The sequence below is a fragment of the Stenotrophomonas sp. 28608_Sma genome, assembly GCF_056486185.1.
The window spans coordinates 286,775-398,909 of the sequence record NZ_CM151308.1 but is presented as its reverse complement, the minus strand read 5'-3'; the positions used below and the strand labels follow the sequence as shown (position 1 = coordinate 398,909).

General features: G+C 67.4%; 106 protein-coding genes, 1 tRNA gene and 1 riboswitch (2 of these 108 cut by a window edge). Of the genes, 51 read left to right on the top strand and 56 right to left on the bottom strand.

Annotated elements, in window-relative coordinates; genetic code table 11:
* A protein-coding gene (locus ACZLHH_RS01775) for a muropeptide MFS transporter (RefSeq protein WP_049462159.1) crosses the window boundary here: on the bottom strand, positions 1-963 show its 5' portion. It extends 411 nt beyond the left edge of the window; the window shows 963 of its 1,374 coding nt (coding positions 1-963); the start codon lies at positions 961-963; the stop codon falls past the left edge of the window.
* Entirely contained in the window at positions 960-1,760 is an 801-nt protein-coding gene (locus ACZLHH_RS01770; RefSeq protein ID WP_032128444.1) for an exodeoxyribonuclease III, read from the bottom strand. The genes ACZLHH_RS01775 and ACZLHH_RS01770 overlap by 4 nt, the downstream gene beginning before the upstream one ends.
* Before the next feature lie 162 nt (positions 1,761-1,922).
* Between ACZLHH_RS01770 and pyrE the strand changes: the two genes are divergently transcribed.
* From pyrE to ACZLHH_RS01730, 8 genes are all read left to right on the top strand, one after another.
* A complete protein-coding gene (pyrE, locus tag ACZLHH_RS01765) occupies positions 1,923-2,582 on the top strand; it encodes an orotate phosphoribosyltransferase (protein WP_010486876.1) in 660 nt (219 codons plus the stop codon).
* A gap of 19 nt (positions 2,583-2,601) precedes the next feature.
* Positions 2,602-3,270, top strand: a complete 669-nt coding sequence (locus tag ACZLHH_RS01760; RefSeq protein WP_049462160.1) for a hypothetical protein — start codon at positions 2,602-2,604, stop codon at positions 3,268-3,270.
* Between the two features lie 174 nt (positions 3,271-3,444).
* A complete protein-coding gene (locus tag ACZLHH_RS01755) occupies positions 3,445-3,537 on the top strand; it encodes a potassium-transporting ATPase subunit F (protein ID WP_005407770.1) in 93 nt (30 codons plus the stop codon).
* Positions 3,538-3,549: 12 nt separating this feature from the next.
* A complete protein-coding gene (gene kdpA / locus ACZLHH_RS01750; RefSeq protein WP_049462161.1) occupies positions 3,550-5,259 on the top strand; it encodes a potassium-transporting ATPase subunit KdpA in 1,710 nt (569 codons plus the stop codon).
* 10 nt (positions 5,260-5,269) lie between these two features.
* Positions 5,270-7,327 (top strand): potassium-transporting ATPase subunit KdpB, encoded by a 2,058-nt coding sequence (gene kdpB, locus ACZLHH_RS01745; RefSeq protein WP_049462162.1) that lies wholly within the window; start codon positions 5,270-5,272, stop codon positions 7,325-7,327.
* Positions 7,324-7,974 (top strand): potassium-transporting ATPase subunit KdpC, encoded by a 651-nt coding sequence (gene kdpC, locus ACZLHH_RS01740; RefSeq protein WP_049462163.1) that lies wholly within the window; start codon positions 7,324-7,326, stop codon positions 7,972-7,974. Before kdpB ends, kdpC begins: the two co-directional genes overlap by 4 nt.
* A 51-nt stretch (positions 7,975-8,025) precedes the next feature.
* A complete protein-coding gene (locus ACZLHH_RS01735) occupies positions 8,026-10,686 on the top strand; it encodes a sensor histidine kinase (protein WP_049462164.1) in 2,661 nt (886 codons plus the stop codon).
* A complete protein-coding gene (locus tag ACZLHH_RS01730; protein ID WP_004153862.1) occupies positions 10,667-11,380 on the top strand; it encodes a response regulator transcription factor in 714 nt (237 codons plus the stop codon). Before ACZLHH_RS01735 ends, ACZLHH_RS01730 begins: the two co-directional genes overlap by 20 nt.
* Positions 11,381-11,475: 95 nt before the next feature.
* On the opposite strand, the gene ACZLHH_RS01725 is transcribed toward ACZLHH_RS01730, so the two are convergent.
* From ACZLHH_RS01725 to coaBC, 3 genes are read right to left on the bottom strand one after another with little or no spacing between them, the layout of a single operon-like run.
* On the bottom strand, positions 11,476-13,821 hold the full coding sequence (locus ACZLHH_RS01725) for a phosphomannomutase/phosphoglucomutase (protein ID WP_049462165.1): 2,346 nt from the start codon (positions 13,819-13,821) through the stop codon (positions 11,476-11,478).
* Positions 13,822-13,833: 12 nt separating this feature from the next.
* Complete coding sequence (gene dut, locus ACZLHH_RS01720; RefSeq protein ID WP_049462166.1) at positions 13,834-14,307, bottom strand: dUTP diphosphatase; 474 nt, start codon at positions 14,305-14,307, stop codon at positions 13,834-13,836.
* Complete coding sequence (gene coaBC, locus ACZLHH_RS01715; protein ID WP_049462167.1) at positions 14,304-15,566, bottom strand: bifunctional phosphopantothenoylcysteine decarboxylase/phosphopantothenate--cysteine ligase CoaBC; 1,263 nt, start codon at positions 15,564-15,566, stop codon at positions 14,304-14,306. Before coaBC ends, dut begins: the two co-directional genes overlap by 4 nt.
* 228 nt (positions 15,567-15,794) lie before the next feature.
* Between coaBC and ACZLHH_RS01710 the strand changes: the two genes are divergently transcribed.
* The 4 genes from ACZLHH_RS01710 (at position 15,795) to ACZLHH_RS01695 (ending at position 19,926) form a co-directional block, all read left to right on the top strand.
* Positions 15,795-16,421, top strand: a complete 627-nt coding sequence (locus ACZLHH_RS01710) for a response regulator (RefSeq protein ID WP_049399051.1) — start codon at positions 15,795-15,797, stop codon at positions 16,419-16,421.
* Between the two features lie 70 nt (positions 16,422-16,491).
* Positions 16,492-17,196, top strand: coding sequence for a RadC family protein (gene radC, locus ACZLHH_RS01705; RefSeq protein ID WP_032130338.1), 705 nt, complete (start codon positions 16,492-16,494; stop codon positions 17,194-17,196).
* 114 nt (positions 17,197-17,310) lie between these two features.
* On the top strand, positions 17,311-18,999 hold the full coding sequence (gene argS, locus ACZLHH_RS01700; protein ID WP_012478915.1) for an arginine--tRNA ligase: 1,689 nt from the start codon (positions 17,311-17,313) through the stop codon (positions 18,997-18,999).
* A gap of 21 nt (positions 19,000-19,020) precedes the next feature.
* A complete protein-coding gene (locus ACZLHH_RS01695; protein ID WP_032130329.1) occupies positions 19,021-19,926 on the top strand; it encodes an SPOR domain-containing protein in 906 nt (301 codons plus the stop codon).
* Positions 19,927-20,004: 78 nt separating this feature from the next.
* Here ACZLHH_RS01695 and ACZLHH_RS01690 read toward each other — a convergent pair whose 3' ends face one another.
* Both ACZLHH_RS01690 and ACZLHH_RS01685 read right to left on the bottom strand, forming a co-directional pair.
* Positions 20,005-20,967, bottom strand: a complete 963-nt coding sequence (locus ACZLHH_RS01690; RefSeq protein WP_132808894.1) for an IS110 family transposase — start codon at positions 20,965-20,967, stop codon at positions 20,005-20,007.
* Positions 20,968-21,284: 317 nt separating this feature from the next.
* The gene (locus ACZLHH_RS01685) at positions 21,285-22,037 is read right to left on the bottom strand and encodes an SDR family NAD(P)-dependent oxidoreductase (RefSeq protein ID WP_019337645.1); all 753 of its coding nucleotides are present in this window, start codon (positions 22,035-22,037) and stop codon (positions 21,285-21,287) included.
* Positions 22,038-22,154: 117 nt separating this feature from the next.
* Here ACZLHH_RS01685 and ACZLHH_RS01680 point away from each other — a divergent pair, with 117 nt between their 5' ends.
* Entirely contained in the window at positions 22,155-22,622 is a 468-nt protein-coding gene (locus ACZLHH_RS01680; protein ID WP_005411992.1) for a YehS family protein, read from the top strand.
* Here the strand turns inward: ACZLHH_RS01680 and ACZLHH_RS01675 are convergent.
* Entirely contained in the window at positions 22,591-23,478 is an 888-nt protein-coding gene (locus ACZLHH_RS01675) for a LysR family transcriptional regulator (RefSeq protein ID WP_049398095.1), read from the bottom strand. The two genes, ACZLHH_RS01680 and ACZLHH_RS01675, sit on opposite strands and share 32 nt — an antisense overlap.
* 144 nt (positions 23,479-23,622) lie before the next feature.
* On the opposite strand from ACZLHH_RS01675, the gene ACZLHH_RS01670 reads away from it, so the two are divergent.
* Complete coding sequence (locus ACZLHH_RS01670; RefSeq protein WP_219631205.1) at positions 23,623-24,771, top strand: MFS transporter; 1,149 nt, start codon at positions 23,623-23,625, stop codon at positions 24,769-24,771.
* Here the strand turns inward: ACZLHH_RS01670 and ACZLHH_RS01665 are convergent.
* A complete protein-coding gene (locus ACZLHH_RS01665) occupies positions 24,768-25,466 on the bottom strand; it encodes a TorF family putative porin (RefSeq protein WP_049462581.1) in 699 nt (232 codons plus the stop codon). The two genes, ACZLHH_RS01670 and ACZLHH_RS01665, sit on opposite strands and share 4 nt — an antisense overlap.
* 179 nt (positions 25,467-25,645) lie before the next feature.
* On the opposite strand from ACZLHH_RS01665, the gene ACZLHH_RS01660 reads away from it, so the two are divergent.
* Positions 25,646-26,035, top strand: a complete 390-nt coding sequence (locus tag ACZLHH_RS01660) for a DUF6165 family protein (protein WP_049462582.1) — start codon at positions 25,646-25,648, stop codon at positions 26,033-26,035.
* On the opposite strand, the gene ACZLHH_RS01655 is transcribed toward ACZLHH_RS01660, so the two are convergent.
* On the bottom strand, positions 25,980-26,714 hold the full coding sequence (locus tag ACZLHH_RS01655) for a response regulator transcription factor (protein ID WP_049462583.1): 735 nt from the start codon (positions 26,712-26,714) through the stop codon (positions 25,980-25,982). The genes ACZLHH_RS01660 and ACZLHH_RS01655 overlap by 56 nt on opposite strands.
* Positions 26,715-26,904: 190 nt before the next feature.
* Positions 26,905-27,477: an OmpO family porin gene (locus ACZLHH_RS01650; RefSeq protein WP_032130335.1), complete on the bottom strand. Its 573-nt coding sequence runs from the start codon at positions 27,475-27,477 to the stop codon at positions 26,905-26,907.
* A 210-nt stretch (positions 27,478-27,687) separates the two neighbouring features.
* On the opposite strand from ACZLHH_RS01650, the gene ACZLHH_RS01645 reads away from it, so the two are divergent.
* Both ACZLHH_RS01645 and ACZLHH_RS01640 read left to right on the top strand, forming a co-directional pair.
* A complete protein-coding gene (locus ACZLHH_RS01645; RefSeq protein WP_071229375.1) occupies positions 27,688-30,090 on the top strand; it encodes a S9 family peptidase in 2,403 nt (800 codons plus the stop codon).
* Between the two features lie 91 nt (positions 30,091-30,181).
* Positions 30,182-30,541 (top strand): DUF1428 domain-containing protein, encoded by a 360-nt coding sequence (locus tag ACZLHH_RS01640; protein WP_032130337.1) that lies wholly within the window; start codon positions 30,182-30,184, stop codon positions 30,539-30,541.
* 15 nt (positions 30,542-30,556) lie between these two features.
* Here the strand turns inward: ACZLHH_RS01640 and ACZLHH_RS01635 are convergent, their stop codons facing one another.
* Positions 30,557-31,252, bottom strand: a complete 696-nt coding sequence (locus ACZLHH_RS01635) for a hypothetical protein (protein ID WP_071229376.1) — start codon at positions 31,250-31,252, stop codon at positions 30,557-30,559.
* A 107-nt stretch (positions 31,253-31,359) separates the two neighbouring features.
* Positions 31,360-32,253, bottom strand: coding sequence for a histone (locus tag ACZLHH_RS01630; RefSeq protein ID WP_071229377.1), 894 nt, complete (start codon positions 32,251-32,253; stop codon positions 31,360-31,362).
* A gap of 491 nt (positions 32,254-32,744) precedes the next feature.
* Here ACZLHH_RS01630 and ACZLHH_RS01625 point away from each other — a divergent pair, with 491 nt between their 5' ends.
* The 9 genes from ACZLHH_RS01625 (at position 32,745) to ACZLHH_RS01585 (ending at position 40,659) form a co-directional block, all read left to right on the top strand.
* Positions 32,745-34,178, top strand: coding sequence for a Do family serine endopeptidase (locus ACZLHH_RS01625; RefSeq protein WP_049421476.1), 1,434 nt, complete (start codon positions 32,745-32,747; stop codon positions 34,176-34,178).
* A gap of 101 nt (positions 34,179-34,279) precedes the next feature.
* Entirely contained in the window at positions 34,280-34,645 is a 366-nt protein-coding gene (locus ACZLHH_RS01620; RefSeq protein WP_032128158.1) for a hypothetical protein, read from the top strand.
* Between the two features lie 8 nt (positions 34,646-34,653).
* Positions 34,654-35,124, top strand: coding sequence for a phage holin family protein (locus tag ACZLHH_RS01615; protein ID WP_071229378.1), 471 nt, complete (start codon positions 34,654-34,656; stop codon positions 35,122-35,124).
* Positions 35,121-35,588, top strand: a complete 468-nt coding sequence (locus ACZLHH_RS01610; RefSeq protein WP_071229379.1) for a protein sip-5 — start codon at positions 35,121-35,123, stop codon at positions 35,586-35,588. Before ACZLHH_RS01615 ends, ACZLHH_RS01610 begins: the two co-directional genes overlap by 4 nt.
* Before the next feature lie 67 nt (positions 35,589-35,655).
* Positions 35,656-36,765 (top strand): AI-2E family transporter, encoded by a 1,110-nt coding sequence (locus tag ACZLHH_RS01605; RefSeq protein WP_071229380.1) that lies wholly within the window; start codon positions 35,656-35,658, stop codon positions 36,763-36,765.
* A 31-nt stretch (positions 36,766-36,796) separates the two neighbouring features.
* On the top strand, positions 36,797-37,516 hold the full coding sequence (locus ACZLHH_RS01600; protein ID WP_032128162.1) for an HAD family hydrolase: 720 nt from the start codon (positions 36,797-36,799) through the stop codon (positions 37,514-37,516).
* Between the two features lie 3 nt (positions 37,517-37,519).
* On the top strand, positions 37,520-38,887 hold the full coding sequence (locus tag ACZLHH_RS01595) for a leucyl aminopeptidase family protein (RefSeq protein ID WP_049398105.1): 1,368 nt from the start codon (positions 37,520-37,522) through the stop codon (positions 38,885-38,887).
* A 135-nt stretch (positions 38,888-39,022) separates the two neighbouring features.
* Complete coding sequence (locus ACZLHH_RS01590; RefSeq protein ID WP_071229381.1) at positions 39,023-40,126, top strand: catalase family peroxidase; 1,104 nt, start codon at positions 39,023-39,025, stop codon at positions 40,124-40,126.
* Entirely contained in the window at positions 40,123-40,659 is a 537-nt protein-coding gene (locus ACZLHH_RS01585; protein WP_012509795.1) for a cytochrome b, read from the top strand. Before ACZLHH_RS01590 ends, ACZLHH_RS01585 begins: the two co-directional genes overlap by 4 nt.
* Positions 40,660-41,286: 627 nt before the next feature.
* Here ACZLHH_RS01585 and ACZLHH_RS01580 read toward each other — a convergent pair.
* The 4 genes from ACZLHH_RS01580 to ACZLHH_RS01565 are packed head-to-tail and all read right to left on the bottom strand — an operon-like array spanning position 41,287 to position 44,776.
* Complete coding sequence (locus tag ACZLHH_RS01580; RefSeq protein WP_071229382.1) at positions 41,287-41,889, bottom strand: response regulator transcription factor; 603 nt, start codon at positions 41,887-41,889, stop codon at positions 41,287-41,289.
* Complete coding sequence (locus tag ACZLHH_RS01575; RefSeq protein ID WP_071229383.1) at positions 41,886-43,100, bottom strand: sensor histidine kinase; 1,215 nt, start codon at positions 43,098-43,100, stop codon at positions 41,886-41,888. Before ACZLHH_RS01575 ends, ACZLHH_RS01580 begins: the two co-directional genes overlap by 4 nt.
* A gap of 6 nt (positions 43,101-43,106) precedes the next feature.
* Complete coding sequence (locus ACZLHH_RS01570; RefSeq protein ID WP_071229384.1) at positions 43,107-43,883, bottom strand: ABC transporter permease; 777 nt, start codon at positions 43,881-43,883, stop codon at positions 43,107-43,109.
* The gene (locus ACZLHH_RS01565; RefSeq protein WP_071229385.1) at positions 43,880-44,776 is read right to left on the bottom strand and encodes an ABC transporter ATP-binding protein; all 897 of its coding nucleotides are present in this window, start codon (positions 44,774-44,776) and stop codon (positions 43,880-43,882) included. The genes ACZLHH_RS01570 and ACZLHH_RS01565 overlap by 4 nt, the downstream gene beginning before the upstream one ends.
* A 202-nt stretch (positions 44,777-44,978) precedes the next feature.
* Between ACZLHH_RS01565 and ACZLHH_RS01560 the strand changes: the two genes are divergently transcribed.
* From ACZLHH_RS01560 to ACZLHH_RS01545, 4 genes are all read left to right on the top strand, one after another.
* Positions 44,979-46,232 (top strand): efflux RND transporter periplasmic adaptor subunit, encoded by a 1,254-nt coding sequence (locus ACZLHH_RS01560; RefSeq protein ID WP_071229386.1) that lies wholly within the window; start codon positions 44,979-44,981, stop codon positions 46,230-46,232.
* A 102-nt stretch (positions 46,233-46,334) separates the two neighbouring features.
* Complete coding sequence (locus tag ACZLHH_RS01555) at positions 46,335-47,024, top strand: ABC transporter ATP-binding protein (protein ID WP_071229387.1); 690 nt, start codon at positions 46,335-46,337, stop codon at positions 47,022-47,024.
* Between the two features lie 14 nt (positions 47,025-47,038).
* Complete coding sequence (locus ACZLHH_RS01550) at positions 47,039-48,196, top strand: ABC transporter permease (protein ID WP_071229388.1); 1,158 nt, start codon at positions 47,039-47,041, stop codon at positions 48,194-48,196.
* A 13-nt stretch (positions 48,197-48,209) separates the two neighbouring features.
* Positions 48,210-49,532, top strand: a complete 1,323-nt coding sequence (locus tag ACZLHH_RS01545) for an ABC transporter permease (protein ID WP_071229389.1) — start codon at positions 48,210-48,212, stop codon at positions 49,530-49,532.
* A 74-nt stretch (positions 49,533-49,606) separates the two neighbouring features.
* Here the strand turns inward: ACZLHH_RS01545 and ACZLHH_RS01540 are convergent, their stop codons facing one another.
* A complete protein-coding gene (locus ACZLHH_RS01540; RefSeq protein WP_071229390.1) occupies positions 49,607-49,906 on the bottom strand; it encodes a YrhB domain-containing protein in 300 nt (99 codons plus the stop codon).
* A gap of 358 nt (positions 49,907-50,264) precedes the next feature.
* Here ACZLHH_RS01540 and ACZLHH_RS01535 point away from each other — a divergent pair, with 358 nt between their 5' ends.
* Positions 50,265-53,090 (top strand): TonB-dependent receptor, encoded by a 2,826-nt coding sequence (locus ACZLHH_RS01535; protein ID WP_071229391.1) that lies wholly within the window; start codon positions 50,265-50,267, stop codon positions 53,088-53,090.
* 118 nt (positions 53,091-53,208) lie between these two features.
* On the opposite strand, the gene rarD is transcribed toward ACZLHH_RS01535, so the two are convergent.
* Together rarD and yedA are read right to left on the bottom strand one after the other, a co-directional pair.
* Positions 53,209-54,105: an EamA family transporter RarD gene (rarD, locus tag ACZLHH_RS01530; RefSeq protein ID WP_032128173.1), complete on the bottom strand. Its 897-nt coding sequence runs from the start codon at positions 54,103-54,105 to the stop codon at positions 53,209-53,211.
* Complete coding sequence (yedA, locus tag ACZLHH_RS01525) at positions 54,102-55,007, bottom strand: drug/metabolite exporter YedA (RefSeq protein WP_032128174.1); 906 nt, start codon at positions 55,005-55,007, stop codon at positions 54,102-54,104. Before yedA ends, rarD begins: the two co-directional genes overlap by 4 nt.
* Positions 55,008-55,230: 223 nt before the next feature.
* On the opposite strand from yedA, the gene ACZLHH_RS01520 reads away from it, so the two are divergent.
* Positions 55,231-56,565, top strand: a complete 1,335-nt coding sequence (locus tag ACZLHH_RS01520) for an MFS transporter (protein ID WP_071229392.1) — start codon at positions 55,231-55,233, stop codon at positions 56,563-56,565.
* 67 nt (positions 56,566-56,632) lie between these two features.
* Positions 56,633-56,932, top strand: a complete 300-nt coding sequence (locus tag ACZLHH_RS01515) for a hypothetical protein (protein WP_071229393.1) — start codon at positions 56,633-56,635, stop codon at positions 56,930-56,932.
* A 112-nt stretch (positions 56,933-57,044) separates the two neighbouring features.
* Here the strand turns inward: ACZLHH_RS01515 and ACZLHH_RS01510 are convergent, their stop codons facing one another.
* From ACZLHH_RS01510 to ACZLHH_RS01495, 4 genes are all read right to left on the bottom strand, one after another.
* Entirely contained in the window at positions 57,045-58,697 is a 1,653-nt protein-coding gene (locus ACZLHH_RS01510) for a M28 family metallopeptidase (RefSeq protein ID WP_071229394.1), read from the bottom strand.
* A 105-nt stretch (positions 58,698-58,802) separates the two neighbouring features.
* The gene (locus tag ACZLHH_RS01505) at positions 58,803-59,735 is read right to left on the bottom strand and encodes an MBL fold metallo-hydrolase (protein ID WP_071229395.1); all 933 of its coding nucleotides are present in this window, start codon (positions 59,733-59,735) and stop codon (positions 58,803-58,805) included.
* A gap of 156 nt (positions 59,736-59,891) precedes the next feature.
* A complete protein-coding gene (locus ACZLHH_RS01500) occupies positions 59,892-60,194 on the bottom strand; it encodes a hypothetical protein (protein WP_065724234.1) in 303 nt (100 codons plus the stop codon).
* Positions 60,195-60,332: 138 nt separating this feature from the next.
* Positions 60,333-61,625, bottom strand: coding sequence for a tryptophan--tRNA ligase (locus tag ACZLHH_RS01495; protein WP_180845023.1), 1,293 nt, complete (start codon positions 61,623-61,625; stop codon positions 60,333-60,335).
* Positions 61,626-61,733: 108 nt separating this feature from the next.
* Between ACZLHH_RS01495 and ACZLHH_RS01490 the strand changes: the two genes are divergently transcribed.
* Positions 61,734-62,534, top strand: a complete 801-nt coding sequence (locus tag ACZLHH_RS01490) for a hypothetical protein (protein WP_180845022.1) — start codon at positions 61,734-61,736, stop codon at positions 62,532-62,534.
* Between the two features lie 73 nt (positions 62,535-62,607).
* On the opposite strand, the gene ACZLHH_RS01485 is transcribed toward ACZLHH_RS01490, so the two are convergent.
* The 3 genes from ACZLHH_RS01485 to rocF form a co-directional block, all read right to left on the bottom strand.
* On the bottom strand, positions 62,608-62,829 hold the full coding sequence (locus ACZLHH_RS01485) for a CsbD family protein (RefSeq protein WP_004153772.1): 222 nt from the start codon (positions 62,827-62,829) through the stop codon (positions 62,608-62,610).
* 203 nt (positions 62,830-63,032) lie between these two features.
* A complete protein-coding gene (locus tag ACZLHH_RS01480; protein ID WP_008266021.1) occupies positions 63,033-63,170 on the bottom strand; it encodes an entericidin A/B family lipoprotein in 138 nt (45 codons plus the stop codon).
* A 162-nt stretch (positions 63,171-63,332) separates the two neighbouring features.
* Entirely contained in the window at positions 63,333-64,253 is a 921-nt protein-coding gene (rocF, locus tag ACZLHH_RS01475; RefSeq protein WP_094001609.1) for an arginase, read from the bottom strand.
* Between the two features lie 274 nt (positions 64,254-64,527).
* Here rocF and ACZLHH_RS01470 point away from each other — a divergent pair, with 274 nt between their 5' ends.
* Positions 64,528-64,977 carry a hypothetical protein gene (locus tag ACZLHH_RS01470; RefSeq protein WP_180845021.1) on the top strand — a complete coding sequence of 150 codons (450 nt, stop codon included), beginning with the start codon at positions 64,528-64,530 and terminating at the stop codon, positions 64,975-64,977.
* Positions 64,978-65,051: 74 nt separating this feature from the next.
* Here the strand turns inward: ACZLHH_RS01470 and ACZLHH_RS01465 are convergent, their stop codons facing one another.
* A complete protein-coding gene (locus ACZLHH_RS01465) occupies positions 65,052-65,822 on the bottom strand; it encodes a DUF3011 domain-containing protein (RefSeq protein ID WP_180845020.1) in 771 nt (256 codons plus the stop codon).
* 597 nt (positions 65,823-66,419) lie between these two features.
* Here ACZLHH_RS01465 and ACZLHH_RS01460 point away from each other — a divergent pair.
* Together ACZLHH_RS01460 and ACZLHH_RS01455 are read left to right on the top strand one after the other, a co-directional pair.
* Positions 66,420-66,827 (top strand): hypothetical protein, encoded by a 408-nt coding sequence (locus ACZLHH_RS01460; protein ID WP_180845019.1) that lies wholly within the window; start codon positions 66,420-66,422, stop codon positions 66,825-66,827.
* A 521-nt stretch (positions 66,828-67,348) separates the two neighbouring features.
* Positions 67,349-67,891, top strand: coding sequence for a hypothetical protein (locus ACZLHH_RS01455; RefSeq protein WP_180845018.1), 543 nt, complete (start codon positions 67,349-67,351; stop codon positions 67,889-67,891).
* A gap of 81 nt (positions 67,892-67,972) precedes the next feature.
* Here the strand turns inward: ACZLHH_RS01455 and ACZLHH_RS01450 are convergent.
* The 4 genes from ACZLHH_RS01450 to birA all read right to left on the bottom strand — a co-directional run bounded on the left by ACZLHH_RS01450 (position 67,973) and on the right by birA (position 70,649).
* A tRNA-Thr gene (locus tag ACZLHH_RS01450) sits at positions 67,973-68,048 on the bottom strand.
* 40 nt (positions 68,049-68,088) lie between these two features.
* Complete coding sequence (locus tag ACZLHH_RS01445) at positions 68,089-68,943, bottom strand: SPOR domain-containing protein (protein WP_180845017.1); 855 nt, start codon at positions 68,941-68,943, stop codon at positions 68,089-68,091.
* Positions 68,944-68,952: 9 nt separating this feature from the next.
* Positions 68,953-69,684: a type III pantothenate kinase gene (locus ACZLHH_RS01440; protein ID WP_012509777.1), complete on the bottom strand. Its 732-nt coding sequence runs from the start codon at positions 69,682-69,684 to the stop codon at positions 68,953-68,955.
* Positions 69,681-70,649 (bottom strand): bifunctional biotin--[acetyl-CoA-carboxylase] ligase/biotin operon repressor BirA, encoded by a 969-nt coding sequence (birA, locus tag ACZLHH_RS01435; RefSeq protein WP_107431404.1) that lies wholly within the window; start codon positions 70,647-70,649, stop codon positions 69,681-69,683. The genes ACZLHH_RS01440 and birA overlap by 4 nt, the downstream gene beginning before the upstream one ends.
* A gap of 144 nt (positions 70,650-70,793) precedes the next feature.
* Between birA and ACZLHH_RS01430 the strand changes: the two genes are divergently transcribed.
* Together ACZLHH_RS01430 and ACZLHH_RS01425 are read left to right on the top strand one after the other, a co-directional pair.
* Positions 70,794-71,072 (top strand): hypothetical protein, encoded by a 279-nt coding sequence (locus ACZLHH_RS01430; protein ID WP_180845016.1) that lies wholly within the window; start codon positions 70,794-70,796, stop codon positions 71,070-71,072.
* Entirely contained in the window at positions 71,039-71,830 is a 792-nt protein-coding gene (locus tag ACZLHH_RS01425) for a M90 family metallopeptidase (RefSeq protein ID WP_197573201.1), read from the top strand. The genes ACZLHH_RS01430 and ACZLHH_RS01425 overlap by 34 nt, the downstream gene beginning before the upstream one ends.
* Positions 71,831-72,811: 981 nt before the next feature.
* Here ACZLHH_RS01425 and ACZLHH_RS01420 read toward each other — a convergent pair.
* From ACZLHH_RS01420 to ACZLHH_RS01395, 6 genes are all read right to left on the bottom strand, one after another.
* A complete protein-coding gene (locus ACZLHH_RS01420) occupies positions 72,812-74,236 on the bottom strand; it encodes an ATP-binding protein (RefSeq protein ID WP_071229404.1) in 1,425 nt (474 codons plus the stop codon).
* 25 nt (positions 74,237-74,261) lie between these two features.
* Positions 74,262-74,945, bottom strand: coding sequence for a response regulator transcription factor (locus tag ACZLHH_RS01415; protein WP_004136763.1), 684 nt, complete (start codon positions 74,943-74,945; stop codon positions 74,262-74,264).
* A gap of 73 nt (positions 74,946-75,018) precedes the next feature.
* A complete protein-coding gene (locus ACZLHH_RS01410; RefSeq protein WP_032128191.1) occupies positions 75,019-75,393 on the bottom strand; it encodes a hypothetical protein in 375 nt (124 codons plus the stop codon).
* A gap of 212 nt (positions 75,394-75,605) precedes the next feature.
* Positions 75,606-76,637 carry a tRNA dihydrouridine(20/20a) synthase DusA gene (dusA, locus tag ACZLHH_RS01405; protein WP_180845014.1) on the bottom strand — a complete coding sequence of 344 codons (1,032 nt, stop codon included), beginning with the start codon at positions 76,635-76,637 and terminating at the stop codon, positions 75,606-75,608.
* Positions 76,638-76,843: 206 nt separating this feature from the next.
* Positions 76,844-77,494 (bottom strand): DUF6338 family protein, encoded by a 651-nt coding sequence (locus ACZLHH_RS01400; RefSeq protein WP_180845013.1) that lies wholly within the window; start codon positions 77,492-77,494, stop codon positions 76,844-76,846.
* Between the two features lie 144 nt (positions 77,495-77,638).
* Positions 77,639-79,102, bottom strand: coding sequence for a SulP family inorganic anion transporter (locus ACZLHH_RS01395; protein WP_180845012.1), 1,464 nt, complete (start codon positions 79,100-79,102; stop codon positions 77,639-77,641).
* A gap of 217 nt (positions 79,103-79,319) precedes the next feature.
* On the opposite strand from ACZLHH_RS01395, the gene ACZLHH_RS01390 reads away from it, so the two are divergent.
* Both ACZLHH_RS01390 and ACZLHH_RS01385 read left to right on the top strand, forming a co-directional pair.
* Positions 79,320-80,300 carry a cation diffusion facilitator family transporter gene (locus tag ACZLHH_RS01390; protein ID WP_180845011.1) on the top strand — a complete coding sequence of 327 codons (981 nt, stop codon included), beginning with the start codon at positions 79,320-79,322 and terminating at the stop codon, positions 80,298-80,300.
* Between the two features lie 111 nt (positions 80,301-80,411).
* Positions 80,412-80,837, top strand: a complete 426-nt coding sequence (locus ACZLHH_RS01385; RefSeq protein ID WP_049399846.1) for an organic hydroperoxide resistance protein — start codon at positions 80,412-80,414, stop codon at positions 80,835-80,837.
* Positions 80,838-80,984: 147 nt separating this feature from the next.
* Here ACZLHH_RS01385 and mmsB read toward each other — a convergent pair whose 3' ends face one another.
* From mmsB to ACZLHH_RS01360, 5 genes are read right to left on the bottom strand one after another with little or no spacing between them, the layout of a single operon-like run.
* Positions 80,985-81,875 (bottom strand): 3-hydroxyisobutyrate dehydrogenase, encoded by an 891-nt coding sequence (gene mmsB, locus ACZLHH_RS01380; protein WP_004136647.1) that lies wholly within the window; start codon positions 81,873-81,875, stop codon positions 80,985-80,987.
* Positions 81,872-83,047 carry an enoyl-CoA hydratase/isomerase family protein gene (locus tag ACZLHH_RS01375; protein WP_180845010.1) on the bottom strand — a complete coding sequence of 392 codons (1,176 nt, stop codon included), beginning with the start codon at positions 83,045-83,047 and terminating at the stop codon, positions 81,872-81,874. Before ACZLHH_RS01375 ends, mmsB begins: the two co-directional genes overlap by 4 nt.
* The gene (locus tag ACZLHH_RS01370; protein ID WP_180845009.1) at positions 83,044-83,841 is read right to left on the bottom strand and encodes an enoyl-CoA hydratase; all 798 of its coding nucleotides are present in this window, start codon (positions 83,839-83,841) and stop codon (positions 83,044-83,046) included. The genes ACZLHH_RS01375 and ACZLHH_RS01370 overlap by 4 nt, the downstream gene beginning before the upstream one ends.
* Positions 83,838-85,004: an acyl-CoA dehydrogenase family protein gene (locus tag ACZLHH_RS01365; RefSeq protein WP_071229412.1), complete on the bottom strand. Its 1,167-nt coding sequence runs from the start codon at positions 85,002-85,004 to the stop codon at positions 83,838-83,840. Before ACZLHH_RS01365 ends, ACZLHH_RS01370 begins: the two co-directional genes overlap by 4 nt.
* 14 nt (positions 85,005-85,018) lie before the next feature.
* Entirely contained in the window at positions 85,019-86,524 is a 1,506-nt protein-coding gene (locus ACZLHH_RS01360) for a CoA-acylating methylmalonate-semialdehyde dehydrogenase (RefSeq protein WP_049399840.1), read from the bottom strand.
* Between the two features lie 115 nt (positions 86,525-86,639).
* Here ACZLHH_RS01360 and ACZLHH_RS01355 point away from each other — a divergent pair, with 115 nt between their 5' ends.
* Positions 86,640-88,007: a helix-turn-helix domain-containing protein gene (locus ACZLHH_RS01355; protein WP_099480804.1), complete on the top strand. Its 1,368-nt coding sequence runs from the start codon at positions 86,640-86,642 to the stop codon at positions 88,005-88,007.
* Positions 88,008-88,193: 186 nt separating this feature from the next.
* Here the strand turns inward: ACZLHH_RS01355 and ACZLHH_RS01350 are convergent, their stop codons facing one another.
* Together ACZLHH_RS01350 and ACZLHH_RS01345 are read right to left on the bottom strand one after the other, a co-directional pair.
* Positions 88,194-88,631: a hypothetical protein gene (locus tag ACZLHH_RS01350; RefSeq protein ID WP_071229413.1), complete on the bottom strand. Its 438-nt coding sequence runs from the start codon at positions 88,629-88,631 to the stop codon at positions 88,194-88,196.
* Between the two features lie 44 nt (positions 88,632-88,675).
* Positions 88,676-90,550 carry a patatin-like phospholipase family protein gene (locus ACZLHH_RS01345; RefSeq protein ID WP_459056910.1) on the bottom strand — a complete coding sequence of 625 codons (1,875 nt, stop codon included), beginning with the start codon at positions 90,548-90,550 and terminating at the stop codon, positions 88,676-88,678.
* 127 nt (positions 90,551-90,677) lie between these two features.
* A riboswitch (cobalamin riboswitch) is annotated at positions 90,678-90,892 on the top strand.
* Positions 90,893-91,052: 160 nt separating this feature from the next.
* On the opposite strand from ACZLHH_RS01345, the gene ACZLHH_RS01340 reads away from it, so the two are divergent.
* Together ACZLHH_RS01340 and pncA are read left to right on the top strand one after the other, a co-directional pair.
* Positions 91,053-91,739, top strand: a complete 687-nt coding sequence (locus ACZLHH_RS01340) for an epoxyqueuosine reductase QueH (RefSeq protein WP_080291760.1) — start codon at positions 91,053-91,055, stop codon at positions 91,737-91,739.
* A gap of 55 nt (positions 91,740-91,794) precedes the next feature.
* Positions 91,795-92,421 carry a bifunctional nicotinamidase/pyrazinamidase gene (gene pncA / locus ACZLHH_RS01335; protein ID WP_180845007.1) on the top strand — a complete coding sequence of 209 codons (627 nt, stop codon included), beginning with the start codon at positions 91,795-91,797 and terminating at the stop codon, positions 92,419-92,421.
* Positions 92,422-92,549: 128 nt separating this feature from the next.
* On the opposite strand, the gene purU is transcribed toward pncA, so the two are convergent.
* Complete coding sequence (gene purU / locus ACZLHH_RS01330; protein WP_049421018.1) at positions 92,550-93,401, bottom strand: formyltetrahydrofolate deformylase; 852 nt, start codon at positions 93,399-93,401, stop codon at positions 92,550-92,552.
* Between the two features lie 114 nt (positions 93,402-93,515).
* Here purU and ACZLHH_RS01325 point away from each other — a divergent pair, with 114 nt between their 5' ends.
* A complete protein-coding gene (locus tag ACZLHH_RS01325) occupies positions 93,516-94,427 on the top strand; it encodes a LysR family transcriptional regulator (protein WP_049399772.1) in 912 nt (303 codons plus the stop codon).
* Between the two features lie 3 nt (positions 94,428-94,430).
* Here ACZLHH_RS01325 and ACZLHH_RS01320 read toward each other — a convergent pair whose 3' ends face one another.
* From ACZLHH_RS01320 to ACZLHH_RS01310, 3 genes are all read right to left on the bottom strand, one after another.
* Positions 94,431-95,531 carry an NADH:flavin oxidoreductase/NADH oxidase gene (locus ACZLHH_RS01320; RefSeq protein ID WP_180844601.1) on the bottom strand — a complete coding sequence of 367 codons (1,101 nt, stop codon included), beginning with the start codon at positions 95,529-95,531 and terminating at the stop codon, positions 94,431-94,433.
* Between the two features lie 113 nt (positions 95,532-95,644).
* Entirely contained in the window at positions 95,645-96,451 is an 807-nt protein-coding gene (locus ACZLHH_RS01315) for an NAD-dependent protein deacetylase (RefSeq protein WP_149909494.1), read from the bottom strand.
* A 55-nt stretch (positions 96,452-96,506) separates the two neighbouring features.
* Positions 96,507-96,908, bottom strand: coding sequence for an acyl-CoA thioesterase (locus ACZLHH_RS01310; RefSeq protein WP_004153688.1), 402 nt, complete (start codon positions 96,906-96,908; stop codon positions 96,507-96,509).
* Positions 96,909-97,060: 152 nt separating this feature from the next.
* Between ACZLHH_RS01310 and ACZLHH_RS01305 the strand changes: the two genes are divergently transcribed.
* Positions 97,061-97,696, top strand: a complete 636-nt coding sequence (locus ACZLHH_RS01305; protein ID WP_032128209.1) for a LysE family translocator — start codon at positions 97,061-97,063, stop codon at positions 97,694-97,696.
* Between the two features lie 189 nt (positions 97,697-97,885).
* Here the strand turns inward: ACZLHH_RS01305 and ACZLHH_RS01300 are convergent, their stop codons facing one another.
* Both ACZLHH_RS01300 and ACZLHH_RS01295 read right to left on the bottom strand, forming a co-directional pair.
* Positions 97,886-98,905, bottom strand: a complete 1,020-nt coding sequence (locus ACZLHH_RS01300) for a ribonucleotide-diphosphate reductase subunit beta (RefSeq protein WP_008264781.1) — start codon at positions 98,903-98,905, stop codon at positions 97,886-97,888.
* A gap of 118 nt (positions 98,906-99,023) precedes the next feature.
* Positions 99,024-101,426 carry a ribonucleoside-diphosphate reductase subunit alpha gene (locus ACZLHH_RS01295; protein ID WP_180844600.1) on the bottom strand — a complete coding sequence of 801 codons (2,403 nt, stop codon included), beginning with the start codon at positions 101,424-101,426 and terminating at the stop codon, positions 99,024-99,026.
* 530 nt (positions 101,427-101,956) lie between these two features.
* On the opposite strand from ACZLHH_RS01295, the gene ACZLHH_RS01290 reads away from it, so the two are divergent.
* Entirely contained in the window at positions 101,957-102,793 is an 837-nt protein-coding gene (locus ACZLHH_RS01290) for a DUF2884 family protein (protein WP_121503034.1), read from the top strand.
* A gap of 75 nt (positions 102,794-102,868) precedes the next feature.
* On the opposite strand, the gene zapE is transcribed toward ACZLHH_RS01290, so the two are convergent.
* Positions 102,869-103,969, bottom strand: coding sequence for a cell division protein ZapE (gene zapE, locus ACZLHH_RS01285; RefSeq protein ID WP_032128212.1), 1,101 nt, complete (start codon positions 103,967-103,969; stop codon positions 102,869-102,871).
* Positions 103,966-104,637 carry an alpha/beta hydrolase gene (locus tag ACZLHH_RS01280; RefSeq protein WP_180844599.1) on the bottom strand — a complete coding sequence of 224 codons (672 nt, stop codon included), beginning with the start codon at positions 104,635-104,637 and terminating at the stop codon, positions 103,966-103,968. Before ACZLHH_RS01280 ends, zapE begins: the two co-directional genes overlap by 4 nt.
* A 43-nt stretch (positions 104,638-104,680) precedes the next feature.
* Here ACZLHH_RS01280 and ACZLHH_RS01275 point away from each other — a divergent pair, with 43 nt between their 5' ends.
* The gene (locus ACZLHH_RS01275) at positions 104,681-105,538 is read left to right on the top strand and encodes an EamA family transporter (RefSeq protein WP_121503033.1); all 858 of its coding nucleotides are present in this window, start codon (positions 104,681-104,683) and stop codon (positions 105,536-105,538) included.
* Positions 105,539-105,597: 59 nt separating this feature from the next.
* Here ACZLHH_RS01275 and ACZLHH_RS01270 read toward each other — a convergent pair whose 3' ends face one another.
* The 3 genes from ACZLHH_RS01270 to ACZLHH_RS01260 form a co-directional block, all read right to left on the bottom strand.
* Positions 105,598-107,040, bottom strand: coding sequence for an ExeM/NucH family extracellular endonuclease (locus tag ACZLHH_RS01270; protein ID WP_049400583.1), 1,443 nt, complete (start codon positions 107,038-107,040; stop codon positions 105,598-105,600).
* 172 nt (positions 107,041-107,212) lie between these two features.
* Positions 107,213-107,731 (bottom strand): c-type cytochrome, encoded by a 519-nt coding sequence (locus tag ACZLHH_RS01265; protein ID WP_005407662.1) that lies wholly within the window; start codon positions 107,729-107,731, stop codon positions 107,213-107,215.
* A gap of 205 nt (positions 107,732-107,936) precedes the next feature.
* Positions 107,937-108,545 carry a TetR/AcrR family transcriptional regulator gene (locus ACZLHH_RS01260; protein ID WP_005407661.1) on the bottom strand — a complete coding sequence of 203 codons (609 nt, stop codon included), beginning with the start codon at positions 108,543-108,545 and terminating at the stop codon, positions 107,937-107,939.
* 161 nt (positions 108,546-108,706) lie between these two features.
* Here ACZLHH_RS01260 and ACZLHH_RS01255 point away from each other — a divergent pair, with 161 nt between their 5' ends.
* The 3 genes in view from ACZLHH_RS01255 to ACZLHH_RS01245 are tightly spaced (at most 10 nt apart) and all read left to right on the top strand, a layout consistent with a single transcriptional unit that may run on beyond the window.
* The gene (locus tag ACZLHH_RS01255; protein WP_014645571.1) at positions 108,707-109,870 is read left to right on the top strand and encodes an isovaleryl-CoA dehydrogenase; all 1,164 of its coding nucleotides are present in this window, start codon (positions 108,707-108,709) and stop codon (positions 109,868-109,870) included.
* Between the two features lie 10 nt (positions 109,871-109,880).
* Positions 109,881-111,491 carry a carboxyl transferase domain-containing protein gene (locus ACZLHH_RS01250; protein WP_180844598.1) on the top strand — a complete coding sequence of 537 codons (1,611 nt, stop codon included), beginning with the start codon at positions 109,881-109,883 and terminating at the stop codon, positions 111,489-111,491.
* A gap of 8 nt (positions 111,492-111,499) precedes the next feature.
* Positions 111,500-112,135, top strand: the start of a protein-coding gene (locus tag ACZLHH_RS01245) for an acetyl/propionyl/methylcrotonyl-CoA carboxylase subunit alpha (RefSeq protein WP_429000439.1). It continues 1,365 nt past the right edge of the window; the window shows 636 of its 2,001 coding nt (coding positions 1-636); the start codon lies at positions 111,500-111,502; the stop codon falls past the right edge of the window.

The window sequence follows — 112,135 nt, the reverse complement described above, 5'->3', positions numbered from 1 at the left end:
TCCCCAGCGAACCGAGACCAGGCCCGCCGCAGCAATGCCGACGAAGGTCGCGACCAGGCCCACCGAGCCACGTACAGCGCCAACGGTGTCCTCGTCCAGGCCGAGATCGACGTAGAACGGGTTGGCCATCGGCCCCATGACGAAGTCGGCCATGCGATAGACGCTGATGGCCACCAGGATCAGGATCGCACCACTACGATGCTCGCGGACGAAGGCGATGAACGGCCCCGCCACGGCGTCGAACAGGCCCCGCGGCGTCCACAGCGAGGTCGCCTGAGCCTGCACGGCAGCCACTTCCCGCGCGGGCTCACGGGCCATGATCACGGCCACCACGCCAAGCGCCATGAGGACGGCCATGATCTCGTACGAGACCTGCCAGCCGACACGGGCCGCGATGATCAGGATCAGCGCATCGGTGACCAGCAATGCGGTGCGATAGCCCAGCGCCGAGGATGAGGTCAGCAGGCCCAGCTGCTCGCTGTTGTCAGCACTTTCAATGCGCCAGGCATCGATGACGATGTCCTGGGTGGCCGAAGCAAACGCCACGATCACGGCCATCACGCCGAACACGACGATGTGCTGCCAGGCGATACCCAGGAACTGGATCTGGCCCCCCTTGGGCTGGACCAGCGCCATGCCGACCAGGCCCACCACCACGACCAGCTGCGACAGCAGCATCCAGCCACGGCGGCGGCCAAAGCGACCGAACAGAGGCACGTCGGTCTTATCGACGATCGGCGCCCACAGGAACTTCATGGTGTAGGCCAGCCCGACCCATGACAGGAAACCGATCGTGCTCAGCTCGATGCCTTCCTTGCGCATCCAGAAGCCGAGCGTGTTGCCCACCAGATAGATCGGCAGGCCGGAACTGAAGCCGAGCAGCAGCATCGCCAGCACCTTGCGCTGGCTCAGGTTGGACACCACCTGCTGCCACGGCCGACGCGGCTTGGCAGCCTCGGTCACAGGTCGTAGTCCACGATGAACGGCGCGTGGTCGGAGAAGCGCTCGTCGCGGTAGATCGAGCAGCTGCGCAGGCGGTCACGCAGGCCCGGGGTGATGAACTGGTAGTCGATGCGCCAACCGACGTTGTTGGCGCGGGCAGCGCCGCGGTTGCTCCACCAGGTGTAGTCCTCGCCGGTGGGGTTGAGCAGGCGGTAGGCGTCAGCCCAGCCACGGCCGGCGGCGACATCGGTGGCCTGGCCATGGTCGGCGCACAGGGCATTGAGCCAGTCGCGCTCTTCCGGCAGGCAGCCGGAGTTCTTCTGGTTGGACTTCCAGTTCTTGATGTCCAGCGCCGAACGCACGATGTTCCAGTCGCCGCACAGCACGTAGTCGCGGCCGCTGCGCGCCCATTCCTCGAGGATCGGCCGCAGCCATTCCATCACTTCGAACTTGAAGCCCTGGCGCAGGTCGCCCGAGCTGCCCGACGGGATATAGAAGGAGACCACGCTGAGGTTGCCGTAGCGCGCCTCGATGTAGCGGCCTTCGTCGTCGAACGGGGCCCAGCCGAGCGAGGTGATCACCTGGTCCGGCTCGCGCTTGCTGTAGATCGCCACGCCGCTGTAGCCCTTCTTGGTGATGGCGTCGCGGTAGAAGCAGTGGTGGCCGTCCGGGCGGAACATCGGGTCGGTCAGCTGGTCTTCCTGGGCCTTGGTCTCCTGGATGCACAGGACGTCGGCGTCCTGGGACCGGAACCAGTCGAGGAAGCCCTTGGTTGCGGCGGAGCGGATGCCATTGGCGTTGAAACTGATGATGCGCATGCGGGGGACCTGCGGCGGGAAACCGGGCAAGCATACCGGTTGCCTGCGGGGCTGCGCAGTCCGCCAGGCCGGGCCGCGACACCCTTCACAGGGCCCCGGACGAGCGCGAAACGCCCAGCTGGATTAGGATTTGTGCTCCAAATGAAGATGAATCGAGTTTTGATGAGCGACCACCGCCACCGTTTCCTGCAGCTGGCCCTGACCGCCGACGCCCTGCGCTTCGGCCAGTTCACCCTCAAGTCCGGCCGGCTGAGCCCCTATTTCTTCAACGCCGGTCGTTTCGACTCCGGTTCGCTGCTGTCGCAGCTCGGCGCCTGCTACGCCGATGCCATCGATGCCACCGGGATCAAGTACGACGTGGTGTTCGGCCCCGCCTACAAGGGCATTCCGCTGGCCACCGCGATGGCCTGCGAGCTGGCCCAGCGTGGCCGTGACCTGCCGCTGTCGTTCAACCGCAAGGAAGCCAAGGACCACGGTGAAGGCGGCCAGCTGATCGGCGCCGACATGAACGGCAAGCGCGTGCTGATCGTCGACGACGTGATCACTGCGGGTACCGCGATCCGCGAAGCGCTGGGCATCATCCGCGCCGCCGGTGGCACCCCGGCCGGCATCGTGGTGGCACTGGACCGCCAGGAGATCGCTTCGGAAACCGATCGCCGTTCGGCGGCACAGTCGGTGGCCGAAGAGGCCGGCATTCCGGTGATCGCCGTGGCGTCGCTGGCCGACCTGCTTGATTTCGCCTCCGGCAACCCGGAACTTGTGGGTTACCGGCAGCCGCTGGAAGCCTACCGGGCCCAGTACGGCGTCCGTTCGATCCGCTGACCGACCCAGGGGAAAGGTCATGTCCCGAGTTCCTGCTGTGCTCTTTGCCGGCCTGCTGCTGGCCGTGCCGTTCACCGTACCGGCGCAGTCGCGCGACAGCGGCAAGACGGAAAAGAAGCTGTACTGCTGGAACGAGGGCAAGGAGCGGATCTGCAGTGATTCGCTGCCGGCCGACGCGGTCAACCATGCCCGCGAGGAGTTCAACGCGAGGAGCGGCCTGCGCAATGCGCAGGTCCAGCGCGCGTTGACCGACGAAGAGCGCGCCGCCGCCAGCACGGAGGCGGCGCAGCAGCAGCTGGACCTGATGGCCGCGCAGACCCGCCAGCGCACCGAGCAGGCGATGCTGACCACCTATGGCAGCGAGGACGACCTGCGCCGGGTGTTCGCCGAGCGCCAGGAAGTGCTGGACAACAACCTGAAGACCGCCGAGTACAACGTCACCAGCCTGCGTGAGTCGCTGGTGGCGCTGCTGGCGGCCGCAGGTGACCGCGAACTGGTCGGTGGCAAGGTGGCCGACAAGCAGGCCGAGGCGATCCGCCAGCGGCACGTGCAACTGCAGTCGCAGCAACGGCTGCAAGCCGGGTTCCTGCAGCAGCAGCAGGCGTTGAAGGCCGAGATCGACAGCACCCTGCAGCGCTATCGCGAGCTGAAGGGGCTGGTGTCGGCGAGCCAGGCTCCGGCGGGCTGACCACGCTCCCGCCGCCGGGCATGGCCCGGCGCTACCCAGGGCCTGGTTACGGATTGGACCACGGAATTTATGCACTCTTTACGCGTCGGCCCGGTCCGGCGCGTAGTGCGTTTATGGGCGGCAGGACGACGATGACGGCCTGAGGTGGAGGGGTTCCACCAGGACGCTATTGCAATGTCCCCCTGGCTGTCGTTGTTGTGTGGCGTGCTGGTGCTGGTCGCCGCCGCCTATCTCCTTTATGTCGTGCTGCGGCCCGAGTCGTTCTGAGCGGAGCCGGCCATGACTGAGATGCTTGTGATTATTGCCGCCAGCCTGCTGCTGGCGTGGCCGCTGGGCCTGTACCTGGCCCGCGTGATGCGTGGCACTCCGATGAAGGTCGACGTGCTGTTCCACTGGATCGAGAAGCCGCTGTACAGGGTGTTCGGGGTCGATCCGTCGCGCTCGATGTCCTGGCGCGGCTACGTGCTGGCCTTCGTGCTGAGCAACGTGGTGGTCGCGGTACTGACCCAGGCGGTGTTCATGACCCAGGCCTGGCTGCCGCTGAATCCGGACCAGATCCCGAACATGCGCTGGGACACCGCGCTGCACACGATGATCTCGTTCCTGACCAACACCAACCAGCAGCACTATTCTGGCCAGGCGCAGCTGTCCTATCTCTCGCAGATGACCGGCATCACCGGCCTGCAGGTGGTGACGCCGATGATGGGCCTGGCGCTGGCAGTGGCGACGCTGCGGGCGTTGTTCTCGCGTGCGCCGCAGGCTGCGGTGGCGACGGGTACCGGCGATGACCGCCAGGTGGCGGTGGGCAACTACTACGTGGACGTGGTGCGCCTGTGCGTGCGCTTCCTGCTGCCGCTGTGCCTGGTGTGGACGCTGGTGCTGACCAGCCAGGGCGTGCCGTCGACGATGACCGGTGGGCCGCAGGCCACGCCGATCGACGCCAGCGCCGGCATGGCCGAACAGAAGCTGCCGCTGGGCCCGGTCGCGGCGATGGTCGCAGCCAAGCAGCTGGGCGCCAACGGTGGCGGCTGGTACGGGCCGAACAGCAGCTTCCCGCTGGAGAACCCGACCCCGCTGTCGAATGCGCTGGAAATCGTCGGCATCCTGCTGGTGCCGATGGCGGTGATCTTCATGATCGGTGCGTTCACCGGCCGACGTCGCTTCGGCGCCCTGGTGTTCAGCTGCATGCTGGGCATGTCGCTGCTTTCCACCGGCGCGATGATGTGGAGCGAAGGACATAGCGCCAGCGCCGCCACGCCGCTGCTGATGGAAGGCAAGGAAGTGCGCTTCGGCGCCGATGGCACCGCGCTGTGGGCGGCGGTGACCACCCAGGTCTCCAACGGCTCGGTGAACGGCATGCACGATTCGCTGGCACCGCTGAGTGGCGGCATCGCGATGGTCAACATGCTGGTCAGCGCGATCTGGGGCGGCATCGGCTGTGGCCTGCAGCAGTTCATCGTGTACCTGCTGCTGGGTGTGTTCCTGGCCGGGTTGATGACCGGGCGCACGCCGGAACTGTTCGGCCGCAAGCTGGAGACGCCACAGGTGCGCCTGCTGGCCCTGCTGGTGCTGCTGCAGCCGATCACCCTGCTGGTGTTCACTGCGATCACCCTGGCCGTACCCGGCCTGGCGGGCACCTCCAACCCCGGCTTCCATGGCATCAGCCAGGTCTTCTACGAGTACGTCTCGGCCTACGCCAACAACGGCTCGGGCTTCGAAGGGCTGGGTGACGCCACGCTGTGGTGGAACCTGAGCTGCTCGCTGGTACTGCTGCTGGGCCGCTTCCCGCTGCTGATCATTCCGCTGGTGGTGGCCGCACAGCTGGCTGCCAAGCGCCAGGCCCCGGAGTCTGCCGGCAGCCTGCAGATCGAAACCCCGACCTTCGCCCTGACCCTGGTCTCGGTGATCGTCATCCTGACCGTGCTGCAGTTCATGCCGGCGCTGGTACTCGGCCCGATCGCCGACCACCTGAGCCTGGGACTGCACTAAGGACACCCTGATGAGTACCCAAGCAAGCTCAACCCGTAATACCCATGCAGCGCGCCCTGCCCTGCTGGATGGCGCCGGCCTGCGCCGTGCGCTGGTCGAAGCGGTGCGCAAGCTGTCGCCGATGCATCTGGTGCGCAGCCCGGTGATGGCGGTGGTGATGGCCGGCACAATCGTCGCCGCGATCGTCACTCTGACCGGCAATGCGCCGCTGGGCTTCGGCCTGGCAGTGACCGTGATCCTGCTGGTGACCGTGCTGTTCGGCAACTTCGCCGAAGCGGTGGCCGAAGCGCGTGGCCGTGGCCAGGCCGCCTCGCTGCGGCGTGCCCGCCAGGACCTGGTGGCACGCCGGCTGGCGGCGCCGCAGCCGGGCGCCGCCGAAACCCAGGTGCCGGCCGCCGAACTGCGCCCGGGCGACCATGTGATCGTCAGCGCCGGTGAACTGGTGCCGGCCGATGGCGAGATCGTGCAGGGCCTGGCCACCATCAACGAAGCGGCGGTGACCGGCGAATCGGCACCGGTGCTGCGCGAGGCCGGTACCGACCGTTCCGGTGTGATCGGTGGCACCAAGGTGCTGTCCGACCAGATCATCGTGCGGGTGACCGCCGAGCCGGGCCACAGCTTCCTGGACCGGATGATCGCGCTGGTGGAAGGCGCCAACCGCCAGAAGACCCCGAACGAGATCGCGCTGACCCTGCTGCTGGCGGCGATGACGCTGACCTTCCTGGTGGTGGTGGCCACGTTGCCGGCCATTGGTGCCGCCGTCGGCGTCAAGGTCGATCCGCTGCTGCTGATCGCGCTGCTGGTGTGCCTGATCCCGACCACCATCGGCGGCCTGCTGCCGGCCATCGGCATCGCCGGCATGAACCGTGCGCTGGCCGCCAACGTGCTGGCCAAGTCGGGCAAGGCGGTGGAAGTGGCCGGCGACGTCGACGTGCTGCTGCTGGACAAGACCGGCACCATCACCTACGGCGACCGCCAGGCCAGCCACTTCCATCCGTTGGCCGGCATCGACGCCAGCCAGCTGCGCGAGGCGGCACTGCTGTCCTCGCTGGCCGACCCGACCCCGGAAGGCAAATCGATCGTGCGCCTGGCGCGCGAACAGGGCTGTGCCACCGCCGAACCGGACCACGCCGAGTACCTGGCGTTCAGTGCGCAGACCCGCATGTCCGGCGTGGATCTGGAACATGGGCGGCAGATCCGCAAGGGCGCCGCCGATGCGATCCGCACCCACGTGCAGGCGCTGGGCGGCAACGTGCCGGCGGAACTGGCCGGTCGCGTCGAACAGGTCGCACGCAACGGTGCCACCCCGCTGGTGGTGGCCGAGGGCCGCCACGTGCTGGGCGTGATCGAGCTGTCGGACGTGGTCAAGCACGGCATGCGCGAGAAGTTCGCGCAGCTGCGGGCGATGGGCATCCGCACGGTGATGATCACCGGCGACAACCCGCTGACCGCCGCCGCGATCGCTGCCGAGGCCGGCGTCGATGACTACATCGCCGAGGCGCGCCCGGAAGACAAGCTGGCACGCATCCGCCAGGAGCAGGCCGGTGGCCGCCTGGTGGCGATGGTCGGCGATGGCACCAATGACGCGCCAGCGCTGGCGCAGGCCGACATCGGTCTGGCGATGAACTCCGGTACGCAGGCGGCGAAGGAGGCCGGCAACATGGTCGACCTCGATTCGGACCCGGCCAAGCTGCTGGCGGTGGTGGAAGTGGGCAAGCAGCAGCTGATCACCCGCGGCGCGCTGACCACCTTCTCGCTGGCCAACGACGTCTCCAAGTACTTCGCGATCCTGCCGGCGCTGTTCGCCGCGGCCGTTCCGACCATGGCCGCCTTGAACGTGATGCAGCTGTCGAGCCCGCGCAACGCGGTGCTGGCAGCGCTGATCTTCAACGCTCTGGTGATTCCCGCCCTGATCCCGCTCGCCCTGCGTGGCGTGCGCTTCCGCCCGGCCACTGCAACCGCACTGCTGCGCCGGAACATGCTGGTGTACGGCCTCGGCGGCGTGCTGCTGCCGTTCGCAGCGATCAAGGCGATCGACCTTCTTCTTGTCCTGGTATTCGGCGCATGAACCGTACTGCTTCCACTTCATCTTCCCTTCCGCGCGAACAAAAGGCCGAGGCCCGCGTGGCCAGCCTGCAGGACGGCGCCAGCTGGCGCCCGGCGATCGGCCTGGGCCTGGCCACCCTGCTGCTGGCCGGTGCGGTCTACGCCGGTATCGCCACCGGTTTTGCCGGCCTGGCCTACCCGACCCAGGCCGAGGGCAGCCTGCTGCGCGATGGCAACGGCCAGGTACGCGGCTCGGCATGGTTGTCGCAGCCGTTCACCGGTGACGGCTACTTCCAGGCACGTCCGTCGGCAGCCAACTACGACCCCATGGCCGCGGCCGGTTCCAACATGGCGCGCAGCAACCCGGCCCTGGCCGAGCGTGTTGCCGCCAGCACGGCTACAGTGGCCGCGCGCGAAGGTGTCGCCCCGGCGCAGGTGCCAGCGGACCTGGTCACCCAGTCCGCCGGCGGCCTGGATCCGCAGCTGTCGCCGGCGGCGGCGCGCCTGCAGGTGGCACGCGTGGCACGTGCCCGTGGCCTGCCGGTGGAACGCGTGCAGGCGCTGGTGCAGGCGCATACCGAAGGTCGCCAGTGGGGCCTGTTCGGCCAGCCGCGGGTGAACGTGGTGACGCTGAACTTCGCGCTGGACCACGCGGCCAAGGCACCGTGATACCGACCTGCACCGGCTGCGCGCACAATGGCGGCCATGACAGCGGCACCCATGACTGATGCGCGTACCCGCCAGGCCGATGCCCTGGTCGAAGGCCTGCAACGCGAAGCCGGCGGCAAGCTGACTGTGTTCCTCGGTGCGGCGCCGGGCGTGGGCAAGACCTACACCATGCTGACCCGCGCACAGGAACAGCTGCGCCGCGGTGTCGACCTGGTGGTGGGCCTGGTGGAAACCCACGGCCGCGCCGATACCCAGGCGCTGCTGGAGGGCCTGCCACAGCTGCCGCTGAAGGCAGTGGCCTATCACGGCCACATCCTGCAGGAGATGGATCTGGATGCCGTGCTCGCACGGCATCCGGCGCTGGTACTGGTGGACGAACTGGCCCACCGCAATGCGCCGGGCAGCCGCCATGAGCGGCGCTGGCAGGATGTGATGGAGCTGCTGGACGCCGGCATCGACGTCTGGACCACGGTCAACATCCAGCACCTGGAAAGCCTCAACGACGTGGTGATGCGGATCACCGGCGTACGCGTGAGCGAGACCGTGCCGGACGGCGTGCTCGACCGCCTGCATGACATCGTGCTGGTCGACCTGCCGCCACGCGAACTGATCGCGCGCCTGCAGCAGGGCAAGGTCTATGTGCCCGAACAGGCCGCGCAGGCGCTGCAGGCGTTCTTCTCGCCGGCCAACCTGACCGCACTGCGCGAACTTGCAATGCAGGAGGCCGCCGATCGCGTCGACAGCAGCCTGCGTGAGGCACGCGCTGCCCGTGGCGAGAGCAACCTGCCGCTGCGCCGCGGCGTGCTGGTGGCGATCGACGGCGGCGGCCAGAGTGAATACCTGGTGCGCGTGGCGCGACGCATCGCCGAACGCCGCGACGCACCATGGACCGTGGTGACCGTGCAGGGACGACGCCAGGACGAGGCGACCCAGCGCGAGATCGATGCGGCCTTCGCCCTGGCACGGCGGCTGGGCGGCGACGCCGAGCTGTTGCACGGATCGAGCATCGCCGACGCCCTGCTCGACCACGCCGCGCACAACGGCGTGTCCACCCTGGTGCTGGGGCGGACCCGCGAGCGCCCGCTGGCGCGGATGTTCAACCGAACGTTGACCCAGCAGCTGATCCAGCGCGGCGCGCATTACGAGATCACCATCATCAGCACGCCGCAGGCACGTGCGCGCTCGCGCCGCGAGGGCCTGCTGCCGCCGGTGCGCGGCATCAGCTACGAACCGGCGCAGGCACTGATCGCCACCGCGTTGGCCTGTGCGGTGGCATGGCTGGCCGAACGCTGGGTGGGCATGGCCGATCTGTCGATGGTGTTCATCGTGGCGGTGGTGCTGGTCGCTGCGCGCACGCGCGCCAGCGTGGCGGTGATGGCGGCGATCCTGTGCTTCCTCGCCTACAACTTCCTGTTCATCGCGCCGCGCTTCACCTTCGCCATCGGTGCACGCCAGGGCGTGATCACCGTGTTCCTGTTCCTGGCCGCGGCACTGGTGGCCGGGCGCCTGGCCTCGCGCCTGCGCATGCAGGTGATCGCGCTGCGCGCGGCCAATCGCCATGCGCGTGCGCGCCAGCAGCTGGGCCGCCAACTGGCCAGTGCCGCCGGCAACGGCGAGGTGGCGCAGGCGGGTCGGCATGCACTGGAACAGGCCATGGACGTGCCGGCGTGGCTGCGGATCGGCGCCGATACCGCAACCGGTGGCCGCAGCCAGCCCGGCGACACCGACCTGGCCGCCGCCGACTGGGCGCTGCGCCATGGCCAGCCCAGTGGCCGCTTCACCGACACCCTGGCCGGCGCGCAGTGGTGGTTCCTGCCGTTGCTGGATGGCGAGGACCGCGCGATCGGCGTGGCCGGCCTGTACCTGCCCGGCGCACAGGCGCGCCTGCTGCCCGAACAACGGCAGCTGGCCGAAGCAATGGTCGATGACATCGCGCAGGCCGCGCTGCGCACGCGGCTGGTGGCCGAACTGGAGCAGGCGCACGTCAGCAACGAGACCGAGCGACTGCGCTCGGCGCTGCTCTCTTCGGTGTCGCACGACCTGCGCTCGCCACTGGCGGCGATGATCGGCTCGGCCGACAGCCTGGCCAGCTATGGTGCGGCAATGGATACGGCCGATCGCCGTGCCCTGCTCGACACCATCCTGGTCGAGGGCGAACGGCTGGACCGCTACATCCAGAACCTGCTGGACATGACCCGCCTCGGCCACGAGGGATTGAAGATCAACCGCGACTGGATCGGCGTGGACGAACTGATCGGCTCGGCCGCACGGCGCCTGCAGCGCTACCAGCCGAAGGTGCGGCTGGAGCTGGACATTCCGGCCACGCTGGCGCCGATCTGGGTACACCCGGCGCTGGTCGAACAGGCGGTGTTCAACGTGATGGAAAACGCGGCCAAGTTCTCACCGCCGGATGCGGCCGTGCAGGTGCAGGCGCGCGAACTGGACGGCCAGCTGCGCATCGACGTGATCGATGCCGGCCCCGGCATTCCCGACGACGAGCGTGCGCGCATCTTCGACATGTTCTACAGCGTGGAGCGCGGTGACCGTGGCCGCCATGGCACCGGCCTGGGCCTGACCATCTGCCAGGGCATGATCGGCGCACATGGCGGCAGCGTGCAGGCGCTGCCCGGACGCGACGGTCGCGGTACCCTGATCCGCATCACCCTGCCCCTGCTCAAGCCAGCCTCCCACGATGAGCCCGACCCCGATTGATGCCAGCGTGCCGGCCGCGCGCGTGCTGGTGATCGATGATGAAACCCAGATCCGCCGGTTCCTGGACATCAGCCTGCGCGCGCAGGGCTACCAGGTGCGGCAGGCCGCCACCGGCCAGGAAGGCCTGCAGCTGGCCGCCAGCGAGGACATGGATCTGGTGATCCTGGATATCGGCCTGCCGGACATGGAAGGCCACGAGGTGCTGGAACAACTGCGGCAGTGGAGCCAGGTGCCGGTGATCATGCTGACCGTGCGTGCCGGCGAGGCGGAGAAGGTGCGTGCGCTGGATACCGGCGCGAATGACTACGTGACCAAGCCGTTCGGCACGCAGGAGCTGATGGCGCGGGTGCGGGCGCTGCTGCGCACGCGCAGCGTGCCCAGTGATGGCACGCCGCCGGTATTCGACGACGGCCACCTGCATGTGGACCTGGTCCGCCGTGAAGTGGCGCTGGATGGCGAGCCGGTAGCGTTGACCCGCAAGGAGTACGCGCTGCTGTCGCTGCTGCTACGCAACGCCGGGCGGGTGGTGACCCAGCCCCAGATCCTGCAGGAGATCTGGGGCCCGACCCACCAGCACGACACCCATTACCTGCGCATCCTGGTCGGCAAGCTGCGGCACAAGCTGGGTGATTCAGCGCTGGATTCGCGCTACCTGTTCACCGAACCGGGCGTGGGCTTGCGGTTCAAGGGGTAGTGCCGGCCGCTGGCCGGCAACCTCCTGAACCCCAGAACCATCCTGTGGTTGCCGGCCAGCGGCCGGCACTACCCGATCGATCCAATCCCGATCAATCAGAACCCCAGCGGGGTGTCGCCCAGCACCGGTTGCAACTGGCTGCGGAACAGCGCCTGGATGCGTTCCAGTGCCGCCTCGTCATTGCCTTCGAAACGCAGCACCAGCACCGGCGTGGTGTTGGAGGCGCGCACCAGGCCCCAGCCATCGGGGAAGTCCACGCGCAGGCCGTCGATGGTCGACAACCGACCGCCCACATACGGGTTGTCCGGCGACTGCGCCGCCGCCACCAGCATCGCCACCAGCGCATGCGGCGTGCCTTCGGCCACCGGCACCTTCAGCTCCGGCGTGGCCACCATCTCCGGCAGCTCTGCCAGTACCTCGTCCGGAGTCTCCTCGCGCTGGGCCAGGATCTCCAGCAGGCGCGCAGTCGCATACAGGCCATCGTCGAAACCGAACCAGCGCTCCTTGAAGAAGAAGTGGCCGCTCATCTCGCCAGCCAGCTCGGCATCGGTCTCGCGCATCTTCGACTTCATCAGCGAATGCCCGGTCTTCCACATCAGCGGGCTGCCACCATTGCGCAGCACGTGGTCGGACAGCTTGCCGGTGCACTTCACGTCGTAGATCACCATCGCGCCCGGATTGCGCATCAGCACGTCGGCGGCGAACAGCATCAGCAGGCGGTCGGCATAGATGATCTTTCCTTCGCCGGTGACCACGCCCAGGCGGTCACCGTCGCCATCGAAGGCGACGCCGAGATCGGCACCGAAGCGCTTCACCGTCTGCACCAGGTCTTCCAGGTTGGCCGGCTCGCTGGGGTCGGGATGATGGTTGGGGAAGGTACCGTCGACATCGCAGTACAGCGGGATGACTTCCGCACCGATCGCTTCCAGCAGCTGCGGCGCGAGCGCGCCGGCCACGCCGTTGCCGGCATCGGCCACGACCTTCAATGGGCGGTCCAGCTGCACGTCGTCGGCAATGCGCTGGATGTAGTCGGCGCTGACATCGCGCTGCTGGTAATCGCCCGGCTCGGCGGCCTGTACCAACCGGCCTTCAATGATGCGCTGGTAGAGATCGGTGATGGCATCGCCGGACAGCGTCTCGCCGCCGATGACCACCTTGAAACCGTTGTACTCGGGCGGGTTGTGGCTGCCGGTGACCGCCACGCAGGTGCCGGTACGCAGATGGAAGGCGGCGTAGTACACGACCGGGGTCGGTGCCAGGCCGATGTCGATCACCGCGCAACCGGCGCGCCTCAGGCCCTCGGCCAACCCTGCGGCCAGTTCCGGGCCGGACAGGCGGCCGTCGCGGCCGATCACCACCTCACGCAGGCCCTGCTCCAGGGCCACGGTGCCGATGGCCTGGCCGATCAGCGCCGCCGTTTTCGGCGTCAGTTCACTGCCAACCACGCCGCGGATGTCGTAGGCGCGGAAGATACCGGCCGCCAGTTCCTCGGCCGGAACCGGTGGCGGGGGCGGCGGTGCACTTTCAGTTGTGCTGGCCTCGGCCACCGGCGGCGGCGCCATCTGCAGGCTCTCGCTCAGGGTCGGGCCATGATCGGCTTCCGCCACGGTCGCCCGGCGCGGCAGCGGCAGCGACTTCGGCAGGCGGCCGCGCCCCACCACCAGCAGCACGGCGATGAACGCCAGCAGCAGCGCAACGATGGCGCTGGCCAGCGAACCCAGGCCCAGCGGACCAGGTTCGACATTGGGTACCGCGGCCACCAGCCGCAACGGCGTCCCCGGAATCGGCCGCGCCAATGCCTCGGCGCTTTCGGCCAGGCCGGCATCGCCCTGGGCGACGAGGTCATGCGCGCCCTGGCGCAGGCCAAGGAAACCGGCCGATGGCGCACTCACCTGGTCCAGCGGTGAGGTCAGCCGCAGCAATGGCTGGCGCACGTAGAGCACCGCCGGGCCGAGACTGCCCAGTTGAACCGGCGCTGCCAGGCCCAGGCGATTGCCACCGCCATCGCGGACCACGCGCAGGCTGGGCTTGCCTTCGGCCAATGCCGCTTCCAGCAGCGCCAATCGGGCATAGCCAAAGGCGGCCGGGTCGGCGTAGGCGTTGGCCAGATCGGCCGTCAGTACCTCGGCGTGCTCGACGCCGGTCCAGCTCTCGCGGACCGCGAGTGCCGCCGCAGCGGCATCACCGGCCTGCAGCGCCTGCTGCACGCGCTCGTTCTTCAGCTGCTGCTGCAGCTGCTTCAGCTGGCCGGCAGCGGCCTCCTGCAGGCCCTGCACGGCCTGGTCACGTGCAGCTTCCAGCGCCTGGCCGTTGGCCTCCTGGCGCCATTGCTGCACTGCGCTCCATCCGAACCAGCCGGCCAGCAGGATCAGCAGCACCCCCAGTAGTGGCGCACTGCGTCCCAACGACCGTCCCCGCTGTCCTTCCCCGATGCCGCTCATCGATGTCCCCTGTCAACGCACCCCGGTATGGCCGAATCCACCCGTTCCCCGCACGCTGTCGGTGAAAGTATCCACCACCTGCAGGCTGACGCGGGCAATCGGCACGATCACCAGCTGCGCGATGCGATCGCCCGGCTCGATGGTGAAGGCCTCGCGGCCACGGTTCCAGACGCTGATCAGCAGCGGGCCCTGGTAATCGGCATCGATCAGGCCGGTGCCGTTGCCGAGCACGATGCCGTGGCGATGGCCCAGCCCCGAGCGCGGCAGGATCACCGCGCACAGGTGCGGATCGGCGATGTGGATGGCCAGGCCGCTGGGCACCAGCGCGGTGTCGCCCGGCTGCAGGGTCAGCGCGGTATCCAGCGCCGCGCGCAGGTCCATGCCGGCGCTGGCCTCGGTTGCGTAGGCCGGCAGTGGCCAGCTGTCGCCGAAACGCGGGTCGAGCAGCTTGACCTGCAGCGGTAGGGAAGTGAAAGCCTGGGTCATGCCTGGAGTCTCCGCGCGATCAGCGCCAGCAGTTGTTCGGCCAGCTCACGCTTGGAGGTGGCCGGGAATACCTGTTCACCGTCCTGCCAGAAGGCCGTGGCGGCATTGTTGTCGCTCTCGAAACCGCCACCGCTGATGCCGACCTGGTTGGCGATCACCAGGTCGAGGCGCTTGTCGACCAGCTTGCCACGCGCGTATTTCTCCACGTCGTGGGTCTCGGCGGCGAAGCCGACCACCAGCTTCAGCGACTGGGTCTGCGCGGCGACTTCGGCAAGGATGTCCGGCGTGCGCACCAGCTCGATCACCAGCGACTGGCTGTCGGCGGTCTTCTTCAGCTTCTGCTGGGCCACCTGGCGCGGTGTGTAGTCGGACACCGCTGCGGCACCAATATAGATGTCGGCCGGCAGCGACTTCAGCACGGCATCGCGCATCTGCGCAGCCGAGCGCACGTCGACGCGCTGCACGCCGGGCGGCGTCGGCAGCTGTACCGGGCCGCTGACCAGCACCACCTGGGCGCCCATCGTCGCGGCGGCCGCGGCCAGGGCAAAGCCCATCTTGCCGCTGCTGCGGTTGCCGACGTAGCGCACCGGATCGATGTCTTCATAGGTCGGGCCAGCGCTGATCAGCAGGCGAAGGCCCTGCAGCGCGCGGGTTTCCGGTGCGACAACCGCCGCTGCAGCACCGCCATTGGCAGCCAGCGCGGCAACGATGTCGCCCGGTTCGGCCAGACGGCCGGGACCGGATTCGCCTTCGGCCAGCGGACCGTCGACCGGGCCGATCACCTGCGCGCCGCGCTGGCGCAGCAGGGCGATGTTGGCCTGGGTGGCCGGATGCAGCCACATGCGGTGGTTCATCGCCGGGCAGATCGTCAGCGGCGCGGTACTGGCCAGGCACAGGGTGCTGACCAGATCATCGGCGTGGCCCTGGGCCAGCCGGGCCAGCAGATCGGCGGTTCCCGGGGCAACCACGATGCGGTCGGCCCAGCGCGCCAGCTCGATGTGGCCCATGGCCTGTTCGGCGGCGCTGTCCCACAGCGTGGTGCGGGTGGGCTGCCCGGACAGGGCCTGGAAACTGAGCGGAGTGACGAACTGCTGGGCACCGGCGGTCATCGCCACCTGCACCTGGGCACCGGCGTCGCGCAGGCGACGCACCAGTTCCAGGGCCTTGTAGGCCGCGATCCCGCCTCCGACGCACAACAGCAGTTTCTGACCTTCCAGCGCGCGGGCCTGCGCGGGGGAAGCGTTGGGGGAGTCAGCCACCTGGAATTCCTGTGCAAACGAGGGCGCTAGCTTACCCGATGGTCGGTAATGTCCCGGTGCAGGGTGCACATAGCGGACAGCTATCAGTAGATGGAGCGCGCTGCGCCTGACCCTGGGTTAGCCGGGCATCGGTTTCGGACCTTTCCTATACCTCTGCGGGTCTGCGCTTTTGCAGAATCAGGCATTGGCTGCCGTCTGCCGTGGCCTGTTCGACCTTCGAGGAGCCTCGTGCATCCACGCATCATCATTGCCGACGACCATCCCGTGGTCCTGCATGGCATCCGTATCGTGCTGCAGACCCACCTGATGGACATCGTCGGCAGTGCACGTGACGGCGCCCAGCTGCTGGAGCTGGTGGACCACCACGACTGCGATGCGGTGCTGACCGACCTGTCGATGCCGGGTGACGGCCCGGACGGTCCAGAGCTGATCGACGCGCTGCGCGTGCGTCACCCCAGGCTGCCGGTGGTGGTGCTGACCGGCGCCCGCCATCCCGGGCTGCTGGACGGACTGCTGCGCGAGGGCATCAGTGGGCTGGTCGACAAATGCGCCGATTTCGCCGAACTGCCGCAGGCACTGAACGCCGCACTGGCCGGGCAGGTCTTCGTCTCCCAGCAGCTGCGCCACCACCTGCAGGCGCGCGACCTGCTGTTTCCACGCGAACCGTCGCCGCTGTCGGCGCGGGAACAGGAAGTGCTGGATCTGCTGGCGACCGGGCTCAGCGTGAATGCCGTCGCCGAACGCTGCGGGCGCAGCCCGAAGACCATCAGCCGGCAGAAGGCCGAAGCCAAGCGCAAGCTGGGCCTGCAGAACAACCAGGAACTGTTCGACTATCTGCAGACCCGACGCGGGTGAGGCATCGTCCGACCCGGTGCTGCGGTATGCACCGATGGGAGCCGTCACGCAGGCTGGCGATGATGCAGGCATGCCCATCCATGACTGGCCCGAACAGGAACGCCCCCGCGAGAAGCTGATCGCGCGCGGGCCCACGGCACTTTCCGACGCCGAACTGCTGGCCCTGTTTCTCGGCTCCGGGTTCGGTGGCCGCGATGCCGTGCAGACCGCGCGCGACCTGCTGCAGGCGCACGGCCCGTTGCGGGTGCTGCTGGACCGCCCCGCGCGTGACCTGGCCCGCCTGCCCGGGCTCGGCCCGGCGCGCAGCTGTACGCTGGCTGCCGGGCTGGAACTGGCCCACCGCTACCTGGCTGCCGAGCTGGAACACGGCGAAGCGGTCGGCAACAACCCGGCCGCGGTCGGCCGCTATCTGCAGCACCGCCTGCGCGGGCAGGCCCGGGAGATCTTCATGGCCCTGTTCCTGGACAACCGGCACCGCCTGATCGCCTGCGAGGAGCTGTTCCACGGCACCATCAACGCCGCACCGGTCTACCCCCGCGAAGTGGTGCGGCGCGCCCTGCTGCACAACGCGGCGGCGGTGATCCTCAGCCACAACCACCCTTCCGGCGACCCGGAACCCTCCAGCGCCGATACCCGCATCACCGACGAACTGCAGCAGGCACTGGCGATGGTGGACGTGCGCCTGCTGGACCACTTCGTGGTCGGTGAGGGCCGCCCCGTTTCGTTTGCTGAACGAGGCCTGCTGTCGCCGCCCCAGCCCCGCCTGTTCGGCTGAGCGCCCGCCCTCCGGGCGCCATCGGTCGCCCCCACAGGCAGGTTTCGGTCAGCGTGGCCGCTGGTATCTGCGCTAAAATGGGCGATTCCGCCGCTCATTCTCACAGCAGGCCTCGTGAAAAATCTCCTCCGCGCCCTGATCAGCCAAGGCATCGAAGCCTTGCGCGCCAATGGCACCCTGCCCGCCGACTCCCTGCCGCCGGACTTCGTGGTCGAGCGCCCGAAGACCCGTGACCACGGCGACTTCGCCACCAATGCCGCGATGCTGCTGGCCAAGGCCGCGCGCAGCAATCCGCGCGCACTGGCACAGGCGCTGGTCGAGGCACTGCCGCGCAGCGAGGACGTCAGCAAGGTCGAGATCGCCGGCCCCGGCTTCATCAATTTCCACCTGGCGCCGGCCGCGTACCAGCGTGAAGCCGCGTCGGTCATCAAGGAAGCCCACGACTACGGCCGCAACCTGTCCGGCAATGGCCGCACGGTGGGCGTGGAGTACGTGTCGGCCAACCCGACCGGCCCGCTGCATGTCGGCCATGGCCGCGCGGCGGCGATCGGCGACTGCGTGGCGCGTGTGCTCGACGCCAACGGCTGGAACGCCAAGCGTGAGTTCTACTACAACGACGCCGGCGTGCAGATCGAGAACCTGGCGCTGTCCACCCAGGCGCGGATCAAGGGCATCGCGCCGGACCAGGACGGCTGGCCGGAAGGCGGCTACCGCGGTGAATACATCGCCGACGTCGCCCGCGCCTACATGGCCGGCGCCAGCGTCGATCTGGAAGGCAGCACCGTGGTCGGCGCCAAGGACCCGGACGACATGCAGGCGATCCGTCGCTTCGCCGTGGCCTACCTGCGCAACGAGCAGAATCTGGACCTGGCCGCGTTCGGCGTCGACTTCGACATCTATTTCCTGGAAAGCTCGCTGTACGCCGACGGCAAAGTCGCCGAAGCGGTCGCCAAGCTGCAGGCCTCGGGTCATACCTATGAAGAAGGTGGCGCGCTGTGGCTGCGCAGCACCGACTTCGGTGACGACAAGGACCGCGTGATGCGCAAGTCCGACGGCACCTTCACCTACTTCGTGCCGGACGTGGCCTACCACCTGTCCAAGTGGCAGCGCGGCTACGAGCGCGCGATCACCGAGCTCGGCGCCGATCACCATGGTTCGCTGGCACGCGTGCGCGCCGGCCTGCAGGCGATGGAAGTGGGCATCCCGCAGGGCTGGCCGGAGTACGTGCTGCACCAGATGGTCACCGTCATGCGTGGCGGCGAGGAAGTGAAGCTGTCCAAGCGTGCCGGCAGCTACTTCACCCTGCGCGACCTGATCGAGGAGGCCGGCCGCGATGCCACCCGTTGGTTCCTGATCGCGCGCAAGCCCGATTCGCAGCTGACCTTCGACATCGACCTGGCCCGCCAGCAGAGCAACGACAACCCGGTCTTCTACGTGCAGTACGCGCACGCCCGCGTCTGCAGCCTGCTGCGCCAGGCACAGGAGAAGGGCCTGGTGTACGAACAGGGCAATGGCCTGGCCAACCTCGGCCGCCTGGCCGACGACGCCTCGCTGCTGCTGATGAACGAGATCTCGCGGTACCCGGAAGTGGTGGAGGCGGCCGGCGTGGCGCTGGAACCGCATCTGGTGGCGCAGTACCTGCGTGAATTGGCGCACGCGTTCCACACGTGGTATCACGGGACGCCGGTACTGGTGGAAGACGCTGCGGATCGCAACGCCAAGCTGACCCTGGCCTGCGCCGCGCGCCAGGTGCTGGCCAACGGCCTCGAACTCCTGGGCGTCAGCGCCCCGGAAAAAATGTAAGCATCAGGAGACGCAGTACACATGGCAGCACGACGCGGCAAAAACCAGGCACGACGCAACAGCAGCAGCCAGGGCACACCCGGATGGGTGTGGCTGGTCGCTGGCGTGGCGATTGCGGCCGTGGTGTTCCTGGCGGCGCCGAACCTGTTCAAGGGCGAAGGCGATGGCTTCCTTCGCGCCGGTCCGCAGCCGAACCCGAACGCGCAGCCTGCCCCGGTCGCTGATGCCGACAGCGATGTCGGCACCCAGCCGGCCGCGCAGCCGGCCACGCCGAAGCCGGCCGAACCGGAAAAGCCGGCCGCCACCCAGTACGACTTCTACACCCTGCTGCCGGGCAAGGAAGTTGAAATGTCCGACGCCGAACTGGCCGCCAGCGCGCGTGCCGAGGACCAGCGCCGGGCCAAGGCCGAAGCGCAGCGCGCGCAGGCGGCACTGGAAGGCAAGCCGGTTCCGCCGCCAGCGGCTACCGCGCCCGCACCGACGGCAACCGCCAGCGTGGCCAGCACCGCACCGGTGACCGCCACCAGCCGTCCGCTGCCGGCACCGCTGAGCGAACGACCGGCTGCGGCAACGCCTCCGGCCAGCACGCCGACGGCGTCGACCAGCACCGCCGCCGCCACTCCGGCAGCGCGTGCGGAAACCGCGCCGACCGCGGCCACTACCGCAGGCGCTGCGGCACCGGCTGCCGCTGACAATGCCCGCTACATCCTGCAGGCGGGTGCGTTCGGTGCCTCCGGCGATGCCGAAGCGACCAAGGCCAAGCTGGCGATGATGGGCCTGGCGGCACGCGTGGAATCGGCGCAGATCAACGGCAAGACCGTGTACCGCGTGCGCATGGGGCCGTATGGCAGTGCAGGTGAACTGTCTGAAGCCAAGCAGAAGCTGGATGGCACCGGCCTGCAGGCGATGGCGATCAAGGCACAGTGAGTCTGCCGAAGTGAATGAAAAGCCGGGCACAGCCCGGCTTTTTTTTGTCTGTGTAGAGTCGAGATCCTATGTTCGTGGTCAAGCCTGCTGGAAGCAGGCTTGACCCACCTTCAGCATGGCCGGATCGAAGTCCCGGCCGCTTTTGAAGACACCCCAGGCGATCCTGGCCAGCTTTCTGGCCAGGATGTTGAAGACGGCGGTGCTGGGGTGACCGCGTTTTGACAGCTCGTCGTAGAGCGGTTGCCCCCGACGACACCGCTTGAGCCCCATGGCGGCCATGTAGAGCATCTGGCGCAGCACTGGCGCGCCCTGTTTGGACAGCCGACGCCGTCCCGTTCTGCCGCCAGACTCGTTAGGCCGGGGATCCAGGCCGGTGCAGGCGATCCACGCGTTGGCGTTGGCCAACGGCCAGCGCGTCATGTAGTAAATCAGGTGAGCGGCGACGGCGGGGCCGATACCAGGGATGGTCAACAGGCGCTTGTAGAGCGTGCCATGCTCTCCATCGCGACCCAAGCGCTGCAGTTCGCTTTCCAGCTCGGACAGCGTCCCAGCCAGAGCGCAGAACAGATCTGACAGCTCCCCGGGGGCACTTTTGCTTACCCCGAAGGATTGCTCCAGGCGCGCGCGTGTCTTTACCAGCGTCTGCCGCTTGCGCAGCAAATCGTGCATCTGCTGCTGCTCATCGGTACGCGGTACGTATTCACGCAGGCGATCGTTCTCCTTCTTCACGTACCGGGCGATCGCTTCGGCGTCCATGGCGTCCGTCTTGCCACGCGAGCCCGTCGCCCGGCCGTAGTGCTTGATCAGACGTGGATTGATCACATAGACAACGTGGCCTGCCTGGCCAGCCATCCGAGCCAACAACTCGTAGTACCGCCCCGTCGCCTCCATGCCAATCCGGCATCGCTGGGGCAAGGTGTTGAGCCACTGGGCTATGCCGGCCCGGGTGTTGGCGATCCTGTCGCCGGCCTTGCGGTCGGCCACTGCCGGTACGAACTCCTTGGAGTCCACGTCCACGCCAATATCGAGAGAATCAGACATTTGTACGGCTCCCAGCTATCTTTAAGGGGCTGGGGTGGTACCGCACCGACGTTAGCTTGCCTACATCGACGATCCCCTTTGGGGGCCGTACGATCCTTTATCGACGTTCGTGTGCGGGATGGGGATCGCTCGACTCGTCTGTCGGCTAGTATCCGCAGATGCATGCTTGACGGTCCCTCCACCCTGGCTCCTACATACCGCGTAGGAGCCGGGAGGAACATACAAGCTTGCTCGACTGCCGTTCAAAGCAGTCGAGCAAGCTCGACTCTACAAAGGGCGAAGAGCAGTCGAGCATGGCTCGACTCTACAAATGACCGTCAGCCTTCGCGGGCGACCTGGAAACCGGCGAAGGACTGGCTGACCGGCATCAGTTCCAGGCGATTGATGTTCAGGTGCGGCGGCAGGCTGGCCACCCAGAAGATCTGTTCGGCGATGTCTTCGGCGGTCATCGGGTTGGCGCCGGTATAGAGCTTGTCCGACGCCGCCTGGTCGCCATGGGTACGCACCACGGTGAACTCGGTTTCGGCCATGCCCGGCTCGATCGTGGTCACGCGCACGCCGGTGCCGTGCAGGTCCGAACGCAGGCCGAGCGAGAACTGGCTGACGAAGGCCTTGGTGCCACCGTAGGCATTGCCGCCCGGGTACGGGTAGACGCCGGCCACCGACGAAATGTTGATGATTGCGCCCTTGCGCTCCACCAGCTGCGGCAGCAGGCGGTGGGTCAGGGTCACCAGCGCGGTGATGTTGGTGTCGATCATCGTGGTCCAGTCCGACAACTTGGCGCTCTGTGCCGGCGCAGTGCCCTGCGCCAGGCCGGCGTTGTTGACCAGCAGATCGATCTCGCCGAAGGCCGGCGGCAGTGCCAGCAGCGCCGCTTCCATCGCCACCGGATCGCGGATGTCGAAGGCGGCGGCATGCACCACGTCCTTGCCGTAGCGCTCGACCAGCGGCTGCAGGCGTTCGCCGCGGCGGCCGGTGGCGATCACCTTCCAGCCCGCCTGGGCGAAGCGGTGGACGGCGGCGGCGCCGAAGCCGGACGTGGCGCCGGTAATCAGGACAGTGCGGGTCATCAGGCAACTCCAGGGGGAAAAACCAGACCCCCATTCTGGCACCGTCGGCCGGGGGTTGCGTTGCCTGATCGGCCAGATCCGGCCCCACCTGTCGGGGTGACCGGTACAATTGGGCCCATGATCAACAACGATGTCCTGCGCAGCGTGCGCTACTCCCTGGACCTGGGCGACCACCACGTGGTGACCCTGTGCCAGATGGCCGACCCGGCCTTCGCCGTGGATCCGGAACAGGTGAAAGCCTGGCTGCGCCGCGAGGACGAAGCCGGTTTCGAAGCGATGAGCGACAGCGCGCTGGCGCACTTCCTCGACGGCCTGATCGTGCACCTGCGCGGTCGCGATGAGAGCCAGCCTCAGCGTGCGGTGGAAACCCGCATCGACAACAACCTGGTGCTGAAGAAGCTGCGCGTCGCCTTCCAGCTGCGCGACGTCGATCTGATGGAGATCTTCGCCAGCGCCGGCTTCAACGTCTCCAAGTCGGAAGTGGGCGCCTTGTTCCGCCAGCCCGGGCACACTAACTACCGGCGCTGCCTGGACCAGATGCTGCGCAATTTCCTCAAGGGCCTGAGCCTGCGCCTGCGCGGCTGAGCACGGCCTCGACGAACGCCCGCGCCGCCGGTGTCGGCAGTCGCTGCCAGACCAGGTGCACGCGGCGGGTCGGGGTCGGCTGCAGCGGAATCTGTACCACCCCCTGGAACCCGTCGGCGATCAACGCTGGCACGATGCCAACCGCCAGCCCATGGCGGACGAAGCGCTCGATCAGTTCCATCAGATTGACCTCGAAGCGCACCGTGTGCGGCAGGCCAGCGGCAGCGAAGGCATCGTCGGTCTGCCGCCGCGCACCGGTGCCGCGCGGAAAGTCGACCAGCGCCTCGTCCTGCAGTTCGGTCAATGGCAGCCGCTTGCGGCGGGCCAAGCGGTGCGACGGCGCCAGCACCGCCACCAGGTCTTCTTCCTGCAGCATCTGGTGGCAGACCCCGTCCAGCCCTGCCGACGGCGCCAATCCGACCAGCGCCACGTCCAGCTCTCGCGACTGCACCTGCGCGATCAGGTCCTCGCTCTTGTCGACCCGCAGCTGGAACTCCACCTGCGGGTGCGCCTGCTGGAAGGCCGCCAGCATCGCCACCACATCGATGTCGGTCAGCGAGGAGATCTGCCCGATCGCCAGCAGGCCACGCACCTCGCCAGTGACGGCGGCCACGTCGGCGCGCAGGTGGCGCAGGCTGGCCAGCACCTGGCGTGCATGCACCAGCAGCGCCTCGCCGGCGGCGGTGGCCCGCACCTGGCGCGGCAGGCGCTCGAACAGCGTTGTGCCCAGTTCCTGCTCAAGATGGGCGATCTGGTGACTGAGCGCGGACTGCACCACGTGGCAGCGCTCGGCGGCGCGGGTGAAGTTGCCCTCCTCGGCCAGGGCGACGGCGAACTCGAGCTGCTTGAGATTCACGCAACCATCTCATTTTCAGATGACAGAGATGATGATGATTCATTTCCATCATGACTGCAGCAGGCGGACACTGTGCTCCCCCGCTTCCTCGAACACCGCGTGAGTCCGTCCCTTCCCCCTCTGCACCGCTGGCAGGTGCTGCTGATGTCGGTGGCTACCGGCGTGGCCGTGGCCAGCAACTACTATGCGCAGCCGCTGCTGCACACCATCGCCGATGCCTTCGGTGTGCCGTTCGGCCAGGTCGGCATGGTGGTCACCGCCGCACAGCTGAGCTATGCCGCCGGACTGATCCTGCTGGTGCCGCTGGGTGACCTGTTCGAACGCCGCCGCCTGATCGTGGTGATGAGCCTGCTGTCCGCCGGCGGGCTGGTGATCAGTGCCTGTGCGCCGTCGCTGGCCTGGCTGCTGGTGGGTACCGCGATCACCGGCCTGTTCTCGGTGGTGGCACAGGTACTGGTGCCGTTCGCGGCCACGCTGGCCGCACCGGAACATCGTGGCCGCGTGGTCGGCACATTGATGAGTGGCTTGCTGCTGGGCATCCTGCTGGCGCGCACCGTGGCCGGACTGCTTTCCAGCCTGGGCGACTGGCGCCTGGTGTATGCCATCGCCGCCGGCACCCTGGTGCTGGCCGCGCTGGCGCTGCAGCGCGGCCTGCCGCGATTCCACCACAGCGCCGGCCTCGGTTATTTCGCATTGCTGCGCTCGATCGGCGTGCTGTTCGTGCAGGAGCCGGTGCTGCGCCAGCGCACCCTGCTGGGCGCCTGCAGCTTCGCCATGTTCGCGATCTTCTGGACCCCGCTCGCGTTCCTGCTGGCGCAGCCACCTTACGCCTACAGCGACGCTACCATCGGCCTGTTCGGGCTGGTCGGTGCCGCCGGCACGCTGGCTGCGGGCCTGGCCGGGCGCATGTCCGACCGCGGCCAGACCGGACGCGCCACCGCCATCGCGCTGGTGCTGTTGCTGCTGTCATGGCTGCCGTTGGGGCTGTCGGCACACTCGCTGCTGGCGCTGCTGGTCGGCGTGGTGGTGCTGGACCTGGCCGCGCAGCTGCTGCACGTGAGTAACCAGAGCCTGATCTACGCACTGCAACCGGCAGCGCGCAACCGCCTCAATGCCGGCTACATGACCGGCTACTTCATCGGCGGTTCGCTGGGTTCGCTGCTGTCGGCGCAGGTCTACCAGCGCTTCGGCTGGACCGGCGTCTGCGTGGCCGGTGCTGCGGTGGCCATGCTGGCCCTGCTGCTGTGGCTGCCCGGCGCGCTGCGCGCGCGCCAGGCTTCGGTGACTGACTAGAAGCTGCCCTGCAGCACCAGCTCCCAGCGTCCGCCGGCATTGTCCGGAAACAGCCGCTTCGCTGCGTTGTCGGTGTCATGCACGGTGGCGCGCAGTTCCCATGCCGGGGTCAGCGAGGCGATGGCACTGAGCTGGCCATGCAGGTAATCAGGCCCCTGTGCGGTGGCCAGCCAGTACTGGCCTACCGCCGCTTCGAGGCGGAACCGCTCGTGCAGCGGCACCCGCACACCCAGCTGGGCATAGGTGCCGCGATGGCCACCGGCCAACGCGTCGTTGGAATGCGCGATCTGCAACCAGGCGCGCTGCTTCCAGTTCAGGGTGGTATTGAGTTCGGTCCAGTCCAGCGCGCGGCCGGTACCTGGATACACATAGCGGGTCAGGTTGGCATCCAGTGTCCAGTCCGGTGCCAGCGCGCCGGACCAGCCTGCCACCAGGTCGAACTCGCTGCGCGCGCCATTGTCCGGTTTGAACGAAACGTTGGAGCCCCACACGCTGGCATACCAACCCGATGCGACCGAGATCTTCGCGCCCGCCTGCACCGCCGGGTCGCCATCGCTCTGCGAGCTGCCACGCCACACGTAGTCGCTGGTCAGTGCGGCACTGCCGCTGACCTGCACCTGTGCCTGGGCGCTGCCGATGCCGAGCAGCCCTGCCAGGGCGGCCACCACTGCCGCCATCATCCCCTTGCTGTTCACTGCACTGTGTTCCTCGTTGAAGGCGGTTGCGCCGCCGGGAACGCAGTGTCGAGGTGGTGGCCGTAACGGATCGAGGGTGCTGCCGGGCCCGTGGCGCAAATTCGGCGTAAATCCCGTGGACCGGGGGCCGCGTGCCAGCGGCGCGGTATCATGGCGCCTTGTTTCCAGGAACCAACCGCGTGGACGCCATCCTGACCCCGGTATCGATCGGCGAGCTGATCGACAAGATCACCATTCTCGAGATCAAGGCCGAGCGCATCGACGATGTGGCCAAGCTGGCCAACGTCCGCACCGAGCTGGACGGCCTGCTGCCCTTGCTGCAGCAGCAGCTGCAGGCACAGCCGGCACTGGCCGTGCTGAAGCAGCAGCTGAAGACGATCAACGAGCGCATGTGGGATATCCAGGACCAGCTGCGCGACAAGGAAGCAGCCCAGGTGTTCGACGATGCGTTCATCCAGCTGGCGCGTGGTGTCTATGGCACCAATGGCGAGCGCGTGCAGGTGAAGAACGAGATCAACCGCGTGGCCGGTTCGGCGCTGGTGGAAGAAAAGCAGTACCAGGGCGAGTAACGCCGCCTCGATCAGCGTCGATCAGATGGCGGAAACGGAACAGCTCGCCATCGTTGCGGATGCCCAGCTTGCGGTAAGCCGCTCGCTTCTGCGTGCTGATGGTGCTGGCTGTACGCCCACTGCGGCGTGCCATCTCGCCGGTGCTGCAGCCGCGCAGCACCCACTGCAGGACGGTGCGCTCGCGCGTACTCAACCGTGGTGGACGCACGGGCTGCTGGCGTTGCCGGCGGGACTGGTTCAACTGTGCACGCAGTTCCGGCGGCACGAAGCGTCCGCCACGGGCGACCACGCTCACTGCCCGCAGCAGCGTCTGCGGCGCGCAGGCCTTGGACAGGAATCCGCGCGCACCGGCCTGCAGGGCCAAGGACACGACACCCGCGTTGCAGTGCGCGGACAACACCAGGATCGGCACTGCCGGCCAATGGCGTGATAGGTGCCGCAGCAGTTCCAGACCTTCCCCGCTGTCACCGATCGGCAAGGCGTCGACCAGCAGCAGATCGATCGCGGCCGCCTGCTGCTGCAGGCGCTGCAGCAGATCACCGCTGCGACCGTAGCTTCCATCGACCTGCAGGTCCGCCTGCCGGGCCAGGACTTCCTGCACGCCATGCCGCAACAGCGGGTGCGGATCCAGCAGCAACAGGCGGCAGGGAGAATCTCGGGGCGACGGAAACGTGGGCATGGTTGCATTCCTGCAGAACAGGCCACTCACCCTAGGGCGCAGCCGACGCCTGCGGAATCCAATTCGTTGCAATGCCGCCCTTCCGCCGCGCCACGGTCAGGTAGCGTTTGCCCAGCCGGAAACGCAACAGGCCCGGCATGGGCCGGGCCTGTCGAGGCATCTTCGGCGCGCAGGCGCGCCGAGGAAGCAATTACCAGCTGAAGCGCGGGCCGACGGTGTATTCCTTGTCGCCGTCGCGGTTCATCTTCAGCTCGCCGTTCAGGCCCCAGTTCTGGTTCAGCTTGACCTGACCACCCAGGCGGCCGTACCACTGGCCTTCCGGATTGATGCCGTGCTTCTTCGAGAAATCTTCGTAGCCGACCATGCCGTAGACTTCGGCGTGGGCACCGAAGGCGGTACGGATACCGGCTTCAGCGCTGTAACCGTTGAAGTCCAGGCCGTGCTTCTGGTCGCGCTTCTGGTAGGCAACGCGGGCAACGAAGTCGGTGGTCGGAGCGATTTCAACGTTGTAGCCGGCGCCGATCTTCCACTGGTCCAGCTTGATGTTGGTGTGGTCGATTTCCTGGCGGCTGTACTCACCGAAAGCGTGGAAGTTCGGCAGGAAGCCGTACGAACCCTTCACGCCCCAGCCGTCGGCCTTGAACGCGTCGATGTCGGTCTTGGCGTAGTCGGCTTCGGCGTAGTTGTACGACAGGTTCTCAGCAGCCGAGGCGGTGAACGGCAGGGCAGCGGCCAGGGCCAGAGCAATCAGCGAATTCTTCATGGGGGTACACCTTTACTTTCTTATGGTGTGCAGCAGCGCCAGGGCGCCATCGCATCGGGAATGTAAATTCTCCGTTATTCGCCACAACGCTCCCTGAAAACAGCGGTCTTCGCATTGCTGAATTTTTTGCCTTGATTCAGGCTGTCTCTGGCATACGCGCGCGGCGCGCGTGCATTTGTGATTCGTCGTCGATTGCAACAGGAGGTTGCCTTGTACGTTTCCGATCCGCCGCTGGTGCCTGTTCGCGCCGCGCTCCTGGCATGCGCTGCCCTGTTTCCGATCCACGCTGCGCACGCACTGCAGGCCGCTGACTACCAGCGCGCCGAACGCGTGCATGACAGTCACCTTCGCGGTGCGCTGCGCAATGCTTCGGTGCTGCCCCACTGGCTGGCCGATGGGCGCTTCTGGTACGAACGCGAAACCACGCAGGGCCGGCGCCAGGCGGTACTGGTCGATCCAGTCCAGGCCACACGCCAGATCCTGTTCGAACCCGATGCGCTGGACGCTGCGGTTGCACCTCTCGGCGCCAGCGGACCACGCCTGCGCTTGAACAACGTGCAGGTACTGGATGGAGGCCTGCGCCTGCAGTTCAACGGCGAGGCGGCGATCAGCTGTCAATGGCCACGCCTGCAGTGCGTGCCTTCGCAGGATGCAGCGCCAGCGGCCGATGCACTGCCATCGCCCGGCGGTGATGCCTGGCTGCAGGTACGCGATCACAACCTGTGGCTGCACTCGCCCGGAACGGCAGCACGAGCGCTGACCAGCGGCGGTGAATCCAATCATGGCTATGGCGTGCTGCCGGACTTCACCCTGCGCGGCATTCCCCGCCGTCAGGGCCGGATGCCGACGCGGCCGTTCGCGGTCGGCTGGTCACCGGACGGTCGCTACGTGGCCGGCATCCGCTACGACGAACGCGCGCTGCAGGACTACCCCTATCTGGAAAGCAGCCCGGCCAACAGCGCGCGGCCGCGCGTGCATACGGTGAAGCTGGGGGTGCTGGGTGACACCCGGCAGGTGCGCGACAGCGTGTATGTGGTCGACACCCGCAATGGCCAGCAGCATGACATCGCCTTGCCGGAAGGCTGGAACACCCTCAGCGAAGCCGGCGTACTCGGCTGGGACGGCGACCGGTTGTATGCCGTGATCGCGCACTTCGGCGCACCGCGCAGGCTGCGTCTGCTGGAGATCGATGCCAACAACGGTGCGTTGCGCACGGTTCTGGAAGAAGCCAGCGACACCCGCCTGCAGCTCAACGTGTATTCCTACAACCGGCCAGCGGTGGCCATCCTGCCCGGCCAGGACACGGCGGTGTGGTTCTCGCAGCGCGATGGCTGGGGCCATCTATACCGGGTCCGCCTGTCCGACGGCAAGGTGCTGCGCCAGCTCACCCGCGGCCAATGGGCGGTGCGCGACCTGCTGGGCGTGGACGCTGCGGGTGGCTGGGCATACTTCAGCGCCGGCGGCGTCGACGGTGGCGACCCCTACGTACGCGGCCTGTACCGTGTATCGCTGCAGGGGGGACCGGTCCAGCGCCTGGCCGCCGATGGCAACGACCATCTGGCCGATGCTGGCACCGGCGCGTTGTTCGGCGGGCGCGCCCCCCAGGCGCTGTCGCCTGGCGGTGGCTATCTGGTGGATACCGTTTCCCGTCTCGACCAGCCACCACGCACCGTGCTGCGGGCCAGCGATGACGGCCGTGAAGTGATGGTGCTGGAAACAGCCGATAACAGCGCGATCGTTGCTGCCGGCTGGCGCCCCCCACGGCGCGAGCGGCTGCTGGCCGCCGATGGGCGAACGCCGATCTTCGCCACCGTCTACCTGCCCCGCGACTATCGCGATGACGGCCGCTTTCCGGTGATCGACGCGATGTACGGTGGCTCCTTCGTCAGCAATGCGCCGGTGACCTACGCCGAGGCGGTGTCCGCCTTGAATCCGGTGTCACGCGCCAGCCTGACCGAACTGGGCTTCGTGGTGGTCAGCATCGACGCGCGCGGCACCGGTGGCCGCGACAAGGCGTTCCATGACAGCAGCTTCCTGCACGGGGCAGATGTGCAGCTGGATGACCATGTGGCTGCGCTGCGCCAGCTGGGCGAACGCTACCGGGGCATCGACCTGCAGCGGGTCGGCATCTACGGGCATTCGTTCGGTGGTTACAGTGCAGCGCGCGCCCTGCTGCGCTATCCGGCGTTCTACAAGGTGGGCGTGGCCTCGGCCGGCAGCCACAATTTCCAGGGCATGTACGGCGGTGCATTGCACGGCATGGACCGGCTGTTCGGTGGCGTGCTGCCGCCAACACCCCTGGCCGATGGCGTGCCGGCGCCCTTTGCCGGACTCGACAATGCAGCGTTGGCCGGCAACCTGCGTGGGCATCTGATGCTGGTCTATGGCGAACTGGACGAGAACGCGCCGCCGGCGCTGACCCTGCAACTGGCCGCCGCCCTGAACAAGGCCCAGCGCAGCTACGACCTGCTGTACCTGGCCCGGCAGGACCACGAACTGTTCCGCAACGACGCCACCTACACGCACCGCATGTGGGACTACTTCGTGCGCCACCTGGCCGGCCAGCAGCCACCGGAGACGGTGCTGGCGCCGCTGCCCGGTGGGCCGGGCTGAACAGGCGCACACAGGATGTCGATCCACGGCGCCCTGGTTCGTCGGGTACTTGAAGGCCGTGCATGCGGCACGGTCCATCCGGAGGCAGGCAATGAGCTACATCGATGGTTTCGTCCTGGCGGTGCCCACCGCCAACAAAGAGAAGTTCCTCGCCCATGCACGCACAGGGGATCCCGTTTTCATCGAGTACGGCGCGCTGCGCGTGGTCGAGTGCTGGGGTGACGACGTACCGCACGGCAAAACCACCGACTTCTTCGGCGCGGTGAAAGCCACGCCGGATGAGACGGTCGTGTTTTCCTGGATCGAATGGCCAGACAAGCCGACCCGCGACGCCGGCATGAAGAAGATGATGGAAGACCCGCGGTTTGATCCGGCGACGAATCCGATGCCGTTCGACGGCGCGCGGATGATCTACGGTGGGTTCGTGCCGCTCTACGAGCTGACGCGCTGAACCGGGCGGACGTGCTCAGCGCGCGTCCGTCTCATCGCTGGCGGAGGCATGGCCGGCGCCCAGTGCGGCGCCGGCGCCGAGGCCCATGCCGCCCATTCCGGCCCCCATTCCGCCACCGCCGCCGCCACCGCCACCACCCGCACGACCGCCCTTGGCATCGCCATCGTTGCGGCCCTTGCCACCGCCACTGGCAGCGGGCCGGGTCGGGCCCTGCGGTGGAATCTGCAGGTCGGTCGGGATGGGGGCCAGATCCAGCGCTTCGCGCACGAAGTCGCGCAGCGAGACCACCAGTTCGTGGAGGTGCACCGGCCGCCCCTGTGCCAGTTCGTTGGCCGCACGCGCGGCCAGCCGCACCTGCTCGTCGGTGCCCAGCAACAGGATGTCCGACAGTGCCGCTTCAACCGCATCGCGGATGCGGCGCGCGCGATCCGAGCGGGGTTCGGCGATGCCTTCGGCATTTTCGCGCTGGCGCAGGTCGCGGCGATGGCTGGGATCCACACCCAGTTCGCCAGTGAACGACCCGCCCAGGGTCTTGTAGGCCGCCATCAGCGTGCGCAGCCGTTCGTTGATCTGCCGGTTCTCGCGCTCGCGGCGCTGTTGCAGGGTCTGCATCACCAGCAGGCGGATGCCCACGCCCAGCAGGGTGATCAGGACCAGGCCGGCCAACGTGGACAGCACGCCCTGCCAGGAACTGAAGTCGATACCACGCATGCCCGGGGCTCCTGCAGGAAGAACCTGCATCTTGCCCCAGACCGTGCCCCAGAAACGCGAAAGGCCCCACCACCCGTTGGGTGGCAGGGCCTTCGGTCACGGCGCGATTACTTGCGCTTGGCGACCTTGCGCACGGCCTTCTTGGCCGGAGCCTTCTTGGCGGCGACCTTCTTCAGCGGCGCAGCCTTCTTGGCGACCGTCTTGCGGGTGGCGGCAACCTTCTTGCCCACCGCCTTCTTGGCAACGGCGGTCTTCTTGCCGACAACCTTCTTGGCAGCAGCGGTCTTCTTGCCGACGGCCTTCTTGGAGACAGCAGCCTTCTTGCCGACAACCTTCTTGGCGGCCGCGGTCTTCCTGGTGGCGACCTTCTTGGTAGCGGCAACCTTCTTGCCGACAACCTTCTTGGCAGCCACGGCCTTCTTGCCAGCGACCTTCTTGGCGGCGACGGTCTTCTTGGCCACGGCCTTCTTGGCGGTGGCGACCTTCTTGCCGACAACCTTCTTGGCGGCCGCGGTCTTCTTGGCAACGGTCTTCTTCGCGACGGCGGCCTTCTTGGTGGCAGCCTTCTTCACGGTAGCGACCTTCTTGCCAGCAGCCTTGGTGGCAGCCTTGGTGGTCTTCTTGGCAGCGGCGGCCTTCTTGGTCACGGCCTTGCCTGCAGCCGCCTTCTTCTTGGCCACTTCCTTCTTCAGGGCAGCGGCTTCGGCCTTGGCGTTCTTCTTGGCGGCTTCCAGCTTCTTCTTGGCGTTGGCAACAGTCTTGCCGACCGACTTGGCAGCCTTCTCGGCCTTCTTGGCAACGGTCTTCTCGACCTTCGCCACGGCCTTCTTGGCCTTGGCAACGCGGGTGCCGGCAGCCTTGGTGGCGCGCTTGACGGTCTTCTTGACCGACTTCACTGCGTCTTCGGCAGCGTGGGCGATGGTCTCGCCAACGTTGGTGGCGGTTTCTTTGACGTTCTCGACGGCGTCGGTCACGACCGACACACCATTACCGTTGCTCATGTTGCCCTCCTGCGGGCCTTAAGTATCAAAACGGGGCGATGCTATACCGACATTGACGATCGTGGAACGGGGCATGCGCCCGCAATCGCATCTGCTGCGACGGTAATGGTGTAGCCCAGCACCCTCTCGAGCACAGTGGGTTGACAGGAAACCCCTTTTTTTCAGTGCTGCGCCGCACGGTGCGGGTAGCGGCAGGTGCTGCCTGCGCGCACCTGCCAGAGTGCTGCGAAAGGCATGCGATATGGCGCATCGCGGCACCAGGATGCGCAGAACTGCGCAAGTATCGGCCTGTATCCACACGCGCTTCGGCAGACGTCGGCACATTGCGAAGCACGCCCGACGTTGTCGCCACCGCCCCACAGATGGCGACGCCGACCCGCGTTCCGGGCGCCCGGTTTTCATGGCGCATTTATCCAGATCGCGACACACTCATTCAGCTTGTTTTACCGTAGGGCCGAACCGCCCCCACCCACGCCAGCGAACCGACTCCCATGCGACCGCTTCCCACCCTGCTCACGCTCGCAATCGCCGCCGCCTTCGGTGGCTTCGTTGCCACCGGCATCAATGCCCACCTGGACAACCGCGCCGACGCCGCGCCGCTGCCTGCGGTACTGCCGACCACGGCGGCATTGCCGGCCTCGGTGGCCGGACAGGCGGTGCCGTCGCTGGCACCGATGCTGGAGAAGGCGATGCCGGCCGTGGTCAGCGTCAACACCAAGCAGGTGGTGCGCGTGCGCAACCCCTTCTTCAACGACCCGTTCTTCCGCCGCCTGTTCCCGGACATCCCGCAGGAACGCATCAACGAATCGCTGGGCTCGGGCGTGATCATCGACGCCAAGGAGGGCCTGGTGCTGACCAACCACCACGTCATCGACAACGCCGATGACGTGCAGGTGACACTGGCCGACGGGCGCACGGTCAAGGCCGAGTTCCTCGGTTCGGACCGCGATACCGACATCGCGCTGATCCGCATCCCGGCGCAGAACCTGACCGACATCAAGCTCGGCAACAGCGACCAGCTTCGGGTCGGTGACTTCGTGGTGGCCATCGGCAACCCGTTCGGCTTCAGCCAGACGGTCACCTCCGGCATCGTCTCGGCGGTGGGCCGCAGCGGCATCCGCGGGCTGGGCTACCAGAACTTCATCCAGACCGATGCGTCGATCAACCCGGGCAACTCCGGTGGCGCGCTGGTCGACCTGCAGGGCCAGCTGGTCGGCATCAATACCGCCAGCTTCAACCCGCAGGGCAGCATGGCCGGCAACATCGGCCTGGGCCTGGCGATCCCCTCCAACCTGGCGCGCAGCGTGGTCGACCAGCTGGTAAAGCACGGCGTAGTGGTGCGCGGCACGCTGGGCGTGGAGAGCCAGAACCTGACCGCGCAGATCGCGCAGGGGTTGGGCCTGGGCGAAACGCGGGGTGCGCTGATCACCCGCGTGCTGGCCGGTTCGGCCGCTGCGACCGCCGGCCTGAAGCCGGGCGACGTGGTGGTCTCGGCCAACGGCCAGCGCGTGGACAGCGCAGAAGCCCTGCACAACGTGGAAGGCCTGGCGGCGGTCGGCAGCACGCTGACGCTGGACGTGCGCCGCGAGGGCAAGCCGCTGCAGATCAAGGCAACCTTGAAGGAACAGGCGCGCGCGGTCACCGGCGAGAGCCTGGACCCGCGCCTGACCGGGGCCACCTTCGTCGACCTGCCCGAGTCGCTGCGCCAGTCCGGTGTCGGTGGCGTGCTGGTCAGCGAGGTCAAGCGCGGCAGCCGCGCGGCCACCAACGGCCTGCAGCAGGGCGACATCATCACCGATGCCACCGTGGGCGAATTCGCCGACCTGGCCAGCTGGCGCGCCAACTTCCAGCAGCGCCCGCCGACCCTGGTGATACGCGTGCTGCGCAACAATGGCCAGCAGCAGGGCCAGCTCGTGATGCGCTGATCGCCCTGCCGTAACACCCCCTATACCCCGGCAATGCTATTGCTGTCAGTCCAGGTCGGCACCGCCGACTCCCGTTCCCCCATCGCAACAGGAGTGATTCGATGAGCCCCACCAATACCGAGAACCTGAAGGAACACCTGGGTGAAGCCGGTTCCCATCTGAAGCAGGCCGCGTCGGCCGCCGGCGGTGCAATCAAGGGTGCAACCGGCGCAGCCGGCGACGAACTGCGCATCGGCAAGGCCAACGTCAAGGCTGAACTGTCCGACAGCGCGCTGTCCGGCCTGGCCGCCGCCGAGTTTGGTGGTGCAGCCGCCAAGGAACAGGTCGACGCGCTGATGGACAAGGGCAAGGACCTGATCGACAGCGCCGCTGAGCTGATCCGTGAACGTCCGCTGGCCTCGTTCGGTGTCGCCTTCGCTGCCGGCTGGATCATCGCCAAGCTGGCCCGCGGCAGTAGCGACAAGTAAGCCGCGGCGTGAGCGAAGACAACGCGCAAGCGCCTGATCCGGCGGCTACCCCGCCGCTGGATGAGAGCATCCGCCAGGTCGGCGCGGCCGGTCGTGCCGCTACCGATTCTGCCAAGCACACGCTGCGCTCGCTGCGCCGGTTGGCCTCGGCCGACTTCGCGCTGGCGCGTAGTGCATTCGGTCGCGCGCTGGCCTGGGCCGGCGTGGCGATCGTGTTCGGTGCCTCGGCCTGGCTGCTGATGGCCGCCACCCTCATCGCCCTGCTGCAGAGCTGGGGCCTGAGCTGGCTGCAGGCGCTGCTGATCACCTCGCTGCTGAGCCTGGCCGTCACCGGTTATGCGATCTGGCGGGTGTCCTACTTCTTCCACCACACCGGCATGCACGCTACCCGGCGCCAGCTGTCACGCCTGGGCCTGTTCGACGAACCCAGCGAAGACGATCCCGATGCCGAAGTGCAGCTGCCCGAGGGCAAGCCATGAAGTTCGGCGCGCTGCAACGGCGTGTGAAACGCTGCGAACAAGTGGTGACCGTGCGCCTGGGCGAAACCCAGGACCACTGGTCCACGCTCAGCGACGTCTGGCGAAAGGGCTGGTCGCCGCTGCGCATCGTGGTGGTCGGCCTGGCCGGTGGCTTCATCGCCGGCAAGCTGGAAGTGCCGGGCAAGGTCAACGGTGCCCGCTGGCTGCAAATGGTGGGTTCGGTCTCGAACCTGTTCGCCAGTGCACAGGCGGCGTTCGCCACGGCGATGGCGGCGCAGGCCGCAGCCACTGCCGACGACGCGGCTGAGGAAGCCGACGAAGCCAGCGAACAGGCACAGGCGGCGGCCTCCGCTGCCGAGCCACGGCCGGCACCGGCTCCACGTTCCGTGCCGGAGCCAGAACCGGAACCGGACCTGCGCGGACCGCGTCCGGCCGAAGCGGCTACCGAGCTGTCCGAACGTTGATCCATGGAATCCGCCGCGCCGATCGCGGCCGGCGGATAATGCGCTCCCCTTCCCGGTTGGTGCGTCGATGAGCGAGTCCCTCCTGTCCCCGTCACCGGCCGGCCCCGAACAGCCCGACGCCCCGTTGCCGCCACCGTCGCGTCCGCGCGGACCGATGTCGCTGGTGGTGCTGGCGACCCTGGCGGTGGGCTACACGCTGTGGGCGGCACAGGACATCATCCTGCCGGTGCTGCTGGCGATGTTCTTCGCACTGGTCGGCAATCCGATCCTGCGCCTGCTGCAGAAGCTGTGGATTCCGCGTGCGCTGGCCGCTCTGCTGATCCTCGGCGCGGGCCTGGGCGTGACCGGTTCGCTGGCGGTGCAGTTGATCGGCCCGGCAATGGAATGGGCACAGGAAGCACCGCAGCAGCTGCGCAAGATCGCCCGCCAGGTGCAGGACCTGACCAAGCCGGTGCAGCAGGCCAACCAGGCTGCGGAGAACTTCGCCCGTGTTGCCGGTGGCGACAGCAACCGCAAGGTGCAGGTGATCCGCGCCCAGCTCGATGACCCGTACCGCATGTTGACCCGTGCGCCGCGGCTGGCCGCCTCGGTGCTGGCGGTGGTGCTGCTGACCCTGTTCTTCATGATCTACGGGCAGAGCCTGCAACGCGCGGCGATCGCCCTGTTCCCGAACCGTCAGCAGCAGCGCTTCACCAGTGACATCCTGCGTTCGATCGAGCGCGAGGTGTCGCGCTATGTGCTGACCATCAGCGTGATCAACACCCTGGTCGGGCTGGTGTTCGCCGGCGTACTGATGCTGCTCGGCATCGGCCTGCAGGAAGCGTTGCTGTGGGGCACGGTGGCCGCACTGCTGAATTTCGCTCCGTATGTGGGTCCGTTGATCGGCGTGGCGCTGATGCTGCTGATGGGCTTCGTGGAATTCCGCGACCCGCTGCAGGCCCTGCTGCCAGCCGCCGCCTACCTGGGCCTGCACACCCTGGAAGGGCAGATGGTGACCCCGATCGTGCTGGGCCGTCGCATGAAACTGTCGCCACTGGTGCTGATCCTGGCGCTGATGGTGTTCGGCTGGGCCTGGGGCATGATCGGCCTGCTGCTGGCGGTGCCGCTGCTGGTCTGCATCAAGCTGGTGCTGGCGCGGCTGGACGGGATGCAGGGCTGGGCGCGTCTGCTGGAATGAAAGCCCGCGCGGGCAGGGGTAGAATGGCGGGGTGAATTTCCCCGTCCAAGCCATCACCCTCGACCTTGACGACACGCTGTGGCCGTTCGCTCCGATCGGCGCCCGCATCGACCTGGTCCTGCACGAGTGGATGCGTGAACACAGCCCCGCCACGGCCGAGATGTATCCGGTGGCGGCGATGCGCGAACTGCGCGAGCGCCTGTACCACGCCCATCCGCACCTCCATCACGACCTGAGCGCACTGCGCCGGCTGACCCTGCACGAAGCGCTGCACACCAGTGGTGCCAGCCTGGATCTGCTGGAGCCGGCGTATGACGTGTTCTTCGCCGCGCGCAACCAGGTCGAGTGCTACCCCGATGCGATCGACGCACTGGCGCGGATTGCCGCGCGGGTGCCGGTGGCGGCGCTGAGCAACGGCAATGCCGATCTGGAGCGGATCGGCCTGGCCCATCATTTCGCCTTCCAGCTGGGCGCGCGCGAACACGGCGCGGCCAAGCCGGAGGCGAGCATCTTCCACGCCGCCTGCGCCCGCCTGGGTGTTGCGCCGGCGCAGGTACTGCACGTCGGCGACCACGCCGAAATGGACGTGGCCGGGGCGATCGCCGCCGGCCTTCGCGGCTGCTGGATCAACCGCGAAGCAGCCACCTGGACCCATCCGCAGCTGCAGCCGGACCTGCAGTTCGACACCCTCACCGGCCTGGCCGACTGGTTGGATGCCAACCTCGACGCTGCCGCACCCCGGAGTACCTGACGCATGAGCGAGATCACTGGTTTCACTGCCGACACCGCCGCAGCACTGCCGCTGTACGTGCTGGACCGCGAGCAGTTCGCGTCCTGGAAGGACGGCCAGCCAGCCGCCACCCAGGCATGGCTGGCGTCGCAGGGCTTCACCGCCGGTGCCTTCACCACGGCGTTGCTGCCCGGCGCCGATGGCCTGGCCGGTGCGGTGATCGGCGTGGGTGATCGTGGCGATGCCTACAGCTACTCGCATGCCCCGCATGCCCTGCCGGAAGGCAGCGTGTGGCAGCTGGCCAGCGAACTGCCGGCCGCCGAACTGGCGCTGCTGCAGCTGGGCTGGGGCCTGGGCAGCTACCGCTTCGATCGCTACCGCAAGCGCCACCGTGCACCGGCACGCCTGGTGGCTGAGCCGACCGGCGAAGTGGCCGACCTGATCGCCGCCAGCCTGCGCGTGCGCGACTGGGTCAACACCCCGACCGAAGACATGGGTCCGCAGCAGCTGGAAGACGCCGCGCGCGCGCTGGCCGATGCGCACGGTGCGCAGGTCGAGGCGATCACCGGCGATGAACTGCTGAAGCAGAACTTCCCGGCCATCCATGCCGTCGGCCGCGCCTCGCACCGCGCACCGCGCCTGGTCGTGCTGCGCTGGGGCAAGGACACCGATCCGGCACTGGTGCTGGTCGGCAAGGGCGTGTGCTTCGATACCGGCGGCCTGGACATCAAACCGGCCGACGGCATGCGCAACATGAAGAAGGACATGGGCGGTGCCGCGCATGCACTGGCCCTGGCCGGCCTGGTGATGGCGCGCGGCCTGCCGGTGCGCCTGACCCTGCTGGTGCCGGCGGTGGAAAACGCGATCGGCCCCGATGCCTTCCGCCCGGGCGAAGTGATCGCCACCCGCAAGGGCCTGAGCGTGGAGATCGACAACACCGACGCCGAAGGCCGCGTGATCCTGTGCGATGCGCTGACCTTCGCCAGCGAGCAGAAACCGGACCTGGTGCTGGACTTCGCCACCCTTACCGGCGCTGCGCGCATCGCGCTGGGCCCGGACCTGCCGGCGCTCTTCAGCAACGACGACAGCGTGGCCCAGCAGTGGCTGCAGGCCGGCGACGCGACCCGCGACCCGGTCTGGCGCATGCCGCTGTGGCGCCCCTACCTGCGTTACCTGAGCAGCGGCATCGCCGACCTGGCCAACGCCGGTTCGCGCATGGCCGGCTCGGTCACCGCCGCGCTGTACCTGGAACGCTTCCTGGAAGACGGCCAGCGCTGGGCACATCTGGACGTGTATGCCTGGAACGACGGCGAACGCCCGGGCCGGCCGGCTGGCGGCGAAGCGCTGGCGCTGCGCTCGGCGTGGGCGATGCTGAAGCAGCGCTACAGCTGATCGGGTGGGTGCCGACCTTGGTCGGCACGCCGTCCCCGGCAAACTTGACGAAAAATTGAATACCGGGCCTGGAAGGGTTCTGCGAGGATGTGTGGGTCGACCACCCACACGCTCCGTGAAGGCAGGACTCCGACCATGTCGCTCTTCCGCTACACCCGCGCCGGCCAGACAGCGGGCGCGCCGCGCAAGCATTCCCCACTGCTCTGGATCGCACTGATCGCACTCATTCTGGGTGCGGTGGCGCTGGCCTTCGCCTGGTTGGCCGGCTGGATTGGCGGCCGCCTGACCGCGCAGCGCTTCACCGACACCATCGAGGCCACCGGCCCGGCCCATCCGGGCTTCCGCCGTGCGCACAGCAAGGGCGTGTGTGTAAGCGGTTGGTTCGAACCCAGTGCGCAGGCCCCCACCCTGTCCAGCGCCCGCGTGTTCTCGCAGCGCCGCGTGCCGGTGATGGGTCGCCTGTCGATCGGCGGCGGCGACCCGTACGGCGCCGACAACACCGCGCGCGTACGCAGCCTCGCGGTGCAGATGGTCAGCGATGATGGCCAGGAATGGCGCATGGCGATGAACAGCTTCCCGTTCTTCGCCGTGCCCAACGCCGAGGCGTTCTACGCGCAGACGCGCGCCTCCATCCCGGACCCGGCCACCGGCAAGCCCGACCCGCAGAAAATGGCCGCGGTGCTGGCGAAATACCCCAGTGCACAAGCGTTCCAGCAGTGGGCCAAGACCGCGCCGTGGACCAGCAGCTGGGCTGACACCACCTTCAACAGCGTCAACAGCTTCTGGTTCACCAACGCGCAGGGCCAGAAACGCGCGGTGCGCTGGCGCTGGCAGCCGCAGGCGCCGGTGGTCGAGATGGATGCGGAAACGCGCAAGAACGCCAGCGTCGATTTCCTCAGCCAGGAACTGCAGCAGCGCCTGGCCAGCGGCCCGGTGCGCTGGAACCTGGTCGTGACCACCGCCGAGCCCGGCGATGCCATCGATGATCCGTCGGTACCGTGGCCCGAATCGCGTGATCAGGTGGTGGCCGGCGTGCTCAGCCTGGACCGCCTGCAGTCGCAGGAAGAAGGCGCCTGCGGCCAGATCAACTTCGATCCGCTGATCCTGCCCAGTGGCGTGCGTGGCAGTGACGATCCGATCCTGGCCGCCCGCTCGGCGGTGTATTCGCAGTCCTTCAACCGCCGCGAACGCGAGCGCGCCACCGGCAACGTCGAGCAACCGAAGGAGGCCGCAAGATGAGCACCGGCAACGGCCACTTCAACCTGCTCGCGCGCGTGCTGCACTGGTCCATGGCACTGATGATCATCGCCATGCTGTTCATCGGCGTGACTATGGTCGCTTCGTTGCATCTGCGGCCGATGCTGATCGATCTGCATCGCCCGTTGGGCATCGCCATCGGCGTACTGGTGCTGCTGCGCCTGTACAACCGGCTGCGCCATCGCCCGCCACCGCTGCCGGCGGATCTGCCGGTATGGCAGGTGATGGCGGCCAAAGCCTCGCACTGGATGCTGTATGCACTGATGCTGGCAATGCCACTGATCGGCTGGGCGATGCTGTCGGCCGGCGGTTACCCGATCGTGCTGTGGGGCGGCCTGCACCTGCCGCCGATCGTGCCGCATACCCCGGCGCTGTATGCCGCGTTGCGCAATGCGCACAGCCTGCTGGCGTATGTGTTGTTCGCCACGGTGCTGATGCATGTGGGTGCGGCGCTGTTCCACCTGTGGGTGCGGCGTGATGGGGTGTTCCAGGCGATGGCGCGCGGGAAGGATTGAAAGGGTTCGCCGGGTGTTCCCGGCGGATCGTTTCCGCGACCGCGGAGGGTGTCGCTTTTCTTTTCACGCGAAAAGAAAAGTAACCAAAAGAAACGCGCCGCCAGAGCGCGAGCCGGTGCTGCGCACCGGTGCCCTGTGCTTCTCGGTGAATCAGGGGACGGCGCCGAACTCGCTGCGCTCAAACACCGGCGCCTCTTCGCCCCTGATTCCCCTGCGATGCTCGGCTCGCTCAAGGCGGACCCAAGGTCAAATGCCACAGCTGCACCCAGTAGATCCACGCCATGCGTGGATGCTCTAGCTGTTGATCTTGCCCTTCAAGTCCGCCTTGAGCGAGCCGAGCACCGCAGGTCCGGCGAGGGCGAAGAGGTGCGGGTGTCTGAGCGCAGCGAGTTCCCGCACCGTCCCTCGACGGACCGAGGAGCGCAGGGCACCGGCGTGCGAAGCGCGCCGGCTCGCGGCCGGCGGAGCGTTTCTTTGGTTCCTTTCTTGATGGCGCACATCCATGTGCGCCACCCTGCGGGCCGGCTACGCCGTTCCACGCTGCTCCTGCAGCGTGGTGCACGAGCAAAGAAAGTGACACCCACCCGCGGTCGCGGAAACGATATCATTGGGAACAGCAGGCCGCCCCTACAACCACCCCTTCTGCCGCGCCAGCCGATACGCCTCGATCCGATTGGCCACGCCCAGCTTGCCGATGCACTCGGACAGGTAGTTGCGCACCGTACCGTGCGACAACCCCAGCTGCTCGGCGATCTCACTGGCGGTGCGGCCCTCGCCCGCCAGCCGCAGCACGCGGCGTTCGCGGTCGGTCAGCGGGTCGGCCTGCGACCACGCATCCAGTGCCAGCTGCGGGTCGATCGCGCGGATGCCCTGCTTCACCTTGCGCAGGGTATCGGCCAGGTTCTCGGCCGGTGCGTCCTTCAGCAGGTAGCCCAGCACGCCCGCCTCCAGCGCACGGCGCAGGAAGCCGGCACGGGCGAAGGTGGTCACGATCACCACCTTGATCGGCAGCTCCTGGCGGGCGATGCGCTGCGCCAGTTCCAGACCGGACAAGCCGGGCATCTCGATGTCGGTCACGAGGATGTCCGGCTGCAGCTGCTGCAACATCCGCCAGGCGGCCTCGCCATCGGCAGCACTGCCCAGCACTTCGATGTCCGGCTCCAGGCCCAGCAGCGCCGACAGTGCGCCGCGCACCATGGCCTGGTCTTCGGCCAGCAGGATGCGGATCATGCGGCACCGTCCTGCGCCAACGACGTGGGCGACAGCGGCGTGGTCGCGGCCATCAACGGCACGCGTACCGTCAGCACGGTGCCCGCCCCGCGCGGCGACTGCAGCGTCAACTGGCCACCCAGTGCTGCGGCCCGCTCACGCATGCCACTCAACCCATTGCCCTCGGCCTGCACGCCGCCACGGCCGTCATCGCGTATCTGCATCGCCAACTGTCGTTCCTCAAGCATGAAATCCACCTGCACCCGGGTCGCCTGCGCATGGCGCACGATGTTGGTCGCCGCCTCGCGCAGCACCAACGCCAGCCCGCGCTCCACCTCCACCGGCATCGCAGGTGGCGTCGTGTACTGCAGATGCACCTGCTGGCATTCCAGCAGCAGGCGCGCCGATGCCAGCTCGCCAGCAAGGTCGCTGGCGCGGATGCCGGTCACTGCACTGCGCACCTGTGCCAGCGCTTCGCGTGCAATGTCCTCGGCCTCGCCGATCTCCTGCCGTGCACGCGCGTCATCGCGATCGTAGAGCTTGCGTGCCAGCTCCAGCTTCAGCGTGATCAGCGACAGCGTGTGCCCCAGCAGGTCGTGCAGGTCGCGGCCGATACGCTCGCGCTCGGCGGTGGTGGCCAGTCGCCGCACCTCGTCCTGGGACAGCTGCAGGGCAACGTCGCGCTGCTGGCTCAGGGCCTCCACGTTCACCACCAGCCCGACGATGAACGACACCGCCGGCATCCACACCATGGCCTGCCACGGATAGCCGAAGTACAGCGCGGTGCCGCAGAACAGCAGGTTCAGCGCGGTCAGCTGCAGCAGGTACGCCCACCAGCTGCTGCGCCCGCTCATGCGGATCATCACGCAGCCGAACACGAAGTAGCTCAGTCCCGAGGGGTACCAGGGCAGCAGTACCAGGGCCAGCACGATCATGCCCAGCGCATAGCGCCACCCATGGTGCCGTGGCGACAGCATCACCCTGGCATAGAGCAGCAGGAACAACGGATAGCTGAGCAGGGTCAGCAGCAGCCAGCGCAGCGTGAAGCCATTGCCCAGCACCGGGGTGAGGAAGATCCATACCGACCACAGCAGGTGGATCGCTCCGCTCCAGGGCGACTTGCCACGTCGCAGCAGTTCGGCCACGGCCGAATCCGGCGCAGGGCGCAGCAGGGACGCAAGCCAGCTCGACGACACGAGAGAATCCAGGCGGGGACGATCGCTGCCGATCATGCCAGTTCAGCCGATCCGGCGCAGGCGGCGGCGCGCCAGCAGCAGCGCGACCACGGTGACCGCCAGCAGCACCAGCAGGTGGCCGGCCACGCTGCCCACTGCCGGCAGCCCGACCACCGGCAGCGCCAGCTGCGCCAGATGCCAGGTCGGCCACAGTGGGGCCATCGTCGAGAACAGCGTGGGCAGCGCCGACAGCGGCAGCCACAGGCCCGACAGCAGGGCCAGCGGCAGGTAGACCAGGTTGACCATCGCCGGTGCCGCGCTGGCACTGACATGGCTGCCGATCAGCAGGCCAATCGCCCCCAGCGGCAGCGCCGCCAGGCCCGCCACCGCCAGCAGCTGCACCATCTGCAACGCCTGCAGCTGCACGCCACCGAGCACGCGCGCGACGCCGATCAGCAGCAACGCCACCAGCAGCGCGAACATCACCGCCATCGCCAGCCGTGCCAGCAGCGGTGCCGCCGCCGGCATCGGCAGCGCGCGCTTGAGAGTCAGCAGGCCGCCTTCACGATCCAGCGCCAACTGCACGCCGAAGCCGAACAGGGCCGGGGCCATCGCGCCGAACACGCAGTAGGTGGCCAACAGGTACAACGGCGCATGACCGCGCCCCAGCAGCACGCCGAACAGCAGATAGAACAGCACCGGGAACAGCAGCGAGGGCACCGCGAACGCCGGCGTGCGCCAGGCCCGGCGCAGTTCGGCCTGCAGCTCGGCGCGGTAGGGGCGCAGTACGCGGCGCCATGAGGCTGCTGGCGCGCTGGCGGTACGGATCAGGGTGTTCATGCGGCCTCCCGGGTCAGATCGAGGAAGGCGTCGGCCAGCGCCGCGCCCTGTACTTCCAGTTCGCGCAGCTGCGCATCGGCGGCCAGCAGGCGCGCCACCACAGGCTCGGCCGGGCTCGCCAGCAGCTGCAGGTGCTCGGCGTCGCGCTGCACCTCCTGCACGCCCGGCCACTGCTGCACGTCCGCAATGGGCAACCCGCTGCGGCAGCGGATGCGGCGCGGCCGATCGGCCAGGCGCAGCTCGCTCAGCGGCGCGTCGGCCAGCACCCGGCCCTGCTCCAGCACCACCACCTGCAGCGCCAGCGCTTCGGCTTCCTCCAGGTAATGGGTGGTCAGCAGCACACCACAGCCTTCGGCCACCAGCTGCCGGATCGCCTGCCACATCGCCTGCCGCGCCTGGATGTCCAGGCCGGTGGTGGGCTCGTCCAGGAACAGCACTCGCGGGCGGCCACACAGCGCGATGGCGAACTGCACGGCGCGCTGCTGGCCACCTGACAGCTGGCCGTAGCGGCGGCGCGCGAGCGCCTGCAGGCCAGCACGCTGCAGCACCTCCTGCAACGGCATCGGGTCGGGATAGCAGGCGCTGGCCTGCGCCACCAGTTCGTCCACCTGCAGCATCGGCGGCAGGCTGGTGCTCTGCAGCATCACGCCCAGGCCGATACGGCTGGCGCGCTGCTGCGGGTCAGCGCCAAGCAGCTCGACCTGTCCGGCGTCGGCGCGGCGCAGGCCCAACAACACGCTGATCGCGGTACTCTTGCCGGCACCGTTGCGGCCCAGCAGCGCCAGCACTTGGCCAGCGCGTACCTGCAGGTCGATGCCATGCAGGGCGGTACGGTCGCGGTAACGCACCTGTACCTGCTGCAGGCGGGCCAGCGACGGGGCGATCGGATCCATGGGCGGTACCGGTAGCGGGGACGTTGCCATCCTGTGCCGCCGTGGTCACATTTCGCAGTTGCCGCCGTCAGTGTCATCGGGTGACAGCTGTCACTGCCGTCATCGCTGTGCCTGCCTTCATGCTGTGCCGCACGCTCCACCGCCGGAACCGCCGCCGTCCGCTCTTCCGGCCACACCCGCCCGAACGTCTGTGATGGAACGAATGAACGCTTCTGCCGAGCTGTTGAAGGAACTCCGTATCGACCGCAAGTCCCCGCCGCCCGCCTCCGGAGGGAGTGGCAGTGGTGGTGGCCGCCGCTGGCTGTGGATCGCGATCATCGTGGTCGTGCTGCTGGTCGCCGCCGTCGTCGCCTTCCTGTTCGGGCGTGCGCCGGTGGTGGAGGTGGAAACCGCACCCGCCGTGGCCATCCAGCAGGGCAGCGCCAGCAGTTCGGTGCTCGATGCCAGCGGCTACGTGGTCGCCCGGCGCATGGCCACGGTCTCGGCCAAGATCACCGGCAAGGTGCGCGAGGTGATGATCGAGGAAGGCATGCGCGTGGAGCAGGGCCAGATCATGGCCACGCTGGACCCGATCGATGCCGACGCGCAGCGTAGCCTGTATGCCTCGCAGCTGCAGGCCGCACGCAGCCAGGTGGCCGGTCTGGAGGCACAGCAGAAGCAGGCCGCCGCCGAAGCCAGCCGCCTGCAGGCACTGGTCGGCCAGCAGCTGGTGTCGCGCTCGCAGTACGACCAGGCGGTGGCCCAGCGCGACAGCCTGCGGGCACAGCTGGACACCGCACAGCGCAACGTCAAGGTGGCCAACGACCAGCTGGCCATCGCCGACCTGGGCGTGGACAACAACATCGTGCGCGCGCCGTTCTCCGGCGTGGTCACCGCCAAGGCTGCGCAGCCCGGCGAAATCGTTTCGCCGCTGTCGGCCGGCGGCGGCTTCACCCGCACCGGCATCGGCACCATCGTCGACATGGACTCGCTGGAGATCGAAGTCGAGGTCGGCGAAGCCTTCATCGGCCGCGTGCAGCCGAAGATGCCGGTGGAAGCCACGCTCAATGCCTACCCGGAATGGAAGATTCCCGGCGAGGTCATCGCCATCATCCCCACCGCCGACCGCGGCAAGGCCACGGTGAAGGTGCGCGTGGCGCTGAAGGTGAAGGACCCGCGCATCGTGCCGGAGATGGGCGTGCGGGTCAGCTTCCTGGAGCAGGCGCAGCCGCAGGCGGCCGCCAAGCCGCAGGGCGTGCGCGTGCCGGCGGGCGCCGTGGTGCAGCGCGAGAGCGTCTCGGTGGCCTTCGTGCTGGGTGATGAGAACCGCGTACAGCAGCGCACGGTCGAGGCCGGCCAGGCGATGGGCAAAGACCGCCAGATCCTCAAGGGCGTGAGCGCGGGTGAATCGGTGGTGGTCAACCCGCCGGACACCCTGCGCGACGGCGCCAAGGTGCAACAGAAACAAGCGCAGTAACGGCCTGGCGCCTGCGGGCGCCGCCGGCAACACCGCTCGACGCATGCCTGCGGCCACCGCCGTGGTGCTTCCCCGTTTCCCGCCTTCCGTGGAGAACCACCCATGTCGACCCTGGTTTCATTGCGCAACATCACCAAGACCTACCAGCGCGGCCCCGAAAAGGTGCAGGTGCTGCACGGCATCGACCTGGACATCGCCAGCGGCGACTTCGTCGCACTGATGGGTCCGTCCGGCTCAGGCAAGACCACCCTGCTCAACCTGATCGGCGGCCTGGACAACCCCAGCGGCGGCGAGATCAGCATCGAAGGCGAGCGCATCGACCAGATGAGCGGCGGCCAGCTGTCGACCTGGCGCAGCCACCACGTCGGCTTCGTGTTCCAGTTCTACAACCTGATGCCGATGCTGACCGCGCAGAAGAACGTGGAGCTGCCGCTGCTGCTGACCCATCTCAATGCCGCGCAGCGCCGCCGCAATGCCGAGATCGCGCTGACCCTGGTCGGCCTGGCCGACCGCCGCAACCACCGACCGAATGAGCTGTCCGGCGGCCAGCAGCAGCGCGTGGCGATCGCGCGGGCGATCGTCTCCGACCCGACCTTCCTGATCTGCGACGAGCCCACCGGCGACCTCGACCGCCAGTCCGCCGAGGAGATCCTCGGCCTGCTGCAGCAGCTCAACCGCGAGCATGGCAAGACCATCATCATGGTCACCCATGACCCGAAGGCCGCCGAGTACGCCACGCACACGGTGCACCTGGACAAGGGCGAGCTGGCCGACGCGCCGCTGGCCCACTGACGGAGGCCACGGCGATGAAATACTTCTCGTTGGTGTGGGCGCAGCTGTTCCGCAGCCGCACCCGTACATTGCTGACCCTGCTTTCGGTGGTGGCCGCCTTTCTGCTGTTCGGCATGCTCGATTCGGTCCGCGTGGCGTTCAATTCCGGCGGCAGCGTGGAGGGCGCCAATCGGCTGGTGGTGGCCTCACGACTGTCGATCACCCAATCGCTGCCGATCCGCCTGGAAGCGCAGGTGCGGCAGGTGGCCGGCGTGCGCGACGTGGCCTACGGCATGTGGTTCGGCGGCATCTACCAGGACCCGAAGAACTTCTTCCCGAACTTCTCGGTGTCACCCAACTACTTCGACGTCTACCGTGAACTGCAGATCGATCCGGCGCAGCTGGAAGACTGGAAGCAGACCCGCACCGGCGCCATCGTCGGCGAAACGCTGGCCAAGCAGTTCGGCTGGAAGATCGGCGACACCATCCCGCTGCAGGCAACCATCTTCCCGCGTGGCGGCAGCAATGACTGGCCGTTGGAACTGAAGGGCATCTTCCGCTCGAAGGACCGCACACAAGCGGGCAACGAAGAACGCCAGTTGATGATGAACTGGAAGTACTTCGATGAATCCAACGACTACATCAAGAACCAGGTGAGCTACTACACGATCACCCTGGACAACCCTGACCAGTCCTCGCGGGTGGCGCAGGCCATCGATGCGATTTCTGCCAACTCCGACCACGAGACCAAGACACAGACCGAATCGGCGTTCCAGCAGGCCTTCGTCAAGCAGTTCGCGGACATCGGCATGATCGTTACGTCGATCATGGGTGCGGTGTTCTTCACCCTGCTGCTGTTGACCGGCAACACCATGGCGCAGGCGGTGCGCGAGCGCGTGCCCGAACTGGCCACGCTGAAGACGCTGGGCTTCAAGGATGGCACCGTGCTGTCGCTGGTGATGATCGAGTCGGTGCTGCTGGTGGGCCTTGGCGGCCTGCTCGGCATGGTGCTGGCCTCGCTGGTGCTGCCGGTGGTGGCCGCGAACTTCGGCGGCGTGCTGCCCGCGCATGTGCCGTGGAATACTTGGCTGCTGGGCGTCGCCCTGGTGCTGCTGATCGGCACCATTGTCGGCCTGCTGCCCGCGCTGCGTGCCAAGCGCCTGAAGATCGTCGACGCACTGGCCGGCCGCTGAGGAGAACGCAGACATGTTCAAGAGCAAACTCAAGAAGTGGCTGGGCAACGGCGTGACGGTGCTGCTGCTGGTGATCGGCCTGGTGCTGTGGATCAGCCTGCCGTGGATCGGCGTGCTGGCCGTGGCCGTGCTGGTGGCACTGTGGCTGCTGCTGACCCGCGGTGGGCGACTTGCACTGGCCGCCACCCGCATCGGCGTGGCCAGCCTGCCGCAGCGCTGGGGCGCGTCCTCGGTGATCGTGGTCGGCATCGCTGGCGTGGTCGGCGTGCTGGTGGCGATGCTGGCGATGGGCGAAGGCTTCCAGGCCACGCTCAACAACACCGGCGATGACACCACCGCCATCGTGCTGCGCGGCGGCTCGCAGGCCGAAATCAACTCGGTCATCACCCGCGAACAGGTGCCGACGCTGTCCACCCTGCCCGGCATCAGCCGCGATGCCGAAGGCCGGCCGCTGCTGTCACCGGAGCTGTCGCAGGTGGTCAACCTGGTATCGAAGTCTGATGGCACCGACGTCAACGCGCAGTTCCGCGGCGTCGGCCCGCAGGCGTGGGCGTTGCATGACAAGGTCAAGATCGTCGAAGGCCGCACGTTCGCCACCGGCCTGCGCGAGATCGTGGTCGGCCAGGGCGCCAAGGGCCAGTTCCGCGATCTGGACGTTGGCAAGACGCTGACGCTGGGCAACCAGACCTGGACCGTGGTGGGTGTGTTCGCCACCGGCGATGCGCATGATTCGGAACTGTGGACCGACGCCGATACGCTGGCCACCACCTACCAGCGCAGTGCGTGGCAGTCGATCAGCGTGCGCACCGATGGCAAGGCCGGCTTCGAGCAGTTCAAGGCCGCCGTCGCCGCCGACCCGCGCCTGAAACTGGACGTGGAAACCACCCGCGTCTACTACAGCAAGCAGGGCGGCGGGCTGACCAAGCTGATCGACATCCTCGGCAAGGTGATCGGCACCATCATGGCGGTCGGTGCGGTGTTCGGCGCGCTCAACACCATGTACGCGGCGGTCGCCACGCGTGCGCGCGAGATCGCCACCATGCGCGCGATCGGCTTCCGCGGCCTGCCGGTGGTGACGGCGGTAATGCTGGAGACGATGCTGCTGGCACTGCTCGGCGGCCTGCTGGGGTGTGCGGTGGCATGGCTGCTGTTCAATGGCTACAGCGTGTCCACCATCGGCAGCAACTTCAGCGCAGTGGTGTTCAAGTTCCATGTGTCGCCGGAACTGCTGTGGACCGGCCTGAAATGGGCGCTGGGCATCGGCCTGGTCGGCGGCCTGTTCCCGGCGCTGCGCGCGGCGCGTTTGCCGATCACCACGGCGTTGCGCGAAACCTGAGCATCACGCAGCGACAGACTGCGCATCCTGCAGAGGGACGGAGCGAAAGCTCCGTCCCTTTTTCGTTGCCGAACTCAGAAATCCGCCGCCGCGGCATCAGACGGCAGGGCGCGCAGTGCCAGATGCTGACGCAGGGCTTCTTCAGGCGCATATGCCGTGCCCAGCGCGTGCTGCTCGCCCGTCTGCCTGTCGAAGAAGATCGGCCCATTGCCGGCCAGCGCGTCTGAGATCTCGCCGGATTGCAGGTAGCGCAACGACTGGAAGCAGAACAGCCAGCCTTCGACCACCTCATGCTCGTTCGTGATGACAACCGGTTCTTCGTCGTCGACAAGTGCAGCCTCCACGCGACGGCGTGCCTCTTCAAGATGAATCACTCCTTCATCTCCTTCGTTCGGTGACAACGAGACGAGCATTCCATGCAGGTGGGCGCGTCGCAACTGAAGAGCGCCTGGGCATGGTTGTGCACTGCGACGTGTTGTCGCAACCGCTCAAGCATGCCGGGTTTGTGCCGCTATCGATGCCTCTGCCCATCGCAAACGCAGCGCGCGTGACGCAGCGCACAGCGCATCTGTGGATTGTTGGTTGCGATTCATTTTCGCGCACTTCTATCGGCGTCGAGACAAACAGTTACGAATGGAAACATTCTAGAATCGCGCCCCCCACGTTGGTTTGCAGCACCCCACGCGCCCATAGAACGGGCGCATGTTTTTCCTGAAACACGAGATTTCACGGATGTCCCTGAAAACCACTCCGCTGCGCAACGCGATCGTCATCGCGCTGGCCGCCAGCTGCACCACCCCCGCCTTCGCACAGAGCACCGGCGACGCCACCACCACTCTCGACCGCATCGAAATCACCGGCTCGCGCATCCGCCAGGCCAGTGTCGAGACCGCACAGCCGGTGATCGCGCTCAACCGCGCCGAGATCGAGAAGAAGGGCTACGTCAACGTCGCCGACATCCTGCAGGACATTCCCGCCGCAGGTTCGCCGAGCATGGGCCGCGCGTCTTCGCTGACCTCCTCGCGCGACTTCGGCGGCATGTACGTCAGCCTGCGCAACCTCGGCCCGGAACGCAGCCTGGTGCTGATCGACGGCCGCCGCATGGGCGTCAGCGCCGGAGGCTACTCCGACCTGGCCTCGATTCCGTCGGCCATCGTCGAGCGCGTGGAAGTGCTGACCGATGGCGCGTCCGCGCTGTACGGCTCGGACGCCATCGCCGGCGTGGTCAACATCATCACCCGCAAGAACTTCGACGGTGGCCAAGCCAGCGTCTATGTCGGCCAGTACGGCCAGGGTGACGGCCAGAAGCGCTCCTACAGCGCCACCTTCGGCAAGACCTTCGACCGCGGCTGGTTCACCGTGGGTGCTGAGCGCACCAAGGAAGACGAAGTGCTGGGCAAGGATCGCGAGTTCAGCCGCTATCCCAACGGCCCGCGCCACCCGACCGACAACCTGAACGGCAACACCCCGTGGGGCTACGTCACCGTCGGTGGCAAGAACCTGACCGTGGGCCCGGGCGGCGATCCGAGCCAGAAGGGCAACTTCCACGCGCCGGATCCGGCCGATGGTGCCAACAGCAAGACCAACATGAGCCTGCTGACCGGCCTGGAGCGCACCTCGGTGTTCGCCAACGGCGGCTTCTCGATCACCGACGACCTGCGCATCGTCGCCGACGCGCTGTACAGCAAGCGCGAATCGACCAAGCAGCTGGCCGGCTACCCGTACTCGGTCAGCGCCGCCCAGGCGCGCAACGGCAGCCGTGCCGCCCTGTCCAAGGACAGCACGTTCAACCTGTGGGGCCAGGATGTGCTGTTCGCGCACCGCTCCGAGGAGCTGCCGCGCGGCACCGAGAACAATCTGGAGACCAAGCGCGCCAGCATCGGCCTGGAAGGCAGCTTCGAAACCGGTTCGCGGTACTGGGACTGGAACGTCAGCTACATGTACAACCGCAATGAAGGCGAGCGCATCGGTACCGGCAGCATGTACCAGCCGCACGTCAACCAGGCCGTCGGCCCGTCCTTCATGGATGGCAACGTGGCCCGCTGCGGCTCACCGGGTGCGGTGATCGCCGGCTGCGTGCCGTGGAACCCGGCTGCGCCGATGGGTTATACCGGCCCTGGCTCGCTGAGCAACCAGGACGTACAGGACTACCTGTTCGCCCGCTTCGTCGACAAGATGAAGAGCACCACCAAGGTGGCCAGCGCCAACATCTCCGGTTCGCTGTTCACCCTGCCGGCCGGCGACATCATGGGCGCGATGGGCTTCGAGCACCGCAGCGAAGAAGCCAGCTACACCCCGGACATGCGGGTGCAGAAGGGTGAGATTACCGGCACCACCGGCCAGCCGACCCGTGGCGACTACTCGCTCAACGAGGTCTACCTGGAGCTGCAGGTGCCACTGCTGGCCGATCTGCCGTTCGCGCGCGAACTGTCGCTGGACGTGGCCGGTCGCTACTCGGATTACAACAACTTCGGCTCGACCACCAACAGCAAGTTCGGCCTGAAGTGGAAGCCGATCGACAGCCTGCTGGTACGCGCCACCTACGGCACCGGCTTCCGTGCACCGACCGTGGATGACCTGTACGGTGGCACCGTCAGTACCCGCGATTCGTTCACCGATCCGTGCGATACCTCGTTCGGTACCGCGGCCACCAGCCCGACCGTTGCTGCCCGTTGCCAGGCGCTGAAGGTGCCGGCCAACTTCCGCCAGCTCAACAGCGATGGCACCGTTGCCACCAAGCCGGGCCAGCAGTCGACCGTCGACTTCAACTCGGGTTCCAACGCGGCGCTGAAGCCGGAAACCGCCAAGACCTGGACCGTGGGCCTGGTGTACAGCCCGGACTTCGTGGCCGGCCTGGATGTCAGCCTCGACTGGTGGAAGATCCGCATCAACAACGCCATCGTCTCCGAGACCACCAACAGCATTCTCGAGCAGTGCTATGTGCAGGGTTCGGACGCCGCCTGTGGCCGCTTCACCCGTGGCAGCAACGGCCAGGTCAACAGCCTGGACCGCTCGCTGGTCAATGCCGGTTTCCGCGAAACCGCCGGCTATGACATCAACGTGCGTTACCGCCTGCCGGAAACCACGTTCGGCCAGTTCGCCGTCAACTGGAACACCACCTACACCGACTACCTGAAGCAGCGCAACGACAACGCCGCGACCACGCCGGTGGAGCAGCGCACCAGCTGGGGCGGCGACTTCCGCGTCCGCTCGACCTTCAACCTGGATTGGCAGTACGGCGACCTCGGCATCGGCTGGACCGCGCGCTACTACTCCAGCATGAAGGAGAAGTGCTCGTACATGGACGAGTGCAACCTGCCGGGCTTCAGTTCGTCGTACACCAGTGCATCGCCGACCAACAAGGTGGGCTCCAACACCTTCCACGACCTGCAGGTGCGCTACAGCCTGCCGTGGGACGGCACCGTGTCGCTGGGCGTGAACAACGTCTTCGACCACCAGGGTCCGATCATGTACAGCCAGCCGAACAGCAGCTTCACCTACTACGGTGGCTTCGACATCGGCCGCTTCATGTACATGAAGTACCAGCAGCGCTTCTAAGCCTGCAACCGCGTTCCCGTCACAGCCAACTCTCTCCTGGCTGTGGATGGAAGCAGAGCGGCGCCCCTCGGGGCGCCGCTCTTTTTTGTGCACACGTGTCAGCCGAGCGGACGCGGCGCTAGCGCTTGGCGCGCATCGTGCGGATGTTGTCGCCGACGAACAGCACCAGGCCGGCCCAGATCGCGGCAAAGCCGATCGCCTTGGCGGTGTCGAACGCTTCGTGGAAGAAGAACACACCCAGCAGCAGCTGCAGGCTCGGCGCGATGTACTGCAGGATGCCGACCAGCGACAGCGGAATGCGCTTCACGCCGTAGGCGAAGCCGATCAGCGGCACGGCGGTGACTGCGCCGCCGAAGATCAGCAGCAGGTCGTTGCGCCAGCCCCAGCCATGGAAGAACGCGCCGCCATGGCCGTTCTCGGCCCAGATCGCGAAGGCCAGCGCCGGCAGGAACAGGTACATGCTTTCCACGCCCAGGCCGGCCACCGGGTCGACCGAAACCAGCTTGCGCAACAGGCCATACAGGCCGAACGAACAGGCCAGGCCCAGCGCGATCCACGGCGGTGTACCGGCGTCGATGGTCAGCCAGGCCACGCCCACCGCCGCCATTGCCACCGCCACCCACTGCAGGCGGCGCAGGCGTTCCTTCAGCACCAGCACGCCCAGCAGCACGTTCACCAGCGGGTTGATGAAGTAGCCCAGGCTGGTCTCGATGACATGGCCGGCGTTGACCGCCCAGATGTACAGGCCCCAGTTGAAGGCGATGGTCAGGCTCGACACCAGCAGGATCGGCAGCGCACGCGGCTGCGCGGCGATCTTCTGCCACCAGCCCAGGCGCGAGCTGATCAGCAGCCAGCCCAGCACCAGCACGGTGCTCCAGATGATGCGGTGGGCGATGATCTGGAACGAGGGCACCTCGTTGAGCAGGTGCCAGTACACCGGCACCAGGCCCCAGATCACGAAGGTGGACGCGGTGACCAGCAGGCCCCGGCGTTGTTCTTTCTCATCCATGCTCATTTCTTTCTCGTCCTTGCCATCGTCAGCACCACCACACCCAGAAGAATCACCACCATCGCCAACAGGTCGCGCCAGCCGAAACGCTCACCGTTGAGCAGTGCGCCCAGCAGCACCGCGATCACCGGATTGACGTACGCGTAGCTGCCCGCCAGCGCGGGGCGCACGTTCTGCAGCAGCCACACGTAGGCGGTGAACGCGACGATGGAGCCGAACACGCACAGGTAGGCCATCGCCAGCAGGCCACCGGTATCGGGCAGCGTGGTCGGGCGCTCGCCTACCGCCAGGCCGATCAGCACCAGCAGCACGCCGCCGCAGAGCATCTGCCCGGCAGCGGTCATGAACGGGCCCGGCAGGTCCAGCCCACGCGCCCACACCGAACCGAAGGCCCAGCCGATCGGCGCGATCAGCAGCAGCACCAGCCCGGTCGGCGAGGCCGTCAGGCTGCTGCCGGCGTTGAGCCAGACCACGCCCAGGAAGCCGATGGCGATGCCCAGCCATTCGCCACGGCTGGCGTGCTGGCCGCGCAGCGCCGAGAACAGCGCCATCCACAGCGGCACCGAGGCCACTGCGGTGGCGGCCAGGCCCGAGGACACCTCACGCTCGGCCAGCACCACCATGCCGTTGCCCAGCACCAGCATGGTCACGCCCATGATGACCAGGTTGCGCCACTGCCGCAGGGTCGGGTTCGGCATCTTCCAGAACAGGCGCAAGGCCAGGAACATCAGGCCACCGGCAATGATGAAGCGGCTGCCGGAGACCATCGTCAGCGGTAGCGCGCCGCCGTGCAGGGCCTTGGCGATGCCCAGGTAGGTCGAGCCCCAGACCACGTAGACCAGCAGCAGAGCCAGCGCGACAAGGCCACCCCGGGGGGCAGCCGCAGACGAAGAGGGGGGAGCCGACATGACACACCAGGGAGCCGGGGGAAGGCGGATTCTAGGACGTTTTGAGTATGGTCCGGGACCCCATACGGTGGCACGCTGTCATCCATCCATGCACCCTGCTCTGGTCTGCTACCCCGTGTTGACGGCCGATGCAGTACCAAGAGGGCTGCCCGGCCGCGCCGCCCCAAGGCCGTGCGCCGTTTTCCCTGCGCACGGACGCGCCGCATCGAGGATTCCCACCCAGATGAGCACCACGTCCCAACCTGCCGTACCCGCGAACGACCGCGCTGCCCTGCGCAGGTCGATCTCCAACACCCTCAAAGGCTCCGCCGGCAACCTGGTGGAGTGGTATGACGTCTACGTGTACTCGGTGTTCGCCGTGTACTTCGAATCGCAGTTCTTCTCGCCGGACGACAAGAACTCCACGATGTACGTGTGGGCGATCTTCGCCGCCACGTTCCTGATGCGCCCGATCGGTGCCTGGTTCTTCGGCCGCTTCGCCGACCGCCATGGCCGCCGCCTGGCACTGACCGTCTCGGTCACGCTGATGGCGCTGTGCTCGTTCCTGATCGCCATCACCCCCACCGCCGCCAGCATCGGCATCTGGGCCGCAGTCATCCTGCTGTTCGCGCGCCTGCTGCAGGGCTTTGCCACCGGCGGCGAGTACGGCGCCAGCGCCACCTACATGTCCGAGGCCGCCATTCCCGGCCGTCGCGGCTTCCTGTCCTCCTTCCACTACGTCACCCTGGTCGGCGGCCACGTGCTGGCCCAGCTGACCCTGCTGCTGATGCTGACCTTCTGGGGCAAGCCGGAGATCTCCGAGTGGGGCTGGCGCATCGCCTTCGGCATCGGCGGCATCGCCGCGGTGGTGGTGTTCTGGCTGCGCCGTGGCATGGACGAGTCGCTGTCGGAGTCGTCCATCGAGGCCGCGCGCGAGGGCAAGGCAAAGAAGTCCGGTTCGATGTACGAGTTGTTCGTGCACCAGTGGCGGCCGCTGCTGCTCTGCTTCCTGATCACCGCTGGCGGCACCGTGGCCTTCTACACCTACTCGGTGAACGGCCCGAAGATGATCCAGAGCGCCTTCGCCGGCAACGATCCGATGACCGGCACGCTGATCAACCTGGGCGTGCTGGCGTTCCTGATGGTGCTGCAGCCGGTCGGCGGCTGGCTGTCGGACATCATCGGCCGCAAGACCCTGCTGGTGTTCTTCGGCGTCGGCGGCGTGCTGTACAGCTGGTACCTGATCACCCAGCTGCCGCACCAGCATGACGCCACCCTGGCCTTCCTGACCCTGGCGCTGGCGTTCGTCATCCTCACCGGCTACACCTCGATCAACGCGGTGGTGAAGGCCGAGCTGTTCCCCACCCACGTGCGTGCACTGGGCGTGGGCCTGGGCTATGCGCTGGCCAACTCGCTGTTCGGCGGCACCGCCCCGCTGCTGTACCAGGGCGCGCTGAAGACCGGCCACGTCGACTGGTTCGCCATCTACGTGACCGCGACGATCGCGGTATCGTTGGTGGTCTATGTGTTCTTCCTTACCAACAAGGGCCCGAACTGGCTCGACGGCACCCGCAAGTAAGCGCGTTGCCCTGATCGCGGCCACCGGTGCACTGCCGGTGGCCGCTGCGTCTCCCGCCACGCCATTGATGTGGATCGCGGCGACGCTGGCCGCAGCCACGGCATTGGCCTGGCTGCTGCGCCGCCCCAACGCGCAGGCCGCGTGGCCGCGCATCGGATTCGGGATTGCCCTGCTGGTGTTCTGCGCCGCGCTGGCGCTGCAGCTGGCGGTGGACCTGGGCAGCGGCCACAGCTCGCTGCAACTGCGCCTGCATCGCGGCATCAATGCAGGGTCGCCGGTTGGACTGCGCACGATGGTGGCGTGCTATCTGGCAGCGCTCGCCGCCAGTGGCTGGGGCGCGTGGAAGCTGCTGCGCCGGCGCAGGTAGTGCCGGCCGCTGGCCGGCAACGCCACCTCTTTCGGTAGTGCCGGCCGCTGGCCGGCAACCTCATGAACCTCCGGAAAGAGCAGGGAGTTGCCGGCCAGCGGCCGGCACTACCTCAACGGCGGGCCGCTTCGCTCTTGTCGCGCGCGCCGCGGAACTCCGATTCCTTTTCCCACGTCGGCCAGCGGCGGCTGTTGGCCAGCTCGGCGCCCAGGTCGTAGACCAGCAGGGTGTCGGCGGCATGGCCGCTCGGGTCCCAGCTCGGGGTCCACGCATCGCAGGCCTGGTGGTAGCAGTCGGCGAAGTACTTCTCGCGCAGCGCGCGGCCGGCTTCAACGCCGCCGTCCAGCTTGTCCAGGCCCGGGCCGATGGTGATCGCCGGCACGCCCAGGCGGGCGAAGGCGAAGTGGTCGGCACGGTAGAAGAAGCCGGCTTCCAGATTCGGGTCCGGGCTGTAGCTGCGGCCGCGGGCCTTGGCCACGCGTTCCAGGTCACCTTCCAGCGAGACCCGGCCCTTGCCCCACGACGCGATGTCACGGGTCGCACCATCCGGGCTGAACATCTCGATGTTCAGTACTGCGGCGGTCTTGTCCAGTGGCGCCAGCGGGTGCGCGGCGTAGTAGCTGGCACCCAGCAGGCCCTTCTCTTCGGCGGTGAGAGCCACGAAGTACAGCGTGCGCTGCGGCTGCGGGCCGGCGGCGAACACCCGGCCCAGTTCCAGCACGGTGGCCACACCGGTGGCGTTGTCGATCGCACCGCGGCGGATGCGGTCACCCTTGGCGTCGGCCTGGCCGATACCAAAGGCATCCCAGTGCGCCGAGAAGATCACCGCCTCGTCGGCATGCTCGCCACCGGGCAGCTTGGCCACCACGTTGCGGGTCACCACCTGCTCGCGCTTGAGCGCGAAATCAACGCTCAGCTTCGCGTTGTCCAGCGCCACCGGACGGAAGTCGGCGCGCATCGACTTGCGCTTCTCGGCATCGAAGTCGAGGCCGGCGTCGGCGAAGATCGCCTCGGCCAGTTCGCGCTGCATCCAGCCACGCAGCGGGGTGTGCTGGGCCATCGCCTCGGCCTGGCCGCGCTCGATGTCGAACAGCGGCGAAGTGCCCGAGCTCTTCACCGTGGCCCAGCCATAGGCGGCCGGTGCGGTCTCGTGCACGATCAACACGCCCTCGGCGCCACGGCGCGCGGCTTCCTCGAACTTGTAGGTCCAGCGGCCGTAGTAGGTCACCGCCTTGCCGTCGAACGCGCCCGGCGCATCGGCTTCGAAATCGGCGTCGTTGATCAGCACGACGGCGATCTTGCCGTGCAGGTCCACGTCCTTGTAGTCGTTCCACTGGCGTTCCGGCGCGTCGATGCCGTAGCCGACGAACACCAGCGGCGCATCCTTGATCTGCACGCGCTTACGCGGCTGCAGGCTCTGCAGGGTCACGTCCACGCCGTTGGCCAGCGCGCGCTTGCCCTGCTTCAGCGACAGGCTGGCCTTGGCCGCGCCCTCCAGCTGTGCGCGCACCAGCGGCACCGGCTGCACCCAGCTGCCATCCACGCCACCCGGCTGCAGGCCGTAGCTGCGGAACTGCTCGATCAGGTACTGCACCGTGCGCTCTTCGCCCTCGGTGGCCGGCGCGCGGCCCTCGAATTCATCCGATGCCAGCACATGCACGTGGCGCGATAGTGCCTGCGGATCGATACCGCCGCCGGGCAGGTCGTTGGCCGCATGGGCCAGGCCACCGACAAACAGGCAGGACGACAGCAGCAACACGCGCATCGGATTCACGGCAGTACCACGGCTAGCTTGGAAGTCACCAGAGTGTAACGTGGTCGTGACATCACGGCGCAGCCTGGGTCCACGTCATCCACGCATGACGTGGATCTACCTGCTGATGCGGTCCAGCCAGCAGGCCAGGCCCTGCGCGTTGAGTTCGATGTCCATCGCCAGCACCGCAGTCACCGCCGCATCGTCCAGCGCACAGCCATGCAGCTGTGCACGTTCCAGGTACAGCGCCTGCAGTGCGGCCAGCAGGCAGCGGTGGCGGTCCGGTCGGCCATCGCACTGGCGGCCGATGGCGGCCATCGCATCGATCTGCTCGAACAGGTCATCGGCCAGTTTCTCCACCTGTTCCACACGACCGTAGTGGGTCAGGTACATCGCCTGCGGCGCGTAATCGAGCATGCGCCGGATCGAGGCCTTCATCGCCTCCGGATCGAACTGCACCGGCGATGAGGTGGGGAAGATGAAAGCACCCTGCGCACTATCCAGCTCGCGGTAGGAGATGCCGAACGTATCGCCGGTGAACCAGCTGCGGCTGCGCGCATCCCACACGCAGTAGTGGTGCAGCGCGTGGCCCGGGGTATGTAGCAGCACCAGCTCGCGGCCGGCCAGATCGATGCGGTGGCCGTCTTCGGCCGCCACCACACGGTGCTCCGGAATCGCCTCGATGCGACCATAGCTGCGCGCGATCTCTTCGGCGCCATACACCGCCGTGGCACCCGCGATCAGGCGGGTCGGATCGATCATGTGCGGCGCACCGCGCGGGTGCAGCACCGCCTTCGCATTCGGCAACTGCTGCATCAGCAGGCCTGCACCGCCTGCATGATCCAGATGCACGTGGGTGAGCAGCAGCCAGTCCACCGCCTCCACGCCCAGGCCGGCATCCGCCAGCGCCTGCAGCATCGCCGGCACCGACAGGCCGGTGCCGCAGTCGACGAACGCAGCGCGGCCGTTCTCAACGATCAGGTAAGCCGCGTCGAAATCCGGGCGCTGGAAACCGGTATCGATGGTGTGGATGCTGGGGTCGGCGGTCATCGGCACGCACCTGGCAGGATCGGGAACAGACCCCCATGGTAGGCGCGCAGGCGGCCCGGGTTCGATGCGGCTTTGGTCGGGTAGTGCCGGCCGCTGGCCGGCAACCTCGGGATAGCCAGGAGAATGCATGTGCCGGCCAGCGGCCGGCACTACCGATCAGCCGGAGCGCAATGCGAACCGCGGCCGCAGCAACAGGGCCAACACCAGCACCGCCAGGAACGCGCCGTAGGCGTACAGCACCGCCAGCACCTGCGGCCAGATCGGGCCCGCGCCCGGCTGCACCACGCCAATGCGGTAGCCCCACAGCATCGACACGATGCTCAGCGCGAATGCGAGCACCAGGGTGGTGCTGTCGAACAGGCGCCGCCGCGCGGTGCGCGGCTGGCGCGGGAACAGCCAGTACAGGCTGCCCAGCAGCAGGAACCAGGGCAGGAACAGCAGCAGCGACAACCAGGCCATCGCAGACTCCATGTCATCGCGCCGGAGGCGCGCGGACATCATGCCATGACCTTCGTTCACGGGTAGTGCCGGCCGCTGGCCGGCATTTCCGGGAGCCTGGGGAACGTGCAGTTGCCGGCCAGCGGCCGGCACTACCCCTTACGCTTCGCGCAGCACGGCCAGGGCAGCCAGCACGGCGTCTACCTCGGCGTCCAGCTTGAACAGCTCGCTCTGCAGCTGGTCGCCCTGCTCGGCCTGCTTGATCACCGCGATCAGCTGGCCCGCATCGCGCGGCGAATCGAAGCCTTCGCTCTGGATCAGCAGCGTGCCGTCACCAGCGGTCAGCTTGAAGTAGAAGCGGCCATCCTTTTCACGGTACTGCTTGAACAGCGGCGGTGCCACGCGGGCCACGCCGGCATCCTCGCTGGCGATATCGCCCGCGCTGGACAGATCACGCAGGCCGACCGCATGGCGCAGCTCGTCCAGCAGCGGTGCCGCCAGCTGCTCGCGCAGCTGCTGGCCACGGCGCTTGAGCAGCGCCTCGATCTTCTCCGGCTCGGCCATCAGCGCGTTGTAGCGCTCGCGCAGCGGCGACAGCTCGCTGTCGATGCGCTCGAACAGCTGCTGCTTGGCATCGCCCCAGCTGATGCCCGCGGCGAACGCGTTGGCGAATTCCGCGGTCTGTTCCGGGGTGGCGAACGCCTGGTACATCTGGAACAGCGCCGAGCCCTCGGTGTCCTTCGGCTCGCCTGGTGCACGCGAGTCGGTCAGGATCGAGAACACCAGCTTCTTCAGCTCCTCGCGCGGCACGAACAGCGGAATGGTGTTGTGGTAGCTCTTGCTCATCTTGCGGCCATCCAGGCCCGCCAGCGTCGCCACCTGCTCGTCGATCACCACGTCCGGCAGCGGGAAGTACTCCTTGCCGTACACGTGGTTGAAGCGCTGGGCGAAATCACGCGCCATCTCGATGTGCTGGATCTGGTCACGGCCCACCGGCACCTGGTTGGCCTTGAAGATCAGGATGTCGGCGGCCATCAGCACCGGGTACATGAACAGGCCGGCGCTGACGCCTGCGTCCTCGTCCACGCCTTCCTCGCGGTTCTTGTCCACGGCCGCCTTGTAGGCGTGCGCGCGGTTGAGGATGCCCTTGCTGGCGATGGCGGTCAGGAACCACATCAGCTCGGTGGTCTCGCGGATGTCGCTCTGGCGGTAGAACCACACGTGTTCCGGGTCCAGGCCGCAGGCCAGCCAGCTGGCCGCGATCTCCAGGGTCGCGCGCTGGGTGCGCTGCGGGTCCTGCGACTTGATCAGGCTGTGCAGGTCGGCCAGGAAGAAGAAGCTCTCGATCCCCGGCGCGCGGCTGGCCGCGATGGCCGGACGGATGGCGCCAACGTAGTTGCCCAGGTGGGGCGTGCCGGAGGGGGTGATGCCGGTAAGGACTCGGGTCGTCATGACTGCGTGGGGTAACCTTCGATGAACGGGGCCAGTTTACCTTGCACGCCACCAACCCCGTCAGGGCCTGCGGCGCGTTCATTCACGCAACCCCGCTGGAGACGCCCGATGAAACGCCTGCTGCCCCTGCTGCTGATCCTGCCCTTGGCCGGCTTCCGCCCGGCCCCGATGCCGCCGCCGGTGTACGACGGCGGCCCCGTGCGCATGGCCCTGGTCGACCGCGACCGCGGCACCGAACTGCGCAGCTACCCCGCCGAGGGCCAGCGCTGGGTGGCCGGCGAGCGCGGCCACCGCTACGCCGTGCGCCTGTACAACGACAGCCCGCGCCGGGTGCTGGTGGTGCTGTCGGTAGACGGCGTCAACGCCATCTCCGGCGAAGATGCCGATCCTTCGCAGACCGGCTACGTGCTCAATCCCGGCCAGCGCGCCGACATCACCGGCTGGCGCAAGAGCCAGGACGAAGTGGCGCAGTTCGTGTTCAGCAGCCCCAGCGGCAGTTATGCCAGCCGCACCGGCCGCCCGGACAACATCGGCGTGGTGGGCGTAGCGGTGTTCGAGGAAGCGCGCCGCTGGCGTCCGGATCCGATCCTGCGCCGTGGCCTGCCGCTGCCAGCCCCGGCGGCGGAAGCATCGGCCGATGCCAGCGCCAGCAGCAGCCGCATCGAGGGCTACGCCAGCAAGTCGCAGGCGCCAGCGCTGGGCACCGGCCACGGTGCACGCGAGCAGTCTTCGGTGCGCGATACCGACTTCGAACGCGCCAGCCGCAGCCCCGCACAGGTACTGCAGCTGCGTTACGACAGCGCCCGCAACCTGCGCGCACGCGGCATCCTGGTGGATTCGCCGTCGCGCCTGCCGCGCGAACCACAGGCCTTCCCCAACCGCTACGTGCCGGACCCGCCGGCGAGCTGATCGTCCCGCCCAGACAACACAACGCCCGCAACCTCTCGGTGCGGGCGTTGTGTTGTGGGGGAAACCGAAGTGCTTACTTGTAGTCCGGGTAGTCCTTGCTCACGGCGTCCTGGAACTCACGCACTTCCTTCTCCGCGCGGTCCTTGGCCCAGCCATAACGTTCCTGCAGGCGACCGGCCAGATACTCGGCATTGCCCTCGGCCACATCGAAATCGTCGTTGGTCAGATCGCCCCACTTGGCCTGGGCCTTGCCCTTCAGCTGCGACCACTTGCCGGAAATGATGTCTTTGTTCATTGCTGGGAGTCCTTGGTTGCAACGGCGTTCTTACCGTGGCTCCAGCTTCGCGCAGCAGCTGTTGAATACCGGTCAACCGGCAATGAAATAGATGCTCACCTGCTTGAATGGTTCACTCCGCTTCGACAGCACGCAGCGAAAAGCACGCGCAAAAAAAGGCCGGGGAAATCCCCGGCCTTTTCTCTTTCCGTTCCGTGCAGGGCTCAACGGCCCTTCGCGGTGTCCTCGACCTTCTCGCCCGCCTTCTGCACGTCCTTGCCGGCACCGGCAATGGTGTTGCAGCCGGCCAGCAGGGCCACCGAGAACATCGACAACAGCATCAGGGCAACTACGCGCTTCATGGGCTTCTCCTTGGGTTTGCCGCTACACCGCTTCATTCGCGGATGGGATTCTTTCGCTCGGCGGGAGAAGGCCAATGCCCACCACCGCCGCGTGAAGTGCAATCTGGCGGCAGTGGCGTGGAGCGGGCGTGAACGGATCACAGATCCGTTCAGGCGGCGCCGTCAGTCACGCATCAGGGTGGACTTGCCGAACAGGCTTTCGACCAGGTCCACGGCCAGTTCGGCGGTGGCATTCTGCTTGTCCAGCAAGGGGTTGAGCTCGACGATGTCCAGCGAACCCATGCGCCCGGTGTCGGCGATCATCTCCATCACCAGCTGCGCCTCGCGGTAGTTCACCCCGCCCGGCACAGTGGTGCCCACGCCCGGCGCGATGCTGGGGTCGAGGAAGTCCACATCGAAGCTGACATGCAGATGGGTGTTCTCGTCGATGCCTGCCAGCGCTGCTTCTACGGTGCGCTTCATGCCGTTCTCGTCGATGTAGCGCATGTCATAGACATCCACCTTGTGGGTCTTGATCAGGCGCTTCTCGTCCGGGTCCACCGAACGGATGCCGATCTGGTGCATCTGCGCCGGGGTGATCGCCGGCACGGTGCCGCCGAGGCGGGTCAACGCATCCGGGCCGAGGCCGCACAGGCAGGCCACCGGCATGCCGTGGATGTTGCCCGACGGGGTCACGTCGCTGGTGTTGAAATCCGAATGGGCATCCAGCCACAGCACGCGCAGGGTCTTGCCCTGCTCGCGGCACCAGCGGGCAACGGCGGTGATCGAACCGATGCCCAGGCAGTGGTCGCCGCCGAGCATGATCGGCATGCGGCCGGCCTGCAGTTCGGCATAGCTGGCTTCCATCAGCGCATGGTTCCACGCCACCACTTCATCCAGGTGGCGGTAGCCTTCCACCGGCGCGGTCCACGGGTTGCGCGGGCCATCCAGGTTGCCCAGGTCGCGCACGTCTACGCCGCGCGCCTCCAGCGCCTCCGGCAGGCCCGCCACGCGCAGCGCTTCCGGGCCAAGCCGGGCACCACGATGGCCCGCACCCACATCGGTGGGAACGCCAATCAGGGATACGGAAATGGGATGGGCCATGGGTGCCTCCTGCGGGGGAAAAAGAAGCACAGTCTAGCCAGAGCTGTGTGACACCACTCGCGGCGGTGCAGCAGTCGGTGATCCAGAACACCGGGGCCACGCTGACGTTCCTGGTCAGGCATCCCGGCACTTGTTCGTAAGGAATCCGGCCTTCCTTGACACGCCTCACATCCAGGTCGGTATCGCCTCTTATCCAAGGCCGCCATTGCCTGCACCCTGCATCGGCACCCCAAACGGTGCCTCTTCAATTCCCCGATAAAGGAAATCGACGCGTATGAAACATGTACTGAATGGATTGGCGGTGCTGGCAATTGCCCTGGGCGGACTGGTTGCGGCAGATGCCAGCGCGTCCTCGCAGCGCATCACCCATACGGTGACCTCCGATGCGTTTGCAATGCACACGCAAGGCGCACGCCAGGTGCTCGACTGGGTGGCGCAGCGTGTAAAGCCGACGTTCGCCCCGCAGGGCTACGGCAACGTACACGTGGAACGGCGGGCGTTCTCCGTCGGGGGCGCATCTGCACGCTCGGACGGATCGATTCCCGGCAAGCTGCCGGAGCAGGGCATTCCCGGTGAGATCTACCGGGTGGAAAACCTGCTTCCCGATGGCTCCCTGCAGACATGGGAGTTCACCTGGGTGGAACCCTCCTCCGGCCATGGCGGCAGCTGGGAAGTCACTGGGTACACCTACAAGAAGGGCAATGACCCGGTAAACCAGCAGTAACGAAACAGGGGCAACGCACGCCGCATTGCCCCCTTCGAACACGCGGCCGACGGCGGGTTCGTCCCCGCGGCATCTCAACCGCCGCGGCGGCGAACCGGCGTCAGGCTCTGCACCTGGCCGTTGTTGCGCATCATGCACAGGAAACGACCATCGGGATAATCAATGATCAGTTCCTGGTAATCGCTGCCTACCGGCATCTGTGTCACCAGCGTGCCCTGCGCGCCCTTGCGCATATTGCAGGAGCCCAGTGCGGTATCACCCGCCGGTGCGCTGTACGCCACCTTGGACACATTGCGGAACACCGCACGGCACCCGCCGTTCACCCATACCGAGTGCCGCGACAGGCCCCAGTTCCTGCCCTCTTCGCAGCGGGTGTGGCTCAGCTGGCGCACCACCTCCACGTTGCCGCGCGTATCCATGTCGCACGACACCTGCTGCTGGTCGGTGGATTCGCAGGTCACCTCGCGCGGCAACGCCGCATCGTTGTCGTCATCGTGGCGACGGCGGTCGCGATGCTCTTCCCGCGCGGGCGTTCCGCTGGCACTGACCTGGCAGATGCCATTGGCGCCGCCACGGCCGGTGTAGCTGATCTGCGGCGTGCCGTCGTCGCTGCTGCTGATCGACAATGTGATGCCACTGTTGGCATCGCGTGCTTCGAAATAGCGGTCGTTGAAACGTTTCAGCGTGGCCTCGCGGCCCTGCACGTAGACCGGGCCGCCTTCGTCGGCGTGCACGTCGATGCCGCCCGGGCAGCTGGCGTTGAAGAACGGCACCGCGGCCATGGCCGGGGCCACGAAAACGGTGGACAACAGTGCGGCGGTGAGCGGCAGGGCGTGGCGACGCATGATCGGATCCCGAAGGGGCCCGGGGTGGGCCTGTGGTGGCAGTATGCGATGGGGCGTGGGGGGCTTTCCGTGAGGAATATCAAGAACCGGGTGCCGCGCATGGGGATTCAGGTCTGGTAGGGTGGTCCTGAAGCGCCGCCGGGCTGGTTAAGCCAGCTTTACACCGTGGCCCGCCATGGCCAGTGCGAGAGCGATGGCACGGCCTGATTTATCGTGGATCACGGCAATGCGCGATATGTCGCCTCTGGCATTGCGCTGCTCGAAACGGGCCAAACGCGATAATTCATTTTTCCTCTCAGATCATCCGATGTCATCGAAACAAACGACTGGCAGGCGGTGATTTCGCGTGCACATGATGAATTGCCACCTTCAGCGGGGTGGCCGGGATTTCCAACCCGAAGACTGAAAGCTGTATACGCTTGCCAGCCGGCGCCGTCTTCTCAAGAGCGGCGCCGGCTGGCAATCCGTTCGCCGATCGACGGCGGGCGGTGCGTGGGGGCCTCGTGCCCACCGGCTCATTCAGTCCCGGGATTGGAAACCACGTATCGCCCGCCACCCTTCTCCGGTGGCACCTCTGTTCCGCACGAGGATGCCCGCATGCCCAAGCCCCACCACCCATACCTGACCGCCACACTGGGCGAGGCCGCCCTGCGCCTGCCGCCCGAACTGGCGCAGCCGTTGGAAGCCGCTTTCGCCGCTGCAAACGAGGCACCCGCGCCGATCAATCTTCCCGGCTGCCTGCAGCGTATCCGCGCCGGTGATGCCGCCGACGGACAGCCGTGGCAAGGGCCGGCCAGCACACCCGGCCAGGCCGTGGCCGCCGCTCGCCGGGATCGCGCCGCGGTGGGCCTGGTGTCGCTGCTGGAGCTGTATCACGCCGCCGAGCGTGTGCGCGTGGACGGGGAAGAGAAAGACGACATCGGCGATGGCTCGCGCGAAGGGCTGATGCTGGCCTGCCGGGGGCTGGCGGAGTATGTGGCGTTGCAGGTGGGCGGGGCTCAGTAAATGCGGAACGTTGAGATCCCCAGCGTGCAGCCTTATAACGCCACGCCCCCAGCCATCGAATCAGGCAGACCCACTGCTGGGTAGTAAACAGCAGAGGATGCGGGTGCGCTTTGAGCACCCGCACTTTTGGGAGAAGCGATGAAAGGCGAGCTATTACCTCGAGTGTGAGGTGCGCGATCGCGTCAATCACTCAGCGCCACACTTGCGCATGCCAATTTGCTACTGGTTAACTCACCGGAGCGGGGGCATCCATCCCGCTTCTACACGGGGGCGGGATGTACAGAGTCGCGATGTTCCTTTTCGGTGTCTGCACCGTTTTGCTTTCAGGCTGCACTACTACTGCCGTTCCCAAAGGGGTTGCCTCAGCTGGATACACCGAAGTTGTTTCTGTTCCTCTGGGCCCTCTCCGCTACTTCCACACTGCTTCCCTGCTTCCCGGGCGAACCGCCGTAGGCACCACGCACGTCCACCGCTGTGCAAACACTGAGCGGAGTATCAGCCTGCAGATCGCGGATGGGCTTGTGATCGTTGCTGAAGATGTCTGTTCACGGATCGATGCGGCGGCGGACCTGGCCGAGTCATGGATACCGGCAGCATCCAACAGCTATCGGATCCTGCTAGTGCCGGAAGGCACTGCGGGGGCAATACGGACAAGATCGCTTGGCCGCTTTGCGACAGGCAGGACGCTTGCACTTGCATCGCACGTCTACGGCGATCAACGACAAGCCTTCGCGGATCTCGTTGACCTGGTTGCGCACGAGAGCCTTCACGCATTAGGGCACGCTACCAGGCATCCGCGAGCGCGCGACGAAAGAAGCGCCTACTACGCAGGGCTGTGTGCCCAGCTCAAGATCAACGGGCTCATCAAGGAAGATAGCTTGCCCGGAGCCCCGCTTGCTTCAGGTGATCGGGCAGTACGCATCTCGTCCCAGCAGGCCTATCGTGTGCGGCTTGAGACCTATCCGTTGCTGGTGGACGGCACCATCCGGCTTGGAACGCCATCCGGCGAGTCGATGCTGCAACGGTGCCAGCAGATTGGAAACGAGTTGATTCGTCTGCAGTAGGCCTGAACGCGAAAAGGTCAGCGCACTGCGCTGGCCTTTCTCGCTGAACCCCTGGCTCCGGGGCGTAGCGGAGATCCCAAGTGGTGCCGCTTATCCGAATCGAACGGATGACCTACTGTTTACAAGACAGTTGCTCTACCAACTGAGCTAAAGCGGCATGGGTGGATCACCGGCGGCAATGCCGCGGTCCGGGGATTCTAGCGCAACCGCGCGCATTCCAGCGACCGGCTCTGTGCCGCCCCGCTGCGCTGCTGGGCCTGGGCCGGCTGCCTGCCCGCCGCCAGCTGCCCTTCCAGCCACCACTGGCCGGCGTCGCCGCTGGCGACCAGGCGCGGCTGGAAGCCGGCGGCCTGCACCGCCGCCATGCGCCGCTCGGCGCCTTCGCGGTTGCGGTACTGGCCCAGCGCCACGGCGTTGGCTTCCTCGCCCTGGCTGATGATGTAGTAGTCGCTCAGGCCGGCGGCGACGATGCGCTTCACGGTGGCCTGCGCTTCGTCGCGGTTGGCGGCGGCCGGCAGCATCACCCGGTAACGGGCACTGCCGCTGGCAGCGGGTTGTTCGCGCAGGCGCACCTGGCTGATCAGCGTGCCGGCCTTGCCCTGCGCGCTGCTCGCGGCGGCGCGGTCGGCGAACGGGCCCAGTGCGACGCAGCGCGGCGGCTCGCTGGCCGCAGGCGGGGTTACGGGTTTTTCCGGTGCCGGTACGGGTGCTGGCGGTGCTACCGGCTTGGCAGCGGCAGCAACCGCCGCAGCGTCAGCCGTCTGCGGCTTGGGAATTTCCGGCTTGGCTGGCACGGCCGGCGCCGGCGCAGGCGTCGCAGCCACGGCCGTCTTCGCGGCCGGTTCGCGCTCCACCAGCGGTGCGGTCGGGGCAGCGGCAGTCGCTTCGGCTGCGGCATTGGCATCCACACCACCGGGCACCCAGCGCAGCTCGGCCACACCGGCCGGTTGCGGCGGCGGCGCGGGCGGTTGCGGTGCATCGCGCAGCAGCCACCAGCAGGCGACGCCAAGATTGAGGATGGCCAGTACGACGATCAGGGCACGGGTCAGCATGCGCGGATACTAGCCTGCCGGCTGGTGCACCGCCCAGCGGGCGAGGCCATCCAGCACCAGCGAGGGGTGGTAGTCGGCGCCGGGCAGCAACGGCATCAGCGCCGGTGCGCCGCCACCGTGCACCAGCAGCGACGGTGCCACGCCCAGCAGCGCATGCGCCTGCTGCGCGCTGCGTTCGATCAGCGCCACGGCGGCGCCATCGCAGCCGGAGGCCAGCGCATCGGCGGTGTCGTTGGCGAACTCGCTGTAGTCACCCCCGGTTGCCGGCAACTGCACGGCACGCGCGTGCAGCGCTTCGCGCATGGTGGTGGGCGATGCGGAAATGCGCCCGCCGTGATGCTGGCCATTGGCGTCGAGCAGATCAATCGTCAGTGCGGTGCCCACGCCAACCACCAGCACCGGGCGCTGCGCCTTGGCAGCGGCCAGCAGGGCCAGGAAGCGATCGACACCGAATTTTTCCGGCTTGGCATAGGCAATGCGCACGCCCGCGCATTCGGCGCTGGTGCGCACCACATGCACGTGTTCGAAGCGGCGCTGCAGCTGGTCCAGCATGGCGCTGGTCAGCGACGGTGCGGCCACGCTGGCCACGAACGCGGTGGTGCCGCTGGGCAGGCTGTGCGGCGGCTGTCCGGCCATGCCTTCGGCGCCGTGCGCCCAGGCCTGCACGTCGCCGGCACGGTCACCCTGCAACGGCGCGAACTTGAAGCGCGAGTTGCCGAGGTCGAACAACCAATCGCTCATGCCGCCCTCACGCTGACTTCGCCGGCGTGCAGCAGGCGTTCCTGGCCATCAATGCGCACGCGCAATGCGCCGTCATCGGCCAGGCCAAGTGCGGTGCCGTGCTGCCACTGCCCGTCCAGTTCCACGCGCACTTCGCGGCCGGCCAGCATGTCGAACGCGGCGTAGCGCGGCAGGAACGGCGCCAGACCTTCGCGATCGAATTCTTCCAGCGCCGGCAGCAGGCGTGCCAGCACCGCGGCGACAACCACGTTGCGGTCCACCGGCTTGCCAGCCAGCGTATCCAGGTCTACCCACGGCTGGGTGATCTGCTCGGCGAACGACGGCGGCATGTGCGTGTTGATGCCGATGCCGATCACCGCGCGCGCCGGGCCGGCGTACTCGCCACCGCCTTCTGCGAGCAGGCCGACCAGCTTGCGCTTGCCGTCGACGATCAGGTCATTCGGCCACTTCAGCTGGGCCTGGGTGTAGCCCAGGTCGTGCAGCGCTTCGGCGACGGCGATGCCGGCTACCAGGCTCAGCCCGGCGAGGCGGCCGAGGCCACCGGAGTACAGGCGCAGCACCGACAGGTAGATGTGCGCGGCCAGCGGCGAGGCCCAGGCACGCCCACGACGGCCACGGCCACCGGTCTGGCGTTCGGCCAGCAGGACGCTGACCCCGCGCTGGGGCGCGCTGCAACGCAGCAATTCAGCGTTGGTCGAGTCCACCGTCCAGGCCACCTGCAGGTCGTGCAGCAGGGCCTGGACGTCGGCAGGCAGGCCGGCGCGGATCGCGTCCGGGTCCAGCAGGTCGACCGGGCGGGTCAGGCCATAGCCTTCGCCAGCACGGCCCTCGATGTCCACACCGGCGGCCCTAAGTCCTTGAATACGCTTCCAAATGGCCGCCCGGGTCTGACCCAGCTCACGGGCCAGGGCGTCGCCGGACAGGCGACCGGCAGCGAGTTTGGCCAGCAATTGGCGATCGTCCACGGCAGCTTCCACGAAGTCAGGAAGGAATTATGCGGGAAAGCCGCCAGCGACGCCCGCCACGCTGGGTTTCGCGGGGGCTTCCAACGGGGCGCCGGGTTCGGGCTAGAATCGGGAACTCACCCTCCCTTAACGTGGATGTCGTCAATGCGCCGTTATGCCCATTGCCTGATCCTGCTGCTGATGCCCTTCGCGGCGTCTGCGACGGCAGCGCTGGACGACAGCCGTGGGGCCTGCGTGTCCTCCAATGGCGATGCCGCCTCACAGCGCGCGCCCACCGCCAGCGCATCGGCCGCCAGCACCAAGGCGGCACCGGTACGCCCGGCGGCCAGCACCACCACCGGTGGCGGTGGCAGCGACGACGACATGCTGCAGCGCATCCGCGCGCCGAAGTGGCACAGCTACCTGCCGGGAATGTTCCGCTGATCAAGTCGTTGCTGCAGTGGCTGCGGCCTGCGCCGCGGCCGATCGACGATGCACTTTGGGAAGACGCCTGCCGCCGCGCGGCGTGGCTGCACGGACTGGACGACGAACGCCGCGCGCGCCTGCGTGTGCTGACCACGCGCTTCCTGCATGAGAAGACCATTACCCCGATTGGCGAGCTGCAGCTGCAGGCCGGCGATGGCGTGCTGCTGGCCGCGCTGTGCTGCCTGCCGCTGCTGGAATTCGGCGAGGTGGGACTGGAAGGCTGGTCGCAGCTGATCATCTACCCCGACGCATTCCGCGTGCACCGCAGCCACATGGATGCGGCCGGGGTGCTGCATGAGTGGGATGACGAACTGATTGGCGAATCGTGGGACAGCGGTCCGTTGATCCTGTCCTGGGCCGACGTGCAGGCCGACCTGGCGGCGCCGCACGAGGGCTACTGCGTGGCGGTGCACGAGATGGTGCACAAGCTGGATGCACTGGATGGTGCGATGGACGGCACGCCGCCGCTGCCGCGCGCATGGCAGCGCGAGTGGGCGGCCACGTTCCAGCGCGCCTACGACGCCTTCTGTGCCCAGGTCGATGCGGGCGAAGAAACGCTGATCGATCCGTATGCGGCCGAGGCACCGGAAGAGTTCTTCGCGGTGACCAGCGAGTACCACTTCTCCGCGCCGGATCTGCTGCAGCAGGCGTTGCCGGACGTCGCTGCGCAGCTGCGGCGGTTCTATGGCGAGCCGCCGGCGATCGAAACACGTTAGTGCCGGCCGCTGGCCGGCACCTTGGCAATGCCACCGAAGTTCATGAGGTTGCCGGCCAGCGGCCGGCACTACCGGAACACCACGCGTTGTTGCGCCAGGCGATGCCAGGCGGACGGGAGCGCGCAGCTGCGGCGGTTCTATGGCAAGCCGCCGGCGATCGAAATACGGTAGTGCCGGCCGCTGGCCGGCACCTTGGCAATGCCACCGAAGATCATGGGGTTGCCGGCCAGCGGCCGGCACTACCGGAGCACTACGCGCTGTTGCGCCAGGCGATGCCCGGCGGACGGGAACGCGCAACTGCGGCGGTTCTATGGCGAGCCGCCTGCGATCGAAGTACGGTAGTGCCGGCCGCTGGCCGGCACCTTGGCAATGCCACCGAAGTTCATGAGGTTGCCGGCCAGCGGCCGGCACTACCGGAACACCACGCGCTGTTGCGCCAGGCGATGCCCGGCGGACGGGAACGCGCAGCTGCCGCGGTTCTATGGCGAGCCGCCGGCGATCGAAGTACGGTACTGCCGGCCGCTGGCCGGCAACCTGGCAATGCCACCGAAGCTCATGGGGTTGCCGGCCAGCGGCCGGCACTACCGGAACACCACGCGCTGTTGCGCCAGGCGATGCCCGGCGGACGGGAACGCGCAGCTGCGGCGGTTCTATGGCAAGCCGCCGGCGATCGAAATACGGTAGTGCCGGCCGCTGGCCGGCACCTTGGCAATGCCACCGAATATCATGAGGTTGCCGGCCAGCGGCCGGCACTACCGGAACACCCGCGCTGTTACGCCAGGCGATGCCCGGCGGACGGGAACGCGCAACTGCGGCGGTTCTATGGCGAGCCGCCGACGATCGAAACACGGTAGTGCCGGCCGCTGGCCGGCACCTTGGCAATGCCACCGAAGTTCATGAGGTTGCCGGCCAGCGGCCGGCACTACCGGAACACCACGCGTTGTTGCGCCAGGCGATGCCAGGCGGACGGGAGCGCACGGATTACGGCCCCGGCGGCAGGCGCACTTCGAAGCGGGCGCCGCCCAGTTCCTCGGAGCGGCCTACAGCCAGTTCACCGCGATAATCCTTGATCAGGTCCTGCACGATCGACAGGCCGATGCCGTGGCCCTGCACGCGCTCGTCGCCACGCACGCCACGCTGCAACACCTTGCCGATGTCGTCCGGGGCGATGCCCGGGCCATCGTCGTCCACCGCCAGCAGCAGGCCGGCGCGGCGCGCGTTCGGTGCCGGCAGCGGCTGTGCGGTCAGCAGCACGCGGCGGTTGGCCCACTTGAAGGCATTCTCCAGCAGGTTGCCCAGCAGTTCCTGCAGGTCACCCGGTTCGCCGTGGAAGCGCGCGGCCGGGTCGATATCGAATTCGCACAGCACGCCCTTCGAGGCATAGACCTTTTCCAGGCCACGCACGATTTCCTCGGCGTTGGATTCGATCGGCAGCGGCGCGGAGAACAGCTTGTGGCCCGACGACGCAGCACGTGCCAGCTGGTAGGAGACCAGGTTGTTCATGCGCTGCAGCTGCACGTCCAGCTCCTCGCGCAGCGCACCATCGCCCGCCCCGCTGTCCATCTGCGTGCGCAGCACTGCGATCGGTGTCTTCAGGCTGTGCGCCAGGTCGGCCAGGGTATTGCGCTGACGCTCGAGGTTCTCGCGCTCGCTTTCAATGAAGGCGTTGATGCTGTCGGTCAGCGGTTCCAGCTCGCGCGGGTGGCGCTCGCTCATGCGCTCGGTTTCGCCGCGCTGCACCTTGGTCAGCTCGGTAATCACGCGACGCAGGGGCCGCAGGCTCCACTGCAGAATGACGGTCTGCAGCAGCAGCAGGATCAGGCCGATGCCACCGAGGTAGAACCAGACCCGGCTGCGGAACACCCGCAGCTGTGCACCCAGCGCGCGCGAGTCTTCCATCACATAGATGGTGTACGGGAATTCGGTGGCGGGGTCGGCGTCGGCATCCCACACCAGGCCCAGGCCATAGCGGTACACCGAGCCCTGGCTGCCGTCGATCTGGATCATCGGCAGCGGGCCTTCGAACACTTCCTGGCGAGGTGCCAGCAGGCCGCCGCCGACGGTGGGCAGCATCGGGCCTTCGGCGGACATCGAATTGCCCTTGCCGTGCGGCATCACCACCTGCAGGTACAGGCCGCTGCCGGGCACGTCGAAGCGCGAATCTGGCGGCTGCTCGCGGATGTACAGCGAGCGGTCGCGGGTGAAGTCGATGCCGGCCGCATAGGCGGTGGCGTAGTTCTTCAGGCGCTCACGCAGGTTCGCCTTCGCCGTATCGGCGAAGGCGGCGTCGAGCGCGTAACCGGCCAGCGCCAGGAACGCGACCAGACCCACGGACGCGGCGAACATCTGGCGCGCCTGCAGTGAGCGCGGCCGCCAGCGTCGGAAGAACCACAGACGGCCGGACATCGTGTTATCGCCAGGGTGAGCCGGCTCAGCCCTCGTTGCGCGGGATCGCGAAACGGTAGCCGCGACCGCGCACGGTCTCGATCGGCTTCAGTTCGCCATCCGGGTCCAGCTTCTTGCGCAGGCGGCCGATGAACACTTCCAGCACGTTCGAGTCGCGGTCGAAGTCCTGCTGGTAGATGTGCTCGGTGAGGTCGGCCTTGGAGACCAGTTCACCGGCATGCATCATCAGGTACTCCAGCACCTTGTACTCGTAGCTGGTGAGGTCGACATTGCTGCCAGCCACGCTGACGGTCTGGGCAGCCAGGTCCAGGGCAACCGGGCCGCATTCCAGGGTCGGCTTGCTCCAGCCAGCGGCGCGGCGCAGCAGCGCGTTGACGCGGGCCAGCAGTTCTTCGACGTGGAACGGCTTGACCAGGTAGTCGTCGGCGCCCTGCTTCAGGCCCTCGACCTTGTCCTGCCAGCTCGAACGCGCGGTCAGGATCAGCACCGGGAACTTCTTGCCTTCGTCACGCAGGGCCTTGATCAGCTCCATGCCCGACATCTTGGGCAGGCCGAGGTCGATGATGCCGACATCGAACGGGACTTCGCGCCCCATGTAGAGGCCTTCCTCGCCGTCCTGCGCAGCATCGACGGCAAAGCCTTCGCGCTTGAGCCGGGCTGCCAGGGTCTCACGCAGCGGGGCTTCGTCTTCGACCAGAAGGATACGCATGAACTCTCCCTAGTGTCCTGGGTATGGCCCGGAGGCCTGTGGGGTACGGGTTGATAGCGACGACTATCCCTGTTCAGGGGTTATCGCCGCGTAGTGATGACATATCCGACCGCGGCGTGCGCGGCTGTGAACGCGACGGCGCGGGGTCGTCCATGTAGCGGACCCGGCCCCGATCGTCCATGTACTTCACCCGGTTGATATCGCGACCATCGAACGGCACGCGCTCGGCGCCGAGGATGTGGCCGCCGGTGGTGCGCTGCACGCGGCGCACGGCATCGGACAGCGAACGCTCGTCGCCACGGCCACCGCGCTCACCCCGCTCCATCATCTCCGCCCGCCCCTGGTCGCCGCGCGGCGGCTGTTGCGCCAGCGCCGAAGACAGCGGCACAGCCGACAGGACCACGCAGGTGGCCAGGGCAATGCGGCGATGGAAGGGAGCGGAAGACATCGATGCGATCCTAGCCGAGCACGGCGATTCGTTCAAAAGTCGTAAATCCGGCGCCGGGTTCGAAACCCAGCGTTTTACAAATCTTTTGCAAATTCTTGGTTTACAGCAGTGAATCCGGTCTGAACTTTTCCGGCCCTACGCCCGAGTCGTTCAGCTAAGTGAACATTCGGGACGAATCGCCGTCCCTTGTCAAGTCAGGAATGTGACTGCGGTCACGCTGCGGCGCGATCAGCTTCGCGGTCGGTGACCGCCAGGGCCTGTTCGATCAGGCTCCAGCCGGCGCCCGGACGGTGTGCGCCCTCGCTCAGCACCTGGCGGAATGCGCGCCCACCGGGCTGGCCGTGGAAGAGGCCGAGCAGGTGGCGGGTGATGTGCTTCAGCGCCAGGCCTTCGCCCAGCTGCGCCTCGATGTAGGGGCGCATCGCGCGCAGCAGGTCGCCACGGGCCTGCAGCGGGGCGCCGGTGTGCAGCGCCTCCAGCTGATGCAGCAGGTAGGGGTCGTGGTAGGCCGCGCGGCCCAGCATCACGCCATCGACGTGCGCGGCCTGCGCCTGCACCGCCTCGATGCTGGCCAGGCCGCCGTTGATCACCACCGGCAGTGCCGGGCGCTCCTGCTTCAGGCGGTAGGCCCAGTCGTACTTCAGCGGCGGAACCTCGCGGTTCTCCTTCGGCGACAGGCCCTTCAGCCACGCGTTGCGCGCGTGCACCACCACCATCGCCGCACCGGCGGCGACCTGGCGGTCGACGAAGCTGGCAAACACGTCGTAGTCGTTGTCCTCGTCCACGCCCAGGCGGCACTTCACCGTCACCGGGATATCAACCGCATCGACCATGGCCGCAACGCACTCGGCCACCAGCGCCGGCTCGCGCATCAGGCACGCGCCAAAACGCCCGGCCTGCACGCGATCAGACGGGCAGCCGCAGTTGAGGTTGACCTCGTCATAGCCCCACTCGGCGGCGATGCGCGCGGCCTGCGCCAGCAGCACCGGATCACTGCCACCCAATTGCAGGGCCAGCGGCTGCTCGCTGCGGTCGAAGCCGAGCAGGCGCTCGCGGTCGCCGTGGATGACCGCGTTGGCGTGCACCATCTCCGTGTACAGGCGTACGCCCGGTGCCAGCACGCGGTGGAAAACGCGGCAATGGCGATCGGTCCAGTCCATCATCGGGGCAACGGACAGGCGCAGGGAATCGGCGTAACGGGCGGTGGCGGACGTCATCGGGGCATTGATCGTGGAGACTGGCATTGCCAGTGAGATCAATAGTTTACACCGGGCGGCTGAATGCGCCCGGTCAGCCGCGCGGCGGGCGCCGGTTGGGCCCTGCTCCGGCTGGCGGCCGGGGCGGGCTGGGCGGTGGCGGCGGACGCTTCCTGCCCTCGGGGAGCTTGGGGTTCGCGTTCTCCATGGATACGACCAACTGGTCCAGTGGTGGGTTGGAACCCTTCCTCAACTTAGCCATCGTCTGTCTCCTGGAGAATCTCGACCCACTGCACATCCGCTGCGTGAATCAGTATGCCATCGAGCTGCGGAAGCTCGACCACGGCGGGGCTGGCCACGTGATCCGCTGCTGGATCGGCACCTTCATCGGGTGGATCCGCATCCACCAGCCAGGCCGGCATCTGCATGTAGAACTGTCCCGCAGCGGGGCTGATCGGCCACTCCTTGGGATAGCCGGTCAATCGACGGCCATCCTTCAATTGCAGCACCACGAAGGCAGGACGCGTACCCAGCACGCAGTACCACTCGCTCGGGTGGGATGTCCTCGTGGTGAAGCCTGCACGACGGAGAACCCTGTGGAGGGAATCCTTGTTCGCAGCGAGGGCCAATCCTGCCCCCAGCAGTGCGGCGAGGACAAAACCCCATAGCAGGCTGCTGGTCTCGGTCCAGGTCCCCAGCACAAAGCAGCGACCAGCCAGCAGGAGCATCAGTTCGGTGAACTTGACCAGCACCTGGACCGCGAAGGTGAACACCAACGCTTCCACGGTCCGTTCGAACTGCGGCGGCTTGGGATGGGATGTCAGCCCATAGAACACCCATGCAGACAGGAAACCCGGCAGCAGAAAGGTCAGCAGCGTGGTGGCGTTGTTGAAGAGCGAATCCATTCCGGCAGAAGTACTCCGTCGTGAGGATCACAACGGAGCACGATCACAGCGATTCTTCCACCTTGGGTGGGGTTCACAGGCTGAAGATGCAGCAACCGCAACAGCGGCCATGGCGTTGCAGTTGCTCCACGAGAGCCGATAGCGTCAATGCGCGCTGCCAGCAGCGCCTTTGCCACCCACCTGCTCAATGAGGGTCTGGCTGGCCGCATTGAGCCCCACCACCGTCACCTCCGCACCATGCGTGGCCAACTTTTCCTGCGCCCGCTCCAGCGCGGCCACGGCAGTCAGGTCCCACAGGTGGGCATCGCGCAGATCGATCTGCACCTTCGGCGCCACGTGCTGGTAATCGAACGCCGCACCCAGCTGCCCTGCCGAGGCAAAGAACACCTGCCCACGCACGCGGTAGACCTGCGTGTCATCGGCATCGTCGCGCTGCACGTCCAGCATGCGGCCAACCTTGCGCGCGAAGAACAGGGCCGACAGCAGCACACCGCTGAGCACGCCCTTGGCCAGATCGTGGGTAGCCACGGTGACCACCACCGTCAGCAGCATCACCGCAGAGGAACTGCGCGGATGTGTGCGCAGGTCGCGCAGCGAGCGCCAGCTGAAGGTGCCGATGCTGACCATGATCATCACCGCCACCAGCGCCGCCATTGGGATCTGCCGTACCAGATCGCTGCCGTACACCACCAGTACCAGCAGGAACACGCCAGCCACCAGGCAGGACAGGCGGCCGCGGCCACCGGAGGTCACGTTGATCACCGACTGGCCGATCATCGCGCAACCGGCCATGCCACCGAGGAAGCCGGTGACCGTGTTCGCCACGCCCTGGCCGACACATTCGCGGTTGCGCTCGCTGGGCGTCTCGGTGATGTCCTCGACGATCTGCAGGGTCATCATCGATTCGAGCAGGCCGACCACGGCCAGCGTGGCCGACACCGGCAGCAGGATGCGCAGCGTCTCCCAGGTGAGCGGCACATCGGGCAGCAGGAAATGCGGCAGGCTGTCGGGCAGCTGGCCCATGTCGCCGACGCTGCGTACGTCCACGCCGAAGCCGATCACCACGGCGGTCAGCACCACAATGGCCACCAGAGGCGACGGCACCGCGCGGGTAATGCGTGGCAGCAGGTAGATGATCGCCAACGCGGCGGCGCACAGCACGTAGACCGTAGGACCGCGACCGATCAGCTCGGGCATCTGCGCCAGGAAGATCAGGATCGCCAGCGCGTTGACGAAGCCGGTGATGACCGAGCGCGAGACGAAGCGCATCAACGAGCCGAGCTTGAACACACCGGCCAGCACCTGCAGCAGGCCGGCCAGGATGCTGGCGGCGAACAGGTACTGCAGGCCGTGGTCCTTGACCAGGTCGACCATCACCAGCGCCATCGCACCGGTGGCTGCGGAGATCATGCCGGGGCGGCCGCCAGCGATGGCGGTGATGACGGCAATCGAGAACGCGGCGTACAGGCCGACCTTGGGGTCGACGCCGGCGATGAGCGAGAACGCGATGGCCTCGGGAATCAGGGCCAGGGCGACGACGATGCCGGACAGCAGGTCGCCACGGATGTTGCCGAGCCATTGCTGGCGCAGGGGGTAGGACGTTTGCATGGGAAAGCTCCGCGCGCAGGCGGGCGTGGCCGCATGGCGCTGCAGTGGAAAGACACGGGTTCCTGAGCCGGGCAGGCCGGCTGCCGATGTGCGGCAAGGGTCAGGGTGGCGTGATCACTGCAGGCGGGCGTCGGTACGTGGGAGGGACGCAGTCTACGGGAAGCGACCCCACGGGGGTAGCGCGGATGGCCGGCGAGGCAGCGAAACGCAGCGGAGCATGGCTCCGCTCTACAATCACAGCATGGCCGCCGACCACCCGCATTTCTTCGACCCCGCCACCGAACAGGGCGTGCTGCGCCTGTCGATCGCCGCCTCGCTGCTGCTGGCCGCCGCCGCAGTGGTGTTCGGCCTGCTGGCCAATTCCTCGCTGATCATCTTCGACGGCATCTACGGCCTGATCGACGTGGTGATGACCTGGCTGTCGCTGCTGGTGGCGCGGCTGATCGCGCTGTCCACACAGACCGATGCGCTGCAATCGCGTCTCAACCAGCGCTTCACCATGGGCTTCTGGCACCTGGAGCCGATCGTGCTGGGGGTGAGCGGCACACTGATGATCGGTGCGGCGCTGTATGCGCTGGTCAATGCGGTGGACGCGTTGATGTCCGGGGGCCGCCACATCGCCCTCGGCCCGGCCATTGCCTTCGCCGGGCTGTCGATCGTGGGCGAAGGCGCGCTGGCCTGGTTCATCCTGCGCGCCAACCGCCGCATCGGCTCGGAGTTCATCGCATTGGACGCGAAGAACTGGGTGATCGCGGCCAGCATGTCGGCCTGCTACCTGCTGGCTTTCCTCGGCGGCGTACTGGTGCAGGGCACGTCGCTGGCGTGGGTCGGGCCGTACATCGACCCGGCCATCCTCGCCTTCGTCTGCGTGCTGGTGATGATCGCCCCGCTCGGCACGGTGCGCCGGGCGCTGGCCGGCATCCTGCTGGTCACCCCGCCGGAACTGCAGGCCCATGTGGATGCAGTGGCACGCGGGATCGTGGCCAAGCACGGCTTCGTCGAGCACCGCAGCTACGTGGCCCAGGTGGGGCGTGGCGAGCAGATCGAGCTGTTCTTCGTGGTACCGGAAAACGACCCGCCGCGGCCCCTGGTGGAATGGGACCAGCTGCGCGACGAGATCGGCGATGCACTGGGCGAGGCCTCGCCGGACCGCTGGCTGACCATCATGTTCACCACCGACCGCGAATGGACGATCTAGGCTGGCAGGACGATCGATCAAATTTTTCGTACGCATTGCAACCCAACGTACGCGGAAACCGGGCAAAGTAGGCTCCAACGCAACACCCACCCACCGACCAGGAGCATCCCGATGTCCATCGAAAAGGTTCTGTACACCGCCCAGGCCACCTCCACCGGCGGCCGTGAAGGCCGTTCCGTCTCCTCCGACAACGTGCTGGATATCCAGCTGTCGACCCCGCGCGAGCTGGGCGGCGCCGGCGGCCCGGGCACCAACCCGGAACAGCTGTTCGCGGCCGGCTACTCGGCCTGCTTCCTGGGCGCGCTGAAGTTCGTGGCCGGCCAGGCCAAGGTCGCGCTGCCGGCCGACACCACCGTGACCGGCAAGGTCGGCATCGGCCAGATCCCGACCGGTTTCGGCATCGAAGCCGAGCTGACCATCAGCGCTCCCGGCGTGCCGCGCGAGCAGCTGGAAGAGCTGGTGCAGAAGGCGCACATCGTGTGCCCGTACTCGAATGCCACGCGCGGCAACATCGACGTGACGCTGGTCGTTGCCTGATGGGGTGATGCCGGCCAGCGGCCGGCACTACCCGCGCCAAAGCAAAAAAATGGGCGGATGCCGGTCGAAACCGAACATCCGCCCATCCCACCTTCGTTGTCCCGCACGGGGGCATGAGGTTGCCGGCCAGCGGCCGGCACTACCAGGTCACTTCTCGCTGGTGATCAGCTGCACGACGCTGGAGAAGTCCAGCTTGCCGCGGCCGGCCTGGTGGTTCATCGAGTACAGGTTGCGGGCCACTTCGCCCAGCGGGATCGAGGCGCCGACACTCATCGCCGCTTCCACCGCCAAGCCCATGTCCTTCAGCATCAGATCGCTGCCGAAGCCGCCGCTGTAGCCGCGCGAGGCCGGGGCGTTTTCCAGCACGCCCGGCCACGGGTTGCACACTTCGGTGGCCCAGCTGCGGCCGGTGCTGACCGCCATCATCTGCGACAGCACCTTCGGGTCCAGCCCGTGCGCCACGCCGAGGGCGATGGCTTCGCCGGTGACGGCCATGATCACGCCCAGCGCCATGTTGTTGCACAGCTTGGCCACCTGGCCGGCACCGCTGGCGCCGACATGGAAGATGTTCTTGCCCATCGCCTGCAGCACCGGGCGGGCGCGCTCCAGCGCATCCTCCTCGCCACCGACGATGAAGGTCAGGGTGCCGGCCTGGGCACCGGCGGTACCGCCGGACACCGGTGCGTCGATCATCTGCAGGCCCCGTGCGGCAGCGGCTTCAGAGACCTTGCGGGCGCTGGCCGGTGCGATCGTGCTGCAGTCGATGACCAGTGCGCCGGCCGGAATCGCGGCAAGAATGCCGTCATCGCCCAGGTACACGCCTTCGACGTGGCGGCTGGCCGGCAGCATCGAGATCACCACCTCGGCATCGGCCAGGGTTTCGCGCGCCGATGCGGCCGCGCTGGCGCCGGCATCGACGGCGGCCTGCACCGCGGCCGGGACCAGATCGAACACGCGCACGGTATGGCCGTTCTTGACCAGATTGGCGGCCATCGGGCCACCCATGTTGCCCAACCCGATGAATGCAATGCGGCTCATGCAAGGCTCCTTTCAACAAGGGGAGTGCCCAGGTCGGCCAGCGGATGCGCGGCATCGGCCCAGGGGGAAGCGAAGAAGGTGTCGGCCCACGCGCCGGTGGCCTCGGCCAGAGTGGCCGGGTTCCACTGTGGATTGCGGTCCTTGTCGATCAGCAGCGCGCGGATGCCTTCAGCGAAATCACCGTGGGCGGCGCAATGCAGGGCGACGATGTACTCCAGGCGATAGATCGCGGCCAGGCCCTGGCCGGCACTGCGGCGCTGCAGTTCGTACGACAACCGTGCCGAGCCTGGCGCACCGGCGGCAAGGGTCTTCTGTGCCGCCTGCAGCCAGGCATCGTCGGTCTGCAGAGTGGAGATGCGGCCGATGATCGCGGAGAGGTCATCGCCTTCGCACAGCGCATCGACCTGCGCCGCATTGGCCAGCAGCGGACCGGTCGCGGCGTCACTGGCATGCGACTGCAGCAGATGGCTGAGCCGTTCGTGGTTGTGTGCGGCATCGCTGGACCACGCGACCTGCAGCAGCGCATCGAACACCGCGCTGCGGCGTTCTTCGGCCACGTGCACGTCGGCCAGGCCGGCGTAGATGGCGTCGCCCGGATTGAGCAGCGCACCGGTCAGCGCCAGGAACAGGCCGCCCTTGCCCGGTACGCGCGGCAGCAGCCAGCTACCACCCACATCCGGGAACAGACCGACGGTGATTTCCGGGAAGGCCAGCTTGGAGCGCTCGCTGACCACGCGGTGGCTGGCACCGGACATCAGGCCGATGCCACCGCCCATCACGATGCCGTGGCCCCAGCACAGGATCGGCTTGGCGTAGGTGTGGATGAGATAATCGACGCGGTACTCAACGTCGAAGAACTCAGCGGCGTAGTCGTTCTCGCGGATGTCGCTGCGGCCGGCCTCGCGGAAGGCGACCATGCTCTTGTACAGGCTGTGCAGGTCACCGCCGGCGCAGAACGCCTTTTCGCCGGCACCCTGCAGCACCACCATGGCGATGCCATCGTCGTCGGCCCAGGCATTCAACTGCTTCAGCAGCAGGTGTGCCATCGGCAGCGAGAAACCGTTGAGCGTACGCGGCGCATTGAGCGTGGCGATGCCGATGCGCGTGCCGTTGCCAGCCACGCGCTCTTCGAACAGCACCGGTGCGTCGTCGGCAGCGGTGTCGGTGCTCATGCGTTCTTCCACTGCGCGGCGCGCTTTTCCAGGAAGGCGGTCACGCCCTCGACCTGGTCGGCGGTGTCGAACAGATCGACGAAGGCTTCGCGTTCGGCCACCAGCGCCGAAGCGTGAGTGCCGGTGCGGGTGGCCTGCACCAGGGTCTTGCAGGCGGCGATGCTGGTCGGGCTCTGCTTGCCGGCCTTCTTCGCCCATTCCAGCGCCAGCGCCTTGGCTTCGCCCTTGCCGACCTTTTCTTCGGCCAGGCCAATGCGCAGCGCGGTCTCGGCGTTGATGCGCTCGCCCAGCAGGATCATGCGCTTGGCCCAGCCCTCGCCGACCAGGCGCGGCAGGTTCTGGGTGCCACCGGCGCACGGCAGCAGGCCGACGGTGGCCTCCGGCAGCGCGACCTGGGCGTGGTCTTCGATGATGCGCAGGTCACAGGCCAGCGCGCATTCCAGGCCACCGCCCATGGCGTAGCCGTTGATCGCGGCGATCGACACGCCACGGAAACCGGACAGCGCTTCGAAGGCTTCACCGAAGCGGCGCGCGGCTTCACGTGCAGCGGCCTTGTCGCCGGAGGCGAACTGGTTGAGATCGGCACCGGCGGAGAAGAACTTCTCGCCGCCACCGGTGATCACCAGCGCGTAGATGTCGCGGTCTGCGTTGAGCGCGCCGACCAGATCACGCAGCGCCGACAGGCTGTGCACGGTCCAGGTATGCGCCGGCGGGTTGTTCAGGGTGACCACGGCGGTGTGGCCATCCACCTCCACCTTCAGGCCCACGTGCTCCTGGGTACGCCAATCCTTCATCGCAGTTCCTCTTCGGTGTTGAGCAGGTGACGGGCAACGATCACCCGCATGATCTCGTTGGTGCCTTCCAGGATCTGGTGCACGCGGCAGTCACGCAGCAGGCGCTCGATCGGGTATTCGCGGATGTAGCCGTAGCCACCGTGGATCTGCAGTGCTTCGTTGCAGACGTTGAAACCGGCATCGGTGGCGAAGCGCTTGGCCATCGCGCACCAGACGTTGGCATCGCTGGCACCGGCATCGAGCTTGCGCGCGGCGGTGTGCACCATCTGCCGTGCAGCCACCAGCTGGGTGACCATGTCGGCCAGCTTGAACTGCAGCGCCTGGAACTCGGCCAGCGCCTTGCCGAACTGGCGGCGCTCGCCCATGTAGCGGCGCGCGGCATCCAGCGCGCCCTGCGCGGCACCCAGCGAACAGGCGGCGATGTTGATGCGGCCGCCGTCCAGCCCCTTCATCGCCAGCTTGAAGCCGCCGCCTTCCTCGCCCAGAAGGTGGCTGACCGGCACGCGGACGTTTTCGAAGGTGATGCCACGGGTGGGCTGGCTGTTCCAGCCCATCTTCTCTTCCTTGCGGCCGAAGCTGATGCCCGGCAGGTCGGCCGGCACCGCAATGGCGCTGACACCACCGGCACCGGCACCACCGGTACGCGCCATCACCACCAGCAGCTCGGTGGCACCGGCGCCGGAAATGAAGGCCTTCGAGCCGTTCAGCACATAGAAGTCACCATCGCGCACGGCGGTGGTCTTCAACGACGCCGCATCGGAACCGGCACCGGGTTCGGTCAGGCAGTACGAGGCCAGCTTGTTGCCCGAAGACAGATCGGTGCCCCACGCATCGCGCAGCGCCGGCTGGCCCCACTTGGACACCATCCACGAGGCCATGTTATGGATGCTGATGTACGCTGCGGTCGACGGATCGACGTTGGCGAGCTCCTCGATGACGACGGCGGCGTCCAGTCGGCTCAGGCCGCTGCCGCCCACTTCCGGGTCCATGTACAGGCCGCAGAAACCCAGTTCACCGGCCTTGGCGATCGCCTCGCGCGGAAAGATGCCCTCCGCATCCCATCGCGCGGCGTGCGGCGCCAGTTCGGCCTGTGCGAAGTCGCGCGCCGCCTCGCGGTACGCCTGCTGCGCTTCTTCCAGTTCCGTCGTCATCGAGTGGCTCATGGCTGCTCCTGCCGTTACTTCAGGCTGATCGTGGTGTTGACGCCATGGCTGAGCGTCTCGTCATCGAACCAGCGCGCGGTGACCGTCTTGGTCTGGGTGTAGAACAGCACCACCTGCTTGCCGTACGGGCCCAGGTCGCCCAGCTTGGAGGCGCGCGAACCGGTGAACGAGAACAGCGGCACCGGCACCGGAATCGGCACGTTGATGCCGACCTGGCCGACGTCGATGTCTTCCTGGAACTTGCGCGCGGCGGCGCCGGACTGGGTGAACAGTGCGGTGCCGTTGCCGTTCGGGTTGCTGTTGACCATCGCGATGGCCTCTTCCAGCGTCTCCGCTTCGAGGATGACCAGCACCGGCCCGAAAATTTCTTCCTGGTAGATGCGCATGTCGGTGGTGACACCGGCAAAGATGGTCGGGCCAACGAAGTTGCCCTTCTCGAAACCATCGACCTGCGGCTTGCGGCCATCCAGCACCAGCTTGGCGCCCTGCTCCACACCCGATGCGATCAGGCCTTCCACGCGCTCGCGGGCGCTGCAGGAAATGACCGGGCCCACATCGGTGCCGGCGACGGTGCCGCCGCTGACCTTCAGGGTCTTGGCCTTGGTGACCAGGTCCTGCACCCAGTTGCGTGCTTCACCGACCAGCACCAGAGTGGAGGCGGCCATGCAGCGCTGGCCCGCGGCACCGAAGGCGGCGCCGACCATCGCGTTGAGGGTCTGTTCCTTGTTGGCGTCCGGCAGCACCACGGCGTGGTTCTTGGCGCCCATCATGCACTGCACGCGCTTGCCGGCCAGCGAGGCACGGTTGTAGACGTGGGTGCCGACGCGGGTGGAACCGACGAACGACACGGCCTTGATGTCCGGGTGGTCGCAGATCGCGTTGACCACTTCCTCGCCGCCGTGGACGACGTTCAGCACGCCCTTCGGAATGCCTGCTTCCAGCGCAAGCTCGACCAGGCGCATGGTGACCATCGGGTCCTGCTCGGACGGCTTGAGGATGAAGGTGTTGCCCGTTGCAATCGCCATCGGGAACATCCACAGCGGGATCATCGCCGGGAAGTTGAACGGGGTGATGCCGGCGCACACGCCCAGCGGCTGCATGATCGTGTAGGTGTCCACGCCATTGGCCACGTTGTTGGCCAGTTCGCCCAGCTGCAGGTTGCCGATGGCGGCGGCGTGCTCGACCACTTCCAAGCCACGGAACACATCGCCTTCGGCGTCCGGCAGGGTCTTGCCCTGTTCGGCGGTGAGGATGTGGGCCAGCTCGCTCATGTTCTCGCGGATCAGCTGCTGGTACTTCAGGAAGATGCGCGCGCGGGTGCCGATCGGGGTCTTGCGCCAGGTCTTGAAGGCTTCCTTGGCGGCGGCGACGGCGGCGTCCACTTCGCCGGTGGTGGCGAACGGCACCTTGGCCAGCACGTCCTGGGTGGCCGGATTGATCACGTCCTGCCAGTGGGAGGTGGCCGATTCAACGAACTGGCCATCGATCAGCATGCGGATACGGGGCGCTGCAACAGTCATGACGACAATCCCACAGGGTGCGAAAGATGCTTGGCATTATTCACAGCACCCACCTCGATTTCCGGGCTGAATCCGCTTAATCTGGCCAACACGCCAGACGATTCATGTTAATTCTGTGAATTATTCAGCCCCCCAGCGACAACTTGGCCTGCGCCTACTACGGCTGCGCGAGCAGCGCGGCTACAGCCAAGTGGACCTGGCCCGCGCCTTGGGCCTGTCGGCCAGTTACCTGAACCAGATCGAGCGCAACAAGCGCCCACTCACCCCGGCCGTGCAGAAGAAGCTGGGCGAGGTACTGGGCGATGTTTCCTCACTGTTCGACGAAGATGAGCCCGCTGCCCTGCAGGAAGCGCTGGGCGAGACCCTGCGCGACCTCGGCTTGGCCGAAGTCAGCGCGACCGAGCTGCGCGCCCTGGCTGGCAACCTGCCGCAGGTCAGCCGCGCGCTGCTGGACCTGCACCGCCGCCACCTGGCGCTGCGCGAGCATGCCGCCGCGCTGGAGTTCCAGCTGGGCGAGCCCGGTGCCGGCAGCACCCTGCCCGCCGGTGACCAGGTGCGCGAGTTCTTCAACCGCATGCACAACCACATCCCCGAACTGGACGAGCTGGCCGAGCAGCTGTTCGCCGAATGGGGGCTGTCGCCCGGGCATGTGGCACCGCGGCTGCGCCAGCTGCTGGCCGACCGCCATGGTGTGCTGGTGGAAGTGGCCGCACTGCAGGCCGGGCGCGAGAAACGGCAATACGATGCCGGTGCGCGGCGGCTGTGGCTGCCCGATTACCTTGAGCCCGGCCAGCAGGCGTTCCAGATGGCGGCCGAGCTGGCCCTTCACGGCTACCTGCCGCAGATCGATGCGGTAGTGGCGCGCGCTGGCTTTACCGATGAGGCACGCATCGCGCAGGCGCGGATTGGCTTGTCGAATTACTTCGCCGGTGCGTTGGTGATGCCGTACATGCGTTTCCTGCGTGCGGCCGAGGCCAGCAGTTACGACATCGAGCTGCTGGCGCACCAGTTCGGCGTGGGCTTTGAAGCGGTCTGTCATCGGCTGAGCACGTTGGCGCGGCGCAGCGCGCCCGGCCTGCCGTTCTTCTTCATCCGCGTGGACCGTGCCGGCAACGTGTCCAAACGCCATTCGGCCACCGATTTCCATTTCTCGCAGGTGGGAGGGTCGTGCCCGCTGTGGATCGTCTACGAGGCGTTCAACCAGCCGGGGCGCATCCTTACGCAGACCGCGCGCATGCCCGATGGGCGTCGTCATTTCTGGCTGGCGCGGCAGGTCAGCAGTGGTCCGGTCGGCCATGGCCAGCCGCGCAAGACGTTCGCGGTGGCGCTGGGCTGCGATCTGCAGCACGCCGAGCGGCTGGTGTATTCACTGGGGCTGGATGTGCAGAGTCCGGGTAATTCGGTGTCGATCGGACCGGGGTGCCGGGTGTGTCCGCGTGAGGACTGCATGCAGCGCGCGTTCGCGCAGTTGCCGGGGCGGTAGGGTTGGTTCGGCAGGGCTGCGCCCTGCACCTGCGGTAGTGCCGGCCGCTGGCCGGCAACCTCAAAAGCAACAGCTGGCATTCCATGGGTTGGCGGGGCGGGTCCGGACAACCGATTTGGTAGGTGCCAACCTTGGTTGGCACAACCTTGCCGTGCGCGAAGTGCATCCACGCGTGGCGTGGCTCTACTAGTCCCAGAACACGGTCAACACGCGGTGACCTGTGGAGGGCGCAGGCGCGTCGATGTGTTGCCCGTACGGCCAGCCTTCGCCGACGCCGTCGCATTCCAGGCCCTGCAGCCAGCCTTCCACGGTTGCGGCATCGGCGCTGGTCAAGACGTGCACGTTCTCTGCAGCTGGCCATTCGCTGTCGTCTTCCAATGCACTGCCCCAGTCTTGGTGCAGGCCCACGTAGACACCTTCCACTTCAGGCTTTGCCGCAATCGCAACCAAGCGTGCGTATACCTCGGCAATCGGTGGGCGCCCATAGCCCCACTGGTTCGGTGCGATGCACTCCTCGAAATCGTTGCCTTCGAAATACGCGGCCAGCGGCACCACCGGCAGGTGCTCCGGATCGCGTTGATCGAGGCGTTCAAGCACGTCCAGCAGCTTCTGGCGAGGGGACATGGGGCATTCCTTGCAATGGGGAGCCGCGATTGTATCCATCGCGATCAATAGATCGGCGTCACCTTCATCTGCGGCAGCGGGCGCGGTGCGCCGTCGGTGAGGTCCGGGCCGAGGTCCTCCCAGGTACGTCCCTGCTCGACCATCAGCCCCCACAACTGCTGCGATGCCAGCCGCTTGTCTTCCGAGCCCAGCTTGTACGACGGTGGCGCCGGCTGGCCACTGGCAACCATCGAGTACGCCGCGCGGTAGGCCAGTACCTGCTGCGCCGGGTCGTCGGTGCGCGCCACTTCCAGCGTGTAGCGCTGGTAGGCCGAGGCCAGGTTGCGCCAGCGGATCCAATAGTGGTTCTCGAACGAGAACGAACAGAAGCGCGCACCGGCCAGGCTGCCCTTGTCGGCGATGCGGGTCAGCACCTCCTGTGGCATGTCCAGGTTCATGCCGCCTTCGTCGCCCTGCAGGCTGACGTGCACGATGCGATCGCGGTAGCCCGGTGCGCGCGCCTGCAGCAGGTCGCGCCAGTTCTGCATGGTCGCCACCACCGCGAACAGGAAACGGCCCAGTTCTGCGGCCGCCAGCGGCGTAGCGATCGACTGGTAGGTACGCTGCCAGCCGTGGCGGTTCTCGGTGGGCAGGAACACGGCGTGTTCCAGCGCCTGACGGCCACTGCTGCCGTGGCTCACGTCTTCGGCGTGCTGCGGGTAGACCAGATTGATGGCGAAGGTTGGCCAGCGCGGCAACGCGGCATCGAACAGGTGGATCGGGAAGTTGCTGCTGATGCCACCATCGGAGAACCAGCAGATGCGGAACGCGGTGATCACCGGTCCGCAGGTCTGCCCGGCACTGGTCAGCCCTTCCATGCTGTCGGCGACGTTGTGCTCCTGGTCGGCCGCAGGTGCGGTCGGTTCACAGCGACGCTCGCGGCGTGAGGGCTCATGCAACGGCACCGCGCTGATCAGCAGCGGGAAGCTCAGGCTCATGCGCGTGGCCACCAGCACCGGCAGCTTCGGGCCCTGCGGCAGGTGGTAGTACCGGCGCCCTTCCACCTCCAGTGGCGGGCCGGCCTGCGTCACCAGCCACTGCACCACGCTGGCCGGAAACAGCTGCTCGAACTCCTCGCGCAGGAACCAGAACTGCGCGCCGCCCAGCGGCAGCGTGCGCGGCTCGTTGTGCGACACACAGGTGGTGATCATCTGCAGGCTGATCGCATGCGGGCTGTCCGGCTCGCCGGCATAGCGCGGCGCATCGTGCAGGTCGGCGAACGTGAGCGGTGCATCCAGCGGCTTGCCGGACAGCTGCTGCAGGCATTCATGCAGCCACTCGGTCAACGCCGGCGTGCGTGCATCGCGGCCGAGGCCGCTGCACAGGCCCAGCAGGTTACGGCGCGCCACCCGCGCTACCCGCAGCGCGGCACCGGCCACGCCGGCACCATACGCGCACAGCAGTGATGGCAGCAGCGTGGCGGCCACACCGCTCCAACCGCCGCCCCACCAGCCCAGGCCGAGCAGCAACGCCAGCGACACCAGCACCTCCAGTGGCGCAATCTCGAACACCGCGATGGCCAGGCACAGCAGCTTGTGTGGCAGGCCGGCATTGCCGGTCAGCACCACCAGCAACCGATAGGCGGCGCGCGCGCCCCGTGCCGGCTGGAACAGGCTGTAGATGAAGCCGCGCCGCGACAGCTGCGCCGACACCGCCGACAGCCCGCCGTAGCCGGCATCGCCGGGCAGGTGCTCGCCGGCCTGCTGGCGACGATCACCGCACGCCGCCGCGGCCGCCACCGCCGCGGCAATGGCGCCGGCCGAGGTGCCGCCGATGCTCTTGAAGCGATACTCGCGCGCCAGCGCCAGTACCGCATTGGGGTACACGATGCCGCTGGTGATGCCGCCTTTCATGACCAGATCGCAGTACTTCGCCGCCACGAGCCACCTCCCGTCTGTCGGTGCCCAGTATGGCAAGAGGCGCTCTCACAGCCTGAGAAGCGAGCCACAGCCCTGCGCTTTCATTGGCCCTTGACCATTGGCCTCGACGCGTCCACCGTGGGCACGCCGAAGGTATCCTTGCCGTGGCATTGATGGCGGCAGGGATTTAAACGGGAATCCGGTGAAGGCGCCTTGCGCGCCCATTCCGGAGCTGCCCCGCAGCGGTGAATGGAAACGAATCCTGCCAACAGCACTGGGCTCACGCCTGGGAAGCGGCAGGTAGTAGGTGGGCTGCGGCCCGTGTCCATCAGCCCGAATACCGGCCCCGGCCGGGGGACACGACCGTCCCCTGACTCGACCTGGAATCTCCGCGGGGAGGTTGCCGGGGCCGTCGTTGTCCTGCGCCTGCAGGCGGTGCGGCCGCGTGCGTCCTGTTCACGGTTTCCGGCCAGACTGTTCACCCACGCGCTGATGCATGGGCCACCGCCGTTGCCGGCGGTCCATGCGGTACCTGACGATGACCGAGCTCCAACGCCCCACCCTGTCCCTGCCCGAAAACGGCCAGCGCCTGCTGCTGCACTCGTGCTGCGCCCCCTGCTCCGGCGAAGTGATGGAGGCGATCACCGCCTCCGGGATCGACTACGCGATCTTCTTCTACAACCCCAACATCCACCCGGTGAAGGAATACGAGCTGCGCAAGCAGGAGAACATCCGCTTCGCCGAACAGCACGACATCCCGTTCATCGACTGCGACTACGACACCGACAACTGGTTCAGCCGTGCACGCGGCATGGAAAACGAGCCCGAGCGCGGCATCCGCTGCACGATGTGCTTCGACATGCGCTTCGAGCGCACTGCGCTGTACGCGCACGAGCACGGCTACGACACCATCAGTTCGTCGCTGGGCATCTCGCGCTGGAAGAACATGGCGCAGATCAACGACTGCGGCATCCGTGCCGCGTCGCGCTATGAAGGCCTGCAGTACTGGGACTACAACTGGCGCAAGGGCGGCGGTGCCAGCCGCATGATCGAGATCAGCAAGCGCGAGCAGTTCTACCAGCAGGAATACTGCGGCTGCGTGTACTCGCTGCGCGATGCCAACCGTCACCGCCGCGAGAATGGCCGCGAACGGATCAAGATCGGCCTGCTGTACTACGGGCAGGACGCTGAGACGCCGCAGGGCGATTGACGTGTGGGCATGGGGCGGCCACGCTGGTCGCCCCTTCTGCTGTACCGGAACTGCCATGACCGCCCTGCCCGCCGATGTCGCCCTGCTGGTGATCGACCTGCAGCCGGACTTCATGCCCGGCGGCGCGCTGGCCTGCGACCAAGGCGATGCGCTGGTGGCACCGATCGCCGATCTGCTGGCACAGCGCCGCTACCGCACCGTGGTGGCAACACAGGACTGGCACCCGGCCGACCATGCCTCGTTCGCCAGCCAGCACCCCGGCCAACGCCCCTTCGAGACCATCCTGCTGCACGCGCAGCCGCAGACCCTGTGGCCGGACCACTGCGTGCAGGGCAGCGCCGGTGCCGCGCTGCATCCGGGCGTGGACTGGACCGTGGCCGACCTGATCCTGCGCAAGGGCACGCGCCAACAGGTGGATTCATACAGCGCCTTCCGCGAGAACCATGGCCCCGATGGCGAGCGCCCGGCCACCGGCCTGGCCGGCTGGCTGCACGAACGCCGCATCCGCGAAGTGCACGTGTGCGGCCTGGCCCGCGACTACTGCGTGCTGTGGAGCGCGCAGGACGCGGTGAAGTCCGGCTTCCGGGTGAAATTCCTGTGGGAGCTGACCAAGCCGGTGACCGACGCCAACGACGCGATGGTGCGCGAGGCGCTGGGCAAGGCGGGGATCGCGATCGTCTGACCCAGAGCGGTAGTGCCGGCCGCTGGCCGGCAACCTCGGGATCTCTGCAGTTGCCGGCCAGCGGCCGGCACTACCGGATAGCACCCGTGGTAGCGCCGGGCCATGCCCGGCGGACGCGGGATGGGCGATTACCGGAACACCACCGTTCGGTGCCCGTTGAGCAGGATGCGGTGCTCCACATGGCGGCGCACGGCGCGCGCCAGCACCAGCGATTCGGTATCGCTGCCCAGCCGCACCAGCTCGCGCGGCGCCATCGCGTGGTCCACGCGGGCCACGTCCTGTTCGATGATCGGGCCTTCGTCCAGATCCTCGGTGACGTAGTGCGCGGTGGCGCCGATGATCTTGACCCCGCGCGCGTGTGCCTGGTGGTACGGCTGCGCGCCCTTGAAGCTGGGCAGGAAGCTGTGGTGGATGTTGATCGCACGGCCGGCCAGCGCGCGGCACAGCGTGGGTGACAGGATCTGCATGTAGCGCGCCAGCACCACCAGATCGATGCGTTCGCGCTCGACCAGGTCGATGATCTGCTGCTCCTGCACCACGCGCGTATCAGCGGTCACCGGCAGGTGGTGGAACGGCACCTGGTAGGACGCCGCCAGCGGCGCGAAGTCGGCGTGGTTGGACGCTACTGCGGCAATGTCCACCTTCAGCTGGCCGCTGTGGGCACGGAACAGCAGGTCGTTGAGGCAGTGCCCCTGCTTGCTGACCAGCACCAGCAGGCGTGCACGGCGGCGGCCATCATGCAGCTGCCAGTCCATGCCGAAGCCGGCGGCGAGCGTGGCCATGGCGGCGTGCACGGTCTCCAGCGGCAGGCCGGCATCGCGATCGAAATGCACGCGCAGGAAGAAGCGGCCACTTTCCTCATCACCGAACTGCTGGGCGTCGAGGATGTTGCAGCCGTGGTCGAACAGCAGGCCGGATACGCGGTAGACGATGCCGGTACGGTCGGGACAGGACAGGGTGAGGATGGAATCGGGGCGCATCGCCCGAGTGTAGGGCAGCAGCCTGTCCTCGGGATCGATGGTCACCGATGCAACCGACCTGCTTGGTTCAGTCCCAAGCGATACTTGGGTTTCTCCATGGCAAGCTGGTCGGTCATGAACCTGTTGCAACTGATCCGCAGCTTCACCCGCACCGCAGAGACCGGCAGCATTGCCGCAGCGGCCCGCATCCTTGGCATCAGCGCCACCGCAGTCGGCCAGAACATCAACCGGCTGGAGGCGCATCTGGGCGTACGGTTGCTGAACCGAAGTACGCGCCAGCTGGCCCTCAGCGAGGCCGGCGCGCTGTACCTGGCGCAGGTGCGCCACATCGAAGCCGACCTGGCGCGCGCGCAGGCGATGGTCACCTCTGGTGACATCGAACCGGCCGGACCACTACGCATCGCCAGCAGCAGCGCGTTCGGTCGCCACGTACTTGCCCCCTTGCTGCCTTCGCTGCAGCAGCGCTACCCGCAACTGCAGCTGGAGCTGCGCCTGACTGACCGCGCCGTGCAGCACGGCCCGGAAGCGGTGGATGCCAGCATCCGCATCGGTGCACAGCTGGAGGACGGTGTCGTCGCACGGCAGCTGGCGCGCGTGCCGTTCGTGTTCTGCGCCTCGCCGGCCTATCTGAAGGCACACGGCACCCCGCAGCAACCCTCCGAGCTGAGCGGCCATCGCGGGCTGCTGCACCGCTTCCCCACCGATGGCCGGCCGCTGCGATGGGGCCTGTTGAAGGATGGCCAGCGCGTGGACGCCGCACTGCCGCCGAGCATGGTCTGCGATGACATCGATGCGCTGGCGACGCTGGCCGCAGCCGGTGCCGGCATCACCCGGCTGGCCGCATTCGTGGCCGAGCCGTACCTGCGCGATGGCCGCCTGCAGGCAGTGTTCGGCGCCGACACTGCATGGCGCCCCGAACCGATGGAAGTCTATTTCTGCGTCAGCGACCGCCGCGATTTCACTGCCAAGATCCGCGCGCTGTTCGAGCACCTGCAGGCCGGCATGGCGCCGGCCTGGCGGGTGTGAGCCTCAGCGCGTCTTGAACACGCCGCGCGCATCGCGCGGCTCGCAGCGCAGGTACTGCGGCGCCGGTTCCACGCTGTCGCGCAATGCGGCGGCGGCATGCCACGGCCAGCGCGGGTCGTAGAGGATGCCGCGCGCCAGGGCTACCGCATCGGCGTGGCGATGGCGCAGGATCGATTCGGCCTGCTCCGGTTCGGTGATCATGCCCACGGCGATGACCGGCATGCGCACCTTGGCCTTGATCGCCGCCGCGAACGGCACCTGATAGCCCGGGCCGACGGTGATCTTCTGGCGCTCGTCCAGGCCGCCGCTGGAGACATGCAGGAAGTTGCAGTCGCGCGCGTCCAGCACCTGGGCCAGCGCCTCGCTCTGCACCAGGTCCCAGCCGCCATCGACCCAGTCGCTGGCAGAGATGCGCACGCCCACGGCGACCTTGTCGGACACTGCCGCACGCACCGCATCGAACACCTCCACCAGCAGGCGCAGGCGGTTCGGCAGCGAGCCACCGTAGCCATCGGTGCGGCGGTTGCTCAGCGGCGACAGGAACTGGTGCAGCAGATAACCGTGCGCGGCATGCAGCTCGATCAGCTCGAAGCCCAGGCGCTCGGCGCGCACCGCACTGGCGGCGAAGGCGGCGATGACCTCGGCGATGCCGGCCTCGTCCAGTTCCTGCGGTGCCGGATCGGCGGCATGGAACGGCAGCGGCGACGGCGCCACGGTGGCCCAGCCACGCGCATCGTCGGCCGGCAACTGGCCACCACCGTCCCACGGACGCCTCACCGAGGCCTTGCGGCCGGCATGGCCCAGCTGGACGCCCAGCGGCATCGGCGACCAGCGGCGGACGCTGGCCAGCACCTGCGCCAGTGCGGCCTCGGTGCCGTCATCCCACAGGCCCAGGTCGGCCCAGCTGATGCGGCCGCGCGGTTCGACCGCGGTGGCTTCCAGGATCAGCAGGCCGGCACCGGACTGCGCCAGGTTGCCCAGATGCATGGCGTGCCAATCGCTGGCGCGACCGTCTTCGGCGGAGTACTGGCACATCGGCGCGATGACGATGCGGTTGGACAGGGTCAGGGGGCCGAACGAGATCGGCGAAAACAGCTGGCTCAAGACGGTGATGAACGACGTAGGGGGTGCGTATTGCACCGCCGCACGGCCTGCGAATCAACCGTCTGGATGGATCGCTGTTTCGCGGTGGGCGTGCAGCCGAGCGTGTGCTCGGCTCAGGATGAGGCCCACGCGGCCAGCGCCTCGGCGCAGTCCCGTTCATCCTTGAACTGCAGCAGGTCGTCGGCGCGGGTGCGGCCACGGTTCAACGCCGCCACCGGCAGCCCTGCCCTGGCCGCCGCCTGCACGAAGCGGAAGCCGGAATAGACCATCAGCGATGAACCCACCACCAGCACGGCGTCGGCCTGCTGCAGGTGCTCCTGCACCGCCTGCACGCGCTCCCGCGGCACGTTTTCGCCGAAGAACACCACATCCGGCTTCAACACGCTGCCGCAATGCGGGCACTCGGGCACCACGAACGCGGAGAAATCGGTCTCCAGATCGGCATCACCATCGGGCGCGATGCCTGCCTCCAGCGCGTCCCAGCCGGGATTGGCGTCCAGCAGGCGCTGCTGGAAGTCTTCACGATCGCTGCGACGCTCACAGCCCATGCAGCGCACCAGATCCAGGCGGCCATGCAGGTCGATCACGTTGTGGCTGCCGGCACGCTGGTGCAGGCCGTCCACGTTCTGGGTCAGCAGCACCTGCAGCTTGCCTCGGCTTTCCAGCGCGGCCAGGGCCTGGTGGGTGCCGTTGGGCCGGGCCAGGCCGAAGCGCGGCCAGCCGAGCAGGCTGCGCGCCCAGTAGCGCTGGCGGGTGGCCGCCTCGCCCATGAAGGCCTGGTAGGTCACCGGCGGCGTGCGTTTCCACTGGCCGTCGGCATCCCGGTAATCGGGAATGCCCGAGGCGGTGCTGCAGCCGGCGCCGGTCAGCACGAACAGGCGCTGGGCACGGTCGATGAAGTCGGTCAGTGGCAGGGTCATGGCTGCCAGATGGGGGCGCGGTGGCGCCCCCGCAAGCGCCGGTCCGTTGGCCGGGTCAGGCCGCCGGCAGCGGCGGTACCGCGATCGGGTGGCCTTCCTCGTCCAGCGCGATCATCACGAAGTGACCGCGGGTGCACAGCTTGCGCTCGCCGCTGTGCAGATCTTCGGCGACAAGTTCCACCTCCACCTTCATCGAGCTGCGGCCGACTTCGACGATGCGGCCGATGGTTTCCACCATCTGGCCGATGCGGATCGGCAGCTTGAAGTCGACCTGGTCGCTGCGCGCGGTCACCACGGTGCGGCGCGAGTAACGGGCGGCGGCCAGGAAGGCGGCCTTGTCCATCCACGCCAGCGCCTGGCCACCGAACAGGGTGCCAAGGTGGTTGGTGTGGTTGGGAAAGACGATTTCGGCCATGCGCACTTCGGTGGGCGGCACGGTCTCGGGGATGGGGGTCATGGGGGGGCTTCGGTGTGGGGTGCTGCGGATTCTAAGCGACCGGCGTGATGGCCATCGGAATGCACGTGCAACGGTCACCCGGCAGCGGTGCCTGCGCAGGCCGCGCCTGCGGCAGGCGTTACACTGCGCCACGCCCACTGCCAGGACCGCCCATGCCCGCCACTTCCGACCTGCTGGCCTTCGCGCTGGTTTCACTGGCCATGGTGCTCACGCCCGGGCCGAACATGATCTACCTGATCTCACGCTCGATCTGCCAGGGGCCGATGGCAGGCCTGATCTCGCTGGGCGGGGTGGCGCTGGGCTTCGTGTTCTACATGCTGTGTGCGGCACTGGGCATCACCGCCCTGCTGATGACCGTGCCGTTCGCCTACGACGCGCTGCGCATCGGCGGCGCGCTGTACCTGCTGTACCTGGCCTGGCAGGCGCTCAAGCCCGGCGGCCGTTCGCCGTTCGCGGTGCGCGAACTGCCGCAGGACAGCCCGCGCAAGCTGTTCACGATGGGGTTCCTGACCAATCTGTTGAACCCGAAAGTGGCGGTGATGTACCTGTCGCTGCTGCCGCAGTTCCTGCATCCGGACGGCGAGGGCAGTGTGCTGATGCAGTCGATCGTGCTGGGCTCCACCCAGATCGCGGTGAGTGTGACCGTGAACGGCATGATTGCGCTGACCGCTGGCAGCATCGCCGGTTTCCTGGCCGCGCGCCCGACCTGGCAGGTGGTGCAGCGCTGGCTGATGGGCACGGTGCTGGCCGGGCTGGCGGTACGCATGGCGGTGGAAGGGCGACGCTGATTGTAGAGTCGAGCTTGCTCGACCGCTTTGCGCGAACGGCAGTCGAGCAAGCTCGACTCTACAAAGGCCCGCGTGCAGCATGACGGCCGGTAGCACCAGGCAGGCTCCGCCGGGCATGGCCCGGCGCCACCAACAAAAAACCCCGGCGTTGGCCGGGGTTTTTTGTTGCGACAGATCTGACCGGTTCGATCAGAAGTTCATGTCGAAGGCGACTTCGCCCTGCACGCCGACCTGGTAGGCCGAGACGCGGCGTTCGAAGAAGTTGGTCAGCTCCTGCACGTCCTGCAGTTCCATGAACGGCAGCGGGTTGCGCACGTTGTACTTCTTTTCCATGCCCAGCTTGGCAAAGTGCTGGTCGGCACAGTGCTGCAGGTACTGGCGCATGTCGCGGGTCGAGATGCCGGCCACGCCACCGGACAGCACGTCCTCGGCGAACTGCACTTCGCATTCGATGGCTTCGGCCAGCATGTCGTAGACCTGCTGCTTCATCTCGTCGTCGAACAGGTCCGGTTCTTCCTCACGCACCACGCGCACCGACTCGAACGCGAACTCCATGTGCGCGCTTTCGTCGCGGAACACCCAGTTGGTGCCCGAGGCCAGGCCCGGCAGCAGACCGCGCGAACGGAAGTAGTACACGTAGGCGAACGCAGCAAAGAAGAACAGGCCTTCGATGCAGGCGGCGAAGCAGATCTGGTTGAGCAGGAACTGGCGGCGCTCGGCACGGGTCTCGATGCGCTTCAGGTCCTGGATCGAGTCGATCCACTTGAAGCAGAAATCGGCCTTCTTCTTGATCGAGTCGATGTTCTCCACCGCGGCGAACGCTTTGACGCGCTCTTCCGGATCCGGCAGGTAGTTGTCGAGCAGGGTCAGGTAGAACTGCACGTGCAGCGCTTCTTCATACAGCTGGCGCGACAGGTACATGCGCGCTTCCGGCGCGTTCAAGTGCTGGTACAGGTTCAGCACCAGGTTGTTGGACACGATCGAGTCGCCGGTGGCGAAGAACGCGACCAGGCGGTGGATCAGGTGACGCTCGCCCGGCGACATCTTGCTGTGCAGATCGGTGATGTCGATCTGGAAGTTGATCTCTTCCACCGTCCAGGTGTTCTTGATCGCGTTCCGGTACATGTCATAGAACTGCGGGTAGCGCATCGGGCGCAGGGTCAGTTCAAAACCGGGATCGAGCAGCATCTGCTTGGGCTTGTCGGCCATGGGTGTTTCCTTGAATTCCTGGGTGAGCCGCCGGGCATGGCCCGGCGCTACCGTGGGTGATGATCGTTGGCCGGGGTTGCCGGCCAGCGGCCGGCACTACCGCGCGGCGGTGCCGCTCTTACTGGCAGGCCTCGCAGGCTTCCGGGTTTTCCAGCGAGCAGGCGATGGCTTCGTCCGGGCTGAACACCTTGGCCGGGGCTGCGCTGCTCACCGTGGTCTTGGCGATCTTGGTGGCCGGGCGCGAACGCAGGTAGTAGGTGGTCTTGATGCCCTGCTTCCAGGCGTACATGTACATGGAGGACATCGCGCCGATGTTCGGGCTTTCCATGAACAGGTTGAGCGAGGCCGACTGGTCGATGAAGGCACCACGCTCGGCGGCCATGTCGATCAGCGAACGCATCGGCAGTTCCCACGCGGTGCGGTAGACCTCGCGCAGCGTTTCCGGAATCTGTGCCACGCCGGCGATGGAGCCTTCGGCCAGCTTGATGGCATCGCGCATGTCGGCGGTCCACAGGCCCAGCTTCTTCAGCTCGTTCACCAGGTAGCGGTTGACCTGCAGGAAGTCACCGGACAGGGTCTCGCGCTTGAACAGGTTGGACACCTGCGGCTCGACGCACTCGTAGCAGCCGGCGATCGAGGCGATGGTCGCGGTCGGGGCAATCGCGATCATCAGCGAGTTGCGCAGGCCGTGTTCCTTGATGCGGGCACGCAGGGCATCCCAGCGCTCAGCGTCTTCCGGCACCACGTTCCAGGCGTCGAACTGCAGTTCGCCACCGGCGGCGCGGGTGTCGTTGAACGACGGGTGCTTGCCGCGTTCCTGGGCCAGCTCGCAAGAGGTTTCCAGCGCGTGGAAGTAGATTGCTTCGGCGATCTTCTTCGACAGGGCGCGGGCTTCGGCGCTGTCGAACGGCAGGCGCTTGCGGAAGAACACGTCCTGCAGGCCCATGCAACCCAGGCCGACCGGACGCCAGCGCAGGTTGGCGCGGCGGGCGGTTTCGATCGGGTAGAAGTTCAGGTCGATGACGCGGTCGAGCTGGCGCACGGCCAGGCGCACGGTCTCGGCCAGCTTCTCGAAGTCGAACTCGTTGTGCTCGTCGAAGTGGTTGCCCAGGTTGATCGAACCCAGGTTGCACACTGCGGTTTCATCGTTGGAAGTGACTTCCAGGATTTCCGTGCACAGGTTGGACAGGTGGATCACGTTGCCCGGACGCAGGGTCTGGTTGCTGGCGCGGTTGCACTTGTCCTTGAAGGTCATCCAGCCGTTGCCGGTCTCGGCCAGCGTACGCATCATGCGGGCGTACAGCTTGCGCGCGGAGATGGTGCGGTTGGCCTTGCCCTGGGCTTCGGCCTGCAGGTAGGCCTGCTCGAAGGCTTCGCCGAACAGGTCGGTGAACTCCGGCACGACGCGCGGATCGAACAGCGACCATTCCTGGTCGGCCTCGACGCGCTTCATGAACAGGTCCGGCACCCAGTTGGCCAGGTTCAGGTTGTGCGCACGGCGGGCTTCGTCACCGGTGTTGTCACGCAGCTCGAGGAAGTCCTCGACGTCGGCGTGCCAGGTTTCCAGGTAGACGCAGGCTGCGCCCTTGCGCTTGCCGCCCTGGTTCACCGCGGCCACGGACGAATCCATGGTCTTCAGCCACGGCACGATGCCGTTGGAGTGGCCGTTGGTCGACTTGATCAGCGAACCACGCGAACGCACGCGGGTATAGCTGACGCCGATGCCGCCGGAGAACTTCGACAGCTGGGCGATGTCGCCGTACTTGGAATAGATCGACTCCAGCGAGTCCTGCGGCGAATCCAGCAGGAAGCACGAGGACAGCTGCTCGTGGGTGGTGCCGGAATTGAACAGGGTCGGGCTGGACGGCAGGTAGTCCAGGTTGCCCATGCGCTTGTACAGCGCCAGGGTCTCGGACACATCCTCGCTCAGCGCGCTGGCAATGCGCAGGAAGAACTGCTGCGGGGTCTCGATCACCTTGCGGGTGTGCGGATGGCGCAGCAGGTAACGGTCGTACAGGGTACGCAGGCCGAAGTAATCGAAGTTCAGGTCCAGCGAGATGTCGATGGCATCGTTGAGCTTGCGCGCGTTGGTCTGCACGAAGTTCAGCAGGCGGTCGTTGATCAGGCCGACTTCATGGCCACGGCTGACCGACTGCGAGAAGGCGTAGATTTCCTGGCCCGAGACTTCCTTGGCGATGTAGTTGGCCAGCAGGCGCGCAGCGAGGCGGCCGTACTCGGGCTCTTCACCGATCAGCAGGGCGGCGGTGCGGATGGACAGTTCGTCCAGCTCGCGGGTGGTGGCGCCGTTGTACAGGCCGGAAATGGTGCGGGTGGCCACGCGCATCGGATCGACGGCGTGCAGGCCTTCGGAGGAACGCTGCACCGCGCGCACGATCTTGTTCAGGTCCACCAGTTCGGTCGTGCCATTGCGCTTGGTCACACTCATCGCGTTGGCCGTCGGCGGCGACGTCAACAGGAATTCGCTTTCCTTCTCGATGGTGGCGCTGGATTCGGTGGTCACGGCGTGTGTCCTCTTGGCGTGATTGGTGGGTGCTCGATGCATCGGGTGACGCAGCCCGGGACATGACAGCCCAGGATGGCAGGACGGCGTCGCAGGGGATGAGACCCTGCGCCTGCCACTACCGTTGACGATCGCGGATGGGTACCCCGGGCACCCCCTTGAATTGGGGTTGCTGCGACCGACGGCCACAAGATAGTGGGGGTAATGGGGTCCGTCAACGCCAAATGTAGTGAAATTCGGCAATCCCTTGCGCCGCAAGGATCGTGCCATCGGCGCCCGGATCAGACGCTTCAGACCTGCCGGAACGGGCTGCGCAGTCAAGCCCGAAAGGCGTCATCGCGGTGGTACAACGCACCGCGAAAACGGAACAATGACAGCTTCACATGACAGTGATGAAACTGGCTAGGGACAACCCTGTGGATAGCTGGTGGGCAGCCGGTGGGAATCCGGTGGACGGGTGACTTCCGGCCGGTGACGCCCGCGCGCTGGCAGCGGATGCTGGCCGCTCGCTCCCGGAAAAGGATGCTCCGATGCACCTGCGGTTGCCCGCGCTGGCCCTGCTGCTTGCCCTGTTCATTGCCCCGGCGCTGGCCGCCGAAGGGCCGGACCTGCGTTCGGACCAGTGCGGCATCCATACCGACTACGACGTGCTGGTGGACAGCGGCGGCATCTGGCTGCGGCATGGCCCGCAGGCGCCGCACGAGGTGGTGTTCCACGATGGCGTGCTGAGCCTGGACGACACGATCGTGCCGGTCAGCGAGGCCGACGCCGCCCGCCTGCGGCAGATGGAGGCCGGGGCGCGGCAGCTGATGCCGGCGGCCACCGCGCTGGCCCATGAAGTGAGTGGGCTGAGCTTCGACGTGCTCGACGGGGTCTATGAGAGCCTCACCGGCACCGCCAACAGCCGCAAGGTCCGGCGCCTGCGCCGGCAGGCCGATGACTGGATCGGCGGCACGCTGGGCAAGGGTTACTGGGAACAGGCAGTGTTCGGGCCGGGCTTCGAGGCCAAGGTGCAGGACATGGCCGAGTCGCTGTCCGCGTCCATCGCCCGCAGCGTGCTGTGGCAGGTGTTCACCGGTCGCAGCGATGCGATGGAGGAACGCGCCGACCGCCTGGACGCGCAGATGGAACAGCAGCTGGAAGGCCGCGCCGAGCGCATCGAGGCCCGCGCGCAGGCGCTGTGCCCGCTGGTGCAGTCGCTGGCAGACGCCCACGACGCGCTGGAGGTGCGCTACCAGGGACAGCCGCTGCGGCTGCTGGAGCGCGGCGAGAGCGTGCGGGTGGAGCACGGCGATGGCTCGGGCCTGCATGTGTCGGCCGGGCCGGATGAGCGGCCGCGTGGGAATGCGGTGGCGCCGACCCGGTAACCGCGCGGCGGATGCCGGCCAGCGGCCGGCACTACCGGAACCCTGGCCGGCAACGCATTTACCTGGGTGGCGCCCTCACGCCCGGTGCGGGGTACCCAGGTACTCGGCGCTCTGCATTTCGATCAAACGCGAGGCGGTGCGCTCGAACGCGCCCTGCAGGCGCTGGCCGGTGTACAGCTCGATCGGCGAGGTGCTGGCGGTGCAGACCAGGTTGACGTGGCGGTCGTACAGCTCGTCGATCAGGTTGACGAAGCGGCGCGCGGCATCTTCGTTCAAACGGTCGAAGGCGGGGATGCCGCCCAGCAGCACGGTGTTGAACTCGTGCGCGATCTCGATGTAATCCGACGGGCCACGCGGGCCTTCGCACAACGCGGCGAAATCGAACCAGGCAATGCTCTTGCCACGGCCGCGCACCGGGATCTTGCGGCCTTCGATCTCGATGTTGCCGGGCTTGGCCGGCTGGCCGCCGCTCAGTTCGTTCCAGCGCGTGGCCAGCCACTCATCACTGTCGGCGGCCAGCGGTGCGCGGTACACCGGCGAGCGGGTCAGCGCGCGCATCCGGTAATCCTCGGTGCCCTCGGCGTACAGCTCCACGCAGAAGCGCTGCAGCAGGCCGATGGCCGGCAGGAAGCTCTCGCGCTGCAGGCCGTTGAGGTACAGGTTCTCCACCGCTGTGTTGGAGGTGGTGACCAGGGTCACGCCTTCGGCGAACAGGCGCTCCAGCAGCCGTGCCAGCAGCATCGCGTCGCCGATGTCGGTGACGAAGAATTCGTCCAGCACCAGCACCCGCAGGTTGCTGCGCCATTCCTGGGCGATCTTCGCCAGCGGGTCGCTCTGCCCCTGGTGCTCGCGCAGGCGCTCGTGGACGCTGCGCATGAAGCGGTGGAAATGCGTGCGGTACTTCTGTTTGATCGGCAGGCCGTCGTAGAACAGGTCGACCAGGAAGGTCTTGCCACGGCCGACGCCGCCCCAGAAGTACAGACCCTTCACCGGCTCAGGCTTCTTCCAGAACGAGGACAGGCGGTCCAGCCAGCCGTCTTCGGCGCTGTCGACCAGGCCCAGGTGGATGCGGTCCAGTTCGGCCAGCGCTGCGTGCTGGGCCGGGTCGTTCTGCCAGTCGCCACGGGCAACCCCTTCCGCGTACCGCTGCGACGGGGTCAGCTCGGTTGCACTCATGCCGCCGCGCCCAGCCAGTGCTTCACGCCGTGGGTCAGCGCGCCACGCAGATCGATCAGCTTGCGGTGGAAGAAATGGCTGGTCTCCGGCATGCGCACCAGCTCATGCGGGACGTCCAGCGTGTCCAGCCACTGGTAGACGGCCTGCGGGTCGACGATCTCATCCTGCTCGCCCTGGATCACCAGCCAGCGCGCCGGCGGCGCGATGCCATCGAAATCCCAGCGGCCGGCCGGCGGTGCGATCGAGATCAGCGCTTCCGGCTGCAGCGCGGCAGCAGCCTTCAGCGACACGAACGCGCCGAAGCTGAAACCGGCCAGCCACAGGCGGTCGTCGGGCCGCTGGCTGCGCACCCAGGCGGCGACGGCTTTCAGGTCATCCTGCTCGCCCACGCCATGGTCGAACTCACCGGCCGACGCGCCGACGCTGCGGAAGTTGAAGCGTACCGTGGCGATGCCCAGCTCGCGCAGGGTGGTGGCGGTCATGGTGACCACCTTGTTGTGCAGGGTGCCGCCTTCGGTGGACAGCGGATGGCAGATGATGGCCACGATCGGCTGCGCCGGCACATCGGCCTTGGGCAGGTCGACGACCACTTCCAGCGGGCCGGCCGGGCCGGCCAGTTCGAGGCAGGCGGTTTCGCCGGGGGCGACGGGGAACGAAGGCTTGTGCATGGCACCATGATACCGTCCCCTGCCCCTGCCCTGTGCTCGCCCCATGCTCTACCTGTCCTTGGCCGTGATCTGCAGCGTGCTGGTTTCGGTGTTGTTGAAGGTGGCCGGACGCCGCCAGCTGGATGTTTCGCAGATGGTCACCTGGAACTATCTGGTGGCGGCAACGCTCACCGCCGTGGTGCTGCAGCCGCCGCTGGACGCACTGCGCGCGCCACATGCCCCGTGGCTGTCGCTGCTGGCACTGGCGGTGGTGCTGCCATCGATCTTCCTGGTGCTGGGCCGCGCAGTGGCGGTGGCCGGCATCGTCCGCAGCGACGTGGCGCAGCGCTTGTCGTTGCTGCTGTCTTTGGCCGCCGCCTTCCTGTTCTTCGGCCAGACTGCGACGCCGTGGAAGCTCGCCGGTCTCGCCCTGGGCCTGCTGGCGATGGTGGCGATCAGCCTGCGCCCGCGCGGCCCGGCGGTGGCGTCCTCACCGGGTGGCTGGGGCTGGCTGCTGGGCGTCTGGGCCGGGTTCGCGGTGGTCGACGTGCTGCTCAAGCAGGTGGCGCTGTCCGGCACGCCGTCGATGGCGGCGGTGCTGGCCAGCTTCAGCGTGGCCTTCGTGCTGATGCTGGCACTTCAGCTGTGGCGGCACGCCAGTGGCCGCAGCCGGTTGGCCTGGCGCAACCTCGGTGCGGGCGCGCTGCTGGGCCTGCTCAACGGCGGCAACATTCTTTTCTATGTGCACGCGCATCAGTCCATGCCGGAGAGCCCGGCCACCGTGTTCGCCGGCATGAACATCGGCGTGGTGGTGCTGGGCGCGCTGGTGGGCGTGTTCGCCTTCGGCGAGGCCACCACGAAGTGGAACCGCGCCGGGCTGGCGCTGGCGGTGCTGGCGATTGGATTGATCGCCTGGGGCTGAGCCCGGCCTCGGGGTCAGAGCCCATTTCGTTGGAATGGGATCCGACCCGGCGCTGGCCGTTATTTATCGAAGCCCAGCAGCAGCGGATCGTGGTCGGAACTGCGCCACGGGCCCTGCACGTTGCGGCCCTGGTAGCCGCTGGCGTCCTGTTCGTCGGCATTGCTGTGCCACTCGGCGGCACCGCGCAGGCGCTGGGCCATGCCCGGGCTCAGCAGCGCATGGTCGAGGCGGCCGGTATAGCCGTTGTAGACGTAGCTGTAAGGATGCTCGACCTGGGCGACCTTGAATGCGTCCTGCCAGCCCAGGTCATGCAGGGTGCGGATCGGGTCTTCCATCGCGTAGGCGTTGAAATCGCCCAGCAGCACCACGTCCTTCACCTTCAGGCGGCCAGCTTCGGCCTGCACCCACTGGTTCAACTGCTTTGCCGATTCCACCCGGGTGGCATTCCAGCAACCCTGGCCATCGTTGCGGTCGGCATCGCCGCCGCTGGCATCACGGCAGCCCTTGGACTTGAAATGGTTGGCGACCACCATGAACGGTGCGCCCTTGCCCTGGAAGGCCTGCGCCAGCGGTGCGCGGCTGTGTTCGGCGAAAGGACCGTCGGTTCTGGTCAACGGCTTGCCCAGCGGCTTGAACGCGCTCCTGCGATAGATGATGCCAACCCGGATCGGGTTGCTGCCCGGCCCCTCGCCGGCATCGACGAAGGCCCACTGCTTGTCGGCGGCAAGACCGGCGTTGAGGGCGCTGACCAGTTCGGCGATGGCCGACTGCGGGCCATAGCCATCGTTTTCCAGTTCCATCAACGCGGCGATGTCGGCACCGAGCGCGTTGACCGTGGCCACCAGCTTGCCGACCTGCGCCTTGTGCTCTTCCAGCGTGCGCGCGCCGCGCAGGGTCGGGAAGCCACCGCCCTGGCCATCGCCATTGAAGAAGTTCTCCAGGTTGAATGCAGCGATATGCAGGCTGCCCGGCACCGTCGGCACCGCCGGACGCTTCAGCTCGGGCAACGTGAGTGCACCCTCGACCTGCAGGCGCGGACGGCCCTGTGCGTCCACGTGCACGACACCTTCCACATTGCGCAGCTGCATGCCGGTGCGCAGCACCGGGTTGGCTGGCAGGTAGGCCACGCTGGCCGGGTCGCGGGCTTCGCTGCCGTCGTCCAGCAGCAGGCGGCGGCGCTGGTTGTCGGCCATCACCTGCTCATAGCCGGCAGTACCCGGCGCGGCCACTTCGGTCGGCTGCCAGAGGCGGCCATCGAAGGCCACGGTGAGCTGCCCAAAGCGCTCCAGGCCATCGGTGCCGGCCAGGGTGAGCGGTGCGGCGATGCGCACGCGCTGGCCATCCAGCGCACGCCAGTCGGCCGGCGCGGTGGTCAGCACCACGGTGGCGCTGCTGCGCGCGGCGGACGGCGACGCGACCGGTGCGGCCTGCGGCTGGGCCTGGGCAAAGGCGCCGGCCGGCAGCAGCAGGGACAGGGCAAGGGCGAGGGAACGGCGGCGCATCGACGGGCGACTCCATGGAAGAGGCGCACAGACTAACCCTGAAATGCGAAACCCCGCCTGCGGGCAGGGTTTTGACCTTGGTGGGCAAAGCCTGGGTCGTGCCGGCCGCTGGCCGGCAACCTCATGACCTTCGTGCGATGCGTGGTTGCCGGCCAGCGGCCGGCACTACCGGTTACTTCAGGTTGCCCAGCATCCAGTCCACGGTGGCGTGGATCTGTTCCTCGGTCAGCGCCGGGTTGCCGCCCTTGGGCGGCATGATGCCGCCATCCGGACCGGTATAGCCCTCGATGGCGTGCTTGTAGAGAGTGTCCTTGCCCTGTGCGATGCGCTTGTCCCAGTGCGAATGGTCCAGCGTCGGCGCCATGCCCACGCCGGTGGTGTGACAGGCGGTGCACAGGTTGTCGAAGATGACCTTGCCGTCCTTGGTGCCGCCGTAGGCCACCTGCGAGGCGGCCTTGGCCAGCGCGGCGGCCTTGGCCGCAGCCTGCGCGGCGGCGCCGGTGCTGCCGGCATAGACCGCGCCGGTGGGCGAGATGCGCTGCTCGGTGCGCTTGGCCGCGGTCGGCGACACCTCGGGCGGAATCCGGGTGTGGATGTAAGCGGCAAGGAGGATGAGGCCGAGGGTGATGGTCGCCAGCAGCGCGATCACCATGGAGAAGCGTTTCAGGAACTCCAGATCGTAATTCCGCACTCTTCGTTACCCCTGGCTGATAGTCGTTGGACCACGGCTGAGCGACTGCGTGATGGACCGAGTATAGAACGCGCTTTGCGTGCGACAACAGGCGTCACTGCTGGTGCGGCGCAGCATTCGGACCCGGTAGTGCCGGCCGCTGCCCGGCATCGCCAGCCCGCCGGATGGATCGTGCAGAAGCCGGCCAGCGACCGGCTCTACCGGATTACCGGGCGCCGATCGCGCGCAGGCAGAAGCTGCAGATCGCATCCACCAGTGCGTCTTCGTCGCGGTGTGCTTCGCGGCTGGGCGCGGTCGGGCCGACCATCGCCTCGGTGAAGGCGCCGACGAGGCAGGCGGCGGCCACATGCGCGTCCTGCGCCGGCAGCTCACCGGCGGCCACGCCCTCCTCCACCAGCCGCAGGAACACGTCGCCGAAGGCACGACGACCACGCATGCGCTCGGCTTCCACGTCCGGGTCGACCGGTTCGACGATGAAGGCATGCGCCAGCCCCGGCCCGGCCAGGGCGCGGCGGACGAAGGCGGTGATCGCCAACCGCAGGCGCTCGCTGGCCACCTCCGGGCCGCTGGCGATGCGCTCCATGATCGCGACCTCGTGGGCCACCGCGGCGTTGAGAACCTCCACGAACAGCTCGGCCTTGGACGGGAAGTGCCGGTAGATCAGGCCGGTGGACACCCCCGCCTGGGTCGCCACGGCGGTCACCGGGGCATTGCGCCAGCCGCCGGTGGCGACCAGCTCACGGGTGGCCAGCAGGATCCGTTCACGGGCCCCGGCCAGGCGTTCTTCCATCAGTGCAGAGCGTTTGTAGGCCATGTTTTGATTCTAGTTTCAATTTTTGAATTTGTATTCACTTCTTACCCGAACCCCGCTACGCTGGGGGCCAATCGCCCGTGCGGGCAGCGGTCCTGCAGACCGCCGCCCGCTCCCCCGCCGGGCGCGCCCATTTCCTGCCATCCCGTCGTGGAGCCACCACAATGCACGTGCCATCCCTGAACTTCGACCTTGGCGAAGACATCGACCTGCTGCGCCAGAGCGTGGCCCATTTTGCCGCCGCCGAGGTCGCACCGCTGGCCGCCGAGGCCGATGCCAGCAACCAGTTCCCGCTGGCCCTGTGGCCGAAGCTGGGCGAACAGGGCCTGCTCGGCCTCACCGTGGAAGAAGAATACGGCGGCACCGGCATGGGTTACCTGGCCCATGTGGTGGCGATGGAAGAAATCTCGCGTGCCTCCGGCGGCATCGGCCTGTCCTATGGCGCGCACTCCAACCTGTGCGTGAACCAGCTGCGCAAGAACGGCAACGAAGAACAGAAGCAGCGCTTCCTGCCCGGCCTGTGCAACGGCAGCCTGGTCGGCGCGCTGGCGATGAGCGAGCCGGGTGCCGGTTCGGACGTGGTGTCGATGAAGTTGCGCGCCGACAAGCGCGGCGACCGCTACGTGCTCAACGGCAACAAGATGTGGATCACCAACGGCCCTGACGCCGACGTTCTGGTGGTCTATGCCAAGACCGACATGGAAGCGGGTGCCAAGGGCATCACCGCGTTCCTGGTCGAGAAGGGCATGAAGGGCTTTTCCACCGCGCAGAAGCTGGACAAGCTGGGCATGCGTTCTTCGCCCACCTGCGAGCTGGTGTTCCAGGATTGCGAGATTCCTGAAGAGAACGTGCTGGGCCAGGTTGGCGGTGGCGTGCGCGTGTTGATGTCCGGCCTGGACTACGAGCGCGTGGTGCTGTCCGGTGGCCCGCTGGGCCTGATGGCTGCGGCGATGGACGTGGTGATGCCGTACGTGCACGAGCGCCACCAGTTCGGCGAGCCGATCGGCAGCTTCCAGCTGATCCAGGCCAAGATCGCCGACATGTACGTGGGCCTGGGTGCCTGCCGCGCGTATGTCTATGCCGTGGCACGTGCCTGCGACCAGGGCCGCACCACCCGCCAGGACGCCGCCGGTGCCATCCTGTACGCCGCCGAGAAGGCCACCTGGCTGACCGGCCAGGCGATCCAGATCCTCGGCGGCAACGGCTACATCAACGAATACCCGACCGGCCGCTTGTGGCGCGATGCCAAGCTGTATGAGATCGGCGCCGGCACGTCCGAGATCCGCCGCATGCTGATCGGCCGCGAACTGTTCCAGCGCACCCTGTAAGGCCAACGCGATGACCGTCCTGAACAGCCAGCTGCAACCGGGCAGCGAAACGTTTGAAAGCAACCGTGCCGCCATGCAGGCCGTGGTCGACGACCTGCATGCCACCCTCGCCCGCACCGCGCTGGGCGGCAGCGAAGCCGCGCGCGCCAAGCACACCGCACGCGGCAAGCTGCTGGTGCGCGACCGCATCGACGCCCTGCTCGATCCCGGCAGCGCCTTCCTGGAAATCGCGCCGCTGGCCGCGCACGGCATGTACGAAGACGCCGTGCCCGCCGCGGGCGTGGTGGCCGGCATCGGCCGCGTCAGGGGCGTGGAATGCGTGATCGTGGCCAACGACGCCACGGTCAAGGGCGGCACCTACTACCCGATGACGGTGAAGAAGCACCTGCGCGCGCAGGAGATCGCCGAGCAGAACCACCTGCCCTGCATCTACCTGGTCGATTCCGGTGGCGCCTTCCTGCCGCTGCAGGACGAGGTGTTCCCCGACCGCGATCATTTCGGCCGCATCTTCTACAACCAAGCCAACCTGTCCGCGCAGGGCATCCCGCAGATTGCCTGCGTGATGGGCAGCTGCACCGCCGGCGGCGCCTATGTGCCGGCGATGAGCGATGAGACGGTGATCGTGCGCGAGCAGGGCACGATCTTCCTCGGCGGCCCACCGCTGGTGAAGGCGGCCACCGGTGAAGTGGTGACGGCCGAGGAACTCGGCGGTGCCGATGTGCACACGCGCATTTCCGGCGTGGCCGACCACATGGCCGACAACGACCTGCAGGCACTGGCGCGGGTGCGCGCGATCATCGCGCAGTTGAACTGGCGCAAGCCGGAACCGGCGATGGCGGTGCAGGCCAGCGAAGAACCACTGTTGCCGGCACACGAACTGTACGGGGTGATCCCGGCCGATACGCGCAAGCCCTACGACGTGCGCGAAGTGATCGCGCGCCTGGTCGATGGTTCGCGTTTCGATGAATTCAAGCCGCGTTACGGCGCAACGCTGGTGACCGGCTTTGCGCATCTGAACGGCTACCCGATCGGCATCATCGCCAACAACGGCATCCTGTTCTCCGAGTCGGCACTGAAGGGCGCACACTTCATCGAGCTGTGCACCCAGCGCAACATCCCGCTGGTGTTCCTGCAGAACATTACCGGCTTCATGGTCGGCCGCAAGTACGAACAGGGCGGCATCGCCAAGGACGGCGCCAAGCTGGTGATGGCCGTGGCCTGCGCCAAGGTGCCCAAGTTCACCGTGGTCATCGGTGGTTCGTTCGGTGCCGGCAACTACGGCATGTGCGGCCGCGCATACTCGCCGAACTTCCTGTGGATGTGGCCAAACGCGCGCATCGGCGTGATGGGCGGCGAACAGGCCGCCAGCGTGCTGGCCACGGTCAAGCGCGATGGCATCGAAGCCAAGGGCGGCCAGTGGCCGGCAGTGGAGGAAGATGCATTCAAGGCACCTATCCGCGACCAGTTCGAGCAGCAGGGTCATCCTTACTATGCCAGCGCGCGCCTGTGGGATGACGGCGTGATCGATCCGGCCGACACCCGCCGGGTGCTGGCCCTGGCGCTGTCGGCCAGCCTCAACGCCGCCCCGCAGCAGACGCGCTTCGGCGTGTTCCGCATGTAACCCGTGCCATGACCGAGTCTGTTGCCATGTTCACCAAAGTCCTGATCGCCAACCGTGGCGAAATCGCCTGTCGCGTCATCGCCACCTGCCGCCGCCTCGGCATCGCCACCGTGGCGGTGTATTCCGATGCCGACCGCAACGCCCGCCACGTGCGCCTGGCCGACGAAGCCATCCACATTGGTCCTGCCGCCGCACGTGAGAGCTACCTGCGCGGTGATGCCCTGCTCGATGCCGCACGCCTGACCGGCGCGCAGGCGATCCACCCCGGTTACGGCTTCCTGTCCGAGAATGCCGACTTCGCCGACGCCTGCGCCGCCGCCGGCATCACCTTCATCGGCCCACCGGCCAGCGCCATCCGCGCGATGGGTGACAAGAGCGCGGCCAAGGCACTGATGGCCAAGGCCGGTGTGCCGCTGACCCCCGGCTATCACGGCGACCAGCAGGCGCCGGACTTCCTGCGCGCACAGGCCGACGGCATCGGCTACCCGGTGCTGATCAAGGCCAGCGCCGGCGGCGGTGGCAAGGGCATGCGCAAGGTCGAGCGCAGCGAGGACTTCGTCGATGCGCTGGCCAGCTGCCAGCGCGAGGCGGCCTCGGCGTTCGGCAACGACCATGTGCTGGTCGAGAAGTATGTCGAGCGCCCG

Coding starts and splice junctions, on each gene's coding strand:
- ACZLHH_RS01770 (WP_032128444.1), bottom strand. CDS start 1,760: ATGCGCATCATCAGTTTCAACGCCAATGGCATCCGCTCCGCCGCAACC.
- pyrE (WP_010486876.1), top strand. CDS start 1,923: ATGAGCGACCACCGCCACCGTTTCCTGCAGCTGGCCCTGACCGCCGAC.
- ACZLHH_RS01760 (WP_049462160.1), top strand. CDS start 2,602: ATGTCCCGAGTTCCTGCTGTGCTCTTTGCCGGCCTGCTGCTGGCCGTG.
- ACZLHH_RS01755 (WP_005407770.1), top strand. CDS start 3,445: ATGTCCCCCTGGCTGTCGTTGTTGTGTGGCGTGCTGGTGCTGGTCGCC.
- kdpA (WP_049462161.1), top strand. CDS start 3,550: ATGACTGAGATGCTTGTGATTATTGCCGCCAGCCTGCTGCTGGCGTGG.
- kdpB (WP_049462162.1), top strand. CDS start 5,270: ATGAGTACCCAAGCAAGCTCAACCCGTAATACCCATGCAGCGCGCCCT.
- kdpC (WP_049462163.1), top strand. CDS start 7,324: ATGAACCGTACTGCTTCCACTTCATCTTCCCTTCCGCGCGAACAAAAG.
- ACZLHH_RS01735 (WP_049462164.1), top strand. CDS start 8,026: ATGACTGATGCGCGTACCCGCCAGGCCGATGCCCTGGTCGAAGGCCTG.
- ACZLHH_RS01730 (WP_004153862.1), top strand. CDS start 10,667: ATGAGCCCGACCCCGATTGATGCCAGCGTGCCGGCCGCGCGCGTGCTG.
- ACZLHH_RS01725 (WP_049462165.1), bottom strand. CDS start 13,821: ATGAGCGGCATCGGGGAAGGACAGCGGGGACGGTCGTTGGGACGCAGT.
- dut (WP_049462166.1), bottom strand. CDS start 14,307: ATGACCCAGGCTTTCACTTCCCTACCGCTGCAGGTCAAGCTGCTCGAC.
- radC (WP_032130338.1), top strand. CDS start 16,492: ATGCCCATCCATGACTGGCCCGAACAGGAACGCCCCCGCGAGAAGCTG.
- ACZLHH_RS01695 (WP_032130329.1), top strand. CDS start 19,021: ATGGCAGCACGACGCGGCAAAAACCAGGCACGACGCAACAGCAGCAGC.
- ACZLHH_RS01690 (WP_132808894.1), bottom strand. CDS start 20,967: ATGTCTGATTCTCTCGATATTGGCGTGGACGTGGACTCCAAGGAGTTC.
- ACZLHH_RS01685 (WP_019337645.1), bottom strand. CDS start 22,037: ATGACCCGCACTGTCCTGATTACCGGCGCCACGTCCGGCTTCGGCGCC.
- ACZLHH_RS01680 (WP_005411992.1), top strand. CDS start 22,155: ATGATCAACAACGATGTCCTGCGCAGCGTGCGCTACTCCCTGGACCTG.
- ACZLHH_RS01670 (WP_219631205.1), top strand. CDS start 23,623: ATGTCGGTGGCTACCGGCGTGGCCGTGGCCAGCAACTACTATGCGCAG.
- ACZLHH_RS01655 (WP_049462583.1), bottom strand. CDS start 26,714: ATGCCCACGTTTCCGTCGCCCCGAGATTCTCCCTGCCGCCTGTTGCTG.
- ACZLHH_RS01650 (WP_032130335.1), bottom strand. CDS start 27,477: ATGAAGAATTCGCTGATTGCTCTGGCCCTGGCCGCTGCCCTGCCGTTC.
- ACZLHH_RS01640 (WP_032130337.1), top strand. CDS start 30,182: ATGAGCTACATCGATGGTTTCGTCCTGGCGGTGCCCACCGCCAACAAA.
- ACZLHH_RS01635 (WP_071229376.1), bottom strand. CDS start 31,252: ATGCGTGGTATCGACTTCAGTTCCTGGCAGGGCGTGCTGTCCACGTTG.
- ACZLHH_RS01630 (WP_071229377.1), bottom strand. CDS start 32,253: ATGAGCAACGGTAATGGTGTGTCGGTCGTGACCGACGCCGTCGAGAAC.
- ACZLHH_RS01625 (WP_049421476.1), top strand. CDS start 32,745: ATGCGACCGCTTCCCACCCTGCTCACGCTCGCAATCGCCGCCGCCTTC.
- ACZLHH_RS01620 (WP_032128158.1), top strand. CDS start 34,280: ATGAGCCCCACCAATACCGAGAACCTGAAGGAACACCTGGGTGAAGCC.
- ACZLHH_RS01610 (WP_071229379.1), top strand. CDS start 35,121: ATGAAGTTCGGCGCGCTGCAACGGCGTGTGAAACGCTGCGAACAAGTG.
- ACZLHH_RS01605 (WP_071229380.1), top strand. CDS start 35,656: ATGAGCGAGTCCCTCCTGTCCCCGTCACCGGCCGGCCCCGAACAGCCC.
- ACZLHH_RS01595 (WP_049398105.1), top strand. CDS start 37,520: ATGAGCGAGATCACTGGTTTCACTGCCGACACCGCCGCAGCACTGCCG.
- ACZLHH_RS01590 (WP_071229381.1), top strand. CDS start 39,023: ATGTCGCTCTTCCGCTACACCCGCGCCGGCCAGACAGCGGGCGCGCCG.
- ACZLHH_RS01585 (WP_012509795.1), top strand. CDS start 40,123: ATGAGCACCGGCAACGGCCACTTCAACCTGCTCGCGCGCGTGCTGCAC.
- ACZLHH_RS01580 (WP_071229382.1), bottom strand. CDS start 41,889: ATGATCCGCATCCTGCTGGCCGAAGACCAGGCCATGGTGCGCGGCGCA.
- ACZLHH_RS01575 (WP_071229383.1), bottom strand. CDS start 43,100: ATGATCGGCAGCGATCGTCCCCGCCTGGATTCTCTCGTGTCGTCGAGC.
- ACZLHH_RS01570 (WP_071229384.1), bottom strand. CDS start 43,883: ATGAACACCCTGATCCGTACCGCCAGCGCGCCAGCAGCCTCATGGCGC.
- ACZLHH_RS01565 (WP_071229385.1), bottom strand. CDS start 44,776: ATGGATCCGATCGCCCCGTCGCTGGCCCGCCTGCAGCAGGTACAGGTG.
- ACZLHH_RS01560 (WP_071229386.1), top strand. CDS start 44,979: ATGAACGCTTCTGCCGAGCTGTTGAAGGAACTCCGTATCGACCGCAAG.
- ACZLHH_RS01555 (WP_071229387.1), top strand. CDS start 46,335: ATGTCGACCCTGGTTTCATTGCGCAACATCACCAAGACCTACCAGCGC.
- ACZLHH_RS01550 (WP_071229388.1), top strand. CDS start 47,039: ATGAAATACTTCTCGTTGGTGTGGGCGCAGCTGTTCCGCAGCCGCACC.
- ACZLHH_RS01545 (WP_071229389.1), top strand. CDS start 48,210: ATGTTCAAGAGCAAACTCAAGAAGTGGCTGGGCAACGGCGTGACGGTG.
- ACZLHH_RS01535 (WP_071229391.1), top strand. CDS start 50,265: ATGTCCCTGAAAACCACTCCGCTGCGCAACGCGATCGTCATCGCGCTG.
- rarD (WP_032128173.1), bottom strand. CDS start 54,105: ATGAGCATGGATGAGAAAGAACAACGCCGGGGCCTGCTGGTCACCGCG.
- yedA (WP_032128174.1), bottom strand. CDS start 55,007: ATGTCGGCTCCCCCCTCTTCGTCTGCGGCTGCCCCCCGGGGTGGCCTT.
- ACZLHH_RS01520 (WP_071229392.1), top strand. CDS start 55,231: ATGAGCACCACGTCCCAACCTGCCGTACCCGCGAACGACCGCGCTGCC.
- ACZLHH_RS01515 (WP_071229393.1), top strand. CDS start 56,633: ATGTGGATCGCGGCGACGCTGGCCGCAGCCACGGCATTGGCCTGGCTG.
- ACZLHH_RS01510 (WP_071229394.1), bottom strand. CDS start 58,697: ATGCGCGTGTTGCTGCTGTCGTCCTGCCTGTTTGTCGGTGGCCTGGCC.
- ACZLHH_RS01505 (WP_071229395.1), bottom strand. CDS start 59,735: ATGACCGCCGACCCCAGCATCCACACCATCGATACCGGTTTCCAGCGC.
- ACZLHH_RS01500 (WP_065724234.1), bottom strand. CDS start 60,194: ATGGCCTGGTTGTCGCTGCTGCTGTTCCTGCCCTGGTTCCTGCTGCTG.
- ACZLHH_RS01495 (WP_180845023.1), bottom strand. CDS start 61,625: ATGACGACCCGAGTCCTTACCGGCATCACCCCCTCCGGCACGCCCCAC.
- ACZLHH_RS01490 (WP_180845022.1), top strand. CDS start 61,734: ATGAAACGCCTGCTGCCCCTGCTGCTGATCCTGCCCTTGGCCGGCTTC.
- ACZLHH_RS01485 (WP_004153772.1), bottom strand. CDS start 62,829: ATGAACAAAGACATCATTTCCGGCAAGTGGTCGCAGCTGAAGGGCAAG.
- ACZLHH_RS01480 (WP_008266021.1), bottom strand. CDS start 63,170: ATGAAGCGCGTAGTTGCCCTGATGCTGTTGTCGATGTTCTCGGTGGCC.
- rocF (WP_094001609.1), bottom strand. CDS start 64,253: ATGGCCCATCCCATTTCCGTATCCCTGATTGGCGTTCCCACCGATGTG.
- ACZLHH_RS01470 (WP_180845021.1), top strand. CDS start 64,528: ATGAAACATGTACTGAATGGATTGGCGGTGCTGGCAATTGCCCTGGGC.
- ACZLHH_RS01465 (WP_180845020.1), bottom strand. CDS start 65,822: ATGCGTCGCCACGCCCTGCCGCTCACCGCCGCACTGTTGTCCACCGTT.
- ACZLHH_RS01460 (WP_180845019.1), top strand. CDS start 66,420: ATGCCCAAGCCCCACCACCCATACCTGACCGCCACACTGGGCGAGGCC.
- ACZLHH_RS01445 (WP_180845017.1), bottom strand. CDS start 68,943: ATGCTGACCCGTGCCCTGATCGTCGTACTGGCCATCCTCAATCTTGGC.
- ACZLHH_RS01440 (WP_012509777.1), bottom strand. CDS start 69,684: ATGAGCGATTGGTTGTTCGACCTCGGCAACTCGCGCTTCAAGTTCGCG.
- ACZLHH_RS01430 (WP_180845016.1), top strand. CDS start 70,794: ATGCGCCGTTATGCCCATTGCCTGATCCTGCTGCTGATGCCCTTCGCG.
- ACZLHH_RS01420 (WP_071229404.1), bottom strand. CDS start 74,236: ATGTCCGGCCGTCTGTGGTTCTTCCGACGCTGGCGGCCGCGCTCACTG.
- ACZLHH_RS01415 (WP_004136763.1), bottom strand. CDS start 74,945: ATGCGTATCCTTCTGGTCGAAGACGAAGCCCCGCTGCGTGAGACCCTG.
- ACZLHH_RS01410 (WP_032128191.1), bottom strand. CDS start 75,393: ATGTCTTCCGCTCCCTTCCATCGCCGCATTGCCCTGGCCACCTGCGTG.
- dusA (WP_180845014.1), bottom strand. CDS start 76,637: ATGCCAGTCTCCACGATCAATGCCCCGATGACGTCCGCCACCGCCCGT.
- ACZLHH_RS01400 (WP_180845013.1), bottom strand. CDS start 77,494: ATGGATTCGCTCTTCAACAACGCCACCACGCTGCTGACCTTTCTGCTG.
- ACZLHH_RS01395 (WP_180845012.1), bottom strand. CDS start 79,102: ATGCAAACGTCCTACCCCCTGCGCCAGCAATGGCTCGGCAACATCCGT.
- ACZLHH_RS01390 (WP_180845011.1), top strand. CDS start 79,320: ATGGCTCCGCTCTACAATCACAGCATGGCCGCCGACCACCCGCATTTC.
- ACZLHH_RS01385 (WP_049399846.1), top strand. CDS start 80,412: ATGTCCATCGAAAAGGTTCTGTACACCGCCCAGGCCACCTCCACCGGC.
- mmsB (WP_004136647.1), bottom strand. CDS start 81,875: ATGAGCCGCATTGCATTCATCGGGTTGGGCAACATGGGTGGCCCGATG.
- ACZLHH_RS01375 (WP_180845010.1), bottom strand. CDS start 83,047: ATGAGCACCGACACCGCTGCCGACGACGCACCGGTGCTGTTCGAAGAG.
- ACZLHH_RS01370 (WP_180845009.1), bottom strand. CDS start 83,841: ATGAAGGATTGGCGTACCCAGGAGCACGTGGGCCTGAAGGTGGAGGTG.
- ACZLHH_RS01365 (WP_071229412.1), bottom strand. CDS start 85,004: ATGAGCCACTCGATGACGACGGAACTGGAAGAAGCGCAGCAGGCGTAC.
- ACZLHH_RS01360 (WP_049399840.1), bottom strand. CDS start 86,524: ATGACTGTTGCAGCGCCCCGTATCCGCATGCTGATCGATGGCCAGTTC.
- ACZLHH_RS01350 (WP_071229413.1), bottom strand. CDS start 88,631: ATGTCCCCTCGCCAGAAGCTGCTGGACGTGCTTGAACGCCTCGATCAA.
- ACZLHH_RS01340 (WP_080291760.1), top strand. CDS start 91,053: ATGCGGTACCTGACGATGACCGAGCTCCAACGCCCCACCCTGTCCCTG.
- pncA (WP_180845007.1), top strand. CDS start 91,795: ATGACCGCCCTGCCCGCCGATGTCGCCCTGCTGGTGATCGACCTGCAG.
- purU (WP_049421018.1), bottom strand. CDS start 93,401: ATGCGCCCCGATTCCATCCTCACCCTGTCCTGTCCCGACCGTACCGGC.
- ACZLHH_RS01325 (WP_049399772.1), top strand. CDS start 93,516: ATGAACCTGTTGCAACTGATCCGCAGCTTCACCCGCACCGCAGAGACC.
- ACZLHH_RS01315 (WP_149909494.1), bottom strand. CDS start 96,451: ATGACCCTGCCACTGACCGACTTCATCGACCGTGCCCAGCGCCTGTTC.
- ACZLHH_RS01310 (WP_004153688.1), bottom strand. CDS start 96,908: ATGACCCCCATCCCCGAGACCGTGCCGCCCACCGAAGTGCGCATGGCC.
- ACZLHH_RS01305 (WP_032128209.1), top strand. CDS start 97,061: ATGCCCGCCACTTCCGACCTGCTGGCCTTCGCGCTGGTTTCACTGGCC.
- ACZLHH_RS01300 (WP_008264781.1), bottom strand. CDS start 98,905: ATGGCCGACAAGCCCAAGCAGATGCTGCTCGATCCCGGTTTTGAACTG.
- ACZLHH_RS01290 (WP_121503034.1), top strand. CDS start 101,957: ATGCACCTGCGGTTGCCCGCGCTGGCCCTGCTGCTTGCCCTGTTCATT.
- zapE (WP_032128212.1), bottom strand. CDS start 103,969: ATGAGTGCAACCGAGCTGACCCCGTCGCAGCGGTACGCGGAAGGGGTT.
- ACZLHH_RS01280 (WP_180844599.1), bottom strand. CDS start 104,637: ATGCACAAGCCTTCGTTCCCCGTCGCCCCCGGCGAAACCGCCTGCCTC.
- ACZLHH_RS01275 (WP_121503033.1), top strand. CDS start 104,681: ATGCTCTACCTGTCCTTGGCCGTGATCTGCAGCGTGCTGGTTTCGGTG.
- ACZLHH_RS01270 (WP_049400583.1), bottom strand. CDS start 107,040: ATGCGCCGCCGTTCCCTCGCCCTTGCCCTGTCCCTGCTGCTGCCGGCC.
- ACZLHH_RS01260 (WP_005407661.1), bottom strand. CDS start 108,545: ATGGCCTACAAACGCTCTGCACTGATGGAAGAACGCCTGGCCGGGGCC.
- ACZLHH_RS01255 (WP_014645571.1), top strand. CDS start 108,707: ATGCACGTGCCATCCCTGAACTTCGACCTTGGCGAAGACATCGACCTG.
- ACZLHH_RS01250 (WP_180844598.1), top strand. CDS start 109,881: ATGACCGTCCTGAACAGCCAGCTGCAACCGGGCAGCGAAACGTTTGAA.